The organism is Paenibacillus plantiphilus, assembly GCF_927798095.1.
GTDB classification, from domain to species: domain Bacteria; phylum Bacillota; class Bacilli; order Paenibacillales; family Paenibacillaceae; genus Paenibacillus_Z; species Paenibacillus_Z plantiphilus.
The window spans coordinates 1-115,343 of sequence record NZ_CAKMMF010000011.1; the positions used below are offsets into that span (position 1 = coordinate 1).

Annotated in this window: 87 protein-coding genes and 1 pseudogene (1 of these 88 running past the window's edge); 13 read left to right on the forward strand and 75 right to left on the reverse strand. The window is 50.0% G+C overall.

Annotated elements, in window-relative coordinates:
- Positions 1-316: 316 nt before the first annotated feature.
- A complete protein-coding gene (locus tag L6H65_RS11210) occupies positions 317-1,198 on the reverse strand; it encodes a nucleotidyltransferase-like protein (RefSeq protein ID WP_236341944.1) in 882 nt (293 codons plus the stop codon).
- Between the two features lie 136 nt (positions 1,199-1,334).
- Between L6H65_RS11210 and L6H65_RS11215 the strand changes: the two genes are divergently transcribed.
- Positions 1,335-1,691: a YgzB family protein gene (locus tag L6H65_RS11215; RefSeq protein ID WP_236341946.1), complete on the forward strand. Its 357-nt coding sequence runs from the start codon at positions 1,335-1,337 to the stop codon at positions 1,689-1,691.
- Positions 1,692-1,799: 108 nt separating this feature from the next.
- Here the strand turns inward: L6H65_RS11215 and L6H65_RS11220 are convergent, their stop codons facing one another.
- The 8 genes from L6H65_RS11220 to L6H65_RS11255 form a co-directional block, all read right to left on the reverse strand.
- Positions 1,800-3,527 carry a glycosyl hydrolase family 18 protein gene (locus L6H65_RS11220; RefSeq protein WP_236341948.1) on the reverse strand — a complete coding sequence of 576 codons (1,728 nt, stop codon included), beginning with the start codon at positions 3,525-3,527 and terminating at the stop codon, positions 1,800-1,802.
- Between the two features lie 118 nt (positions 3,528-3,645).
- Positions 3,646-4,077 carry a peroxide-responsive transcriptional repressor PerR gene (gene perR / locus L6H65_RS11225; RefSeq protein ID WP_236341968.1) on the reverse strand — a complete coding sequence of 144 codons (432 nt, stop codon included), beginning with the start codon at positions 4,075-4,077 and terminating at the stop codon, positions 3,646-3,648.
- 73 nt (positions 4,078-4,150) lie between these two features.
- Positions 4,151-6,148 (reverse strand): DUF4097 family beta strand repeat-containing protein, encoded by a 1,998-nt coding sequence (locus tag L6H65_RS11230; protein ID WP_236341970.1) that lies wholly within the window; start codon positions 6,146-6,148, stop codon positions 4,151-4,153.
- Positions 6,149-6,197: 49 nt separating this feature from the next.
- The gene (locus L6H65_RS11235; protein ID WP_236341972.1) at positions 6,198-6,908 is read right to left on the reverse strand and encodes an MgtC/SapB family protein; all 711 of its coding nucleotides are present in this window, start codon (positions 6,906-6,908) and stop codon (positions 6,198-6,200) included.
- 121 nt (positions 6,909-7,029) lie between these two features.
- The gene (gene gatB, locus L6H65_RS11240; RefSeq protein ID WP_236341974.1) at positions 7,030-8,472 is read right to left on the reverse strand and encodes an Asp-tRNA(Asn)/Glu-tRNA(Gln) amidotransferase subunit GatB; all 1,443 of its coding nucleotides are present in this window, start codon (positions 8,470-8,472) and stop codon (positions 7,030-7,032) included.
- 37 nt (positions 8,473-8,509) lie between these two features.
- Complete coding sequence (gene gatA / locus L6H65_RS11245) at positions 8,510-9,967, reverse strand: Asp-tRNA(Asn)/Glu-tRNA(Gln) amidotransferase subunit GatA (RefSeq protein WP_236341982.1); 1,458 nt, start codon at positions 9,965-9,967, stop codon at positions 8,510-8,512.
- An 81-nt stretch (positions 9,968-10,048) separates the two neighbouring features.
- A complete protein-coding gene (gene gatC, locus L6H65_RS11250; RefSeq protein WP_236342549.1) occupies positions 10,049-10,336 on the reverse strand; it encodes an Asp-tRNA(Asn)/Glu-tRNA(Gln) amidotransferase subunit GatC in 288 nt (95 codons plus the stop codon).
- A 167-nt stretch (positions 10,337-10,503) separates the two neighbouring features.
- The gene (locus L6H65_RS11255) at positions 10,504-12,099 is read right to left on the reverse strand and encodes a copper amine oxidase N-terminal domain-containing protein (RefSeq protein ID WP_236341984.1); all 1,596 of its coding nucleotides are present in this window, start codon (positions 12,097-12,099) and stop codon (positions 10,504-10,506) included.
- A 207-nt stretch (positions 12,100-12,306) separates the two neighbouring features.
- On the opposite strand from L6H65_RS11255, the gene L6H65_RS11260 reads away from it, so the two are divergent.
- A complete protein-coding gene (locus L6H65_RS11260; RefSeq protein ID WP_236341986.1) occupies positions 12,307-13,158 on the forward strand; it encodes a hypothetical protein in 852 nt (283 codons plus the stop codon).
- A gap of 142 nt (positions 13,159-13,300) precedes the next feature.
- On the opposite strand, the gene L6H65_RS11265 is transcribed toward L6H65_RS11260, so the two are convergent.
- The 25 genes and pseudogenes from L6H65_RS11265 to L6H65_RS11385 form a co-directional block, all read right to left on the reverse strand.
- Positions 13,301-13,684: an ATPase gene (locus L6H65_RS11265; protein ID WP_236341994.1), complete on the reverse strand. Its 384-nt coding sequence runs from the start codon at positions 13,682-13,684 to the stop codon at positions 13,301-13,303.
- Positions 13,685-13,815: 131 nt separating this feature from the next.
- The gene (locus L6H65_RS11270; RefSeq protein ID WP_236341996.1) at positions 13,816-14,601 is read right to left on the reverse strand and encodes an ABC transporter permease; all 786 of its coding nucleotides are present in this window, start codon (positions 14,599-14,601) and stop codon (positions 13,816-13,818) included.
- Positions 14,598-15,518, reverse strand: a complete 921-nt coding sequence (locus L6H65_RS11275) for an ABC transporter ATP-binding protein (protein WP_236341998.1) — start codon at positions 15,516-15,518, stop codon at positions 14,598-14,600. Before L6H65_RS11275 ends, L6H65_RS11270 begins: the two co-directional genes overlap by 4 nt.
- Positions 15,519-15,521: 3 nt before the next feature.
- Positions 15,522-15,725: a PLDc N-terminal domain-containing protein gene (locus L6H65_RS11280; RefSeq protein ID WP_236342000.1), complete on the reverse strand. Its 204-nt coding sequence runs from the start codon at positions 15,723-15,725 to the stop codon at positions 15,522-15,524.
- Positions 15,726-15,777: 52 nt separating this feature from the next.
- Entirely contained in the window at positions 15,778-15,984 is a 207-nt protein-coding gene (locus L6H65_RS11285) for a sigma-Y antisigma factor component (RefSeq protein ID WP_236342002.1), read from the reverse strand.
- On the reverse strand, positions 15,972-16,382 hold the full coding sequence (locus L6H65_RS11290) for a DUF5345 family protein (protein ID WP_236342004.1): 411 nt from the start codon (positions 16,380-16,382) through the stop codon (positions 15,972-15,974). The genes L6H65_RS11285 and L6H65_RS11290 overlap by 13 nt, the downstream gene beginning before the upstream one ends.
- Complete coding sequence (gene sigY, locus L6H65_RS11295) at positions 16,351-16,923, reverse strand: RNA polymerase sigma factor SigY (protein WP_236342013.1); 573 nt, start codon at positions 16,921-16,923, stop codon at positions 16,351-16,353. Before sigY ends, L6H65_RS11290 begins: the two co-directional genes overlap by 32 nt.
- 147 nt (positions 16,924-17,070) lie before the next feature.
- A complete protein-coding gene (locus L6H65_RS11300) occupies positions 17,071-18,294 on the reverse strand; it encodes a M24 family metallopeptidase (RefSeq protein WP_307728328.1) in 1,224 nt (407 codons plus the stop codon).
- A 58-nt stretch (positions 18,295-18,352) separates the two neighbouring features.
- Positions 18,353-18,838 (reverse strand): hypothetical protein, encoded by a 486-nt coding sequence (locus L6H65_RS11305; RefSeq protein ID WP_236342016.1) that lies wholly within the window; start codon positions 18,836-18,838, stop codon positions 18,353-18,355.
- Between the two features lie 23 nt (positions 18,839-18,861).
- A complete protein-coding gene (locus L6H65_RS11310) occupies positions 18,862-19,287 on the reverse strand; it encodes a hypothetical protein (protein ID WP_236342024.1) in 426 nt (141 codons plus the stop codon).
- Complete coding sequence (locus tag L6H65_RS11315) at positions 19,284-19,430, reverse strand: hypothetical protein (RefSeq protein ID WP_236342026.1); 147 nt, start codon at positions 19,428-19,430, stop codon at positions 19,284-19,286. Before L6H65_RS11315 ends, L6H65_RS11310 begins: the two co-directional genes overlap by 4 nt.
- 62 nt (positions 19,431-19,492) lie before the next feature.
- Positions 19,493-19,642, reverse strand: a complete 150-nt coding sequence (locus L6H65_RS11320) for a hypothetical protein (RefSeq protein WP_236342034.1) — start codon at positions 19,640-19,642, stop codon at positions 19,493-19,495.
- Positions 19,643-19,674: 32 nt separating this feature from the next.
- The gene (locus tag L6H65_RS11325; protein WP_236342036.1) at positions 19,675-20,574 is read right to left on the reverse strand and encodes a hypothetical protein; all 900 of its coding nucleotides are present in this window, start codon (positions 20,572-20,574) and stop codon (positions 19,675-19,677) included.
- 51 nt (positions 20,575-20,625) lie between these two features.
- Positions 20,626-21,558 (reverse strand): type II secretion system F family protein, encoded by a 933-nt coding sequence (locus tag L6H65_RS11330; protein ID WP_236342046.1) that lies wholly within the window; start codon positions 21,556-21,558, stop codon positions 20,626-20,628.
- The gene (locus L6H65_RS11335; RefSeq protein ID WP_236342048.1) at positions 21,555-23,003 is read right to left on the reverse strand and encodes an ATPase, T2SS/T4P/T4SS family; all 1,449 of its coding nucleotides are present in this window, start codon (positions 23,001-23,003) and stop codon (positions 21,555-21,557) included. The genes L6H65_RS11330 and L6H65_RS11335 overlap by 4 nt, the downstream gene beginning before the upstream one ends.
- Positions 23,000-23,842: a CpaE/TadZ family protein gene (locus tag L6H65_RS11340; RefSeq protein ID WP_236342050.1), complete on the reverse strand. Its 843-nt coding sequence runs from the start codon at positions 23,840-23,842 to the stop codon at positions 23,000-23,002. The genes L6H65_RS11335 and L6H65_RS11340 overlap by 4 nt, the downstream gene beginning before the upstream one ends.
- Positions 23,839-24,555 (reverse strand): SAF domain-containing protein, encoded by a 717-nt coding sequence (locus L6H65_RS11345; protein ID WP_236342060.1) that lies wholly within the window; start codon positions 24,553-24,555, stop codon positions 23,839-23,841. The genes L6H65_RS11340 and L6H65_RS11345 overlap by 4 nt, the downstream gene beginning before the upstream one ends.
- Positions 24,556-24,734: 179 nt before the next feature.
- Positions 24,735-25,304, reverse strand: a complete 570-nt coding sequence (locus L6H65_RS11350) for a TetR family transcriptional regulator (protein ID WP_236342061.1) — start codon at positions 25,302-25,304, stop codon at positions 24,735-24,737.
- A 23-nt stretch (positions 25,305-25,327) separates the two neighbouring features.
- Entirely contained in the window at positions 25,328-26,509 is a 1,182-nt protein-coding gene (locus L6H65_RS11355; protein ID WP_236342062.1) for a YhgE/Pip domain-containing protein, read from the reverse strand.
- Between the two features lie 227 nt (positions 26,510-26,736).
- Complete coding sequence (locus L6H65_RS11360) at positions 26,737-28,284, reverse strand: MDR family MFS transporter (protein WP_236342553.1); 1,548 nt, start codon at positions 28,282-28,284, stop codon at positions 26,737-26,739.
- 149 nt (positions 28,285-28,433) lie between these two features.
- Positions 28,434-28,784, reverse strand: coding sequence for a type II toxin-antitoxin system PemK/MazF family toxin (locus L6H65_RS11365; RefSeq protein WP_219873669.1), 351 nt, complete (start codon positions 28,782-28,784; stop codon positions 28,434-28,436).
- A 3-nt stretch (positions 28,785-28,787) separates the two neighbouring features.
- Positions 28,788-29,069 (reverse strand): CopG family ribbon-helix-helix protein, encoded by a 282-nt coding sequence (locus tag L6H65_RS11370; RefSeq protein ID WP_290370383.1) that lies wholly within the window; start codon positions 29,067-29,069, stop codon positions 28,788-28,790.
- 222 nt (positions 29,070-29,291) lie between these two features.
- On the reverse strand, positions 29,292-30,470 hold the full coding sequence (gene alr, locus L6H65_RS11375) for an alanine racemase (RefSeq protein WP_236342063.1): 1,179 nt from the start codon (positions 30,468-30,470) through the stop codon (positions 29,292-29,294).
- 118 nt (positions 30,471-30,588) lie between these two features.
- Complete coding sequence (locus tag L6H65_RS11380; RefSeq protein WP_236342065.1) at positions 30,589-31,764, reverse strand: outer membrane lipoprotein-sorting protein; 1,176 nt, start codon at positions 31,762-31,764, stop codon at positions 30,589-30,591.
- A gap of 821 nt (positions 31,765-32,585) precedes the next feature.
- A pseudogene (locus tag L6H65_RS11385) lies at positions 32,586-33,766 on the reverse strand (IS256 family transposase).
- Between the two features lie 463 nt (positions 33,767-34,229).
- On the opposite strand from L6H65_RS11385, the gene L6H65_RS11390 reads away from it, so the two are divergent.
- The 3 genes from L6H65_RS11390 to L6H65_RS11400 are packed head-to-tail and all read left to right on the forward strand — an operon-like array spanning position 34,230 to position 36,233.
- Entirely contained in the window at positions 34,230-34,541 is a 312-nt protein-coding gene (locus L6H65_RS11390) for a hypothetical protein (protein WP_236342067.1), read from the forward strand.
- Positions 34,531-35,025, forward strand: a complete 495-nt coding sequence (locus L6H65_RS11395; RefSeq protein WP_236342069.1) for a cation:proton antiporter regulatory subunit — start codon at positions 34,531-34,533, stop codon at positions 35,023-35,025. Before L6H65_RS11390 ends, L6H65_RS11395 begins: the two co-directional genes overlap by 11 nt.
- A gap of 5 nt (positions 35,026-35,030) precedes the next feature.
- Complete coding sequence (locus tag L6H65_RS11400; protein WP_236342072.1) at positions 35,031-36,233, forward strand: cation:proton antiporter; 1,203 nt, start codon at positions 35,031-35,033, stop codon at positions 36,231-36,233.
- 144 nt (positions 36,234-36,377) lie between these two features.
- On the opposite strand, the gene L6H65_RS11405 is transcribed toward L6H65_RS11400, so the two are convergent.
- From L6H65_RS11405 to L6H65_RS11415, 3 genes are all read right to left on the reverse strand, one after another.
- A complete protein-coding gene (locus L6H65_RS11405) occupies positions 36,378-37,871 on the reverse strand; it encodes an MDR family MFS transporter (protein ID WP_236342081.1) in 1,494 nt (497 codons plus the stop codon).
- A gap of 260 nt (positions 37,872-38,131) precedes the next feature.
- Positions 38,132-39,064 carry an SPFH domain-containing protein gene (locus L6H65_RS11410; protein WP_236342083.1) on the reverse strand — a complete coding sequence of 311 codons (933 nt, stop codon included), beginning with the start codon at positions 39,062-39,064 and terminating at the stop codon, positions 38,132-38,134.
- Positions 39,065-39,499 carry an NfeD family protein gene (locus L6H65_RS11415; RefSeq protein WP_236342091.1) on the reverse strand — a complete coding sequence of 145 codons (435 nt, stop codon included), beginning with the start codon at positions 39,497-39,499 and terminating at the stop codon, positions 39,065-39,067. It lies immediately after the preceding gene.
- Positions 39,500-39,692: 193 nt separating this feature from the next.
- Here L6H65_RS11415 and L6H65_RS11420 point away from each other — a divergent pair, with 193 nt between their 5' ends.
- A complete protein-coding gene (locus L6H65_RS11420) occupies positions 39,693-40,205 on the forward strand; it encodes a cation:proton antiporter regulatory subunit (protein ID WP_236342093.1) in 513 nt (170 codons plus the stop codon).
- A 31-nt stretch (positions 40,206-40,236) separates the two neighbouring features.
- Here the strand turns inward: L6H65_RS11420 and L6H65_RS11425 are convergent, their stop codons facing one another.
- From L6H65_RS11425 to L6H65_RS11445, 6 genes are all read right to left on the reverse strand, one after another.
- A complete protein-coding gene (locus L6H65_RS11425) occupies positions 40,237-41,463 on the reverse strand; it encodes an MFS transporter (protein WP_236342095.1) in 1,227 nt (408 codons plus the stop codon).
- Between the two features lie 15 nt (positions 41,464-41,478).
- Entirely contained in the window at positions 41,479-41,931 is a 453-nt protein-coding gene (locus L6H65_RS11430) for a MarR family winged helix-turn-helix transcriptional regulator (protein WP_236342097.1), read from the reverse strand.
- 647 nt (positions 41,932-42,578) lie between these two features.
- The gene (locus L6H65_RS11435; protein WP_307728329.1) at positions 42,579-43,034 is read right to left on the reverse strand and encodes a hypothetical protein; all 456 of its coding nucleotides are present in this window, start codon (positions 43,032-43,034) and stop codon (positions 42,579-42,581) included.
- The gene (locus tag L6H65_RS26695) at positions 43,013-43,252 is read right to left on the reverse strand and encodes a hypothetical protein (protein ID WP_307728330.1); all 240 of its coding nucleotides are present in this window, start codon (positions 43,250-43,252) and stop codon (positions 43,013-43,015) included. The genes L6H65_RS11435 and L6H65_RS26695 overlap by 22 nt, the downstream gene beginning before the upstream one ends.
- 165 nt (positions 43,253-43,417) lie before the next feature.
- Positions 43,418-44,164 carry a type I methionyl aminopeptidase gene (gene map, locus L6H65_RS11440; RefSeq protein WP_236342106.1) on the reverse strand — a complete coding sequence of 249 codons (747 nt, stop codon included), beginning with the start codon at positions 44,162-44,164 and terminating at the stop codon, positions 43,418-43,420.
- Positions 44,165-44,180: 16 nt separating this feature from the next.
- On the reverse strand, positions 44,181-44,360 hold the full coding sequence (locus L6H65_RS11445) for a hypothetical protein (protein ID WP_236342108.1): 180 nt from the start codon (positions 44,358-44,360) through the stop codon (positions 44,181-44,183).
- Between the two features lie 161 nt (positions 44,361-44,521).
- Between L6H65_RS11445 and L6H65_RS11450 the strand changes: the two genes are divergently transcribed.
- On the forward strand, positions 44,522-45,112 hold the full coding sequence (locus tag L6H65_RS11450) for a spore coat protein (protein ID WP_236342110.1): 591 nt from the start codon (positions 44,522-44,524) through the stop codon (positions 45,110-45,112).
- A gap of 199 nt (positions 45,113-45,311) precedes the next feature.
- Positions 45,312-45,836 (forward strand): DUF420 domain-containing protein, encoded by a 525-nt coding sequence (locus L6H65_RS11455; protein WP_236342112.1) that lies wholly within the window; start codon positions 45,312-45,314, stop codon positions 45,834-45,836.
- 81 nt (positions 45,837-45,917) lie between these two features.
- On the opposite strand, the gene L6H65_RS11460 is transcribed toward L6H65_RS11455, so the two are convergent.
- The 25 genes from L6H65_RS11460 to L6H65_RS11580 all read right to left on the reverse strand — a co-directional run bounded on the left by L6H65_RS11460 (position 45,918) and on the right by L6H65_RS11580 (position 99,700).
- Positions 45,918-46,511 carry an HD-GYP domain-containing protein gene (locus L6H65_RS11460; RefSeq protein ID WP_307728331.1) on the reverse strand — a complete coding sequence of 198 codons (594 nt, stop codon included), beginning with the start codon at positions 46,509-46,511 and terminating at the stop codon, positions 45,918-45,920.
- Between the two features lie 286 nt (positions 46,512-46,797).
- The gene (locus L6H65_RS11465; RefSeq protein WP_307728332.1) at positions 46,798-47,766 is read right to left on the reverse strand and encodes a tyrosine-type recombinase/integrase; all 969 of its coding nucleotides are present in this window, start codon (positions 47,764-47,766) and stop codon (positions 46,798-46,800) included.
- Between the two features lie 346 nt (positions 47,767-48,112).
- On the reverse strand, positions 48,113-49,195 hold the full coding sequence (locus L6H65_RS11470; RefSeq protein ID WP_236342122.1) for a Gfo/Idh/MocA family protein: 1,083 nt from the start codon (positions 49,193-49,195) through the stop codon (positions 48,113-48,115).
- A 9-nt stretch (positions 49,196-49,204) separates the two neighbouring features.
- Entirely contained in the window at positions 49,205-49,681 is a 477-nt protein-coding gene (locus L6H65_RS11475) for a hypothetical protein (protein WP_236342124.1), read from the reverse strand.
- A gap of 138 nt (positions 49,682-49,819) precedes the next feature.
- Positions 49,820-50,923, reverse strand: a complete 1,104-nt coding sequence (locus tag L6H65_RS11480) for a CobW family GTP-binding protein (RefSeq protein ID WP_236342126.1) — start codon at positions 50,921-50,923, stop codon at positions 49,820-49,822.
- A gap of 245 nt (positions 50,924-51,168) precedes the next feature.
- Complete coding sequence (locus tag L6H65_RS11485; RefSeq protein WP_236342133.1) at positions 51,169-62,046, reverse strand: non-ribosomal peptide synthetase; 10,878 nt, start codon at positions 62,044-62,046, stop codon at positions 51,169-51,171.
- A gap of 54 nt (positions 62,047-62,100) precedes the next feature.
- Positions 62,101-63,726 carry a CPBP family intramembrane glutamic endopeptidase gene (locus L6H65_RS11490; RefSeq protein ID WP_236342142.1) on the reverse strand — a complete coding sequence of 542 codons (1,626 nt, stop codon included), beginning with the start codon at positions 63,724-63,726 and terminating at the stop codon, positions 62,101-62,103.
- Between the two features lie 130 nt (positions 63,727-63,856).
- The gene (locus L6H65_RS11495; RefSeq protein WP_236342149.1) at positions 63,857-73,132 is read right to left on the reverse strand and encodes a non-ribosomal peptide synthetase; all 9,276 of its coding nucleotides are present in this window, start codon (positions 73,130-73,132) and stop codon (positions 63,857-63,859) included.
- 18 nt (positions 73,133-73,150) lie between these two features.
- Positions 73,151-73,867: a thioesterase II family protein gene (locus tag L6H65_RS11500; RefSeq protein ID WP_236342151.1), complete on the reverse strand. Its 717-nt coding sequence runs from the start codon at positions 73,865-73,867 to the stop codon at positions 73,151-73,153.
- Positions 73,864-75,774: a cyclic peptide export ABC transporter gene (locus L6H65_RS11505; protein WP_236342153.1), complete on the reverse strand. Its 1,911-nt coding sequence runs from the start codon at positions 75,772-75,774 to the stop codon at positions 73,864-73,866. Before L6H65_RS11505 ends, L6H65_RS11500 begins: the two co-directional genes overlap by 4 nt.
- A gap of 25 nt (positions 75,775-75,799) precedes the next feature.
- Positions 75,800-76,585, reverse strand: coding sequence for a 4'-phosphopantetheinyl transferase family protein (locus L6H65_RS11510; RefSeq protein ID WP_236342162.1), 786 nt, complete (start codon positions 76,583-76,585; stop codon positions 75,800-75,802).
- A gap of 69 nt (positions 76,586-76,654) precedes the next feature.
- A complete protein-coding gene (locus tag L6H65_RS11515; protein WP_236342170.1) occupies positions 76,655-80,068 on the reverse strand; it encodes a non-ribosomal peptide synthetase in 3,414 nt (1,137 codons plus the stop codon).
- Positions 80,069-80,121: 53 nt separating this feature from the next.
- A complete protein-coding gene (locus L6H65_RS11520) occupies positions 80,122-81,186 on the reverse strand; it encodes a hypothetical protein (protein ID WP_236342172.1) in 1,065 nt (354 codons plus the stop codon).
- A 22-nt stretch (positions 81,187-81,208) separates the two neighbouring features.
- Positions 81,209-85,093 carry a non-ribosomal peptide synthetase gene (locus L6H65_RS11525; protein ID WP_236342181.1) on the reverse strand — a complete coding sequence of 1,295 codons (3,885 nt, stop codon included), beginning with the start codon at positions 85,091-85,093 and terminating at the stop codon, positions 81,209-81,211.
- A 324-nt stretch (positions 85,094-85,417) separates the two neighbouring features.
- Positions 85,418-86,740: an NAD(P)/FAD-dependent oxidoreductase gene (locus L6H65_RS11530; protein WP_236342183.1), complete on the reverse strand. Its 1,323-nt coding sequence runs from the start codon at positions 86,738-86,740 to the stop codon at positions 85,418-85,420.
- Positions 86,741-86,906: 166 nt separating this feature from the next.
- A complete protein-coding gene (locus L6H65_RS11535) occupies positions 86,907-87,917 on the reverse strand; it encodes a DoxX family membrane protein (RefSeq protein ID WP_236342192.1) in 1,011 nt (336 codons plus the stop codon).
- Between the two features lie 178 nt (positions 87,918-88,095).
- Positions 88,096-89,454 carry a hypothetical protein gene (locus L6H65_RS11540; RefSeq protein ID WP_236342200.1) on the reverse strand — a complete coding sequence of 453 codons (1,359 nt, stop codon included), beginning with the start codon at positions 89,452-89,454 and terminating at the stop codon, positions 88,096-88,098.
- A 55-nt stretch (positions 89,455-89,509) separates the two neighbouring features.
- Complete coding sequence (locus L6H65_RS11545) at positions 89,510-89,719, reverse strand: hypothetical protein (RefSeq protein ID WP_236342202.1); 210 nt, start codon at positions 89,717-89,719, stop codon at positions 89,510-89,512.
- A 231-nt stretch (positions 89,720-89,950) separates the two neighbouring features.
- Positions 89,951-90,352, reverse strand: a complete 402-nt coding sequence (locus L6H65_RS11550) for a DUF6508 domain-containing protein (RefSeq protein ID WP_236342204.1) — start codon at positions 90,350-90,352, stop codon at positions 89,951-89,953.
- Between the two features lie 162 nt (positions 90,353-90,514).
- Complete coding sequence (locus L6H65_RS11555) at positions 90,515-91,078, reverse strand: hypothetical protein (protein WP_236342206.1); 564 nt, start codon at positions 91,076-91,078, stop codon at positions 90,515-90,517.
- Between the two features lie 55 nt (positions 91,079-91,133).
- Positions 91,134-91,637 (reverse strand): winged helix-turn-helix domain-containing protein, encoded by a 504-nt coding sequence (locus tag L6H65_RS11560; protein WP_236342563.1) that lies wholly within the window; start codon positions 91,635-91,637, stop codon positions 91,134-91,136.
- A 138-nt stretch (positions 91,638-91,775) separates the two neighbouring features.
- Positions 91,776-96,623: an S-layer homology domain-containing protein gene (locus L6H65_RS11565; protein WP_236342216.1), complete on the reverse strand. Its 4,848-nt coding sequence runs from the start codon at positions 96,621-96,623 to the stop codon at positions 91,776-91,778.
- A 368-nt stretch (positions 96,624-96,991) separates the two neighbouring features.
- Positions 96,992-97,576, reverse strand: coding sequence for a ribosomal protein L7/L12 (locus L6H65_RS11570; RefSeq protein ID WP_236342229.1), 585 nt, complete (start codon positions 97,574-97,576; stop codon positions 96,992-96,994).
- Positions 97,577-97,636: 60 nt separating this feature from the next.
- Positions 97,637-98,371: an ankyrin repeat domain-containing protein gene (locus L6H65_RS11575; RefSeq protein ID WP_236342237.1), complete on the reverse strand. Its 735-nt coding sequence runs from the start codon at positions 98,369-98,371 to the stop codon at positions 97,637-97,639.
- Between the two features lie 441 nt (positions 98,372-98,812).
- Positions 98,813-99,700 (reverse strand): LysR family transcriptional regulator, encoded by an 888-nt coding sequence (locus L6H65_RS11580; protein ID WP_236342239.1) that lies wholly within the window; start codon positions 99,698-99,700, stop codon positions 98,813-98,815.
- A gap of 213 nt (positions 99,701-99,913) precedes the next feature.
- Between L6H65_RS11580 and L6H65_RS11585 the strand changes: the two genes are divergently transcribed.
- From L6H65_RS11585 to L6H65_RS11595, 3 genes are read left to right on the forward strand one after another with little or no spacing between them, the layout of a single operon-like run.
- Positions 99,914-100,948 carry an extracellular solute-binding protein gene (locus L6H65_RS11585; RefSeq protein WP_236342241.1) on the forward strand — a complete coding sequence of 345 codons (1,035 nt, stop codon included), beginning with the start codon at positions 99,914-99,916 and terminating at the stop codon, positions 100,946-100,948.
- Between the two features lie 41 nt (positions 100,949-100,989).
- Entirely contained in the window at positions 100,990-102,642 is a 1,653-nt protein-coding gene (locus tag L6H65_RS11590) for an ABC transporter permease (protein ID WP_236342243.1), read from the forward strand.
- Positions 102,639-103,739 (forward strand): ABC transporter ATP-binding protein, encoded by a 1,101-nt coding sequence (locus L6H65_RS11595; protein ID WP_236342251.1) that lies wholly within the window; start codon positions 102,639-102,641, stop codon positions 103,737-103,739. The genes L6H65_RS11590 and L6H65_RS11595 overlap by 4 nt, the downstream gene beginning before the upstream one ends.
- On the opposite strand, the gene L6H65_RS11600 is transcribed toward L6H65_RS11595, so the two are convergent.
- Genes L6H65_RS11600 through L6H65_RS11615 form a run of 4 tightly spaced genes read right to left on the reverse strand, consistent with a single transcriptional unit; the run spans position 103,726 to position 108,153 of the window.
- Positions 103,726-104,889 (reverse strand): hypothetical protein, encoded by a 1,164-nt coding sequence (locus L6H65_RS11600; RefSeq protein WP_236342253.1) that lies wholly within the window; start codon positions 104,887-104,889, stop codon positions 103,726-103,728. The two genes, L6H65_RS11595 and L6H65_RS11600, sit on opposite strands and share 14 nt — an antisense overlap.
- 23 nt (positions 104,890-104,912) lie before the next feature.
- Entirely contained in the window at positions 104,913-106,016 is a 1,104-nt protein-coding gene (locus tag L6H65_RS11605) for a primosomal protein N' (protein ID WP_236342261.1), read from the reverse strand.
- A gap of 12 nt (positions 106,017-106,028) precedes the next feature.
- Positions 106,029-107,402, reverse strand: a complete 1,374-nt coding sequence (locus L6H65_RS11610; protein WP_236342263.1) for an SPFH domain-containing protein — start codon at positions 107,400-107,402, stop codon at positions 106,029-106,031.
- A 22-nt stretch (positions 107,403-107,424) separates the two neighbouring features.
- Positions 107,425-108,153 carry an ankyrin repeat domain-containing protein gene (locus tag L6H65_RS11615; protein WP_236342265.1) on the reverse strand — a complete coding sequence of 243 codons (729 nt, stop codon included), beginning with the start codon at positions 108,151-108,153 and terminating at the stop codon, positions 107,425-107,427.
- Positions 108,154-108,532: 379 nt separating this feature from the next.
- Here L6H65_RS11615 and L6H65_RS11620 point away from each other — a divergent pair, with 379 nt between their 5' ends.
- Both L6H65_RS11620 and L6H65_RS11625 read left to right on the forward strand, forming a co-directional pair.
- The gene (locus tag L6H65_RS11620) at positions 108,533-109,477 is read left to right on the forward strand and encodes a copper amine oxidase N-terminal domain-containing protein (RefSeq protein ID WP_236342273.1); all 945 of its coding nucleotides are present in this window, start codon (positions 108,533-108,535) and stop codon (positions 109,475-109,477) included.
- A gap of 162 nt (positions 109,478-109,639) precedes the next feature.
- On the forward strand, positions 109,640-110,665 hold the full coding sequence (locus L6H65_RS11625; RefSeq protein ID WP_236342276.1) for a hypothetical protein: 1,026 nt from the start codon (positions 109,640-109,642) through the stop codon (positions 110,663-110,665).
- A gap of 389 nt (positions 110,666-111,054) precedes the next feature.
- On the opposite strand, the gene L6H65_RS11630 is transcribed toward L6H65_RS11625, so the two are convergent.
- The 3 genes from L6H65_RS11630 to L6H65_RS11640 form a co-directional block, all read right to left on the reverse strand.
- Positions 111,055-113,658 (reverse strand): S-layer homology domain-containing protein, encoded by a 2,604-nt coding sequence (locus tag L6H65_RS11630; RefSeq protein WP_236342287.1) that lies wholly within the window; start codon positions 113,656-113,658, stop codon positions 111,055-111,057.
- A 219-nt stretch (positions 113,659-113,877) separates the two neighbouring features.
- A complete protein-coding gene (locus tag L6H65_RS11635) occupies positions 113,878-114,564 on the reverse strand; it encodes a response regulator transcription factor (RefSeq protein ID WP_236342294.1) in 687 nt (228 codons plus the stop codon).
- Positions 114,565-115,272: 708 nt separating this feature from the next.
- Positions 115,273-115,343: part of a leucine-rich repeat protein coding region (locus L6H65_RS11640; protein WP_236342296.1), annotated on the reverse strand (this coding region is incomplete at its 5' end). Its footprint extends 3,682 nt past the window's final position; the window shows 71 of its 3,753 annotated nt.

Sequence of the window (115,343 nt, forward strand, 5' to 3'; positions counted from 1 at the left end):
TAGCTCATCGCTGACTTACATTTAAAACCTGTTTGACAGGTCGCTCATTGTTCAGTTTTCAAAGAACAAATTCTTGTTTATCTCGTCGTCACCTCTCAGCGGCGACTTGATTAATATATCACAGTTGCCTACTCGATTGCAAGTACTTTTTTTAAAAAGTTTTTGCCGTCCATTTAATCTCTTAGATGAACTCGTGAGGCGGTAAGAAGTAATTTATCATATCAACGGATAATTAGTCAAGCATAAATTCAAAAAAAGAACACTGCATGCACACAGTGTTCTTTCCCTTCATATAAGGAACAAAATAAAAGCTATTTCACTTCGGAATATTGCACCGATACCGCAGCTCCAAAACATCTGCAGCTCCCGTATCTGGAAGTGCGGCTACTTCTTCTATATAGCCTCGTATAGCCAGCTTCTGAATTAACAATGACAATTCAATATGCAAGGCGGCAATCAGCGGATGCATCTGTATTTCCATTACACTCCACGGTTCCTCGCGACTCGACAAGATCGAGAACAGCAGTGTGCAGCTCGATTTCATCTTGCTCATGGCAGAGAATTCACAAGCAAGCAGAACAAGACGGACTCGCTGCTCCAACGTTTCCGGACTAACAGTAAGCTCTTCGTACAGCTTATATATGCCTGGATTAAACCGCCTCATCTGTTTCCATACCGTCAGCTCGGGATGGACACCCGCTTCAATTAATGCGATATGAGCCCAGTGATTAAGCGAGGTTAATATACTGCTGTAGGCATCCAATAAATTATTATCCTTCAAATCCTGCTTGGCCCTCAAATAGGTCCTTATAAAGTAGGTGAACTCAACGAGCTGTTTTTGCTCACGAAGAGCAACAGGAAAGATAAGCAGCCGTTCCCTGATCTGAAGCAAATATAGATCCCGATCTAATAGTATCTCTCCGCGTACGAGCCATTCGATAATACTGCGCTTCTCGCCGCTGGCGATCCATTGTTCCAGCTGCTTCGGATTAACTGTCATAATTTTGACACGTTCTTCACCAATCCGTATATGCTCCGTACTTCGGCTCGCTTCAAATTCTGTAGAAATGCTGAGCACCAATAGATCCAGCCCATCAATAAGCGGACTGTACGGATAGGGGTTGTCGATCACCGCAAGGCTGATCACTGTATCGTTGTGCTCGTATTTTTGTTTAAAATGTGTTTTTATATGTTCCACGGTTATCCTCCATATAGCTTCATTCGGCAGTTTGAGCTATAATGATTTCGCAGTTTAATTCTTGTTCGACAATGCCAGTCTGGTTTCCTGCATGCTTGCGGAGAAATCCACTTCGATTGTCAGAAAGGAACAAATCATGTTTTTTAAATCCAGTAAAATCAATGAATTCCGTCTATGGGGACTCATGTTCACTCTGGCTGGAATGGGACTTATGATAGCAGGAACAGCCGGAATCGTCTTTTGGGGACAAGCAGGTAAAATTTTCGCCGCCATCTTCATGGTTATTGGCATGATCGGAATGCTTCTCAGCGTAGGCGTCTATTTCTGGGCCGGGATGCTCTCTACCAGCGCAGTCATTCTAACCTGTCCAGAATGTCATAGACAAACGAAAATGCTTGGCAAAACAGACCGCTGCATGTATTGTAAAACAATCATTACGCTTGACCCGAGTAAAGCAACTCACATGCCTGCTGAAGATCCCGTGGTTGACTAGGCTTCCCAGCTATAATGGGGGAACCGCCTTCCAGATGACAAACATAACAATGCCCCTCGCACAACATATTACGTTGTACGAGGGGCATTATTATGTTGCAGCGAAAGGTTACGGTCGTTTATTTAATGATTGATGAATAATATCCCATACATCATCGGATTGAAATGCCCGCTGCCAGGTGGCTATGCCGGCCAAGTTGTATTTCTTCACTAATGCGGTTCTGGCTTTAATAGATAGTGAATCCTCCAGCCAAATTCGTTTCTTCGCGCCGTCTTCGGTATATTCTACGTAATTCTGGCCTGCTTGCTCGTCCAACACCGGCTTAAGCTTCTGCTCTGCAATGATTTTGCTGACAGCTTCCATTCCCAATGCTTTCGAGCTAACCTTCACCGTTCCGCTCTCATCCTTCTTTTCCGTCCATAACCGGGTATATAACGGCATTCCGAGCACTAATTTGTCCGCTGGAACTTCATCCTCCTCTAATATACGCAGTATGGATTGCTCTACCCAAGGCAGTGATGCTACTGATCCCGCTTTCGGACTTGATGCCCAATGCTCGTCATAGGCCATGATCATCATATAATCAACTACTTTGCCTAGTGCAGCGCGGTCGAGGAACACGGACCACATCTCGCTGTTGGATTTGGGTGTGACATCAATAGATACGACAAGATTCCCTTCATGGAGCAGCGGTGTCAGCTCACGAACAAACTGCACGAGATTCGCCTTATCCGCAGTGTGTACATTCTCGAAGTCGATATTAATTCCCTGCAGCTTGTACAATTCCGCATAGGCGATCAGCTGTTGAATCATATGAAATCGGGATTCGACTGTAGCGAGCGCTTGGGTGGTACGGTCAGGCTCGAAGCCGTTGCTGAACAATCCCCACACCTGCATCCCTTTCTTATGCGCCCAGTTTACATAGGAGCGATCCGCCTTGCTGCTAATGTCGCCCTTGCCATTGATCAGCTCGAACCATGTAGGGCTCACTACATTAACCCCGTTTAATGGTCCGATCTTGCTCGTATTCGGTGTTTTCGTATATACGGCTTCCCAGGTCATATTAATTTTACTGCCCAGCAGCTTCCATGCAATAAAGGGCGGCTCCGTCTTCAGCGGCTCAATCCTCTCCACATCCGTTAAAGCCAAATCCCCTTTGGCCATATAACCAAGGACGCCATTGCTGCTTTGAACACGATACCAGCCATCCTGCTCTCCCCATATGCGGACAGTCTCCGCCTGCAAGACACGGTGCACGATTGGAGCGCGTATCGTTGGTTCTGTGCGAATTGCCGTTTCCTCGGGCGCCTCGGCTTGCTGCACCGATTGTTCCGCTAGCAGAATAGTGACGATATCAGACTTGCTGTCATATTCCACTTGAATGCCGTACATCTCCTCAAGCGGAGCTGTTGGAATATAAACAAGCTTGTCCTTCACTTCAGCAGCAAAACGCAATTCGTACGGTTTGCTATTAATGCGGGCAGTCAAACTGTTCGTCTTCAAATGAAGCACTTTATGCGCATTTGTAAGCACGATAGAGCCCGTCTTCTCCTCATAATGAACCGCATCGGCAAGTTCTAGCGCTTGCTGCACGACGGGCAGCGGTACTTTTACAGAGCCATCCTCAATAATTGCACTTTCCTTCAATACACTGCCCTTTACTATTATGGGATGAGATTTGCCATATTCGGGCGTGACCTCTTCATTGTTCGGAACGAATCGCTGCCAGCCAAACCAAATTACTGCTGCCATGGCGATAAGTCCACATATAAGGACAAGCCATTTTAACGAACCGCCCTCACGACGGCGGCGCCCCCTGATCTGTACGGTTTCCACGTCTCTCCTTCTCCTCCTGTTGTCAACGATTCCTTACTGGAAATAAAAAACGCGCAGATGACGAGTGATGCGCTCACCCTCTGCACGTTTGATTCTTGTATCCGACTTGTTCAATCTATCAGGATGTTGGTTTCGCACATTCCGCACAAAATCCGTATATTTCCATGCGATGTCCATGCACCTTGAAGCCTGTTTCTCTGGATGCCACGGCCTCCACCTCTGTCAGAGGAGGATAATCAAAGTCTTCAATCTTGCCGCAGCTGCGGCATATCGCATGATAATGCTCGGATAAATCAGCGTCAAACCGGCTTGAGTCATCACCGTAGGTCAACTCGCGAACGAGTCCGGCTTCTACAAACAGCCTCAGATTATTATATATTGTCGCTACGCTCATGCTAGGAAAAGCAGGTGAAAGTGACTTATAGATCTCATCAGCTGTAGGGTGAGTCATAGAATTCATTAGAAAACTCAAGATAGCATGACGCTGCGGGGTCATACGGACGCCGGTACTCTTCAACTGCTCCAACGCTTCCTCAACGGTCGCACCCATGCCCTTCACGTCCTTTCTGCTTCATTAGAACCATTGTACGTGCTTGCTTTTCATTTTGTCAATGAACAGGGGCTCATTTCGGGATGTAACGATTAACCGCGATACTGCTGTTTGCGTCTATATTGATTCGATATTCCGGAATGCCGATATCGCCTGTTATCGTTTTTTTGCTTGTTATAAGCGGAAGATCCGTGGTGATTGTGCCAAAGGTAACCGAGCCGTTGACGGTATAATGCCCGGTATCCGGTACGACGATGTTAATCTCGCCGATCGAGCTGTCGATATTCCAATCCCCGCCTACAACAGCGCTTTGAATATCAATGTTGCCGTTAAGCGTATCGGCAGTAATGGATGCATCCGCTTCACGAATCTTGATTTCTCCATTCTTGGTATCAACAGCCGTATTGCCCTTGATCCGGTCCAGCTCGATGTTGCCGCTCAAAGTCGATCCCTGCATGTCGCCAACAATACGCATCGCTTTGATATTGCCATTATAGGTGTCAAGCTGTACATGGCCTGTAATGTCCTGAGCTTCAATCCGTCCATTCTTCGTTTCAGCCTTCACTGAAGCGGTTAGATGGCGCAGCGTAATTTCCCCGTTGGTCACCTTTACCTGAGCGCCGCCAGTAAATACAAGACCCGAAATGTCAACAGAACCATTGCTTACATGAAGGGTAAGCTCTGTTTCTACCTCTTCCTCGTTAGCTTCGTTAGCATCATCAGCCTCGTTATTACTCGTTGAATCCCCGCTTGAAGAGTTCTGCGCATCGCCTTCGGCTTCGGTCGATCCATTGCCTCCACCGGGATTGACTCCAGATTCCCCTCCGTTATCCGGGACTACTGATCCTTCCTTGACGTCCTCTACTGTTGTAGACGAAACAAGCGGCTCCGAAGTTTCATCGGGTCCACGCAATGAATTTGAATTTATCTTGGCTGCACTCAGATGCTGGCCAAATTGCGAATGCGCAGGAATGGTAACTCTTATATTTATACGCGGCTTACGGCTGCCATTATCACTATAAGATTGCCCTTTCGCCTCAATGGTTACCGTCTCGCCCTCGCTTACTGCAACTATGGAGCCATCTGCAACGCTGTCTGCCTCCTGCTGATCCTTGGCATCCACCCATATGACCGTTTCCACCTCGATTTCAGACACGTCGCCCTTGCGCAAGGTCACTTTACCATTCGGATTATCGATGGAAATTTTCGTTGTATCTTTTCCGACAGGGATTGTCTGTACTTCCTTCTCATATTTAAAGCCCTTTTCTTCGCCATAGTCGCTTAGTCCCGTCAAATTCACCTTCAAGTCGTCCAGCCATTGAAAGGGCATCGCCGCATATTGTGTCACGACGAAAGCTGTAACCGCTATGATTGCTGCGAAGAAGCTGCCCAATATATCGAATGAAATTCGCTTATTGTTAGAACGAAATACAAAGCTGAAAATTACAACCTCAATTCCTAGCAGCACAAATGCGGCAGGCCACCATTGCCCCAGCAGCTCAATGTCATTGCGCCCCTTTATCCGATCCCACAGCAGTAAGCCGCCTACTAAAATAATTATGCTCGCTGCGGTGAATCGCCCCATCCTGAGCATTTTCCTCCCCCTCCTTGCAACAATAGCTAACGCGATGATGATAAGTCCTATTCCGGGTCCGTATACACCAACTGCATCCAGCCAAGGCGAGAGTACATGAGGCGATCGGACAAGCCCGAGCAGCAGCAAGCCTATCGCGATAACGGCTACCCCCTGCAGGGCGCTTTTTATAAGGCCGGAGCTACTCGTCTCCAGCGGACTGCTGCCTTCTTTGAGCCTTGCCAATTGCTGCAGTGTATCAAATACGCTGTAGAACCAAAATAACGGCAGTGCAAGCCCAAGATAGACAAGAAGCAGCGCGAACCTGCCTCCTCCTTCATCTGCAAAGCGGATAATAGCAACAATGTCCGTAATAGTGCCCGTGAGCAGCACAAGCCCCCTTAGATGGAAGCCTAGTACTAAATGACCTGTCCCAGGGATAAGAAAGGCAAGCAATGACGCTAATTTTCGATTAAATCGCTTATGTTCGTGCATCATGTTTAGCCCCCTTCAAGAACCTGCTCGTGCTCGTGATGTTCATTATACGCTATTCTGCTTTTACAGCATGTACGCCATCAAGCTCTCTTATGTCTTCGATCAATGCCATTACCGCCTCCGCCTTCGGAAGAGTGACAAATACTTGCAGTGTTACTTGCTTGCCCCGGTTATGATCAGTAAATTCGTTCACGGCGATTTCACGTATGCGCACACCGCGTTCGATCAGGATGGAGTTGATGGCCCGAAGAAGCACGGATCGATCATCGGATTCGATCTTGAACAGATATTGCTTCTTGCCCTTCACATATTTCCGTTCGATTTTGTTAAGTGCCCAAAGAATAAGCAGCACAAGCACTGTCGACGTGACGGAGGCAAAATAAAACCCGGAGCCGACAGCAAGTCCTATTGCCGATACGACCCATAATGATGCCGCCGTAGTCAAGCCTGTTATTGATTTTCCTGTGAATAGAATTGTCCCTGCGCCCAGAAAGCCGATGCCTGTAATAACCGCTGCCGCCAAACGGGCAGGGTCAACCCGTACATTAGGCTCGTCAACGAAGTCAGAGAAGCCGTAAATGGAGAGCATCATAAGCAGACAAGAGCCCAGGCATACGAGAATATTCGTTCTAAGCCCTGCGGCATGATTGGACTGCTCCCGCTCAAATCCAATTAACCCGCCCAAGCAAACGGCAAGCATGAGCCGAATAAAAATATGCAGTTCATCAATGAACCACGGATTAAAGCTGCTCAAGAGCGTCATCAGGACCCCCGACCTTTCTCTGTCTAGTACTTATTGCATATTGTAACATATTCTATGCACCAGCTCGTTTAAAAAAGCCGACCATCCGCGGGTGGGATAGTCGGCGAGCTGTGCCTTGCTATTAACGGTTCAAGCGTTCCAGCAGCAATTTGTTGACTAGCGCCGGATTCGCCTTTCCTTTTGTTTCCTTCATTACTTGACCGACGAGGAAGCCGATTGCTTTCTCCTTGCCCGCTTTGAAGTCCTCTACAGACTGCGGGTTCGCCGTCACGATGCTGTCTACGATGCCAGCAATCGCACCTTCATCGCTAATTTGAACAAGACCCTGCTCCTCGACGATTTGCTGAGGACCTTTGCCGCTCTCCAGCATCTCCTTGAAGACAGTCTTGGCAATTTTGCTGCTGATTGTTCCCTTCTCCATCAGACCGATCATCTCGCCTAGTCCTTGACCGGTAATCTTGACGTCGGCCAGCTCCAGATTGCCTGCGTTGAGATAACCGAGCAAATCGCCCATAATCCAGTTCGCTACCGACTTGGCATCCTTCGTAAACCCAAGACTTTCCTCGAAAAAGTCTGCCAGCTTCTTGGATGAGGTGATCACTTCCGCATCATAGGAGGAGAGGCCAAGCTCAGCGGTATAACGCGCCTTCCGCGCATCCGGCAGCTCTGGGATCGATGCTTGGACGCGCACCTTCCATTCCTCATCGATATAGATCCGTACCAGATCCGGGTCCGGGAAGTAACGGTAATCATGCGCTTCTTCCTTGCTTCGCATCGTAAAGGTTTTGCCCTGTGCTTCATCCCAGCGCCGGGTCTCCTGAACGACGATGCCGCCGCTGTCCAGAATGTCCGCTTGACGAATCTGCTCGTACTCCAGTCCACGCTGAACGCCGCGGAAGGAGTTCATGTTCTTAAGCTCCGCTCTGATGCCGAACTTCTCTTGTCCATACGGACGCAAGCTCACGTTGGCATCGCAGCGCAGAGAGCCTTCCTCCATCTTGACATCGGAAACTTCACAATACAGCATAATCGCTTTAAGCTTCTCCAGATAAGCCTTTGCTTCCTCAGGGGTGCGAATGTCAGGCTCCGATACGATCTCAACCAGCGGTGTTCCTACACGGTTGAAGTCTACAAGCGATGCAAAGCCGCCATCGACGTGAGTGAGCTTGCCGGCGTCCTCTTCCAGATGAAGGCGCGTAATTCCGATTCGCTTCGTCGTGCCGTTCACCTCGATATCCAGCCAGCCATTCTCGCCAATTGGCTTGTCAAATTGAGAAATCTGATAGGCCTTGGGCGAATCCGGATAAAAGTAGTTTTTGCGGTCGAATTTGCTCACATCGGCAATCTCGCAATTAAGCGCCATTGCCGCTTTCATCGCGAATTCCAGCGCTTGCCGGTTCAATACCGGCAGAACGCCGGGATGTCCAAGACAAATCGGACATGTATGGGTATTCGGCGGAGCGCCGAACGATGTGGAGCAGCCGCAGAAAATTTTGCTATTCGTATGCAGCTCCACATGCACTTCGAGCCCTACTACCGTTTCATATTTGCTTGCTTCCACCATTGCTTTAGCCCTCCTGCTTCCTTAACATCCGCAAGCGTTACAGCTGCGGGCGCGCTTTGTGATGATCGGTATGCTGCTCGAACGCATGCGCAGCTCGCAGCACGGTACGCTCGTCAAACGCTTTGCCGATAATTTGCAGTCCGACGGGCAGGCCGTCCGCGAAACCACATGGGATGCTTATAGCAGGAACGCCTGCCAAGCTGACTGGTATGGTGCAAATATCGTTCAAGTACATCGTCAAAGGATCGCCCACCTGCTCGCCGATGCGGAATGCCGCGGTTGGAGCAGTCGGTCCGATAATAAGATCATAATTGTTAAATACGTTGTCAAAGTCCTGCTTGATCAGCGTACGGACCTTTTGCGCCTTCAAATAATAAGCGTCGTAATAGCCGGAGCTAAGCGCATAGGTTCCAAGCATAATCCGGCGTTTCACCTCATCTCCGAAGCCTTGGCTCCGGGATTTGCGGTACAGGTCGATCAGGTTGTCCGGATCGTCCGCCCGAACGCCATATCGAACGCCATCGAAACGAGCGAGGTTTGAGGAAGCCTCTGACGAAGCCAATAAGTAATAGGTGGCCACAGCATACTCCGTATGCGGCAGCGACACTTCCTCCCAGGTTGCGCCAAGGCTTTCGAATTGCTTTAGTGCAGCCAGCACCGCTTCCTTCACCTTGGGATCGATCCCTTGTCCCAAATATTCCTTAGGCACGCCAATGCGCAGCCCCTTCACATCGCCGCTCAATGCGCCAACATAATCAGGAATCTCTACATTCGCGGATGTGGAATCCATCTCGTCATACCCCGCAATGGCTTGAAGCACATAAGCGGAATCTTCAACATTCTTCGTAAGCGGGCCAATCTGGTCCAGCGAAGACGCAAAGGCTACCAGGCCGAAACGGGACACAAGCCCATAAGTCGGCTTCAGCCCCACGATTCCGCAATAAGCTGCAGGCTGCCGGATGGAACCGCCCGTATCAGAGCCCAGTGAGAAATATACTTGTCCCGCTGCTACGGAAGCAGCAGAGCCGCCGCTTGAGCCGCCCGGAACATAGTCGGTATTCCATGGATTGCGGGTCGGATAGAAGCTGGAGTTCTCGTTGGAGCCGCCCATTGCGAACTCATCCATATTGAGCTTGCCGATTGTAATCGACTGCGCTGCGCTCAGCTTTTTAACAGCCGTACCGCTGTAGATAGGATCATAATTGCGCAAAAGCTGGCTCGCGCATGTGGTGAGCAATCCTTCGGTTACGATATTATCCTTAATGCCAGCAGGCAATCCAAACAGGAGGCCGCGCTCACCGCCCTGCTGAAGCTGGTTGTCCAGCTCGGAAGCAGCAGCGCGAGCGCCCTCCTCGTTCAATGTAAGAAAGGCTTGTATGGAAGTGTCCGTCTCCGCTATACGGCGGTAAGAGGCATCCACAAGATCGCCTACGGACAATTCTTTACTTGTCAGCTTGTTATGTATTTCCTGAAGGCGCAAATCAAAGAGTGCCAACAGTCGTTCCTCCCTTCAACACTCGCCTCGCTTGCAAGAGCGGGCGGTTCATTCCGATTGGACAGTCGGAGATCATTGCTGCTACTCCAGCACCGCCGGCACTTTAAACTGGCCGTCTTCCTCATCCGGAGCATTCTTGAGCGCGATCTCCACTGTAACGGATTCCTTCACAACGTCATCTCTCATGACATTCGTTACCGGCAGCACATGGCTTGTCGGCTCCACCTGCTCTGTATCCAACTCGTTGAGCTTCTCAGCATATTTCAATATGGCGTTCAGCTGACCGGTGAATTGTTCCTTCTCACCCTCGGACAGCTCCAGCCGCGCCAGATTGGCGACATGCTCGACATCCTTCACTGTAATGCTCATGGGCGCGTCTTCCCCTCCATTCATTAGCTCATTCTTCCTATTATAGCGTAAGAGCGAGGATAAACTCAATGCAATTGAAGCATCGGTCCACCGCCTTTGTTTCTCGTCTATGCACAACAAAGACGCCCTAAGCAGCAGGACGTCTTTGTTAAATGAAATTGTATTCATTACGGCAGCATCTTGGTCAGTGTAATCGTCCAATCCGTCTTGTTGTAATCCACTTTCCAGCCATAAAGCTCTGCGATGAATCGTACAGGGACGAATAAGCGTTTGTCTATAACTCTGGCATAAGCGCCTAGCGTCCGATCCACTCCATTGAAGCTCATCTTCGACTGCCCGGCCCAGAATACAGCCGCATCGCTGCCAGACTGAATGACAGCTGTTTTCGTCTTGGGCGTCCATTGGACATTCGCGCCGATGCTCTCGGCCATGTATCGAACCGGGATATACGTGATTCCCGCATAGACATAAGGCGTTACATCCATTGTGAAGGCGGATACGTCATTTTTGATCGTTTTGCTGCCAACCTTCATCGTAACTGTAGATTGCTGCGGTGCAGGCGGCCGCGTTGTTTCTGATTCCGGAACCTGATAATTGAACTGGGCTGTAATTCCGCTCGCAAGCGAATCCGCTGTTACAAACATATGCGAATACGTGGCATGCATCTCATCAAAGGCCAGCTCATGGTCCTTCTGCACATATTTGTTGAAGCCGAATATCAAATGGTCAATATGCACTTTCAGCATGGCAGCTATTTCGAATTCCTTGAAATAAAGAGGGTTCGCAGCTGCGAAAAACTTCGCTTGGGCTGCGCGATATTTCTCCAAATCCTCTACCGCTTTGGCTCTGCCGTCAACATTATTGTTCGCAGTTGCTTTGGCGTAGTCAATCAAATATCCGATATGCGAGGCCCATAGTGTCTTGAACGCATCCGCGCTCGACTGGTCATAGATTGAACCGATCGCATCTGACAGCTCATTCGTGTTGCTGCTCAATGCTGCAGCTACAGCGTTGAAATCCGCCGCATTATCGACACTCTTCTGCATTGCGATTGTGCTTAGCGCGCCATGCTCGCCGAGCAATTGTCCCAATTGGGAACGAAGATTGGAGGCTTCTTCATTTTCCTTGAGCGGAGGATAGTTGCCCTTGTACTGATTGGAGATTCCAAGCGCCCATGCATCTCCTGTCTGGAACATATGACGGTACGCTCTGCGTGTTTGATCATAAGCCTCTGTATAGTCTTTTTTCACATAGGCATCGAAGGCTCCCAGAATGCGAGAGATGTGCATTTGCAGCTCGCCGGCGATGGTATCCTTATCAAAAAAACTCGGATTCGCATCTTCGAAAAATTGAGCCTGCTTCATTCGGTAGCTTTCCAGACTGCCTAATGCCTTCCTGCGGGCCTCATCGTCATTGGCCGCTGTCGCATTCGTGTAATCCACGAAGTAATCAATGTGCGAGGCCCATAGCTTTTCGAACGCATCGCCAGCATTCTCGCCATAAACCGCTGTGAAGGCCGCCGTCAAGCCGCTAGTGTTCTGCTTCAATGCTTCAACAGCTTGAGGTAATCCGGATGCTTTGTCATAGCCCTTCTGCATCGCAACGACCGACAAAAGCACATGCTCCCCAAGCAGCTGACCGAACTTAGCCCGCAAATCTTGTGTGGAGCCGGTTACACTTTGCTGCTTCGCTGCAGCGATTGTAGGTACCAGCAGCAGCAAACTAAGCAGAAGAAGACCCATCTTTGAACGCAATCCTATCATGCACATCTCTCCCTTTACCATGTATAGTTTCTGTATATTTTTCTTGACATGATGGAATTACACACGACATGCCCACTTTGAATCTCAGTTTTAAGTGAATTTTCAGTTTGAACTCATCCTGCTCTTATATTCCCTTCATCCTAAATTAAGGTAGCACGCCCATACTCATTCTTGTGCCTCAACAAAAAACGATCAGGAGATGATGGAATGAACAAGGTTATAAAAGCAGTTGGCATCTCAGCAGCGCTGGCAGTTATGATCCCTCTTAGCGCATATGCAGCGAGCAGTGTCAATGACACCAAAACTACGGCCGCAACGACTATCAATGCAACAAAAGCAAGCGAAGGTGACACCGTTAAGCCGGGAAGAGAGCATGGTATTGGGTTCGGATTCGGCGGAGCTATAAGCCAGCAATTGCTGGACCTGCTGAAGCTCGATCAGGAATCATTGAAGGAGATGCTGACAGCAGGCAGCACACTGGCTCAAGCCGCTGAGCAGCAAGGCGTGACGCGCGAGCAGCTCAAAAAAGCGTTAAACGACGAATTCAAGGAGAAGCAGGCAGAGCAGTTGAAGCAGTTCGAGACGAATCTGGACAGTATGGTGGATGGCAAGCTGGGCGAATTCGACAAGTTGGACAGCAAGGGAAAAGGCGGACTATTCGGCAAAGGGATGGCCGGCGTATTGGATACCGCAGAGCTGGCTAAGCTGCTCGGAATAACGGAGGATGCGCTCAAGGAATCTCTCGCGTCAGGCCAATCACTCGCTGAGTTGGCGAAGGAGAAGGGCGTCGATATCGGAAAGCTGACCGAAACGTTGAAAAGCGCTGCTGTGGAAGGGATCAACACGGCAGTTGCCGATGGAAAATTGACGCAGGAGCAGGCGAACAAGCAAATCGAAAATCTCGATGCGCGGATTGAGAAGCTCGTGAACAGCGAAGGCTTCAAAGGCGGATTGCGTGGAGGCCATGGTGGCGGTGATCGCGGTCGCGGAGCTGTCGAAGGACAAGCGGCTGATGGCGCGAAAGAAACTGCTGCTGCCGCAGCAAGCACAGGCCAATAGCTGTATTGCGACATGCGCAATAAGGAGCTTGGCAGCAGAGTGATCGGCTGAAACAGAAAAAAGAGAGCTCGGAACGTCGGAATGACGGTTCCAGCTCTCTTTTGCAGGCTGCAGAAGGTGTGATGACCCTCCCGCTAATCTATTATATCCACGCCTTCAAATTCACTTGGCGAATAAATTCTTCCCGGCTCTGCGCTTCTTCATTCCCTATGCTAACATCGGGTGTCTCAGCCTCGTCACCGTTCATTACGCGATGGAACAGTTCTTCATTGCCCGTTGCAAGCGCAAAATCAATTAACGCATCGCGCTGCGTACGCTCCGCTTCTTCCCTGATCAGCACTTCCTCCAATTCGATGTCCATGGAAGGCACATAGAAGTTGCGGTTTACTTTCGGTACGCGAAGAACGTAGTCGAAGACATTGTCTGCATTACGATCATAAGCAATGACATAACCATATTCCCCAATGGGGAGATTCTGTTCGAACATATCCGACACTATTACGACTTTCTGCCCTAGCTTGAGCATATTCTCCACCCCTGTCTTCACCCATCGTCTCTACTATCTCTATCCTACTAAAAAAAAGTAGCGAAGTCCAATTCACAGCGGCTTCATAGACAAATTAGGAGGGTAAGAACAGCTTGAATCGGACGTTTTTATTATACCGCTTCGATTGAAGGATGCTGGCGAAGATGCCAGACAGCAAGCGCAAGCGCCGCAATTATACTAATGATTGTGATGGAGACAACGGGCCATAATCCGCTTGCATGGCCGCTCATTAGCTGAGCAGCAGCCAGCTCTGTTAATTTGCCCGGACTCCACGCCAGCGCCTTAGGCAGGAGCGTGGTCGCAATGGACAATAGCGCTGCCGCTCCCAATGCGCTGAATGCCGCAGCGGCAGCGCTGCGCAGCAATGTGCTGAACAGTATCGTTACAGTGCCGACGAAGCCCAGCCACAATCCAAATAATAGGGAGCTGCCTGCCGCAGCCAGCAGGCTCACGCTACCAAACAATGCAGCCGTGTAATACCAGCCCGCTCCGTACCCAAGTCCAAATGAGATTGCAGTAATTGTCAGCATGGCGGCCCATTTGGCTGTTACAAAGGATGAATAGGCAACCGGCTTCACCAGAATCATTGCGGAAGTCCCGCTAAGACGCTCATTTGAGACGGTCCCCATTGAAATCAAGGCGATGATCAGCAGTCCCAGCGTACCGAATTGCTGCAAAGTCTGTACCATCACCCCGCTTGCTGTCAGTGTTGGAAGCTCGATAACTGTTCCTTCCGGCATATTGCCAGCTCCAGCGATAATTTCTGGAAGCATATAGCTCACTATAGGCTGTGATGCGCCCAGCAGAATGAAAACAACGGGAACCCATATCAGCTTGCCGCTGCGAATAAGCTCAAGCCACTCCTTGCGGTAAAGTACAAACCATTGGCTCATCATTCGGTCACCGCTTTCATAAACAAATCCTCAAGTGTTGTATGGCCGATTTCCAGCTTTGTCATTCGAACATCGGACTCCACCAGCTCAGCCAGCAAATTTCTTCTTGCGGCATTCACATCGTCAACGACAAGGCGCACCCCTCCGCTCAGGGCAGAATAAGTTTTCACATATGCCGGAGGAGTCTTCAGCCAGTTCTGAAGCCATTTGCGTGAATGCTCGTCCTGTTCAATCTCCAGAGACAGAATCGGCTGGCGATGCTCGCTGCGTATATCTTGAATTGATCCGCCAACCGCGATTCGCCCCGCTCTCATAATGAGCACGTCATCGCAAAGCTCCTCCGCATCATGAAGAACATGAGTCGAGAATAGAACGGTCGTCTCTAGCTTCAGACTGCGAAGCAGCTCCATAACCTCTCGTCTCCCGATCGGGTCGAGCGCTGAGACCGGCTCGTCCAGAATGAGCAGCTTCGGGCGGTGGATAAGCGCTTGAGCCAGCCCGAGCCGCTGCTTCATTCCGCCGGAATAACCGGCTATCCTTCTTTTCGCCGCTGACGCGATTCCGACGCGCTCCAGCAGCTCGCTGCTGCGGGTCTGCGCTTCCTTCGCACTCAGGCCGCATAATCTACCGGCATAGATAAGAAATTCACGGCCGGTCATCCAATTATAAAATGCCGGGACCTGAGGCAAGAAGCCGATTAACGACCTGCGGTCAGCCCCTGGCCCGATGCCATGAAATTCGATATCGCCCGATGTTGGGGCAATCAAACCGGTCAGCATGCGGATTGCAGTTGTTTTGCCTGCGCCGTTAGGCCCCAGAAGCGCTACACAACGGCCCTCATGTATGGTGAAGCCAATACTGTTCACCGCTTGGGTGCTTTCGAATGATTTGGTCAGCCCTTTAACTGTTAGCAGCGCCATATGCTAGGACGACCTCCTTCCAAAAACAAAGAACAGGACGGAGCCGATCAGATTGCCAAACAGAATAATCAACACCCACAGCAACTTGGGACCATTCACATCTTTAGACCGCGCACATACAACAAGCGCGATAATCATAAGCAGCAGTTGAAGCACAATTAACGGCGCTATAAGAATCAACAGCTTCTCTGAACTTATTGCGTCCATCTCTTATTTCCTCCTCGGGCAGCAAATATTGTGGCTGCGGCGTCTATCCGTTTCACTCGCGCTCGCGCTTTCGCTTCGACCAGTCAATGCGGACGACCAGCCAATATACGATAAGAGGCGTAGGGGCTTGAATCAATCCCCACAGCCCCCATAACCAAGGATAGCGGCTGTGACTGCGCGCATCGATAAATAACCAGGAGGATTGACATAACAATACAATCCCCACTAGTACTAGAATCCAAATATCTAATGTGTCCATTTGCGGCGCCCCTCCTTGCGGAATGAAGCACGCAGCAGAATCAGGCCTGCCGCGCCAAGAGTACCCAATTGCACGAACAGGAACACCTGAAGGCTGCTGTACAGGACAAACATCAGACCTGTAATAATGAAACTGCCAATTCCCCATAACAACAGCAGATCCCGCCATAACCGCGAGCGCACGACTTCTTTATGACTGCTGATCATCTGACTGATCGACTCTAATGAGGGGATATCAGGTGCAATGGAATGATCCCATTGATTCAGGGGCTCCTCAGCCAACGATTGAAACAAGGCTTCGCGCTCTTGCTCATCCGAAATTCCCTGCTGCTCATGGGAGGGTATTTGCCGATCCTCTTTACAATTGTTAAGGATAGACTTGCCGCTGCGTCTGCTCATCGCTGTTCAGTTCCTTTCTTAATTGCTTGAGTCCGTTATGCAATCGCGATTTCACTGTGCCTATGGGAATGTTCAACCACTGTGCAATCTCTTCATAAGCGTAGCCGTAATAATACTTGAGCAATATTGGAAGCCGAATGTCGTAGGAAAGCTTGCCCAGAGCATCCAAAGCATCATGCCATTCCGTGTTGCTCATGGCTGCGTCAAATCTGATTGCCTGAAGAGCCTGCTCATCATTTTGCCATTGACGCTCACGCTTCTTTTTACGCATCTCGTCTATATACAGCCTTGTGCCAATCGAGATCAGCCACGTTGAAAATTTGGATTTGCGCTGAAAGGTGTGTATTCGCTCTATCGCTCTCAGCATCGTGTCCTGTACGAGGTCCTCTGTCATCGACTTATTCATCGTTACCTTGAGCAGATAGCGATACAGCATCGCGTAATGATCACGCAGCAGACGAGCAAGCGCTTGCTCGTCTCCGCGAATAGCCTGCCCAATGATTGCATCGCTCTCTTCAGCTTGCAGCTCAACCGATGTCATCTTACGGACCTCTTTTCCCTCTATGAAGAACCATCCGTACAGCACTTTAGCAGCGGCGTTCCGAAATAAGACGTAGAAGGGTGCCATAATGTTCACTGGTTTGATAACTATTTTTTTCACCACCTGATTGTATGTGAGAGTGACGGGCTATGGAAGGATAATTAGTCCCTCTGGCGACCGAGTGAGCTGGCGAGGACCTTCATCCGTAATGAGATATGTATTCTCGATACCAACAACCCCTCGTCCTGGAAATGTGAATTTCGGCTCCACCGCCAGCACCATTCCGGGTGCCAGCAGATCGGTGAAGCCACGGGCAAGCACCGGCCATTCATCCACCTCAAGCCCGATGCCGTGTCCTAGAAACTTCACTTGATCCGCCCCAAATCCCATAAAGCTGGAGGATAAACCGGCGTCCGCCGCCAGCTCTAGTGAAGCAGCATAAATAGTCTCGCATGCAGTGCCAGGCAGCATCAGCTGCTCTACCTCATGTATGATCGCTTCTGAATGCGCATATGCTGCTGCCAGCTCATCCGGCAAGCTGCCAATAACCGCCGTACGCGTCTGATCAATGACATAACCGTCCACACAGCAGCCAACATCGATCAGAATCGGCTCATTCCGTTGAATCAGCTTGCGGCTTACACTTTGCGGAGCTCCAGGACCAAGTCCGCGACCGCCAGCCGGACCGTCAAAAGCGCTCGGTTCGGCAGCTGCCTCGCCAGAGCCAAGCATCCCCGTCATAATCTCCATGTTGTAGCTTCTCGTTCGCATAATGCCGACATGGCCTCGAATTCGCAGCTCATATTCGATACGCGCCATCAGCTCCAGCTCGCTTACCCCTTCCCTTAGCATGCCTAATGAGGCTGTCATTGCTTCTGCGACGACATTCGCCGCCGCCTCAATTCGTCCGATTTCCCATGCCGACTTGATCATTCTTATACGGCGCACGATTGCAGAACCGTCTATGAGAGTACTGTCACCGTCGCTTTGTATCATTTCGGCAAGCCTCATGAACTGATGAGCTGGCAGCACGTCCATCTCCGTGGCGATTCTAGCCGCTTGCTGCGCAAAGTGAACTGGATAATCATGTTCCAGTACTGTCCGGAAAGTGCGAAGCGATGGCATTGGCTCGACGCGGACGGCAGCTTCCTTACGCGCGCGATCAACACTTCTGCGTACATAGAAGATCGGATCGCCTTCTGCCGGCACTAGAGCATATCCCGCTTGCATCGAGCCTGTGAAGTAATATAAATTGACATTTTGAGTGACTAGAAAAGCGGATACCCCTGCCTGGCGCATAGCCAGCTGCAGGGCATGGATGCGCGTCCATACTTCCTCTGGCAGCAATGGTTGTTCTACTATTATGTTCACACTCGCACCGTCCCTTTTTGGCTTATTCCCCCATTACAACAAAAGAGCAGCCTGCCCGTCAACTTGCAACGAGCTCAGCTGCTCCTTTAATCTGCCAAACAATTGGCTTAATAACTGAAAATATACGAGGATAGATGACATTGACGATCATAACAACTCCCGGCCGTTCAAGCGTCACCTCATAATTATGAGCTGCATTCCTGTATTGGTAAGGAAAGGACCTGTCATCATTAATGACCTCGAATACAAGCACCTCAACTCTTTCGCGCAGAAAGGCATCCGGCAGCGGTTCTCCTGAAGCATCCAATTGAAGATTGGCCTGCAAATACTCACCCGCCGCGAGGGCTGCTGCCCTTTCATCAATATGCAGCCTTCCATCTGCGAGAGCTCGCACATCGACCTGCTGAGCAGCAGCATGTGCAGCCCGATTAACCGCATGCTTGCCCTGGAACAGCGCTCCCATCGCTATTTCCTCATCCACTTGCAGAGCATGAATATACATCCATACGACTATCATAAGCATGATCAGAACCAGCTTATACATCGATCAAACACCGCCCCACAGCATTACGGAACATATTCACTCATCTTCATCCCTGTCGCCCGCAGCCGCGCTGTCGATGCGGGTGAGGCCAGACCGATAAGCCGATCAATTTCGAATAATCCTTCCACAGGATAACTGATTGTCAGCGACAATCCTACGCCCCGCGGCAGCGGATTGCCGGCATTCGTACCATCCATCCCGTTGGTTGCCGCCACTGTAAATTGAAGGTCTGTCGGCTTCATCCCATAATCGGCGAGCCTTAAACGGGATTGCTGCATCATAGCCTCGTTGATATAGCCATAGTCGCCGTTCGCGCCGACCTCAAGCAAATAATCAACCTCCTTCTGTATAACAGCCTGCCGGACAATAAGGATATGCTTATAGATCGGCGAAAACATGAACCAACAGAGCATAGCAGCGAACAAAATGAATACAAGCAAGCCTTTCACGGGCTGATCCTCTGGATCGATTGACTCATTTGGCTGCCGGAACGCTCAATCTGCGCCTTCGTTCCTTCATCGCCCTCTGTCACATGACTATAAATAACGACGACAACGATAATAAATAAGACCGACATCAATATTGCCCGCATCGCAACCCTCACCCTCCCAACGATTTGTACCTTTCTGAGATATCCAAGTTTTTCAGCGCTGATTAGGGGTTAATAAGACCTATCTTCGTATTCACAGCGTTGCCTTGCGTTTCGATTTGGGCCTGTGTTCCAGTAGTATCCTTGGAAACGATCCCATTGAACAAAATGACCACAACGACAAGCATCATAACTGTAATTAAAATATTTCGCATGTCCACACCTCCATTCCGTAGTATTGGCGGCATTATGAATTCAATGAGCTAAACAGCTTCTGCCCCTCTCTTACCCAAGGGTAGATAAAAATTTGAAACGTATATAGAATAGGAATTCCCGCAATGACAAACAGCAGATAGGAGGTTGATTCTTTACGGCTTTCCTTGGCAAGCTCCAGCTTCTCCTTATAATCCTGAATGCGTTCCCGAAGCAGCTGATAATACTGCTCGCTTTCATGCAGCCGCAGCGAATCAATGGTCTCCACAAAGCTGAGCCCGTCCTCTGTGCCCAGCCTGAGCTTGAACCTGCGCAGGGCCCCTTCCGCATCGTGATACCATTCGCCAAGCAAAATTTGCAGATCCGCCCGCATCGCGCGAGTGAAGGGCAAGCTTCGCATCAGCTTCGTATGAATATGCAGAGAAGAGCCAGCCAAATATAGCAATTGATTGCTGACAATATAGATCTCCTTGGTCATTCTCTCCGATCTTGTCCGGCGAATGATTCCGAGCCAAGAACGGTCCCACAACAGCAGCAGGAAGGCTGCCGCAAGCGCCAGCGGCGCAATGATCGGGGGAACAATCCCGTTCGGCATCTGGGTCATGCCATATGCAGCCGCAATAGATAAGGGGAGCAAATAAAAGAACAGACGTCTTGCCACCACGTACATCGCAGCATCTCCTGTATATCCGCAGCCTGCCAGCAGCCTCTCCCGATCCTTAAAATAAGGGGCGAGACGATTGATTCTCATCCACTGCAGGAAACGGTCCGATACCTGCTTGTTGTTCAATCGCAGTGCAGCCAGATGAGCCCACCTTGGCCTTCGCTCCACCAGTAATCGCAGCATTGCCGCAGCAAAAACAAAACCGACCACATACTGCCCGGCAAGCGCCCCCCACATGACGATACGAGCTATTGTATCGTTGATGGCCATCCACTCCTCTCCTTGCAAGTTTGACTTCGTCTGCAAAGCAATCATTTCATCTCACATCTTCCTGCGGGACAGCCATAATCCCATCAAGAATGAAGCGAATATAAGCACGAGCCCGTTAAGCAGCATATTTCGCCCCTGGGGATCAACAACATAATACAAATAGGAATTGTCCGGATTGTATCTCATATTGATGCCGATAAATAATGCCAGAAACAACAGGGGAGAAAAGTTCGCCAAGCGAATTTCCAGCATCTTATTCCGCTCCTGCTGATTGCTACGCCGCGCTTTGCGCATATCAGTAATGAGCTCCTTCAAATTGTCAGCAATAGGATGCCCCTCCGATAGCCCCGCCCGGACAATATTGACAAAATAGTCGGCCCAAACATGGCCCAGCGAAGCGGAAAATATGCGCAGACTAGCCTCGTCGTCACTGCGAACGGAGATGTTGCGATACAACTGCTCAAAAACCGCTTGCATCGGCCCCAGCAGCCGTTTCTCTTCAACCGTTCGCTGCAGCGCGATTCGAATCTGCCGGCCTCCACTCACTAGAGAGCATTGATAGAACAACTCGACCGCCGGCAAGAAATCGATGCGAGTCCCCATCTGTCGGTGTATAAGCAGCATGCGCAGCAGCACGTATGGAGAAGCTGACAGCACACCGCCCAGCAATAGAACTCCTTTGATACTTTGGAATAAATAAGCCCCGCTTAATGTGCCGGCAACGAGCAAGAAGAGTGTTATTAAGACAACAGATCCCGGACGCAGCGATAACTGCACAGCCTCCAACAGCTCCGCCAGATGGCGATACGTTCGTTCGTAGCGCATCAAATGCCGGGCAAATCTTTCATTCAGCCGATTCTGCTGATGATAGCCCAGCCTTCCTGCTTGCTGCTGTCGAATGAACCCGTGTAGGAATAGCTGTCTGCATACAATAAACAAGGAAATGAACAATCCGGCAGTGAGTCCAGCAATCGCAAGCTTCAACAATCGACCCCCTCCGTAAAAGTGCTGCCCATGCTAGCATTCTCTCGCACGATCTCCGCACTTACATCCTTCCACATATCCGTTCGCACTACTCCTGCCCCATCCATCCTTGCTTCCGCTCTTACTGACGGAGCATTCGGGTACGTCCATTCCCCGCTCTCCTCATCAAATACAGCCCAATCGAGCACTGCGATATCGCCGTTCTGCCAGCTTATCTCTGCAAGCCGGACGATACGGCGATACCCGCCCGCCATTCGCATTTCGATTCCAATCTGCGTAACATATTCCGCCACCCGCTTCGTCAAGCGTCCAGAATCCATTCCACGGCCATCCAGCATACACATGTCCGTAATTGCCTCGGGGACATCCTCCAGCGCGTTGGCATGAACCGTTGTCATGCTGCCTGAATGCCCTCTCGTACATGCGCGAACATATATATTCGCGTCATCATCACGAATCTCCGCATGGATGATGCGCTGCGGCGACTGTCTGAGCGCCAGCTTGAAAGCCTGTGTTGACCCATGCAGAGCATCCTCCTCATCCGCTTCGTATTCCACGACATTTTTGCTTGGAAAATCTCGGCGCAGCATCATTTCATGACGCCCTTCAATCGTTATAATCCGTTCCTCATCCGGTATTTCACCGATTAATGCTTTAAGCAGATGAGTCTTGCCCGAATTGGTCGGCCCGATTACAACCACATTGAAACGTGATTGAAGCACTGCCAGCAGCATCTCTCGTATTCGCTCACTCATCGTCTTGTACTGGGAGCCGCATAACGACTGAAGCTGGAAGCGGCGCACCGTGTAGAAGCGAAGCGTAAGCGTCGGCTGTGCGGTAAAACCAAATCCGGTCATCGTTACCCGCGTTCCGTCACGCAGCATGACCTCCGCCCATCGCTTGCGCGGATTAATCCGATCATTATTGTAGAGAACCAGATTCTGCTGGATCCGTTCTATTTCCCGCTCGCTTTCGAAGGCGTACAGAGAAGGTGTGCTGCAGCCGTTCCTCACTTCAAATATGCGAGTGCCGACAACTTGAATCTCCTCAAGTCCCTCCCTGCTATGCAAGACGAGCTCCAACACATTAAGACCGATAACTTCAGCGAATATTGCTTCGGACAAGGAGGAGTACGGATGTGCATATCCCGGAAGCTCATGGATACGCTGTCGCAGCAAGCGATCAGAGATGACCGCCAGTATATGCGCTCGTTCTTCCGCGTAACCGAGCACTGCACGATTCAATTGTTCATTGTAGTGACGCCGTTCCTCTTCCGTCAGGCCGCGAGGCATAGCCAAATAGGTTCGAACATCCTCAGCCAGTCTCTGAAAATCGCGGTGCGCGCCTCCTTCACGCGCATCATCATCAGATAAATCCACCGCTTCTTCTGCTCTTACCTGAGAGGAATAGGCTGCAGCCGAGAATCTCCGATCCCCGCCGATCACGATCCCACCTCCCCACGATGAGCAAGCAGCTTCTTATACCACGGCTGTGCGGTTAGAACCGGTTTGCGCTTCAAGCCATATTGCCGCATAAGCACCTTTGCCGGCTCCTTCATCAGTCCCTTTCCCTGATCATTCTCGGTTAGCCATTCGTCGAGTGTGCCGCTGTCAAGCTGGGAAAGCATCGGTTCACTCAGACTCATTTCGCCTATAAATGGTATGCCAAGCTCTCTGCAAATATCTTTCACTTGAAATCCTCCGTTTCTCCATTGGGAATGTACAAGAACTGCTTCATATTCATCGCTTGGAATTCCGAACAAGGGTGAGAGATGCTTGATCCAGCGCTTCCCATCCTCCTGAAAATGGGATAGAGCAGATGTCGTGACTACGAGCCGCGAGCTGCTTCGCCGCAAAGCGCAAAGCGTAGCCGCATTGTCCCAATAAGCGCCGACATCAGCAATAACCAGATCAAAGCTGCTCATTGCGGCATCCAATAAATGATCAAGCTCCCCAGGTGTAAAAAACTCCGCCTGATCCCGCATGACATTGCCGAAGAGGATATGCAGATTCGGAGCTCCACGCGCATGATGCATGGATCTGAACAGCTTCTCTCCATCCAGCGCTGCCGTCTGAAGCTCTGGCCTCAATGCATCCAAAGTCGCCTCCGGTTGATCAACGCCTACATATCGGTGCACTTTGGCGCTTTTTAAATTCAGGCATAAATATCCGACCGAAGCATCCGTATGCTCAACAATTCGACAGGCTGTCGCCAAGGCGGCAATCGTTGTCCCGATATTAGGAGTTGTGCCGATGAATGTAAGAAGCGGCGCATTCGAACTCACGGCATCTCCTCCGTCTCTATATCCAGTGATAGTGGAGAGAATGCGATAACCAGCTTGCTCTGTCCAGCCTTGCATAAGGTATCAAGCTCCAGCCATTGCTCCTCTGACAAATTCAAGTTGATATAATCAATCATTCCATTCGCGTCTCGTCTGGAGGCATACATCTTCTCCTTATCTCCGCTTGCCAGCGACATGAGGTTCGGATTGTCTGTATCATCAATCTCGATGTTGGCGGAACTCTTCACAGAAGCGACCGTTACCGGCTCTGCAAACAATCGGGACGATTCCACACCCTCGCCTGACAGATATAGAATGACCTTGTCTCCTGCCCGGATACCATTGGAGACAGACAGCACATAATCACGAGGTATCTGGAAAGTAGATTGAGCGCGGCTTGGAAGCAGCCGGTGCTTATCTACCTTCCACCGCAGCAGCGGCTCGCTTGAGCCAAGCGGTACAACGGCTTCCATGCCAATCACCTCATCCATATTCTGCAGCATCTCGGAATTGTAGGAAGCCTGCGAAATCTCTCGAATCTCAAGCATTTCAGCTGTTATTCGTTCACCTGCCGGAACAAAGCTGTCCGCTGCAACTACAGCTACCTTGTCCTGAAATTGAACCTGCCGCAATTGCAGCATGTAAACCCCATACACAAGCAATCCGGACATCAAAGCTGCCAATAAGCTTATTGTCAAATTCCGTTTTCTGTTCATCGCCTCTCCTCTCCGCAGCCATTTACGGCAACAAAAAAAGAACGCAGCCGGGCTACTAGCCCAAGCATGCGTTCTTCGCATTGCCGTTCATATTTATCTGCTCTTTAATAATGTCACCATAATAACAGAGAAATTTATGACTGTCTATACAAATAATAAAAAATATGTCGACATCCCACCTATTTTGTAAGTGAATATCCAAGTCCAGCCAAAATAAATGATATCATATCATCAATATATATCTCGATGTCCACCGGCTCATCATCAAGCAGGGGAGAGAAATATTCCGTCTGCTTATGAAATAATATGCCGCCCAGTACAGTAAGGAACGTATTATTCAATGATCTGAAGTGAAACAGACCCGCTTCACGCCCCTGTCGCAGCAGCATCTTCAGCATTCCCCATACAGGAAAAGCGTACTTGCGGATGATCTCCATCCGGGGAGATTGCAGCGATATTTCTTGCTGAAGGATTCGGATTAATTCCGGCTCTTTTGTACGAAAGTATGTCACTTCACGTATAATGAGCTGGATTCCAGCTACTGGATTGTAATCCTCCTCTATAAATTGTTTAATGTCCCTATTCGGAAAAAAGGTCTCGAACAACGCCTGGAATATGTTCTCCTTACCCCCAAAATGGTACGACACAAGCGCAACATTAGCGCCCGCCTCCTCACAGATCTGCCGGACACTCGTACCGTCAAAGCCCTGCTTCGCGAATAGCGACTTGGCTGCTTGCAGCAGCCTCATCTTAACGTCAAGCTCCTCTGCTGTCATGTGCGTAAATTCGCATTCGCAGTGGTTGAGGCTGGGACAGGCTGCTGCGACGCTCGGCCTTTGCGCAAACCAGTTACAGCCAAGCTGATCGCGAATGCAACCAACATGATCATGATCAGACCTATAGAATCAGACCAGACATTCGGACCGCCGAACAATAAGTTCATATTGCCTTCAACAGCGTAAGTAGCTGGCAAATAGTTGCCGATCGTGATATAGAAGTCCGAGAGAAGCTCACGCGGCAGCATCGCGCCTGAGGATACGAGCTGCAGTGAGAGCATGATGATATTGAATACCATGCCTGCCATTCCGAACAAGATCAGGAACAGCTGCGAAACAAACATAAAGGTGAGAACAAACAGCGATTGGAAGCCCCACATCGCAAGAAAGCCTTGTTCCGCTTGCCCTCCGAGCGACAGTACAAGCGCGGAGCCGATTAGCGATACTACAACAGCCGATATGACATTAATGATGCTGCGAGCGGCAAAACGTTTCATGCGGCCAAATTGAGCGGCAACTGCCATCGAGGATTGCTCCAGGTTCATTCCCATGATCATCGCCCCGACATAGGAAGCTAGCACCATCATCATCGGCACCATCTGATTGTTCATACCATCGACTTTATTCGTATATTGCAAATGGGATACAACACGCTCGGATAATGCTTCTGCTGATCCTGCAGCCTGCTCCTCCGGCATCTTCGCCTGCGTAAGAACGGAATGAACGCCTTGTCCAACCGCTTCCTTGTTCAGCGTTGACGTGACCTGTGCGGCAATCGTGCTCATCATGCTCCGTATAAGCGCAGGATTGGATTCATTGATCGTGTATTGAATAGCCGCTGTTCGGTCAGCTGTCATAATCGATTGCCCGAACTCAGCAGGGATTGTAATAACCATCTGCAGCTCGCGATTGTCTAGCTTTTCCTGTGCTTCCTCCTCGCTTGCAAACTGCTCTGTCTGCACAGGCAACGATTGGCTAAGCTTGTCGGCAATCGCCGGGCCAATCTGCCCATCCTGTACAACGAGGCCTACTCGAAGCCCCTTCATCCGATCAACATCGGTAACACCATCATAACCCGTCATCCATATGACTGAGAAAATAAGCTGAAACAATATCGCTGTCATAATACCAACGATCGTAGTTGGCTTCTTCATAAACGCTGCTATAACTTTGCCCATTATACTTGACTCTCCTTTGGTTAAACAGATGTTTTAAACAACTGTTTTAAATGTCAGTTTAGAATATATATCAGCTCCCTCTTTCTGTCAACCGAAAAAGAGCATTCTTGACAAGAACATTCTGCTTTTGCAGCAAACTTGCCGCCTCCGGCGCAAACAGCACGGGGGACCGCCTCCAAGTAGTCGCCTACTTATGAGACCGTCCCCCGCGATATTTCAGACCGGCATCAATGCTCGCTGCTTAGTTGTACGGGATGGCTGCCGCTGTCTTTTGCACCTTTAGATGGAATTTCCAAACGCGCCTTGCCCATGAATAGAACGACAATAAGTGCCAAGCCGCCAGGAACGAGAGCCCACATAAACATAGTCGAGATGGAAGAGGAGAGATTGGCAACAATTGTGTCCAGCACACCCTCCGGCATTTCGGCTCTTTTCTCTGGGGAAAGCAATTCCCGAATATTCCCGAGCGAGCCTTGTTCCGCCCCCGCTGCCCCGGGGAGGCTATCCGTCATCTTGCTGGAGAGCAAATTTCGTTGCAAAATTCCGAATACTGTAAGTCCCACTGTCATGCCAAGAGAGCGAACAAAAGCCAATGTCGAGTTGGCTGATCCTCTTTGGCGCATATCGAAATGATGGATACCCGCCATTCCCAGCACGGAGAATGAGAAGCCTACACCAAGACCTACGACAACCATATAGAAGCTTAGCAGCCATTTGGAGGTATCGGGGTCAATCGTGCCGAGCAGAATGATTCCCATAAGGAAAATGACTGCTGATAGAATCATCACATTGCGGTACGAGGTTTTACTCGCCAATACGCCGCCAAGCTGTGCGGAAACGACAGAGCTCAGCGTCATTGGCAGCAGAATTAACCCCGAATTCGTTGCGGAACCGCCCGTAACACCCTGCACATAGATTGGAATGTACATCGCAAATGTAATAAAGGCTGCACCGTAGAACAATGCTGCTAATGTGCTTGATGCGAACAGACGGAACTTGAACATAGAATAAGAGATAATAGGCTCTGCCGCCTTAGTCTCGACGAACAGGAAGATGCCCATTAATACAGCAGCAATCGCGAATAGCCCCAGAATGATCGATGAATCCCATGCAAATTCCTGACCGCCCAATTCCAATGCGAACATTAAGCAGATAATAGACCCGACTAATGTGGTCGCACCCCACCAATCTATCTTTTGTCTGGAATGCTCCATCGATTCCTTGTAGAAGAAATATATGAAGGATAGCGATATCAGTCCGATAGGCAGATTAATATAGAAAATCCAGCGCCAATCTACATAGTCGGTAATATAAGCACCCAGCAGAGGGCCAAACAGACTCGATGTGCCGAACACAGCGCCGAACAATCCGCCCATGCCGCCTCTTTTCTCCGGTGGTATGACATCATACATGACTGTAAAAGCAATCGGTATTAGTGCTCCGCCGCCAATTCCCTGAATTGCGCGGTATATGCTCAATTCAACAATACTCCCCGCTGTTCCGCATAATATCGATCCTATTAGAAACAGGAATATGCCGAGCATGAAAAAACGCTTCCGTCCATACATATCCGACAGCTTGCCAAAAATCGGCATCGCCGCCATTTCCGTTACCAAATACGCGGAGGTTACCCATACAAACATCTCCATGCCGCCGAGGTCCGATACAATCGTCCCCATTGCCGTCGCTACGATCGTATTATCAATCGCGGCCACGAATATGCCGAGCAGCAGCCCTGCAATTACAAAACCAAGCCTGCTCTTCTGCTGTGCCATCATTTTCGTTCCTCCTCATTATCCATACCATGTTCCTCGCTTATAGACCCATTGTAGCGGACTTACCCTGACAACCGCTGTCAGGGTAAACAAAGTCAAAAAAGAGCACAAAAAAACAGGGACTTCCCCCTGTTAATCGCTGTTCGTATTTAGAAATCAATTAATCCGACGCTGATTTGCAGCGCCTCATCCACTTTGCGCATCGTTTCATCGTCTAGATGAGTGATTTTGTCCGTCAGACGCTGCTTATCAATGGTTCGTATCTGCTCAAGCAGCAGGACGGAATCACGATCGAAGCCATGCAGATCCGCATCGATCTCAACATGTGTCGGAAGCTTCGCTTTCTGAATCTGTGCAGTGATAGCAGCTACAATGACCGTCGGACTAAACCGGTTGCCGATATCATTCTGAATGACAAGTACTGGACGAACGCCACCCTGCTCTGAACCGACTACAGGAGACAAGTCCGCAAAAAACACATCGCCGCGTTTTACGATCAAGCTTTACACCCCGCTTACGAGTCGGCCGAGCGTGCCGTCAGCTTCTTCCTCCGCTTGAAAAGCTTCCGATGCGATAACCAGGTTGATCTTCGCCATTTCCAAATAACCACGCTGCATCGACTCGCGAATTTGGCGTTTCTTGCGCTCGATCAAATACAACCTCATCGCCTGACGAATGAATTCGCTCCGGTTCGAGTTTTCCTTGGCAACTATTCCATCGACTTCCTCCAGCAAATGATCCGGCAAGCTGATCATAATCCTTTTGGTGTTTTGCACATTGGTCACCGAACTCGCACCCCCAAAACATTTCCAGAAAAAAGCGCACTAACAGTATGTCTTTGTTTTGCCCGAATTATACACCCTCATATCTATGCTGCCCGTATAGCAAATATGCAATACTCGCATGTAGCTCCAGTGTATACGATATAACTGACTTCTACAGTATTCGTGATGAACCGCCGAAATCCTCTTCCCATTCCAATAAAAAATCAGTGGTAATGGATTCCATTAGCAAAGCGGGTTCGTTACCGCAACAACTTCTCCACCCCGTACATAGACCCGGGGTACACGCGCCGCCAGCATGCAGGTGATTTCATAATTGATCGTGCCCAGCTTATCAGCTACATCATCGGCCGTAATTCTTTCATCGCCTTGGACGCCAATCAGTACGACCTCTTCACCCGCTTCGACGGGATGACCGTCCCGATCCGCAGCAGCATCCAGTGCGATCATGCATTGATCCATGCAGATTGTTCCCAGCACCGGCACCTTTACTCCGCGAACAAGCGCCTCCGCCTTGCCTGTCAGCATTCTGCTGAACCCATCGGCATACCCGATTGGTATCGTCCCGATTCGCTCTTCCCCGCTGGTAAAATATTTCGTGCCGTAGCTGATTCCCCAGCCTTGGGGGGCCTGCTTTACCATCACGACCCGCGACTTGAGTGTCAGCACCGGCTCCAAGGGGACGCGCTGCCGGTTCACCTCAGCAGATGGCATTAATCCATACATGCTGATGCCGAGCCGCAGCATTCCGCCCGCCCATTCCGGCGTATCAATTCCTGCCGCGCTGTTCGCCATATGAATGATCGGAATATCCATTCCTCTCTCCTTCACATGACGTACAGTTGAAGCAAAACGCTCATACTGCTGCTTCGTGTACGACTTATCTGTCTCATCGGCGCGAGCATAGTGCGTGAACAGACCTTCGACGTAAAGGTTAGGCTCCTGCATTGCCCGTTCGATAAAGGCTAATGCCGCCTCTCCTGGAAACAGGCCGAGACGGCCCATTCCGGTATCGATTTTGACATGAACGTGCAGCCGCTTGCCGCTTGGCGGCAGTGCGGCTGCAGCTTCCAATATATCTTCTCTGAAGAGAGCAATTGCGATATTCAATTCCCTTGCAATGGAAAGCCCTTCAGGCGGTACATAACCCAGTACCAGTATCGGTATCGTCGCACCAGCCTTGCGCAGCTGGATCGCTTCATCGAGGAAAGCGACACCCAGGAAATCAACGCCGCAGGCTTCTGCCTCCATGGCCGTCTCAACAGCTCCATGTCCATAAGCATTAGCTTTCACCGAAGCCATTAGGCGCGTTCCCTGCGGCATTGCGGAGCGAAACGCCTGTAGATTGCGTCTAAGCGCATCCAATGAAATTTCTGCTACTGTTGGGCGATAGTATACGTCCACATTCAACACCTTCTCCTCTAAACCCATAGCCCTTATGTTAACCGTTACGGCTTCTAGCTGTCAATGAATCTGAGGAAGACAATGCCCTTTCTGGCACTGGAAAATGTTGCGGTGATGGCTACTTGCTCATCTCGCCCTGAACCGATTGCGCGACCTTCAGCATCTCCGATTCTGGAAGCGTTCCGCTCGTCAAGCGGTACTCCATTCCTTCATTCGTCCACGTTAACGTCTTCTGCTCCTCGCCGCTGATCTGGCCTAGCGTAAAACCCAGATCAACCATCGTTCCCGGGAGCATGGAAGCCGCTATATCACCCGGCTGCGTCTGAATCAGCGTATAATCGTAGGCGCCGGTATAGCGGATCATAACCCCGGCATTCTCGCCGAATTTGATATCCTGCATATCCTTGAACACAACGCCATCCGGCAAATAGGAAGGCTCCATAGCGATGAACGGCTGGCCCGCTTGCGCGGCTCCCTGTTCTTCTGCAGGTGTCATCGATTCTTGCGCATCTACGCTATCATCGGGCTGTGAACCGATCTCGTCATCCCCTTCCTCCGCATTGGAATCGTCCGCGCCCGGAATCGTCGCAGACTCATTATTTGCCCCGCTGTCCTCCTCATTGGCTGGATCCGCGAGAGTCGGCTGAGCGCCAGAGCTGTTGTCCCCCATATTACGCTGTGTATCAAATACACTCTTGTCGAGCTTGGAGTCAAATTCAAAGCTGTCGAATTTCACCTCCACCATAACTGTAGCATTCGTGTCGCTCACCTCCACCTGACGCGGCGCATAATCGGATTTGTTCAGCCAGATTTTCTGCCGGGCAAGCGAGCCGTTCTGATAATTGGCCATCACATCAAACACATACGAATCCTTATCGGTCACGAATTGGCGCGAGCTATCCAGCAGGATGCTCTGGATAAGCGTCTGGTACAGATATACTTGACCTTGATTGGCCGGCCAGTCGCTCTGGAACCGGAACACCTTGTTGAGGCGCGGTGTCAGCACGAAGACGCCTTCGTCGTTGCGCAATACGATCTGTGTAATATCCTTCTTCGCATTCGTTAATGCAATACGGTAGTATTGCGGCTTCTGATACGATACCTCGACCTGGTACTCAATCGGCTGTTGTCCTGTATGGAGTATCATGGTTCCCTTGCCATGATAGCTCTCCATATTCGTAACTACTTTGTCCAGCTCCTTGACGACCGACTCCGCATCCTTGGTCCCGCATCCGGCCAGCAAGGCCATGACGCACAGGATGATCACCGAAGCCATACTGATTCGACGAAACATGAGATCCACCCCTCATCACAATGTTATAAACGTAGCGGCCCACTGCGTCAGGGCGGCCTGACCGTTTAGGCTTGACTCTGCTAACATGTCTATGAGGGGACTTGGACATTTATGCGGACTGGCAATGGCTTGGTTCATTTTTTATATAAAGCTGGAGAGCTACATGCAGCGTCCTTCATGGGAATTTATACGTTTAATGGTCTGGCTAGAGGTAAATGAAAAGGACCCGCGTGATCCATTGTATATGAATAATCACATACATTTGGCTTCCAAGAAGCTAAATTCGCGATTGTATATGATAAATCATATACAATTCGCAATATAGGAAGCTCGAAACCCATTATGTTCGATAAATCATATACAATTCGCAATATAGCAAGCTCGAAATCCATTATGTTCGAAAAATCATACACAATTCGCAATATGGCAAGCTCGAAACCCATTGTGTACGATAATTCATATACAATTCGTAATATAGCAAGCTCGAAACCCATTATGTTCGATAAATCATATACAATTCGCAATATAGCAGCTCGAAACCCATTATGTTCGATAAATCATATACAATTCGCAATATAGCAAGCTCGAAACCCATTGTGTACGATAATTCATATACAATTCGCAATATAGCAAGCTCGAAACCCATTGTGTACGATAATTCATATACAATTCGCAATATAGCAAGCTCGAAAGGTAGCGTCAAGAAGTTTGTGTAAGGCGGTAGGGATATCCATCGGGACGATGGAATAAGAAGATGTTCGAATGTTCTGACGATGTTGCCGATGGGGGATAAAGCCCCCACTATTTCCGGTAATTACTGGTTACTCAACGGGCTGCGGGTAGCGTTCGTCGAACATTTCGGCAAGCTTTTTCTTGACTTCCGTTACTCCGAAACCTGGTGTGACGCGTTCTGCATACACATCGTTATACTCGATACACTGCAAGTAGACGACTTTCTCGGCCGCATCCATGTTCGTTAAACTGTTCATAGGCTTGAGCCGCTTACGAAACTCCTTGTTCATACGCTCGATGGCATTCGAAGTATAGATGGCCTTCTTAATCGCTGCTGGGTATTTGTAGAATGTCAGCAAAGTCGACAACTGGCTCTCCCAAGACTTCATCTCCTTCGGGTAGAGCTTGCCCCATTTGGACTTCACCGTGTCGAAGGCGGCAAGCGCCATGTCGTGGTCGACCGCGTTGTAGATCGTCTTCAGATCGTTGATGACGTCGGTCTTGTGCTCGACCCGAATCTTTGGGAAGGTCGCACGGACCTTGTGCACGATGCAATGCTGGACATCTGCCTTTGGGTAGGTCTCTCGGAAAGCCTCGTCCAAGCCCGGCAAGCCGTCAAATACGCCCAGCAGCACTTCCTGAACCCCGCGGCTATAGAGGTCTTTCAACACCTCGCGCCAGCCGTTCGAGCTTTCCTGGCCGCCGATGTAGAAGCCGAGGATCTGACGATGTCCATCCTCGTCGATACCCATGGCGAAGTAGATGACCTCGCCGCTTACCGTGCTGCGCTTGAGCTTGACGTACAGTCCGTCTAAGTAGATCACGGAAAATCGCTTGGAGAGTGGGCGCTCCTGCCACACTTTGATGTCTTCGAGTACAGTAGCGGTAATGTTGCTGACCGTGGTCGGGGAATAGTGGCTGCCGAACATGCTCTCGATGAAGCGTGCGACGTCACGAGTGCCCATACCGCTTTTGTACATTTGGATAACAGCCTCCTCTAGCAGCCGTCACGGCGCTGGTACGGTTCGAAGACATGCGTCTGAAAATGGCCCTGTCGATCCCGTGGGACCGACAGTTCCTCAATGTTACCGTATTTCGTGTGCAGTGTACGCTTGTAGTAGCCGTTGCGGTTGTTATGCCGGTCGCACTCGTCTGACTCCATGAAGGCAGCGATTTCGGCACGCATGATGCTTTCGAGGTTGTCCTGCACGAACTGCGTAACAAGATTTTCAAATAGATTAGTGAGTGCATTTTCGGGTATATTAGTCATCGGTAGGGTCCTTTCTCTGGTGGCTTCGACACCCCTGAGGATACCCTACTTTTTTGTTGCCCGACTAGGCTACAAATCTTGGTACACAGACAATTTTACGCCATCGCTCGAAACCCATTGTATGCGATAAATCATATACAATTCGCAATATAGCAAGCTCGAAACCCATTATGTTCGAAAAATCATACAGAATGAACATGTGCAAGCCTGTTCATAATCGCTCATGATTGGAGGTCCGGCGGGCGTTGCCTGTACATCACGCTTGTGTGTATACACTTAATTTGATGTGGTCAAGATACTAGGACAAAAGCTAAATAATAGCTGGACATATTTATTTTGTTTGGTAAGCTTGATGTAAGGCCTCTATTATGCAGAGGCCTTATATTATTTTAGGAGGAGAAAAGCATGAGAAAAGACTGTAGTTGCAGAATCAGCAATGTGCGCATGGGGGGAGAGGTTTACTATGAACCATAGTAACGATTTGACCCGTGCAAGGGAACAACTAGTCGAACAGCTTGTCCTGCCAGGTGATGAGAAGAATCGTTTTCTCGACGCCTATTTTGCTGTGCCTGGAAAAGAACGTACGGAAAAAGCGAGTGAATTCCTTGCGTTGTACACGCAAACGCTGCAGAAGCTTTTGTCCGCTACGTTTGCACATCTTGGTGAGCTGATCTCCGTCGATATGCCATTGGGTGCGTTGCGTGTTCTCATCGCTGCAATCACGTTTACAACTGATAATCCCTCCCGGAAAGGCGGAGTTGCAAATGGAGCTTAGAGAAACTGAACTGCCAGGTATTGGCCGTAAATATAGTCTATGCACCCGCAGCGGAGAGAAGCTGGTTATCGTCGTTCATAACGATGAACGACGGGATATTTTTCATATGGACCCTGATGAGCCGGACGAGCTGCTGTCGATAGTTACGCTTGACGATGAAGAAGCAAGAGTCGTAGCCGCCATCATTGCAGGCATCACTTATAAGCCTAAGTTTCTGGAAAATCAGGAAATCGCCTTGGATAGCTTGATTATTGAGTGGATTCGGCTGGAACCGATGTCGAGTTGTATAGGCAAGCAGATCGGGGAGCTGGATATTCGGAGAACGACTGGTACGACCATCCTTGCTGTAGTCAAGAAGGACAAGACCAATCAGATTAATCCCGGAGCTGACTACGTGTTCACGGCAGGGACTACATTAGTTGTAGCTGGTGAACGAAAACAACTGAACCAACTGAAAAACCTATTGCTGAACGGAATGTTGTAGCTTATATGGAGATGCTTATATTTGAAGTCGGGATGGCACTGGCGCTCATTACGCTGACAGGCTTGCTTTCAGCCAAGCTTCGTTTCTCGGTTATTCCTTTTTACATTCTTATTGGAATGGCTGTTGGACCGCATGCGCCGCATTTTTGGATTATCGATTTGCGGTTTATTGAGAGCTCTTCCTTTATCGAATTTATGGGACGTTTAGGCATTTTGTTTTTGCTGTTTTATTTAGGTTTGGAGTTTTCTGTTGCGCGGCTGTTGAAATCGGGCAAAGCTATAATAGTCGGAGGCTCCTTCTATGTGGCATTAAACTTTCTGTCCGGCCTGCTGCTTGGGTGGATGGCCGAATTGCCCATCAAAGAAACGTTAGTCGTTTGCGGCATAATGACCAGTTCCTCAACTGCAATAGTGGCAAAAGTGCTGGTCGATTTGAAGAGAACCGCGAACCCTGAAACAGAAATTATTATGGGCATGATCATGTTTGATGATTTGTTCATTGCGGTACACATTTCGATTTTGACGGGGCTGATTCTGAGCGGAGCGACTTCCTTCTGGGGTGTTGTGCTGATCTCGTTGACTGCTCTTGCGTTTATCGTGGTGTTTCTATTTGTCGGCAGGAAAATTATTAAGTATATCGATCTTGCACTTAACATTAAATCATCAGAGCTATTTCTATTAATGATTATGACGTTGCTTTTCCTTGTCGCAGGTTTCTCGGAAACGCTGCATGTTGCAGAGGCGATCGGAGCGCTAATGATCGGACTTGTGCTTGGCGAGTCCAGACATGTAAAGCGGATTGAGCAGCATGTCTTGCCCTTTCGGGATTTTTTCGGCGCGTTGTTTTTCTTCAGCTTCGGTCTGACGATCGAGCCGGCATCCCTGGGCGGTGCGATCGGAATGACGCTGATTGCGGTTGTATTGACGATTATCGGCAATATTGGCGCTGGAATGATTGCGGGACGCATTTCGGGCATTACGCCAAAAGCCTCTCTTAATGTAGGCTTCACGCTCGTTTCAAGGGGCGAGTTCTCCATCATTATGGCAAACATCGGTAAAGCGGGCGGCTTAATGGCATCGATTCAATCATTTGCTGTGCTGTACGTCCTCATTCTTGCTGTGCTTGGACCGTTGCTGACGAAGGAGTCCAAATGGATCTATTACAGCTTCGAGCGACTGAGGAAAAGACTTAGTAGATCTAAGGAGTAGACGTCCGCTAGCGGTATGAGGGCGGTATCGGTAAAAGAACTGCAAGGAGGCCGCCCCCAATCGTCAACAACGATTTCGGGACGGCCTCCTCTGGTCAGCGTCATATATTCAATTGCATATATTCCTTAACAATCCCTCTTCCCGTTAATGAATAGACGCCCGCGCGCCTTCCATTCCTGGTTCCGTTGCCGGCGGAACCGCTCGTTTAAGCAGGAACGAAGCGATCCATGCGGCCGCAACCAATCCAAACGCGAATAGAAACGCGCTTTTCATTCCGGCGATCATAGCGAGAATCTTCAGGACAGCTCCTTCGCCCTGGCTGGACTCACTCTCCAGAAACCTATCCGATCCATTTGTCATAATCGCAACAAGCAGCGCCGTCCCGACAGCGCCAGACACCTGCTGAAGCGTGCTGATAATGGCCGTGCCATGCGCATACAGCGGAGGCGGAAGCTCGTTAAGCGCATTGGTCATAACCGGCATCATGAGCATCGATATGCCCAGCATCAGCAGTGTATTCAGAATCATGATCATGCTGTATGAGGTTGCCATCGTAATATGCGCAAATTGCCATAGCGTGTTGGCCATAAGCGCCAAACCGATCACAGCCAGCCATTTGGCTCCAAACTTATCAAATAATCGTCCAGTAATAGGAGACATAATACCCATCACAATCCCGCCAGGCAGCATGACCAGACCTGCTTCAAGCGGTGTGTAGGCAAGCGCATTTTGCAGAAAAATCGGCAGCAGCATCATGGCCGAGAACATGGACATCATGACAACCATCATAATAAGCGTCGATAATCTGAATACGCGGAATTTGAACGTTCTCAGATCGAGCAGCGGCTCGGGTATCGATAATTGCCTCCACGTGAACAGCGCCAAGGATACGACGCCTATTGCCATCGGAATCAGAACTGCGCCGCTGGACCAGCCCCCATGCCCCTCCCCCGCACTGCTGAAGCCGTACACGATTCCACCGAACCCGCAGGTCGAGAGGAGAAGGGAGAGCAGATCGATTCTCGGATTCGTCGTTTCCGTCACATTCTTGAGCTTCACTGCTGCAAAAGCGATAACGAGCAGAGCGATCGGCAGCACGCTGAGAAAGAGAACCCGCCAGCTGAAATGCTCGACTATGATGCCGGACAGCGTAGGTCCGATAGCGGGTGCGAATGTGATGACGATGCCAATCGTCCCCATAGCCGAACCCCTCTTCTCTATCGGGACCATAGCAAACACGACATTCATTAATAGAGGAAACATCAGCCCCGTTCCTCCCGCTTGCAGCACTCTTCCGATAAGAAGCGCGGTGAAGCCTGGAGCAATAGCCGCTATAAAGGTTCCTATCGTAAACAGCCCCATAGCCGTCAAGAACAGGCCTCTCGTCGTAAACTTCTGAATTAAGTAGGCGGTGATCGGTATCAGTACGCCAATGACCAGCAAATATCCGGTTGTGAGCCATTGAGCCGTGCCAGGAGAAACACCAACATCCTCCATAATTTTGGAAAGGGCGACGTTAAGGAGCGTTTCATTCAGAATAGCGACGAACACACCTAGAATCATCACCATGATGACTAAAAAGTTACTTCTGCTGCCAAAGGTCCCGCCATTAGGCTGGGTTTGTTGAACCGGTTTCACATTCTTGCTCCTCTCTTGTTCGCTGCCAAAAGACATCATGACATCCCATAGCACAACTTTCAATGCTGTTTATTGTAACATAATTCATATAAAAATCATTTCTTATCGATTGCTATCTTTTCACCATACCAAATAAATATCGTCGTATGCACAGCCTGCATTGAACGAATGCCGCTGAAACAAAAAAACCAAGCGCTGCTCCGCTTGGTTTCCGCATTACACTCTTTATCAGGATCAGGATCAGGATCAGGATCAGGATGTCAATCCGATTTGCTGCTTTTCAGCATTTCGCCAATGGCTCCAATGCTTCCGAGTGTTTCCACTGCTCTTGTGGGAATAAATACTTTATTCGCTGCGCCGTTGGCGATATCTGTCAATGCTTCGAGCGAGCGGTACGTAAGCACATGCTCATCCAGACCTGCTGAGCGGATGAGCGCGATGCGATTCTTCTCAGCTTCGGCAATCGACTCAATCGCTTTGGCTTCGCCCAATGCTTCCAGCTCCTGCGCTTGACGCTGACCCTCCGCTTGGCGAATTCGCGCTTCCTTGTCACCCTCGGCTTTCAAAATTTTGCTCTGCTTATCCCCTTCTGCGCGAAGAATCATATCCTGCTTGGCCGCTTCCGCATCCAACACCATGGCGCGCTTGCTTCGCTCCGCTTTCATCTGCTTATCCATCGCTTCTTGAATATCTAATGGAGGCTTGATGTCGATAACCTCAACGCGTTCAATCCGAACGCCCCATTTCTCCGTCGCTTCATCCAGCGCAATACGGATATCCGTCGATATTTTCTCCCGTCCGGACAATGTTTCGTCCAGCTCCATTTTGCCAATAATTTGGCGCATCGTTGCTGTACTGATGTTGCGTACGCCGTATACATAATCGGAAATTCCATACGTCGCCTGCTCCGGTCCCGTAACTTGATAGAATATGATCGTATCGATCTGCACCTGAACATTATCCTTCGTAATGACCGTCTGAGGCGGTACATTCGCCTGCTGGATTCGGAGATCATGATTCGTGCGTACATTGTCTATGATCGGTATGAGAATATTAACGCCTGGCTTCAGCAGTCGATGGAATTTACCCAGCCGCTCCACCACGCCCACCCGCTGCTGCGGTACGATTTTAATCGTTAATGCAGCAAAAAAGACGACAACCGCCAATATAATAAAAACGATGATCAATTCCATTTAAGAATTCCCTCCCCATTTCTCAACTTGCAGAACAGAGCTTCCTCTGCTAATGACGACGATAGTCTCGCCTTTCTTCACAGGATCATTCGATACAGCGCTCCAGGTTTCATTGCCCACCTTCACAATACCGGGAGCTTCCGCTGTCGCATCCTCCAGCATGACGCCATGCTTTCCGACTAAAGCATCGACAGCGTCCTGAAACCCGCGGGATTTCTGAAAGGATCGTGTAATACGCTTCGTAAAAATTGTCAGAACGATCACCACTGCGCTTCCAATCAGCACCTGAGCAATCAGCGAGCCAGGCAGCAGCACATCAATTACAGCAGCTACAATTGCACCGATACATAACCATAACAAATAGAAGGTCAATGTCATCATCTCAAGAAAAAGCAATATTCCTGCAACAATAAGCCATATTGCCCACAACGCCATCTTGTCACCACCTTTCTATAATTAATATATTCTATGAATAGCAATATATCCCTCTCTCAACTATCGAAATAAGTCGATTTATGTTTCAATATGTCGCGATCCGTCCTTATCTTCAGCTAGACATATCCTCCAGGTTTGGTAAGATGGACATGTCATTGTGCTTGCGACATCATACAGGTGAGGAGCATTAGCTATGAATATTAGAGAATCGGAGCTGCCTGGCATCGGCAAAAAGTATGATCTGCGCACTCGCAGCGGCGACAACCTCGTTATAGTGGTTCACAATGATGAGCGCCGCGAGCTGTTTCATCTCAATCCGAACAATCCCGATGAGATGCTGTCCATGATAACGCTTGACGATGATGAGGCCAGATCCGCCGCTTCTATTATTGCAGGTATGACATACAAGCCCAAATATTCGGATATTCAAGAGATTCAACTTGATAATTTGCTGATCGAATGGGTTCGCGTCGAACCGCAATCCCAGTGCATCGGCAAACAAATCGGAGAACTAGATATTCGCGGCGTTACTGGGGCAACGATACTTGCGGCTGTGGGCGGAAGAGACAAGGACAAACACATTAATCCCGGTCCTGAATTTGTGCTCGCTACGGGTTTAACGCTGGTTGTGGCAGGAGAACGCAATCAGTTGAAAAAATTGAGGCAGCTGCTTGGGAACGCAAACTCCCGCACTCTTTCTGAATGAAAGAATGCGGGAGTCATTTCTCCCTTGCGCCTTATACCGCCATGTCTGTATTTCTTCTTTGTTTCATAGAGGAAACAATGCGGTACAGAACATAAATCACTAAGAAACCAACCATGAATTGCGCCGCATAACGGTACATCGTTGCATAACCTGCTGCTGATGAAATCACGCCTAGAATCAATGCCCCTCCCGCTACGCCGAAATCCGTAGAGTTGTAGAACAGGCTGTTGACCGTGCCATGCTTCTCTTGCGGAACAACACGAAGCATCCATGCTTGCAAGGTTGGCTGGATCGCCCCGAAGCCAAGACCATACAGCAGCGCGGATACGATAAGCAAAGGAAGCGAGGTCGCATAAGAAAGTACGATCAGGCTCACAATGACACTGATCGCTGCCGGGATAAGAACAGCGCCATGCCCTTTGGCATCGAACACTTTGCCGGAGATCGGGCGAATTATAATAATCGTGACCGCATTAAACAGGAAGAATAGTCCAATCTGCTCCAGCTTCACTGACTCGCCGTAAAGAGCAATAAAGCCCAGCAGTCCGCTATAGGTAACGGATAGCATCACATTCAACAGGGCAGGCAGCAACAGCTTCGTATTCAAAGCTTGCTTGACAGGAGCTGCCGCTGCTTTGACTGGCCGCAGCTGATCAATGCTTGCTCGCTTATTCGGATCAGGGGGAATAGAGCGCGACAAAAATATAATTGGAAAAACAAGGAACACAGCACAAACACTGATTAATGCAAGCGTATTGAAGCCCCATTGCTTCATCACATTGAGGCTGATCATCGGTCCAACCGACATCGCAAGACTGGAAGAAAGCCCAAAATATCCGATGCCTTCCCCCATGCGAGCGCGAGGGATAATTTGGGATACAAGTGTCGGTATGATCGTACTTGCCATCCCGAAGCCCATGCCATAGCATATCCGCATAACAAGCAGAGACTCTACGGAATGAGCCAGCGTGTGAAGACCTGTTATAACGATCATTCCCGCTAGTCCAATATAAAGAAGCATGTTCCGATTCATCCTGCGCATCCATGCCGCAGTCAAGAATCGCGTGATCATTGCAGAAATTGCAAACACACTGATGACGAGACTGACACTCATATCCCCGCCGGACAAATCATTTTTCACATAGGAGGGAAATGCGGACAGTAGCATTTGTAAATTCAGAAACATCAAAAACGAGCATAAGGTCAAAGAAACAAAGGATGTCGTCCATAATCTGGTTGATTGGTCTTGTTGCTGCATGGCTGCTGCTCTCTCCTATTCTTTTTCTGTTCGTTCACTTACATAGCTGCTAATCCGTAATAGAAGCTCCAGAAGCGTATCATATTCCTCTTCCGTCATACACTGCTTCATCTCATCTATAATTCCATGCTCGACAGGTGTTGTTTCTTGGATCAACGACCGCCCTTTCTCCGTTATAAAAACAAGAAATGATCGGCGGTCTTTTTCGCCTGCCCTCTTGTAAACCAACCCCTTCCCTTCCAATTGGTCGAGAATTCGTGTTGTCGTCGGCTTATCCTTGCTGGTACGCTCCGCAAGCTCCTTCTGAATCAGCCCCTCGGCTCTGTCGATCTGATATAGAATCGACCATTGCTCGGGTGTAATCTCATATTCCTTCAACCGATGCTGGAGCAGGTTCGATAATTTGCGATAAGTGACTCCCATTACGAAGCCAACCGATCGTTCCAATCCATTACTATTTGCTAGCATGCTCATCTTCCTTTTTAACAAAAGTTTTAATAGTGATGCTTATTCGTATGTTGGAGATAACACAAATTAATTGTTACAACAACTATATGCTAAGCAATTATATAAGTCAACGAAATAACATTCCCAAAGTACAGCCCTTCTCAACCGCCCGTTACTGCAAAAATACACCAAAATTAAAGAATAAGGCGAATTTCAAGCCCCACTACCGCAAAAATACACCAAACGATCCAAAAAAACGCCGTTTACTTTGCTGCCGCCGATATTAGATGTACTTTTGCAGCTCCTTCGGCGAAATCTGATCATTTCTGATATAAGAAATGTATTTTTGCGTGTTGTTATCTTTATACAACGAACAAGAACCGTTACGATGGCAGTAAGATCTTCCGATCACTTTTGTTCCCGGATTTCCTGATGCTCAGGGATAGGTTTAATCCGGGGACAAAAGCGAACGCCGACGTTTCCACTGTTTCCTTCTTCCTGTTCCACTTCCCTTGTCCGTTTCTTAAAACCTTTTAATAAATAAATAAATAAATAAATAAGTAAGTTGTTGGTGGTCGCTGCCGATAGTCGGTAGTGGTTAGCTGTAGTTATGACTTATGGAGCTACATTTGACCCACTTATTTCATGAAGGCAACGCACGTGCTGCTCTACCAGCCAAAATCGTCCAAATTCCGCTGTTCGAGTCTGTATTGCATCGTTTTAATTCCTTTTGCACTTGCAATCGGCTGAAACCAGCCTTTAGAGCAAAGCGACTTTAAGTACCGAACAGCAGTCCTGCTATTCAGATCCAGATTCACCTCTACATCCTTCGGACGTATGGGACGCGCTAATTGACAAGCTAGAAGGATGATTTCTTTGTCCGCGCGATCCAATGGACTTGATGCTTGTACCGTCCCATAACGACTCAGCAGAATTCGCAACAATGTTATGCACAGCTCGGGACGACTAGCCACATCATCATACGCAAAGGAGACAACCCTGAACCCCAGGCCCTGAAGAAATGTCTCCCGATTCAGCTCTTCGCAATAGCGATTGCGGTCCATGTCCCGTACGTGTGCACTGTAGCCTTTGATCTCTACTATCATTTTCCAATGACCAGGCAACCAGGCGAAGTCTGCAAAATAGGATCTTCCCCTCCCCAATCTGTTACCTCATACTCCGGGTGCAAATGCTCCAGTTGACCAAACAGCGGCCACCAAACATTGCGCAAAAATAACAGCTCACCATGCTGATGCCCGCGCTCCAATCGCCCTCTTCGTTCTCCCGACCGCCGCCTGCAATGAAAATCCAGCCACATCTTGTGATTTTCATGAAAATCCATTCCATACATCCTCCCTATTTAAAATAAAAAACAAAAAACGCCCCTCGTTCATCAGCAAGATGAATAGGGACGTTCTTCGTCACATTACAGCTATTCTAGCCCATTATGATCAATCTGACTATAACAATCGATTACAAACACAATCAAAGCGCCATCAAAACTCGATCACAGCTTGGTCAAAATCTTAGGCCCATTCTCGGTTATCGCAACTGTATGCTCGTATTGCACACAAATGGAGCGGTCCTTGGTTCGGGCGGTCCACCCATCGCTCTCCAGATGGGAGCGCCAATCACCAAGCGTCAGCATTGGCTCAATCGCCAGCACCAGACCCTTTTCTATCGTGATCCCGCTTCCTCTAGGCCCGTAGTGGGGGACAGGCGGCTCCTCCCAGAGATCCTTGCCAATTCCATGTCCGGTAAATTCTCTGACGACGCCATAATTGTAGCCCTCGGCGTACGCTTGTATAGAAGAACCGATATCGCCAATTCGATTGCCAATCTTCGCATTCTCAATTCCCAGCATCAAGCTGTGATGGCATACTTCCATCAGTCCGGTAATTTCATCCGACACCTTGCCTACGGCATAGGTCCACGCAGAATCGCCGTGATATCCTTGATAGTAGGCTCCCGTGTCCAGTGTAACAACATCGCCTTCCTGCAACGGCGCCTCATCAGGGAAACCATGGCAGATAACCTCGTTCCTCGCTACGCAGATCGAACCTGGGAAGCCATGATGGCCTTTAAAGCTCGGCACAGCTCCACGGGAACGAATATGCGCCTCCACCATTTTATCAAGAGCGAGCGTCGTCACTCCAGGTCTGATCCTCTCGGCGAGTAAAGCATGACATTCTGCCACAATGCGCCCGGCTTCTCTCATCAGGGCGATCTCACTATCTGATTTTAGAATAACCATATATTCTCCTTAGCGGCTAATGGATTCGTGCTTCTTCTGAAGATAATTCGAACGATTCCTGCATTTGACGCTGCAAAATTTCGTCACTTGCGCTCGTTGATAGATTAAGCACCGTCAGCTTGAGACGCAGCGTTTGATAATGCTGGAAAGCGACATTCATCCACTCCACCATATCGGCATTGAGATGGCTTTGCAATTGAACAGACTCCGCTAACCCGAACAATTTATATCATGCGTGAAGCTGGAAGTCAATTCCTCCACCATCGCCCATTGCGCTTTCCGTGCATACAACCTCCCCATTAGGGGGAAAGTATCCATGGCAAACTACTAAACTAAACCAAGGGAGCTGTCTATACAATGCCGTTTGGAGCACATGAAACGATGGAAGTCCACGAGTCGCTTAACGAAAAAATCAATACAATCAACCATTTCTCGCTATACGCTCAGCAGGCGCAGCACCCTGCAGTTCGCGCGCTTGTAGAGCGCCATTTGCAAACGGCAATTCAAAGCTACAATCAGCTCGTTGCTTATACGCATAATTATCAAGCCGCCTCCCAAGGCGGGGGAACGAACCATCCAACAGGCAACATCTCCAACACCTCTTATCAAAATATTCAATACGGCCTGCGTCATCCCGCTCCCATTGCTCCTCAAGCAGCCGGCATTTTTAATGATCAGCAAATTCTTAGCTCGCTGCTCATCTGCCATAAGAATGGTGCGAAGAACAGCATGTCAGCCTCATTGGAATGCGCAGATCCTAATATACGGCAGATGCTCATCCATTGTGCATTGGATGCCAATAATGGCGCGTATGAGGTGTTTTTCCTCATGAATGAGCAGGGACAATATCAGGTTCCAACCTTGAACGACCATACCGCCAAAACATTCCTGCACACCTTTCAGCCAGCACCCAATGCTCCAAACCAGCAGGCAGCCTATCATCAATAAACAGCCGGTCAAAAGCAGCTTTAACAAGCCTCCTTGCCTTTAAATGCAGGGGGCTTTTCCAATTGACTGGCTGGCATCAGAGCATTGTACATAGAAGCTTTCATTGAAATGTAACAAACCATTTCATTTTCCCCGTTGTTTTTATGTCCAAGAATGTCTATTCTAAGTAAGAACAAGCATTTATCGAACGGAGGCAGTCATGGACCAGAAGCGCAATTTCACACCTGTAATCATTGTTTTCTCTATTATTCTTATCGGGATTATCGCTACGCTGTTTTTCCTTCCTCAGTATGAAGGAACAGTTGGATTTGACGTTACGATTCTTCCGCTGCTGAACGCGATCTTCAATTGCTTTACCTTCGTCTTTTTACTGCTCTCTCTTTATGCGATTAAGAAGAAAAACATTCCGTGGCATCGTAATTTCATTCTGATGGCATTCGGAACCACCGCATTATTTCTTGTTTGTTATGTCATCTATCACTTTATAACCGAGCCGACCAAATTTGGCGGGAGCGAAGGTCTGAAGTACGTTTATTTCTTCGTCCTGATTACGCATGTATTGCTCGCCATCGTTAATGTTCCGCTAGCCTTGATTACAGTTACAAGAGGCTTTAACATGCAAATTGCCCGACATCGCGCAATTGCTCGCTGGACGATGCCGATCTGGCTGTATGTCAGCAGCACAGGCGTACTCGTCTATCTGCTTATCTCCCCTTACTATTAAGAAATAAAACCGGCAGCCAAGCGGAGCGTTTACGCTCGCACATGGCTGCCGGTTTTTCTATAAGCAGAGCATAGAAAATCATTATAGCACTGGATTACCGCGAGCCTCTGCCGCCTCATACAAATCGAAGAAGCGATCCTCCAATTCTAGAAACCGATAAACAATTTTCTCATCGAATTGCGTCCCGCTATGCTTTAGCAGCTCCTCCTTGGCCTGTTGGATCGTCGTTCGTTTGCGGTATGGCCGGTCTGACATCATGCAATCGAAAGCATCAATAATGGCGCATGCCCGCGAAAAGAACGGGATTTCATCTCCGGAGAGACCCTTAGGATAACCTTTGCCATCTATTCTTTCATGATGATATTGGACGATGTCGGATATTTTTTTATTGCAATAGCCATTCCGTTCTAATATATTCAATCCTATCTCAGGGTGAAGCCTCATGATTCCCCACTGCTGCTTTGTCAATTGCTCATCCTTGTGTAAAATCGCTTCCGGGATCATAATTTTTCCAACATCATGCAAAAAACAGCCTCTAGTTAAAATTTGTGTATCCGAATTGCTTAAGTTCAGCGCCTTCGCCAAACTCATTGAAAGCAGCGCCACCCGGACGCTATGTGAATACATGACAGAGCTTTTGTGCTGCAGCAGCTTCATCCAGCTTGCCGCATTCATCTGTTGCGAGAGATCGATTGATTTCTGAATGATGATTCCCTCGTTTCTTAGAAACTATTGCTTGCTAACAAATCCGTTCTCTATCTCAAAAAGCAATATTTGCACGTACATTCCAATTGTTTTATGGGCTTTCTACGCCGGAAAAGATCATGACGCACAATTGTAGTTATTCGACAAATTTTGATGTTTGGATAATTAGTATTATATTCCATATGAATCGTTTCATGCAATAGTCAAGTGAGAATAGTCTCACTTATTATTCGCTTATGAGAATGATTTTGTAAGTTTAAATGTACTCTTTTAAACAATCCTCGACATAATCAGGCGCGGTTTTTTGCAGTTGTTCGACAGTATGCAAATAACGCTGAGTCGTATTGATATGCGTATGTCCTAGCGTTTCCTGCACTTGCTGAAGTGATGCCCCGTTAAGCAAAGCTAATGTCGCATTTGTATGTCTCAGCCAATGCGGGGTAAGCTTTTTCCCTATATGGCACTTGGCCCCGGCTTCGCTAATAATTCGTTCGATTTGCCGTATCGATAAAGAAAAAACCCGCTGCTCATTTTTCATATCAGCCTGCTTAAATTGGTTGTTTGCATAATCCATATAGAGCTTCCATAGCTGCTGAGGAATTTTGACATCACGTATTTTCCCCCCTTTGCCCTTGTTAATTGTTATCCAAATGGTTGATTCTAATGGATCTGTGAAGAAATCCCCCCATTGTATCGTATTGAGCTCTGAAACACGCAGTCCTAATAATACAAGCGATAGACCGATCAAATAGTTCCTTGTACCCTGATTTTGAAGCTCATGCAGCAAGCTCCCTACCTCTCTCTTAGTAAGAAAATGTTTTCGGCTGTTCAGTGGAATTGCAGGCAGGCGCACACTGCTGGTGGGATTTTGCTTGAATAGGCCGATATTGGGATCACTCCCCCACTTGTACATTGATTTTAACGGCGCGATCAGCGCTGAGATGCTTGCAGGAGAAAGCGGCTTTTGGGATGGAACCCATTCGCCACGGTTTAAGCACAGCTTGTATGCTTCGATTTCCTGCCATGTTGCGGAGGCAAGCGGCCGATAGGAGAGGAATGCCCGAAATCGTTCAATAGCGCGTAAATAGTTGATCCGCGTGTGTGTGGACCATTCCCGAGTCTTTAAAAACAGCTGGATGATTTGTTCATCCGTGTAGCTGCCTTTTTTATATTTTGTCATCGCTAAGTTAGAGCTTTCTCCTATCCGATTATATGCTTTGCTCAATTTTATGCCCCCTAAGATGTCGAATAACTACAATTGTGCGACATGGTATAATTTGACGGAAAAAATTGACAGAAATCGCATTCAATTTGTCATACGATCGTTCATAGTATAGGAATAACTCCACACTAAATATAGAAATGATTTCCATGTTGTACGGAATCTTAAGTTTATATGTTATGCAGCACGATGTACAGAGCGATAATGATATTTGTCAATGCGTCCTAAAGATTAATTTCCAACAAAACTACCCTCCATAAATAAGCGATCAGAACTTCCAGCGAAACGACAAGAAGAGCGGAAGCAGAACAAACGATTCTGCTTCCGCTCTTCTATAGAGCAAGCTAAATTAGTCCATTGACACAGACAGCAGTGAGGCAACAGATACAACTGAGCCGCTTTGACTCGCTCGGACTACCGCTTCCAGCACCGCTTGATTGCGAAAGCCTTCCTCCAAAGTGGCAAATTCAGGTGCTGGCTCACCTTTCAATAGTCCAGCAAATGACCGCCATGGATTCAATCTGCCCGTTTCCTGAACCGTAACTGTTTCGGTTACTGTTCCTGGCTCTCCCTCCTTCGGATGAATCCAGATCAGTTCCCCATCATTCAATGTGCTTGCATGCAGTGTGCCTAGATCGCCATAGATCGAAATGTCGTGCTGATTGCCCGAGCCTACCGCATTGCGCGAGGTTTGGAAAACGCCGATGGCTCCGCTTGCAAAGCGGGCATTGAAGCAAGCAAAATCATCTACATGAACACTCCTCGGCTCGCCTGTCCCGGGATCGGGACGCTGGGGAATAATGGTCGCGAGCATCGCCTGCAGCTCGGTAATGTCATCACCCGTTACATATTGCGCCAGATCAATCATATGTGAACCGAGATCGCCTAATGTGCCTGTCCCCGTAATCCGCTCGTCGAACCGCCATACAAAAGGAGTATTGGAAGGCGGTGCGCCCCATTCCTGCAAATATTGTACGAAGAGATGATTAATGCGGCCAAGCTTGCCGCTTTGGACAATCTGCTTCGCATATTGGAAGGCGGGACCATTGCGATATGAGAAATTTATCATGCACGGAATAGGACGCTGCTGATAAAGCACAAGCACCTCGGCAGCCTCCCCATAGGTGCGTGTCAACGGTTTTTCGGCGAACAGAGGCTTGCCTGCCAGTATGCATGCTTTTAGAATCTCGGCATGTGTATTGTTCGGGGTTACCGAAACAACACCATCTACCTCGGCATCATCAATCAAGGCTTGGAAAGACAGATGTCTGTGAGCATCCGCTATCCCCAGCTTGTCGCTCTCCGTTTGAAGCGCCGCAGGATTGACATCGCATAACGCCGTTATTCGTACACCAGCCACTTCACCAAATTTCTGAATATGCCAGCTCGCCATACCTCCTAGACCGATCAATCCGATTTTCACTTCGTTCATGGCTTACCCTCATTTCATTCCGCTGCCCTCAATCTCCGCGTGGATTTCCCGCCGCAGCTCTCTGGTTGTTTTTCCCTCGTGTGCAATTCCAAGCTTCGCTGCAATCTTTTGCAGGTGAGCCAGCCGCTTTGCCCGAAACTCCGCTTTGTAGCGATCCCATTTAGCCTTGTCATTATTGCGCGCTGCCCTTAATTCCTCATGAAGCTGCTTGGCTGATTTGCCCTCAGTCGAAATGCCGAAATACTTCGCAGCATCCTGCAGCCGATGCAGCCGGAAAGCCCGATGCTGTTCTCGTACGGCCTGCCAATCCTTGTCCGCATGTCCGGCATCCCGCTGCCCCTTGCTTCCATGCCAGTGCTCCTGTTCCGTTTGCTCTGTCTGCTCCGGCTTGGCCGCTTCAAGGCGAGCATTCGCTGGCGATGCTGACATGAGAAGCAAAGCAGCAGCTAAGATCGATATCGTCCATTTCTGTGTCCTGTTCTTCATAAACTGTGTGTGCTCCTTCGCTGATGAGTTTGGGGTCATTCATGCTGGATAGTTTGTCCAATTGTTCGATTCCATAACCAATCAGGAATGGAACATTCCCGCATTTTCTCATCGCTTCTAAAGCCACTCTGACAGCACTTATTGCTCTAATTGAAGCAGCTTCTGCTCCAGTTCATCCTTGGCAAAATGCTCGCCGATAAACACAACGACATCGTTAACGTCCCCTTGCGGTGTAATTCGGGTAAATTCCGTCTCACGATATGCATATTGGAACAGAAATCTGCTGTTAGTATCGGCAAACGTTACAATTCCTTTTGCACGATATATCTCCTGCGGAAGCGCAGCAATAACAGCCTCGAAAGCATGACTGTCAACAGGTCCTCCCAAATAATGAGTCAGCGTCATTACATGCTCATGGGAATGATGATGGGCAGCATTACTATGATCCGCAGCATCATGTGGATGATCATGTTGGTCGTGACCGCAATCATGGCCGTGTCGATGATCATGCTCAGAATTATGGAGATGGTTCTGCTCCTCATGCGAGCAGTTAGTCCCGCAGCTATGATGTCCCTGCTCATGTACGGTTTGAGCCTGTTTCAATTCCGCCTGCTGCGAGAGGTCGAAGAGAGCCATATCTGTCACGCATCGAATCGTAACCGTAAGAGGCGCATAAGCATTAAGCTCGCGCACAAGCTGCTGAATCTCAACAAGCTCCTCCGGATTTATTAGGTCGGCCTTGTTGATGATCAGGTCTGTCGCGCATCTGATCTGATCCTGCATCAGCTTGTAAGTTCGCCCGCCGCGCCTGCTCCTGGCAAGCAACTCAGGCCCGTCAACGACAGTTACAACCTTGTGCAGATCAATACGCGCATAAATCGCGGTTTCCGTCACAGCATCAATAATCTCAAGCGGATTCGCAGCCCCTGTCGATTCAATAAGGACGACATCCGGCTGATGCTCCTCAATGAGCTGCTTCACCTCCAGGCTGAGATCTCCGCGTATCGTACAGCAAATACATCCGCTAAGCATTTCGGCCATTGGAACATCTTCATCGACCAGTTGGCCGTCAAGATTGACCTCGCCGAGCTCATTCATAATAACTGCTGCCTTCACACCAGCGGCCTTGTAATAATCAATGACCTGACTCAGCAGCGTTGTTTTGCCGCTTCCGAGAAAGCCAGCAAACAAATAAACAGGAATTGTGCGCTTGCTGTGTACAGAAGTATCTTCTATTGCCATGCTGCAATCGTCCTCTCCAGTGGGCTGCCGCACATTGCAAGGTGCAGAAATGCAAGCCCGTTATGAAATCCGTTTACTCCTGCCAGTATACATTGCGAATCGCCTGTAAACCACCCCGGCAGAACGAGAGCCTGATTCCTTCCCCATTAAAATAGGACAAAAAAACGGCCAGACCTTCCGATAAGGAATAGTCCGACCGCCTTTCTGCAAACCACTTTTCTTTACAAATCAAATACTTCTTCGAATTAAAAATCAAATTCTTCTTCGAACAATGACCGCTTCTCAAAAACCTTTGGTTCCGGCGGGGCGGCTTCACTTGTTTGTCCGGCCCCCGTTAACCTTTCCAAAGACGCTTGCGGGTCAGCGGCACCCCGCTCAAGCATCCGCATGTAATCCTCAGCCATTCGCATGACCGTATTCGCATGGAATAAGCTGGAACGGTATTCGAATATTAGCTCAATTGCACCGTTTCGCTCTTCCGCCTGCACAACCAAATCCAGCTTGGCGGAAGCGAAATTCACCTCCACAGGCTGCCATTGCAATTGTCCAGTATGCGTCGGCCCTGTATCCATATTTTGCAGCACGAACATCGTATTGAATAACGGATGCCGCGTCGTATCCCAACGAATGCTTCCTGCTTCATCCAGCAGCTCCACCAATTCCTCCATCGGCAGCCACGGAAGCTCGAAGGCGTGCAGAACATTGTGTTTCACTTCCTGAACCCACTGCTCGAATGACATCGTCCGAGTCGGCCGGCTGCGAAGCGCCAGCGTATTGAGCAGCAATCCTGCGGTATCGCTCAGGTCTGGATGCGAGCGGTTGGCCACAGGCACGCCTGTTACGACATCATCAATTCCAGACCAGCGTCCGAGCATAGCCTGATACCCTGCGAACAGCACCATGAATAATGTGCCGCCTGACCGTCCGGCCAAATCGTACAGCGCCGATGCCTGCTCCGCATGTATGGTCACACGGCAGCGGGCCCCCTCATCTCTGCTGGCTAAATCGTTCAATACCGATCGGGGGGCATCTGTCGGCAAATTCAGCTGAGGCACGCCGCCTGCGAATTGCTCCGTCCAGAATGTCCGATGCTTGTCCATATCGATACCGGAATCGCTGCGCTGCAGCCATTCCGTGTAATCCTTCAGCTGAGCGCCTATGACTGGCAGCTCGCTTCCCGAATACAATGCGATCAAATCCCGAATCAGGATGCCTCCCGATACGCCATCTGACACAAGATGATGGATATCGAACAGAAGCAGATGAGTGTCTGGATCAAGCTGGACCAGTTCAGCCCTGAACAGAGGCGCTTGGCTTGTAACGAAAGGCTGAAGCCACCCGCTCAACGCTTCCTCTACATGCTCATCCTCTCCACGGAAGAAGTCCTCTTTGGTTGATAATTGCAGAGGAAGCTCCACCTGCTCATGAACCTGCTGCATCATTTGGCCTTTGACCTGCATAAAAGATGTTCGCAGCGATTCATGCCGCGCGATAAGCTCATTCAGAGCGAGCTTGAACTGCTCCGCATCGAGCTTGCCCGTCAGCTTCAATACTGTCGGCATATTATAGGACAAGCTGCCAGGATTGAACTGCCCATGAATGAGCATTTGTTTCTGGGCGGAGGAGACAGGATAATACAGCTTCTTGCTCGCCTTCGGAATATTGAAGAAGGTCGTCGCTGAATTGCCCTCTTCCTCAATAACGGCCGCCAGCTGACGGATCGTCGGATGAAGGAACAGCTCTTTGAGTGCAAGCCGGATTGAGAAAGACTGCTCAATCTTGGCGGTCAGAGCAGCCGCCTTCAACGAATGGCCGCCAAGCTCAAAGAAGTTGTCATTCACGCCAATCTGCTCGCGCTGCAGCAGCTCCCGCCATAACGCAGCCAGCCTCTCTTCCGTCTCGCTTGCCGGCGCTTCATAGGCAGTGCCCGTTGCCATCGCCATATCCGGCGATGGCAGCGCCCGCCGATCCGCCTTGCCGCTCGCTGTCAGCGGCATGGCCTCCAACTGTACGAACGCTGCCGGAATCATGTAATCCGGCAGCAGCTCCCCGCAGTGGCGGCGAAGCTCGCCTGACGTGCAGGCACGGTCAGCGACCACATAGCCGCATAGCTGCTTGTCGCCGCTTCCGTCTTCGCGCACCGTGACGACCGCTTCCGATACCGACTCGAATGCCAGTAGGATTCGCTCGATCTCGCCCAGCTCGATCCGATAGCCCCGCACCTTCACCTGATCATCGATCCGGCCCAGGTACTGAATCTCGCCGTTCTCCATCCAGCGCGCCAGATCGCCCGTTCGGTACATCACCGTTCCCGGCGCGAACGGATTCGGCACGAATTTCTCCGCCGTCAGATCAGGACGGTTCGCATAGCCCGATGCCAGTTGCACGCCTGCTATGCACAGCTCTCCAGGCACGCCGATTGGCTGCGCCTGACCGCTGCCGCTTACAATATACAGCGCGGTATTATCGATCGGTCGGCCGATCGGCACGAAACCAAGCCCGCTGTCCGGCACGCATTCATACACCGAGACGTCTACCGTCGCCTCTGTCGGGCCGTACAGGTTGATCAGCCGCGTATCCGCAAGACCACAGCTCCGCGTCAGCGCATAGAACCGTTCCACATGCTCCGTATGCAGCGCTTCACCGCTTGCGAACACATGCTTCAGCGTTGCCAGCTTCCCGGCAAGCGCCGCCACTGGCTCGCCCTGCACCGTCTCCAGAAACGCAGCGAGCATCGACGGAACGAAGTGCATCGTCGTTACCTTCCGCTGCCCGATCGCCTCCACAAGCTGCGCCGGGTCCTTCTCCGCTCCCGGCGGCAGGAACGCCACGCTCGCTCCCGCGAGCATCCACCAGAACAGCTCCCATACCGAGACATCGAAGCTGTACGGCGTCTTCTGCAGAATGACATCCCCCTCTCCTAGCGGGTAGGCGCTCTGCATCCAATGAATCCGGTTGATAACTGATTCATGGCGAATCATGACGCCTTTCGGCCTTCCGGTGGAGCCCGAGGTGTACAGAATGTACGCCAGGTCATCCGGCGTGTTCACCGAGACAACTGGCTCCACCGCACCTTCGCGCCATGCCGCCGCGTCAAGATCGACCAGCAGAATGGCAGCAGGACGATCAAGGTCAACCTTGCGACTGCCCTCTCCAAGCGCCGAAGGATCGCTGCTGCCGTCCGCAGCTGCGCCAACCCCAGCGATGACGCTTTCCGCTGTCGCCATCCAGTCCCGCTGCACGCAGATGGCGCGAAGGCCGCTGCCTTCGGCCATATACCGCAGCCGATCCTCCGGGAACTCCGGCGGCAGCGGCACATACGCGCCGCCCGCCTTGATGATCGCCAGAACACCGATCATCAGCTCCGCCGACCGCTGCGCCATCAGGCCGACCGGCTCGCCGCGCTTCACCCCTTGTCCGCGCAGATGGCTCGCGAGACGGTGGGACCGCTCGTGAAGCTCGCGGTACGTCAGCGTCTCGCTCTCGCAGGACAGCGCGATCCGCTCCGGCGTCCGTTCCGCTTGCTGGCGGAACATCTCATGCAGCGTCAGCTCGCGCGGGAATTCCGCTGCTGTGTCATTGAACAGCTCCACGACCTGCCGCTGCTCATCCGCATTCAGCATACTCACCTCGCCAAGCGGCAGATGAGGCATGCGAGGCAGCTCGCGCAGCAGCGTTTGAAACGCGCGAATCCAGGAAGCCATCGTTTCCGCCTTGAACAGCGCAGTCGCATATTGAATGGTGATCGTGAGCCCGTTTGATCCTTCCAGCGCATACAAGCCGACATCGAATTGAGAGATGCCAAAATCACATTGCAGCTGCTCAACGGACAATTCCCGCTCCGACAGGTCTGCATGCTCCATGTTCAGCATTGAGAACATCGTGTCGAACAACGGATTGCGGCTCAAATCCCGCTCCACCTGCATCCGCTCCACCAGCTGCTCGAACGGCACCTCCTGTCCTTCCAGCGAAGCCAGCACTTGTGCCTTTGCTTCTTGCAGCAAAGATGCGAACGACTTGCCTGACTCAGGGAACAGCCGAATCGCCAATGGATTGACGAATACGCCAACCAGCTGCTCCGTTCCAGGCGTGCTTCTACCTGCCACAGGAGTGCCCACCACTACCTCATTGCCTCCCGAAATACGCATAAGCCATGCTGCATATGCCGATAGAAGGACCATGAACAGCGTCGCGCCGCTCTCCTGTGCAATCGCCTTAAGCGCCTCCAGCTCTTCCTTCCCGATCTCAAAAGAAAGCTGCTGCCCTTCTGTTCGCTTAACAGCAGGCCGGACATCGTCCAGCGGCAATTCCAGCTTCGGAACCGCGCCATAGGACAACCGCTCAAGCCAAGCCTGCTCTTGCTCACTTAAGCTGGAATGCTCCTGCTCGCCATCGCCAGATTGCTCTTGCGCTCTATCGCCAGCTTGCCCTCGCGCTCCATCACCAGCTTGCTCTTGCGCTCCCGAAGCAGAATGCTCTTGCATCCCAACGTCAACCTGCTCCTGCACGCCAGCCCCGGAATGCTCTTGCTGTCCAGCCTGCCAGACGGCATAGTCCTTATACTGGATGTCCAGCTCGGCAATCGGAGCACCCTCATACAAGCTTAGGAAGTCCGCTATCAAAATATTAACCGACACACCGTCCGCCACAATGTGGTGAATGTCCACCAACAGGCCATAACGGTCCTCCCGAAGCTTAAACAAGCCGACTCGGAAAAGAGGCCCATGCTGCAATACAAATGGCCGCACCATTGCGCGGGCTGCGTCATGCAGCAGCCCTTCATCGGCCAGCTCCATTTCTACGACATCCACAGCAGCATCGGCAGGCTCATGCACCTGCTGCCAAGGCTCCCCATCCCGCATGACAAACGTTGTCCGCAGAGCTTCATGCCTTGCTGTCAATGCATGAAGCGCAGCATGGAACCGATCCCGGTCGAAATTCCCTTTGAGCATGAGAAGGGAAGGGATGTTATAAGCTATAGTGGAGGGATCAAACTCCTGCAGAAAATACATCCGTCTCTGTGCATAAGTAACAGGATAATATTCCGCCTCTGCCGCTTTCGGTATGATTACATACTCGGCTCGGGCTGAATTTACGCTGCCGTTCATTAAAGCAGCCATTTCCTTCAGCCTTGCATGACTGAACAGATCGGTCAATGTCGCTCGAACGCCGAATCTTCTAACTAACAGAGATACCAACGAGGCTGCCTGCATAGAATCGCCGCCGACATCGAAGAAGCTGTCATTTCGACCGTACGGTCCAAAGCCAAGCAGCTGCTCCCATATTTCGGCTACAGCCGCCTCGTATTCACCGACCGGAGCCTCGTAATTTACTGTCCTCGTTACTTTTGTCTGCTGATCAGCAGCCGCTAATTGCCATACACTTGATGCATTCGGATAGCGAAGCGGAAGCAAATATGCCCGGTGAAGAAGCTGCTGCTCCCGTTCCACAGGAAGATTCCAATCCAATGATGCCGAAGCGATTGAAGCCGTTCCCTTCAGTACTCTCGTTCCTGAAGACGCAGTCTCTGCTGGTCCTGGTCCTGCTGCTGAAGCCATCGTCTCTGTCGAAACGATTGCCGAAGCAACGAACTCCGCTGGTTCGGCAGCTGCCGCCGCTTCCTCAACAACTTCCGCCCCTTCATAAGCGACACCCTCATAGAAGGCTATGTGGGAAGGTGCATCTGCAATATCCGCAAGCGGAAGCAAATACGGCACGACCGCGCCTTCTTCGTCTGAAGATGGCTCTTGCTTGCTCCAGCCTGTCTGCTGAAGAAATTGCAGAAACGGCATATTTTTGGCCGTCTGACGGAAATCCGCGCCAAGAGCGGTACAGCCCTGCGCCTCCGCCTCATGCTTCAAGCCAGACAAAATCGCACGTTCCACGCCTCTTCCCAGCACCCTGCAGCTTAGCAGGAACGTATCTGCCGCCAGAACGGAATCGCGAACAGCTGCCGCTACCAGACCGACCAGACCATAATCTCCATACCGATCAGCCGCTTCCACGATCCAAAACCTGCTGCCCGGCTCTTTCATCAGCTGCCGAATGTCACCCTCTGTACGCCGTATGCCGCTAAGATTGAATTGATTCGTACGAACCGTCAATTGTGCGGCACGGGCTACTTCGTCCTGGGCAAGATATCGAAGACTGACTTTCATCCCCAAATCCTCGTAGTATTCCTCCAGCGTTGCAACCCGCTGCTCCGCTGCCTTCCTGCGGCGTTCCGCATCATACATGTCTGCCCGCTTGCGGTCTTCGCCTGTCACACGAGAACGATCCCATGCCCATACATGATCAAGGAATGCCGTCATCTCCTCTTCCTGAGGCAGCCTCAGCGTGAGCACCTCTGGGCACTGCGCCATCACTCCGAGACATTCTGCCGCATTATCATCCACGAAGATCAGACTGTCCAGTCCGAGGTTCAGCTCCTTGGCGAGCTCGCGGATATTATCCGGCTTGGGCTCCCAGTTGACGCGCCATGCGGCAAAATGCTCCTTGCCCAGCACCATTCCCGTATTGCCCGCGAAGACATCCCATACATCCTGCTCATTGTTTTTACTGCACAGCGCCAGCAGCATTCCTTCGCTTCGTTTGCGCAGCAGAAGCTGCTGGAAGGCCGCATAAGCCGGGCCAACCTTCACACCCTCCGGCCCAGCCTCTCCGCAAACGCCATTCCACAGCGTGTTGTCGGCATCAACAACGATCACCTTGAAGGGCGTGCCCTTCCATGCAATGAGTGCGCGGGCAATTTCCGTTCCCAGCGCGGCAAAATAATCATTTGTAAACGGAATATGGCCCTCTTCATTCGTAACCGCATCCTCTATAGTAGTGACGCCGTATCGAGCCGCTGTCTCTGCCACATCAAGCAGGAACGCGCCCTCGACAGCAGTCAGCCGATTGCGCCACCGCTCTGCGAAAGCTTTCGCCCGGGCTTCCGGCAGCCTGCCGAAGGGTCCATCCGGAGAGAATGGAAACAAGCCGACGAAATGCGGACCCCTGTCCGCACGGTCACTTAACAGCAGCAGCAGACGATCCAGGTCACTCTCCAGACGCTCCAGCTTCTCCTCTTCTGTTGCCGCATATGGAGACACCCAATCCTCTGGGCGAATCAGCAGCACCCCTGCAGAAGAGCCGCGTGCATCCCGGCCTGCCAGCAAGCTCGAATCCTCCTGCAGCAGCTCTTGAATAATCTGATTATACGGAGCAAACGTTACGACGGGATTCATGCCAAAAGCGCTCAGCCAGCTTCTCAGATGACGCTCAACCGGCTCTGAGGTGAAGGAGGACGCGATGCGGACCTCGAAATCGACAAGCGGCACAGCTGATGTCATTTCCGCATGGTCATTCAGCCTTCTCCTTGCTTCATAATTCTCCGCTTCCGCCACCGTTAATGGTGCCAAGCTGCCTACAGAGAAGCTGCTGTCGCTTGCAGCCAAAGCTGCTGTGCTTGCGAATTTCTCAGCCAGCCCTGCAATCGTCTCTTCCTTAAACAGTGCGGAATCGTATTCCAGCACGCCTCTCAGCTCGCCGGATGAGCCGACGAACAGATCAAGCTTAATATCAAGCGCAGACGTATGCCGCTGCAGCGGATATTCCGTGAATGTCATGTTGCCCGCCTGAAAATGCTCACTGCCTGCAGCATGATTATGGAAGACCAGCATCGTATCATAAACCGGATTGCGCGAGCGGTCTGTCCCCGCCTTCAGCTGCACGACCGTTTCATCGAACGGGAATAGACCATTGGCATAGGCGCTAATCGTCCGACTGTTGACCTCCTGCAGCAGCTCAGCGAAAGCAGCGTCCCGCGACACCTGAACCCGAATGGGCAGGAAATTAATGAAGACACCAACAAGACCTCTGTATTCCGCTTGATCCCGACCGCTAACCAAAGAGCCGATGATCAGATCATCCTCCTTGGAATAGTGATTCATAACAACCGCATAGAGCGACATTAATGTCGTATGCAGGGAAACATGATGGCGTTTGGACATCTCCTGCAGCGTTGCCGTTAATTCAGCCGGAAGAGTGAACCGCAGCGTGCTGCTCTGCTGCGACTTCACTTGCGGCCTTGGATAATCGAGTGGCAGGCGCAGCTTGGGCAGCGTCCCCGCCAATACATCCTCGATCCAGTAGCGTCGCTGGGCTTCTATCGCCTCACCCGCCATAACATCCCGCTGCCATAGCGCAAAATCGCGATATTGCGCCTGAACAGGAGCAAGCTTCAGTCCGCCGTATAATGCCGTCATCTCTTGAAGCAGTATAGACAGCGAGGCTCCATCCGAAATGATATGATGCGTATCCAGCACTAGCATGTGACGCTCCGATGAGGCAGAAGCAACACCAATTCTGAATAGCGGGAGCCGGGAGAGATCGAAAGGCTGGACAACTGTGTCTACAAAGGAGCTCCACTCCTCCTCAGACCCGACATGAATCTGATTCACCTCGACAGGAGCAGAACCGTGAATCCGTTGCATAGGCTCACCATCGTCAGACCATTCAAAGGTCGTTCGCAGACTCTCATGCCGTTCCGTCAGACTGCGGAAAGCCATCTGCAGACGCTCCGCATCAATCGGACCCTCGATCGTATAAGCAAGCGGCATATTATGCTGCAGCTCTGCTCCAGGCAAGTGGCTGTTATAATATATACGGCGCTGTGCGCGGGATAACGGGTACAGCGCTGTTTCCGCGATTGGATTGATTTCCTTCTCGGATGCTGCAAGAGTTGGATTCAACTGATCCGCATGTCGGGAGAGCGCCGCAATCGTCGGGTATTGCAAAATATCCGCTACACCAATCTCGACACCTAGACGGGCGCTCAATGCCCCGGTAATTTGCAGCGCCAGAATCGAATCTCCGCCAAGGTCATAATAATGATCGTCCACTCCCAGTGATTGAAAACCGAGCACCTGTCCCCAAGCGCCTGCGACGATATTCTCTGTAGCGGAATAAATATCTCCCGCCCGTCCAGTCAATAGAACCTCTCTATTGCTCTCCGCTTGAGAAGCGTTAACCGCTAGAGCAGCACCTGACTCCGCAGGTATGCGATAAAATGTATCCACAGCGGCGGGAGTCTCAAGCCAGCAGCGTGTCCGGTCGAATGGATAAGCAGGAAGGTTGATCCGCTGATGGACGGAATCCGTGTACAGCTCCTCCCACTTGATATCACCGCCATTCACATAGAGGGAGCCCTGCTCCTCCACCGTCAAACTTCTGACATTGACTTCGGAAGGCATCTCGTTCTGGCTTCCTTGAACTCGGCCCAACCAAATGCCTTTCGCTACCTCTCCTCTGTTTGCAGCATCGTCCGCCCGAACCTCTGCACCAGCGCGACCTGACGAATCTGCCAGATTCGCTGTACCTGCTATACCTGCTATACCTGCTATACCTGCTATACCTGCTGTACTCGCTGAACCTGCTGTACCTGCTATACTCGCTGTACCTGCTGTACCTGGACCCGCTGGACCCGCCGGACCCGCCGGACCCGCCGATTCCCAGCTCCACTCTGCGGCATCAAGCAGCTGTACGATCCTGTTCAGCTGCTCCCGCAATTCATCCTTCGTACTTGCGGCAACAGCAGCTCGATAGCTGTGATGTCCCCGTCCTGTATTGGCGGTATAACAGAAGTCACGCAGAGCAACCTCTACGGAATCAGGTTCATTCAGAAACTCGGCATAGAATGCCGCAAGCGCGCGCAAAGCCGTCTCGCTTTTCGCTGATAGCGCTGCAATTTGGCTGCCTTCATCCATATTGAATCCTTCAGGCGCTTCCGGCGCTTCTTCAAGCACGACATGGCAGTTGGTGCCGCTCATGCCAAAAGCACTGACGCCCGCTCTGCGCGGCTCTTCTCCGCTCGTCCAAGGACGCAGCAAATCACTGACATAGACAGGCGAGTCCACAAAAGGAATTTCGCCATTAGGCCGCTCGAAATGCAGCATCGGCGGGAGCTGCCTATGCTTCAGCGCAAGCGCTGCTTTCATAAGCGAGACGATGCCCGCAGTAGTATCGAGATGACCGATATTCGTCTTGACCGAGCCGATCGCACAGAACTGCTTGCGGTCGGTATACCGGCGGAACGCTCTTGTAATCCCGTCTATTTCAATCGGATCGCCTAGACGCGTCCCTGTACCGTGCGCCTCAATATATTGAATCGTCTCTGGCGCAACCTCGGCATCCTGCCACGCCCGGACGATAACCTCCTCTTGTGCGCTGACACTGGGCGCCGTAATTCCGATAGATGCGCCGTCCTGATTGACCGCACTGCCTTTAATAACGGCATAGATAGCGTCTCCATCCCGGATAGCCTTCCCAAGCGGCTTGAGCAGAACAGCTGCCGAGCCTTCGCCTCCGCCCGTCCCGCCCGATGAATTATCGAACGTGCGGGCGCGCGAGTCGGAGGATTCGATCCCGATTTTTATACCGAGATCGACTGGAAGCAGATACGTTTTGACGCCGCCCACGAGCGCTTGCTCGCACTCCCCGCCTCGCAGCGCCTGCACTGCCAGATGCAGCGCAACGAGCGATGAGGAGCAAGCCGTATCCACCGTTAAGCTGGGACCTTTGAAGTCCAGCAGATACGATATCCTGCTGGCAACAATAGACGATAAATTCCCGGGAATCGCGAGCGATAGCGAAGATGGGTCCCGTTGTGCGATCAATCGCTTATAATCATGGAACGCATCCCCGTTATAACCCAGATATACGCCAGTTCTGCTGCCATAAAGCTTGTCTCCGCCATAACCCGCATCCTCAAGCGCGCTCCATGCTGTCTCCAGCCAAAGCCGCTGATTGGGGCTCAGCAAAGCCGCTTCCTTTGGGGACAGCCGGAAGAAACGGTAATCAAACTTGTCGATCCCCTCCAGATAGGCCCCGTCATAATAGGAAACCACTCCGCCTGGAAGCTTCGTATCCTCCAGCAGCGACTCCACGTCCGCGCGACGGGAAGAAGGGAAAGGACCAATAGCGTCCTCCCCCTCCGTTACATTCTTCCAAAACCGTCTGACGTTTTCCGCTTTCGGCAGCATGGCCGCCATTCCGATAATGGCGATGTCGCGATGGGATGTTTCCTCGACTACAATCTCTTCCTCTTCCTCGGCTCCCTCGTTCCACCATGCGTTATCCAGCATTGCGATTCCTCCCTCTATTCACTTGAAGCGCGATACCAATGCATTTTGTAGGGATCAAGCGCTGATTTTCTGTTTATTTTCCATACGGCGAGTGCGAAGACCTGGTTCTCTGGACTTCCACAAACCGTACATAAGCGCAAGAATGGCAATCGAGCTAACGATCTGTGCAGTGTACAGCACCGCCGTATCCTCTGGAACACCTATATAGTTGCGGATAATGAAATACGCCGAGAACAGCACCAGTTCATTGACATATGTGACCCAGATCGAACGGTACCACATATACAGCAGTCCGAATATAACCGCGCCAGCCGTTCCATACAGCTTGGTTGGTAAATCAGCAAAGGAGAACATAATACCGTACAGAATGCCTGTAATAATCATTGCCGCCCATGCTGGCAGCGACTGCCGGATTTCATTGAACAGCAGCGCGCGGAACAATACCTCTTTATAGAGTGAATTGATCAGGAAGAAGCTGAAGAAAACGAGGGCGCTTTGGCCCAGGAAGAAACCAACAATGCCATGGAAGGCTGGAGCGGCTTCTTTCACCTCTGGAATGTTGAACAGGCTCATTACCCATATGGCCATGCTGACCGCCAGCAGTGTATTCATCACATGAACCTTCAGTTTGACATTGCTGAACCCGGTGATGGCGATCAAATCTTTATTGTAGAACCATTTGTAGATAAAGTAGAACAACGGCAGCGAGAGCAGCGCATTCGTGTACAGGCCGATAATGCCATACGGCGCAAGAGTTGGAAATTGTTTGATTACGTACCCTTCCCAAATGATGACGAGCAGCTGCAGGAAGAGGAAGTAGACCGCGACGATCAGTACGACTTTTCCAAGTGTGGCGGCATGCTTTTTCAAAGCGGGCGCGCCCTTCCACAGATAGACCAGCGACAGCCCGATAACACTCAGACATAACAGGCCAATCATCAGAAGCTCATCATTGGTGCGCCTCAGCATGGCATCATGCACGCCCCATCTTTGCGTAATCATCATCAAGCAGTTGACGACGACTCCAATTGCGATGGAAGCCCAAATGGACTGCGTGCGAATATAGACAAGACAGTACAGAATGCTTAGGAAAAAGGCGACGAAGCCGACCCACGGAGATGGCTGGAAGTAGCCATAAACAATGGACCCGACGATAACTGTAGCCCAGGCGGGCATAATTTTGCGCAGAGAAGTGTATACAATGCCGCGGAACAGCAGCTCCTCGAAGACGACTGCAAAGAAGCCAACGCCGAGAATGACATAGATGAAATAATCTGCTTTGCCGAAATCTTTGACATAGTTCGCCAGCTCGTCCGTGTTCTCCCGAACCCAGCTAAGCTGCATGACCGAAATATACAGGAAGGTACAGGCAACACCGATGAGACCCATGAGCGCCCATTGGCCGGCCTTTAAATTGCGGAACTTGGCGGCCTTAATTATACCTTCAATCCTGCCTTTGCTGACCTTTCGCTGAATGTAGGAGATGAGCAGGTAGAGCAGGAACACAACAGCAAATACGACACACAGGTAAACCGGTATATTGCGAATCATATAATCAAAATAGGCTGGATACTTCTGTATAAACAATACTCCGTGCAGCATGTAAACCAGCATAAACACGCCTACATATAAGGCAGCATGCAGAATCGGACCCATTATCGTCCTGAACGTTGATTTCACTTCGCGACGCCTCCCAATTTATAAATCCCTCGAATTTCGTTGCACGCCGTTTCGCGGCTTATGATGCAGCGTACACGGATTCCGCGCGCGCTGCATCTATGCCTGCGATCAGGAGTAGAATTACTGAATATTAATCCCTTGCGGCGGCCGCTTGCTCTTTGCCTGTCTGTTGGCTTGCAAGTCTGCGGCACCATGTCGGGAATTGCTGCATAAGCTCTTTGACCTTTTCCTTGCGAATTCTTGATCCGTTGTATTCGTTATTGAGCTGGATCGATTGCTCGCCTATGCCAACATTCAGCAGCAGATCCACCCGTTCCATCCAAGACGCAGGCAGCGCCGCGGACGGAAGCTTGCGGTATAAAGGAACGATAGAGGCATCCGATATATCCGCAGCAGACTGGCTTCTGATTGGCATTTCATCAACAGCCGGAAGACTGCTGAGCTGAGCATTCAGCCAGGCTATCAGCTCTGAGAGCCCGCCCGTCGCTGTCAGATCGACTGGAAGCACCACAATGCCGTTGCCAGGGCCAAAGCCGTATACCGGCAATTCGAATTTAGGCTGCTTCAGATTCTGAGCCAGCAGCACGACATAAACCGCAAGCGCCGCTACATCGGAATCAACTCCTTCCGGCTCGGACAGAGCGTTTAGTTGCTCTACAGCAGCCTGTCCCAGCGTCACTCGCAGGAAATCCCCCGCATGGGCTTCGCGTGATGAAGGCTGCCAATCCGCTGGAATCGGGATCGGCACAATCTCCGCGATTGAAGATCCACTGCCACGCTGCGTCAAATATTCCGCCAGCTTGGCTATCGTCGGATATGCGAATAGATCCGTTACACTCAGCGACACCGACAGCTCCTGCTCCAGCACACGATGCATGCGGATAAGCAGCAGCGAATTGCCGCCAAGCTCGAAGAAGTTGTCATTCACGCCAATCGTCTCGCGCTGCAGCAGCTCCCGCCATAATGCGGCCAGCCTCTCTTCCGTCTCGCTGGCCGGCGCTTCATAAGCGGTGCCTGTCTCCATCGCCATATCCGGCGATGGCAGCGCCCGCCGATCCGCCTTGCCGCTCGCTGTCAGCGGCATGACCTCCAACTGTACGAACGCTGCCGGAATCATGTAGTCCGGCAGCAGCTCCCCGCAGTGGCGGCGAAGCTCGCCTGACGTGCAGGCACGGTCAGCGACCACATAGCCGCATAGCTGCTTGTCGCCGCTTCCATCCTCACGCACCGTGACGACCGCTTCCGATACCGGCTCGAACGCCAATAGAATTCGCTCGATCTCGCCCAGCTCGATCCGATAGCCCCGAACCTTCACCTGATCATCGATCCGGCCCAGGTACTGAATCTCGCCGTTCTCCATCCAGCGCGCCAGATCGCCTGTACGGTACATCACCGTTCCCGGCACAAACGGATTCGGCACGAATTTCTCCGCCGTCAGATCAGGGCGGTTCGCATAGCCCGATGCCAGTTGCACGCCTGCTATGCACAGCTCTCCAGGCACGCCGATTGGCTGCGCCTGACCGCTGCCGCTTACAATATACAGCGCGGTGTTATCGATCGGCCGGCCGATCGGCACGAAGCCAAGCCCGCTGTCCGGCACACATTCATACACCGAGACGTCTACCGTCGCCTCTGTCGGGCCGTACAGGTTGATCAGCCGCGCATCCGCAAGACCGCAGCTCCGCGTCAGCGCATAGAATCGTTCCACATGCTCCGTATGCAGCGCTTCACCGCTTGCGAACACATGCTTCAGCGTGCCCAGCTTCCCGGCAAGCGCCGCTGCTGGCTCGCCCTGCACCGTCTCCAGAAACGCGGCGAGCATGGACGGAACGAAGTGCATCGTCGTTACCTTCCGCTGCCCAATCGCCTCCACCAGCTGCGCCGGGTCCTTCTCCGCTCCCGGCGGCAGGAACGCCACGCTCGCTCCCGCGAGCATCCACCAGAACAGCTCCCATACCGAGACATCGAAGCTGTACGGCGTCTTCTGCAGAATGACATCCCCCTCTCCTAGCGGGTAGGCGCTCTGCATCCAATGAATCCGGTTGATAACTGATTCATGGCGGATCATGACGCCTTTCGGCCGTCCGGTGGAGCCCGAGGTGTACAGAATGTACGCCAGGTCATCCGGTGCGTTCACCGAGACAACCGGCTCCACCGCACCTTCGCGCCATGCCGCTGCGTCAAGATCGACCAGCAGAATGGCAGCAGGACGATCAAGGTCAACCTTGCGACTGCCCTCTCCAAGCGCCGAAGGATCGCTGCTGCCGTCCGCAGCTGCGCCAACCCCAGCGATGACGCTTTCCGCTGTTGCCATCCAGTCCCGCTGCACGCAGATGGCGCGAAGGCCGCTGCCTTCGGCCATATACCGCAGCCGATCCTCCGGGAACTCCGGCGGCAGCGGCACATACGCGCCGCCCGCCTTGATGATCGCCAGAACACCGATCATCAGCTCCGCCGACCGCTGCGCCATCAGGCCGACCGGCTCGCCGCGCTTCACCCCTTGTCCGCGCAGATGGCTCGCGAGACGGTGGGACCGCTCGTGAAGCTCGCGGTACGTCAGCGTCTCGCTCTCGCAGGACAGCGCGATCCGCTCCGGCGTCCGTTCCGCTTGCTGGCGGAACATCTCATGCAGCGTCAGCTCGCGCGGGAATTCCGCTGCCGTATCATTGAACAGCTCCACGACCTGTCGACGCTCGCCGGCATCCATCAGCTCAATCTCCGCCAGCTTCAACGCTGGATCACTCGTGATGGCTTCCAGCAGACGAAGCCAGTGACTTGCCAACCGCTCCACCGTTTCCCTGCGGAACAGGGAGGTGCGATATTCGAATTGGCAGCGCAGACCTTGCTCGCCTTCCGCCACTTCCAGCGTAAGGTCAAACTTCGCGGTTGATCTTCGCGGCTCATGCGGCTCAAAAACAACGTCGCCGCATGCTACCTTCGGCATGCCGGTATTTTGCAGAACGAACATGACATCGAACAATGGATTGCGGCTCACATCCCGTCGAACAGCCAGCTTGTCTACCAGCTCCTCGAACGGGTAGCGGTCATTTTCCAATGCGCCAAGCACGCGCTCTTTGACAACCTCAAGCAGTTCCAGATAGGATTGATCGGCTCGCGCCTCGCCCCGCAGTACGACCGTATTCACGAACATGCCGATCAGATCGGACAATTCAACATGCGGCCTGCCTGCAACAGGCGATCCGATCCAAATGTCCTCCTGTCCGGTGTATCGATGCAGCAATGCGGTAAAAGCAGCCAGCAGCGTCATATAAAGCGTCGTGCCCGTGCTGGCCCCGAGTGCCGACAGCCGCTGCGCCAGCTCACTGTCAAGCGCAATGGATACGCTGTCTCCCGCATAATCCTGCCTTGGCGGCCTCGGATAATCGAACGGCAGATTCATAACTGGAATCTCGCCGCTAAGCGCATCCAGCCAGTACTGCTGCTGCTTCCCGGCTTCTTCCGACTGCAGCCAATTCTGCTGCCAGTGGGCATAATCCTTGTACTGAATCGGCAGCTCGGGCAGCTGTCCGCTTTCGTACGCTTCAACGAACTGCTTCGCAAGCACGACCGAGGATACGCCATCCGAGATCAGATGATGCATATCCAGCAGCAGCACATGCCCTTCCTGATTGAATCGAATGAGCTTCACCCGCAGAAGAGGGGCCTCATCCAGAGCGAACGGACGGATGAAGGCGGACAACAGCGAATCAAGATCGCTGTGCTCAGACTCCGATTCCTCCCAAACAATTGGAGCTGCCTTCGCCACAGACTGCATAGGACGTCCGTCCACCCATACGAAGGAAGTCCGCAAAGTTTCATGACGCTCCACAAGCGCGTGCACCGCCGACCTTAACCGATCCTTGTTCAGCTGACCGTGAATGTACAGGACAGAGGGCAGATGATAGCTCGTATTGTCCGCATCCATCGACTGCAGAACGAACAAGCGATTCTGTGGCGATGATAGCGGATAATACGGCTGCGGCTCCAGCTTCGGAATTCCGCCCCATTCATACTGCTCGCCGCCAGCCAGCTTCTCATCGATCAGTTGTGCCAGCTCGCGAACCGTTGTCCTGTTGAACAGCTCCCGCAACGGCAGGCTGCACTGAAATTCCCTGTGAATTTCAGCCGTTAGCGTCGCTGCCTTCAATGAGTGACCGCCAAGCTCGAAAAAGTTGTCGTTCACGCCAATCGTCTCGCGCTGCAGCAGCTCCCGCCACAACGCAACCAACTTCTCCTCCGTCTCGCTCGCCGGCGCTTCATAAGCGGTGCCCGTTGCCATCGCCATATCCGGCGATGGCAGCGCCCGCCGATCCGCCTTCCCGCTCGCTGTCAGCGGCATGGCCTCCAACTGGACGAACGCTGCCGGAATCATGTAATCCGGCAGCAGCTCCCCGCAGTGGCGGCGAAGCTCGCCTGACGTGCAGGCACGGTCAGCGACTACATAGCCGCATAGCTGCTTGTCGCCGCTTCCGTCCTCGCGCACCGTGACGACCGCTTCCGATACCGGCTCGAATGCCAGTAGGATTCGCTCGATCTCGCCCAGCTCGATCCGATAGCCCCGAACCTTCACCTGATCATCGATCCGGCCCAGGTACTGAATCTCGCCGTTCTCCATCCAGCGCGCCAGATCGCCCGTTCGGTACATCACCGTTCCCGGCGCAAACGGATTCGGCACGAATTTCTCCGCCGTCAGATCAGGCCGGTTCGCATAGCCCGATGCCAGCTGCACCCCTGCTATGCACAGCTCTCCAGGCACGCCGATTGGCTGCGCCTGACCGCTGCCGCTTACAATATACAGCGCGGTGTTATCGATCGGCCGACCGATCGGCACGAAGCCAAGCCCGCTGTCCGGCACGCATTCATACACCGAGACGTCTACCGTCGCCTCTGTCGGGCCGTACAGGTTGATCAGCCGCGCATCCGCAAGACCGCAGCTCCGCGTCAGCGCATAGAACCGTTCCACATGCTCCGTATGCAGCGCTTCGCCGCTTGCGAACACATGCTTCAGCGTGGCCAGCTTCCCGGCAAGCGCCGCTGCTGGCTCGCCCTGCACCGTCTCCAGAAACGCGGCGAGCATCGACGGAACGAAGTGCATCGTCGTTACCTTCCGCTGCCCGATCGCCTCCACCAGCTGCGCCGGGTCCTTCTCCGCTCCCGGCGGCAGGAACGCCACGCTCGCTCCCGCGAGCATCCACCAGAACAGCTCCCATACCGAGACATCGAAGCTGTACGGCGTCTTCTGCAGAATGACATCCCCCTCTCCTAGCGGGTAGGCACTCTGCATCCAATGAATCCGGTTGATGACCGATTCATGGCGAATCATGACGCCTTTTGGCCTTCCTGTGGAGCCCGAGGTGTACAGAATGTACGCCAGATCATCCGGCGCATTCACCGAATCGACCGGCTCCACCGCACCTTCGCGCCATGTCGCCGCGTCAAGATCGACCAGCAGAATGGCAGGACGATCACTATCGGCCTTGCGAATGCCTGCGCCAAGCGCCGAAGGATCGCTGCTGCCGTCCACAGCAGAGTTGCCTTCAAGCGAAGCTGCCCCATCCTGCAGATGCGCGGAACCGCCATCTTGCGCTTCGCCAGCTTCAGCTGCGCCAACCCCGGCAACGACATGCTCCGCTGTCGCCATCCAGTCCCGCTGCACGCAGATGGCGCGAAGGCCGCTGCCTTCGGCCATATACCGCAGCCGGTCCTCCGGGAACTCCGGCGGCAGCGGCACATACGCGCCGCCCGCCTTGATGATCGCCAGAACACCGATCATCAGCTCCGCCGACCGCTGCGCCATCAGGCCGACCGGCTCGCCGCGTTTCACCCCTTGTCCGCGCAGATGGCTCGCGAGACGATCAGACCGCTCGTGAAGCTCGCGGTACGTCAGCGTCTCGCTCTCGTAGGACAGCGCGATCCGCTCCGGCGTCCGTTCCGCCTGCTGACGGAACATCTCATGCAGCGTCAGCTCGCGAGGGAACTCCGCTGCTGTGTCATTGAACAGCTCCACGACCTGCCGCCGCTCGTCGGCATCCATCAACTCAATCTCCGCCAGCTTCTGCTCCTGCGACTTAACAATCGCTTCTGCCAAGCGCGCGAGATGACGAGACATTCGCTCGACCATCTCCAGACTTAACAGCGCTTCGTTATATTCCAGAATACAGGTCAAGCTGCCAGACTGCTCCGGGAATACATCCAGCTTCAAGTCCAGCTTGGCCGATCCCGTAGCAACGGTCTGCTGCTTGAATCGGCAGCCCTCCGCATCGAACCCGACATTAGCGGCCTCTGCCTGATTGTGAAGGACAAGCATCGTATCGAATAGCGGATTGCGCGACCGGTCCGGCTTGCTTCCAGACAGCTCCACTAATTTCTCATAGGGAATGTCAATATGATCAAAAGCATCCAGCACCGCGTCCCTGGTCCGGCTCCATACCTCGTGAAACGTTTCATCACCGCCGGCATGGATCCTTATCGGCACATAATTGTTGAACATTCCGACCATGCCCGCCGTATCGGGATGTGTCCTGCCCGCCAGCAGCATTCCGATCGACAACGCCGATTGCGAGCTGTAGCGGTACAATAGCGTGGAAAACAAAGTCAGCAGCAGCGAGGACAGTGTTGCCTTCTCCTGCTGAACCAGCTTCTGGAGCGCTTCGACAGTCGCTGCCGGCAGCTCCATCGTCACCGTTCCCCCGCGATAGCTGCGCCGCTCCGGTCTTGCAGCAAGCCCCGGCCAGTTCAACCCATCCAAAGGCTCTGACAATGTCTTCCGCCAATAGGCTTCACTGGCTTCCGAATGTCCAGCATCTGCCCCTTCGCTCTCCCATACCGCGAAATCCTTATACTGATTCTCAAGCGGCGACAGCGCTTCACCCTTCAGCAGGCTTGCAAATTCCTGCATCAGCACATTCATCCCGATGCCGTCTGAAGCGATATGATGCACATTGAGCAGCAATAGATGCTGGCTCTCTCCATCGGTATAGATCGCGCTTCTCAGCATCGGCGCCTTGCTCAAATCGAAGGGAGCGAGCAGCTCTGCAAGCCCTTCAGCCCCGATCAGCCCCTCAAGCTCTCCCTTCGCGGTCTCGAAATCGCCAGCTGTCCGATCAATCACCGCCATAGGCAGCGTAATATCGGCCGCCGGATGAACCCGCTGAACGACATCGCCCTCTATCCAGTGATAGGAGGTGCGAAGCGTTTCATGACGATCAACCAGCGCTTCAAGCGCCCCCGCGATCCTCTCCGGCTTCAAGGCGCCAGCAATGGACAATGCCAGCGGAATTTGATAGGCCGGGCCGATTCCGTCCGCCTGCTCCATCAAGTACATTCTTTTCTGCGCAACCGATACCGGATACTGGTCATTCCCGCCCCGCTCCGCCTTCGGCAATGCTCTCCATGCTTGAGATGCCCCGGCTCCTTCCTCCCGAATACGGTCCCACAGCAATACAGGAGTCGGATGGTCGAACAGGTCTCTGAGGGTAAGCTCAATGCCCCATTTTCTCTGAATAGAGCCAAGCACGTAAGCTCCCTTTAACGAATTCCCTCCCAATTCCATAAAATGATCGTCATTCCGTATCCCCTTGCTTCCTAATGCCTCTTGCCAAATGGCTTTAACTGCGATCAGATCCGGGTGGTCATTCCCAGACTCGGCGGCATTGGCCTCTACCGGCTCTGCGGCTCCGCTTGCCAGCCTTAGCTGCTCCATCTCCTCCAGCACGGAATCCCATTCCCGCTCCGCTAATCGCTCCACAAGCTTGAACCGCTGGGTCTTACCGCTCGTCGTACGAGGAATGGTGCGAATTGGAATAACATAACGGATGTCATAGCCGGTTTCCCGATTCAGCTGCCGGATCAGCCGATCCGCCAACGGGACGAAACGGTCCAATTTCCCCTTATGCTGCACGAACAGGACAATCTCCTCTTCCGCCGAGCCCTTCACTCTTGCGCCGCATACCGCTGTTTTGCCGTAGCCGACGCCCTCCATCGCCTCTGCCCGTTTCTCCAAATCATGCGGATAAATATTTTGCCCTCGAACAAAAATAATCTCTTTATGCCGGCCCGTTATAACAAGCCTGCCTTCCCGGAAGAAGCCGATATCCCCGGTGCGCAGCCAGCCGTCGCTTGTCAGCGCCGCTTCCGTCGCCGACGGATTGTTGTAATAGCCCTGCGTTACATTGGCTCCGCGAATCTGGATGTTTCCAACAGCCCCTTGGGGAGCTGGCGTATCGTCCATTCCGCATATCCGCACTTCGCAATCCATGACGGGATAACCGACATCAACGAATGTGATTGCTCTCTCATCATCCGCTTCCGCAAAGTCAACGCTTTGGCCGATACATAACGTTTCCCGCTCGATGTGTACCGCCAGAAGACGCTCCTCCACCGGAGGGAAAGTTACTGCCAGCGAAGCTTCCGCCATGCCATAAACCGGGAACATTGCAGCCGGGTTCAACCCATGCTCCGACAATTCGTCAACGAACTTGTCCGCCCATTCCGCAGAAATCGGCTCCGCCCCGTTGAAAATCAGCTTCACGCACGATAAATCCCAGCTCGCCGCTTGCTCCTTCTTGTACCAGCCAAGAAAATGCTTGTACCCGAAATTCGGGGAGGCAATTGACGATATCCGGTGTTCATTTACCTTTTCCAGCCAGAACATCGGATTCAGCATGAACTGTGCGGGCTGCATCAAATATTGGTTCATATTCGCATAAATCGGGGACAGGTGAAATCCGATTAGTCCCATATCATGTGTCAGCGGCATCCAGCTGAGAGACGAATCTCCATCCGCCGATTGGGAGCAGGAGACAATCGCATTCATGTTGGCAATGAGATTGCCATGTGTTAGAATAACGCCCTTCGGCTCTCCTGTAGAGCCGGAAGAGAATTGCAGAAAAGCGATATCATCCGGCATCGGACGATAGGGCAGCCCATCAGCAGGGAATTTCGTCTGATCGCCTTCCAGCTCAGCAAATTGTATCCTTGTCCCCCGCGCAGGCGAAGGTCCTGATGCAGAGTCATCCGCATTGCCAGCACCCTTTGCTTCCTCTGCCTCATCATCCGCCCCAGCCATATCCGTCAGCAGTGTCGGAGCATTCAGCATCCTCCACACATTGCGCAGCTTCTCCCTGTTCTCTTCACTGCCGCCGGCTGTCACAGGAACAGGTATGAATCCGCCGAGAATGCAGGACCAGAAAGCGATGACGAAAGCTCTTAAATCCTCGATCTGCAATACGATCTCGTCACGGGGACGTATTCCTCTTGCCCGCAAACCCGCCGCCATCGCCAAGCTTTGCTCATACAGCTCGCGGTAAGACAGCGCGGTCTCCGATTTCTTATGAATAAATGTAATACCCTTCCCACTCTCGGCTCTCTTCTCCAGCAGATCCGTCAAATGGACAAATGGTTTCATCGCCATCCTGCCTCCTCATTAAGCGAACAAAGACTCAATCGACTTGCTTATCGTCAACCTGCTCTGGAGAAAATCCATCAGCAGCTCAGCGTTCTCTTGCAGGTAGAAATGTCCACCCTCCATACGCACAATCAGGCACTCTGCCGTTGTATGTCTGGTCCATGCCTCTAAATCCGCTTCCGTCCACTTCTCATCCACACCCGCAACAATCGTCAGCGGCCAAGGGAGCGGACCCCTGTCCTCGTAGACATAAGTCTCAACCAAACGGAAATCAGCCCGCAGTATCGGCATAAAAATATCCATCAGCTGCTTGTGCGCGAACAATTCCGCCGAGGTTGCGCCCATATCCAGTATTTCCTGTGCAAACTCATCGTCAGGCAGCTCGTGAATCGGCGCTTCCTTTCTTAATACTTCCGGTGCAGGGCGCCCCGAGAAGAACAGCGCTTCCGGCGGCTGCAAGCCTTGCTCGCGAATGAGATGGCATACCTCATACATAATCATGCCGCCCATCGAATGTCCGAACAGCCCGTAAGGCGTGCCGTCCATCTGCGCCTTCAGCCTCTCCAGCACATCCTTGGCAGCATCAGCCATTCCTTCATAGAATGGATCATTTGTCCGAACGCCTCTGCCTGCAAGCTCAAGCGGAATGACTGCTGCATGCGCAGCCAGCCGTTTCTTCCACTTCTCGTATATGACTGCCGAGGAACCGGCAAACGGCAAACAGAATAGCTTCATGCAATCCGCCCCATTTCCATTTTGATCACCTTATCCGCCATATCGAAATACCGGTCATCATGGGTAATGACGATGACGCACTTGCCTCTTGTCTTCAGGTCAGGCAACAGGTTCGTATAGAAAAACTCGCGATATTCCGGGTCCTGATCCGCCGCCCATTCGTCAAACAGGCAGATCGGCTTGTCATCCAGGTAACTGACGAGCAGCGCCAGCCGTTTGCGTTGACCAGAGGATAGCTGTGTCGTACTGAAACGGCCATCCTGAATTCGCACCTTGCTCTGCAAGCCAAGCAGCTTCAAATAGCCGTTGGCCTCCTCTTCCTTGGAGGCGAAGTCAATGCCGTACAAACGATCAAACAAGTAGGCATCGCTGAAAATAGTCGATACATGGCTCCCGATATCTCCGGCGCCCATCGCCTTGCCATTCAAGGTCACAACGCCGTCCTTGGGCTCATACAGTCCAGTTATGAGCTTCGCCAGCGTCGATTTGCCGCTGCCATTGCCCCCTACAATGAAGATCAGCTCGCCGGAACGAAACTCGTAATCGATCGGCCCGACAGCAAATGCCTGCTCTTCATTCTTGCGGTATTCATACCGCGCTTCCTCCAGCTTGAGTGTTAACTCTGATGCAGGTGAATCCAGCCGCACTTCCTCCCAAGGCCGTTCCTGGAATCCCGACAGGTCTTTGGAGAACTGCTTCATCCGGTTCCAGCTGATACGCGCCTGGAACAGCTCCGGCAAGGAGTTCAGAATCGAAGTAAGCGGACCGGCCATATACAGAAAGACGAATACGAAGCTGCGCAGCGATCCTTCCTGAATGCTGGCGAACAGATAGGGAAAGGCGAATACGACACATCCGATAACAGCGGCAAACAGCATATCGCCAATAACGACGACATTCGCAACTTTGCCCTCTGCCATAATTCGCTTGTCCCGGTAAGTCTCGCAGCTTGCTCCCATATTGTCCCGGAAATCGCGCGCCTTGTTCCGATGCAGGTAAAGCTCCTTAAAGCCATAAATCAGATCATGAATAAATTTGAAGAAAACGTTCTGGATATCTCTTGTTTCCTCCCACAGCCGATTCGCTGACTTGATCAGAGTGAAGAAGAGCATTGAAGCAAGCAGGACGACGCCAAGCGACAGCAGAAACCCTTCCATGCTTATAAATGCCAGGTATACGAAGCCGGCGGCAATGGTAACCGACCATGTGCCCATGCTGACCAGTTTGTTGGCGAAGCTGCTCACCGTTTCCGTATCGTTGTTCAAGCAGGTCTCGATCTTGCCTCGCTCCATCGTCTCCACATTCTCATAAGGCGCGTTCAGAATGTTGGAGATGACCTCCATCCGTTTGTCGTATACGATTCCATTGGTCATGCGAATCAGTCTCAGACGCAGCAAGCGCTGTCCGAATACGAAGAACAGCATGCCAAGGACGAAATAAGGCAGCATATGCAGTCTCACCGTTCCGCTGCCCGCAATGGCCGCGTTGACTACGAAGATCATGGAAGCATTGCCAATACCGCTCACAAAGCTGAGCAGCATCATGCTTCCATAAGGTCTCTCCTTCTCCTTCGGATAAAGCATGACCAGCGTCAGATGAACGCCAATGAGAAGGAGGGCAGCAAACAGAACAACAACCGCAAGCACGCCCGATGCCGGAGCATCCTGCCAGAAGGCTGATGCGGATTGCTCCGGTTCGAATAATCTTCTGCACTCATAGAGACAGAAGCCAAGCCAGCCGTAGAAGGCCGCAGCCAGCCCTATGTTATAGAGATTGCGCCAGCCGCTGCCCCCTCCATATCGCCGGGCTCCCTTTTTGATGCCAACAAGCGCAGCTCCAATGCTCCACAGCGCTGCAAGCATCGCCAATATAAATACACCGTTCCAAATCCATGATACGCTGGGCATATTGTCTCCTCGCCGGGATGCCGCCTTAAGCTAACAGGTTGCCTATCCCTTCCGCCGTATAAATCTGAATAGTTGCTGGAAAATGAAGGCCTTCAGCGCAAACCGCAACCGGATGTAGCGCATCCAGGTTATACCGCTTCATGTGATAGGGTGCCAGTTGCGTCAGCCCTTCGCCTACGACAGAGAAGGTGTTCAGTCCTAATGACAATCCAGTCCCAACCGCTTTCACATAGCTCTCCTTCATCGTCCATATTTCATAAAACCGTCTGATCCGCTCGCCCTCAGTCCCGCTCCGCAGCTCAGCCTTCTCTTCAGCAGACAAATATTGCTCCACCCAATCAAGCTCCTGCTGATGGATTTGTTCAACATCGATGCCCACAGGGACAGTAGAAACCGCGCACACGCACCAGAGTCCAGAGTGCGACAGGTTGTAATGCAGACCTTCCATCCCTTCCAGGTACGGCTTTCCGTATCCATTCTCTGCGAATTGCAGCTCGCTTCCTTGGCCACACTGGGACCAATCGGCGCGAATTGCCGCTCGCAGGAGCATTTCTGCCATGAGAGAACGCCTTGCATCCTCTTGATGATAGAATCGCGGAAGCCGCTCTCTTCGCCTGGACGAGCAGAGCGCCGTCAACCGCTGTTGCAGAGTGCTATCCAGCGGATGGGATACATTCACCGCGTAGATACGCATATGCTGCTCTACCGAAGAGGCAGGCTCCTCGCGTTGAAGCTCCTCTACCTTCAAACCAGATACTGCCGCCAGAGGTATTCGCCCCCCTATCCTACTGCTTGTAATAAATTCGAACATGATGAATCTGCCTCATTGGCATCATAGCTATTGCGAATCTATCATTGCTCTTGCGAATCCGTATCATAGCTATTGCGAATCCGTATCCTTGTCCAAACGGGTCGTATAGCCGCCAAGCTCGCGGATCGTGTAGCACTGCTGGAAGTCCTCGGGAGAAACGATCAATCCGCGCGACTCCATCTCGATCTCCAGCTTCACAGCCAGCAGCGAATGTCCGCCCAGTTCAAAGAAGTTGTCATTCACGCCGACCGTCTCAAGCGTCAGCAGCTCCTTCCACATCTCCACCAATTCCGCTTCAATGTCGTTGGCCGGCGGCTCATAGGCCGCTTCAGAGCGCACCTGCGTCTGCGGCTGCGGCAGCGCTCCGCGATCTACCTTCCCGTTGGAGGTGACCGGTATTTGCGGAAGCCGTGTAAAATAAGAAGGTATCATATACGCGGGCAGCTCCCCGCTCAAGTAATCGCGCAGCGCGCGTACAGGAAGCTCCTCTTCCGCAGCATAATAAGCGCTAAGCACCTTCTGCCCCGAGCTGTCTGTGCAATCAATGACGACGCATTGCTTAATGGACGGATGTCCAAGCAGCTTCGCCTGGATTTCTCCAAGCTCAATGCGGTAGCCGCGGATTTTGACCTGATGATCCACTCTCCCGAGAAATTCAATATTGCCGTCAGGCATCCATTTCGCCAGATCCCCCGTTCGGTACATGCGCGCACCCTTGTCGGATACATACGGATCAGGCAGAAACCTTTCCTTGGTCAGCGACTCCAGATGATAGCCGCTTGCCAGACATTCGCCCCCGATGAACAGCTCGCCCCGCGCCCCGATTGGGCATGGCTGCAGGTTTCTGTCGAGAATATAGTAGCGGGCATTACGGATCGGCTTGCCATAGGGAATGCTAACCCACTCTGGCGCTATTCCCTGTACTTCATAACAATTCGACCATATGCAAGCCTCGGTAGCCCCGCCCAGCGCAGCAACGCGAGCGCCTTGGAACATCCGCTGCATATCATCCGGCAGCGTCAGTGGAATCCAGTCTCCGCTTAGCAGGAACAGGCGGAGAGGCGCAGCCTCCCCTTCATATTTCTCGAAGAAAGGCACGCTTTGGGCAAGCGCTGCCGGCGCCGAATCCCAGATCGTAATTCCGCTCTTGAATAATCGCTCCGGCCATGTCTCCGGACGGCGGACCTCCTCCTCCGAGACGATGTCAATGCTGCCTCCGGCGGCGAACATGCCGAACATATCGTAAACCGACAAATCGAAGCAGATAGAGGTAATAAAGAAAAGGCGATCCTGCTCATTAACGCCGAAGGTTCCGTTAACCCAGTCAATAACATTCACGACCGGTCGATGGGATACGACGACGCCCTTAGGCGTACCCGTCGAGCCTGAGGTGAACAGCACATAAGCCGTTTGCGCGGGATCGGCCGCTATCGCCAGCGGTGTCCGCTCCTTCTGCTCCAAATGCCAGCCAGTCGAGAATGGCTGCGACGGCGCTGCCGCTGCAGTCTCCGCCTGTGCGGATTTCACCATGACGACATCATAGCGGTATCTCAGCTCGTTCTTGAAGCCCTTCGTACGCCGCCGGATCTCCACCGACATGCCTGGGAACTGCTTGGCAAAGCCATGAAAGAAGTCCTCGTGGCAGTACAGAATTCCATCCAGATTCGTTCGCGTCTTATAGAAGGTTCCATGATTGCGCTTGAACTCCTCAAGCGAGGCGCGAAATGTCTCCTTGGACGCTTCATCCGGCACATCAGCTACGATGAGAGCTCCGCCTGGACGAAGCAGTCTGACCGCTTCCCTTAATACCTTCTCCAGATACAGATAGCCGTTAAAAAATTGGATCGTGCTCGGCAGCAGCACCGAATCATAGCTTTCGCTCGCCATGCTGGCCGTCTCTTCTGCGAAGCCAGTAACAAGCTCAATGTTCGTCTTGCCCTCCTGCTCCACAGTTCCCTTATTGCGCTCCTGTGTCACTGACGAGGGGTCTAGGCCCGTATACTGCCGATAATCATTCGCCAGATCAAACATAACAAGCCCTGAGCCGCAGCCGATTTCAAGGGCGGCCTTGTCCGCTCCCGTGAATGGACGAGCCAGCTCCAGCACCCGCTGCTTATACTCCTCAACATCCGCCTCCGTCAAATAGATGCCGGTATACGAGCTGACGAAGCCGCCTGCAGAGATATGATCCGTTGCTCCTGCTGACAGATCATCGAACATTTTGACAACGAGCTCGCGGTCCGAATTGCCGCCTTCCGGCTCCGGTCCAGCTTCGTCAAGCAGAACAACCTCCGTCAGCCGCGAGGATCTCCACAGCAGATCAGCGACAGGCGTGAACAGCTCGCGCATCGTTACCAGATGCGATGCGCCCACTTCCTCCAGCACCGTCTCTACTCGCCGCTTCGGCCATGATGCATCCATCGGAACATATGCCCCTCCAGCCTTGAGAATGCCGAGCAGGCCAATGACCATCTCGAAGGAGCGTTTGGCCAGAATAGCCACTCGAACCTCTGGTCCAACACCAATGCGCTGCAGTCTGCGAGCCAGCTGATTCGAGCGTTCGTCAAGCTCTCTATAGGTCATCGCCTTGTCCTGGCATACAGCCGCAGTTGCCTCCGGTGTACGAGCCGCCTGATTCATGAACAATTGATGCAGCGTCGTATCGCTGGGATAGGCTCCCCTCGTATCGTTGAATGCGTTCACGACCTGCTCCCACTCCGGGGAAGCAAGCATATCCGCCTCCCCGATTGGGGCGTCAGGCTCGGACAGCAGCCGTTCCATTACGCGCTGCCAATGCGCCGCGACGCCCTGTGCCAGCGAATCAGAATAACGGCTTCTGTTATACCTGATTTCCAGCTCGAATCCCGACTCCGTCTCTTCGAAACGGAATTCAAAATCCGTCATAGCCTCGTCCAGGAAACGCGGGGTTTGGAGACGATCAAAGCCTACTGCGATTGGAATACGGCAGTCTGCATCATTGACATTGCCCCAGCCTGCGTCCTGCACCAGCTGGGAGAACGGATAATTCTGGTGATCCAGAATGTCGACCAGCGTGCTTTTGAGCCCGTTCAAATATTCACGGAATGTTGCTGCTCCCTTGGGCTCTGCAGGAAATACCAGCAATCGGTTCGTCTGGCCCGGTGTCTCGGCCAGCTCGAAGACCGGCGTTACGACCAGCACCTCTGCACTATGCGCATACTTCTGCGCGACCAATTGAACGCCGCTTAGCAGAATGAGGTAGGCCGCGTAATCCGAGGTTCCCGACATCGCTTTGATGCCGCTGGCTAGCTCTTCACTGAAAGACATGCGCCAGATTGCGAGCGATCCGTCCCCCTCTGCCGATTCAGCATCTGTTCCTCTGCGATCCTCCGGGAAACGAGTCAGCTCGCGATCTCCCTGAAGCATTTGCAGCCAGAATTCCTTCTCATTGTCCAACTTTCCGCTAGATAATATTTTTTGGATTTCCAATGCATCGATTGACATTATGATCCTCCCCTTGTTTCTAGTTGTCTGTCACTAAGCAACCCCCTGCCTAGCTATGCGATTGGACCTTTACCCTCATTTCTTTGTTTTAGCGACTGCTCATACTGCTCCAGCATCTCGCAGACCAGAGGGACCTCTTTCTCTCTAAGCTGTCCCATCCGCTCGATCATCTGCTCCAAATACATGTTGTTGAAGCTGAGCAAATATTTGAGCATCATATTTCTTGTGACTAATGTGAACTGCTCCAATTCCTTGTACCCGTTCACGATAGAGGGACTGAATTCGAAATGGCCATGCTCGGCCATATAGGACAAACGTTTGCACATCATTTTTTTATGCTCCCAAATAATATGGAACGGACGATGATCGACGATGGTTTGTCCATCAATATGTCTCCGCAGCAGATTTTGCAGCTGATCGTACACATCTACCCCCCAGTAATAAGGGCTCGTTCTGCGAAAGGCGGATTCCGGCATCCGTGTATGGTCGGATTCCTCGCAGTCAACAAAATCTCTGAGCTGCTCCATGATCCATGGAAGATTGAAATCGTAGCATGCCTTCGTATCCTCATTCAGCCGAAGCAATCTTGTGAAATTCGTGTAGAAGAAATCCGAGGTTTCAAACCCCTTGAACGCCTCGTCGATAAGATCGTAATCGAACCATGCAGTGGAATAGCTTTGATTGGAGAAATAGCCGCTCATCAGAAACAATCTTTTCTCGTCGTCATAGCCGCTGAACATAACGGAATGCGGATTGCTCAGATTCTGATAGGCGACCGCTCCGGGAATATAGAACTCATCCACATAGGTCCATACATAGAAGTTGCGGTCAATGGAATCCCGGACGAAATCGATAAAAGAAGGCGAATAGTGGAGAATCGTATCCCGCGTGAAGCGCTGAGAGCCCTGGAAGCAAGGGATGAGATGCTCTTCTGCCGTCTGGGTGTAGTAATCCATATCACTGGTAGGACCCCAGTCCCGCAGACAAATTTGAATGTAGTTGCTGTACACCCATCGCATCGCATCCTCATCGGTATACATCACAGACAGGGCGAAAGTGAAGTGCGTGTAAGCAGTAATATCTGGCGTTGCTATAGGCAAAATCCGGCTGGCACACATTCTATAGTTCCTCCCTCATTCACTAGAATTGAAAATCCATCGCGCTCTTGAAAGCAGTAATCGGCCGGTATTCTTGAACAAGATCCAATTCGCTGATCCGTACATCAGCATCTGCGACCAGCTTCTCCAGAAGGAGCTTATAGTCACCAGCCAGCTTCCCGATTGTGGATCCCTTGAATAAGGAGCTCGCATAGGTAACCCATAACAGCAATCCTTGCTCGTTCTCCCATGCCTGGAACACGAGATCGAAGCGGGTCAATTGCTCTGTCAGCGTATAAGGCCGGAATGAAATGCGATCTGTTTCTGTGATCGACACATCAAGATTTTGCAAGACGAACATCGTATCGAACAATGGATTGCGGGACGTATCATGCAGCTTCATCCGGCGCACAAGCCGTTCGAATGGATAATCCGCATGCTCATAATCCTCCAGCATCCGTCGCTTGACCTCCTCCGTGAAGGCTCTGAAGGTCAGTTCGCCGCGAGGCTGATTGCGGTGTGCCAACGTATGCACAAACATGCCGACCATGTCCATTGCCTCGGGATGATCGCGCCCTGCATGCAGGGAACCAATGACCCAGTCATCGTTTCCTGTCACCTTCGACAGCAGTACATAATAGGCAGCCAGCATCGTCACATGCAGCGTTGCGTCACAGCGCTTCGCCAAATCTTGAATGGCCCCGGCAAGCTGCTCATCCCACTGATAGGATAGCGTCTCGCCTTCGAATCGGCGTATTCGCGGACGTGGATGATCTACGGGCAGATCAATCGCAGCATCGAAATTCGCGAACCTCTGCTCCCAGAATGTCTCCTGGTCCTCTGGCAATTCACGGTCATTCATCCATTCGCAATAATCCTTATATTGAATCGCGAGCGGCGGCAACTCCTCATTGCCCAGCAGCGCGGTCAAGTCATTCATAAGAACGCCAAGCGACAGCCCATCCGCAATAATGTGATGAAGCTGCAGGAACAGCATCTTCCTTCCATCTGCAACATGGACAAGAGAAGCTCTTAATAACGGCGGCTCCTTGAGGTCGAACGGAGCAGCAAGGCGTTGCGATAGATCCGCAATGCCTTCAGGCTCCTCATAGCGCTGATCAAGCCCAAACCGTACTGCATCATGGACAATCTGCACAGGCTCGCCGTTATCCCAACCAAACGAAGTACGAAGCGGCTCATGACGCTGAATTAATGCGTTGAATGCCCTCTCCAGCTCCGCAGCCTCGATCTGACCTTCCAGCCAAAAGGCAAAGGGCAAAATATAAAGCGTACTGTCGCTGCGCCCGCTCTCTATCGTGAACACCCTCCGCTGCGCAGGCGACATTCGGAAACCGGTTTCCTTAAAGGGTGCGCAAGGTATTGACTCGACAGCAGCCGAGCTGCTCGCTTCACCATCAATCCAGGCGGCCATTGCCGCAAGTGTAGGATGGTGAAACATCTGTTCAAGCGGCATGTTGACGCCGAAGGTCCGATGCAGCATGGCAGCAAGCTTCGCAGCTTTCATGGAATGTCCGCCGATCTGGAAGAAATGATCCTCTCGTCCAATACGGCTCGCGCCAAGCAATGAAGCCCAATGCTCCGCCAGCGCAAGCTCCGTTCTGCTCTGCGGCGTCTGAAAGTCCGGCCTGTCCATGCGTGCAAGGGCATCCCCTGCCGATGGCAGCGCCTTGAGATCCGGCTTCCCGTTCGGAGTCAGCGGAATTTCCTCAAGCTGCGCCCAATACGTCGGCACCATATGGCCTGGCAGCGCAGCCGTCAATGCAGCTCTCAATTCCGATGGAGGAAGCTCACCACCACTCTCGACCACATAATAGGCGAACAGCGCCGGCTCTCCGCCTTCGTCCGCCTTCACTGCGACAACGGCATCCTTCACATGGGGCTGATTGATCAGAATGTGACGAACCTCTTCCGTCTCGATCCGATATCCACGGATTTTAACCTGCTGATCAAGACGCCCCAGAAACGCGATGCTGCCGTCACCCGTCCAGCGTGCAAGATCACCTGTCCGGTAGACTCTTGTACCACCTATGGGCAATACTACGAACCGTTCATCAGTCATCTCCGGCTTATTCCAATAGCCACGCGCCAGACCGGTTCCAGCTACGCACAGCTCCCCTGCAACACCTGCTGGCAACGGCTGCAAGGCGTCATTGACGATCCAAACCTGCATATTAGGCAGCGGCTTGCCGATCGGGATGATCGAAGAAGTCGGCTGCTTCTCCAATCGGCTGTTCCATACCGTTGCGCATACCGTCGTTTCAGTTGGACCATATGCGTTTATATACGTTGTGTGAGTCTGCCATTGCTGAAGCAAGGCAAGATTGGATTCCGAGCCTGCCGTGATGAGCATCCGCAGAGCGTTGGCGCTCTTCGGCTCCAGATAGACAGCATAGGTTGGAGGCAAAGTGGCTACCGTTACTTCACTCTCCTGCATCCATTGCTGGAAACGGCTCATGTCTCCGATAATATCCGGTGTCGCAATATGAAGCGCTGCTCCAAGGAGCAAAGCCATCGTTATCTCCCAGATCGATGCATCGAAGGAGGAACTGGCGAATTGAACAATTCGATCCTGCGGTGTAATTCCCAATTCACTGCGGAAGTAAGCCTGCAGATTGGCGAGGCCGCGATGCTCGACCATCACTCCTTTGGGCAAGCCTGTCGAGCCCGATGTATACAGCAGATAGGCCAAGTCGTCAGCAGCAACGGACGGCAGCATGTCCGCACGATAGGAACGGGCAAGCTCCTCTTCCCACTTGTCAACGTCAACCGCCATGCCTGGGAAGCTGTCGATAGAGGTCCTCTGACCGCTATAGATCAATGCTGCCGCCTGGCTGTCCCCAAGCATGAAATCAATGCGTGAGCGCGGGTAGTCAGGATCGACGGGGATATAGGTACAGCCTGCCTTAAGTACACCTAAGAATGCTGCAATCCACTCCGTTGAACGATCCAGCATAACCGCAATTCGGTCGCCTTGCCTAGCATCTCTGCCAAGCAGCAACCGCGCAATGCTGTCAGAGCGCGCATCGAGCTCGCCATAGGTTAATCGGCCTGTTGCCGTTACTACGGCCAGCCCTTCCGGCTGTTGGGCCGCAATATGCCCAAAGCCGCTATGAAACGTTCCGTTCGCTTCATAGGGCATCGAGGTATCATTCCAAATCCATTGTCTTGCAATTTCTTCTGGGGAGCGCAATTCTACTTCCGAGAGAAGGAGTTCCGTATCGAAGGAAGCTTGTTCAAGCACGATTAAAAAACTATCTGAAAGCGCTTGCATTATGAGATGGCTGTATGTCGAGGTGTTAAATTCGATTGTACATCTCCATGCGCCTTGCTCTGTGTCTTGAATGCTTATAATAAAATCCGATTCGTCTCTCTCTTCAGACGATAGTATGAATTCCCTCCCATGTAGTGGTTCATAAATAAAAACAAATGAATTGCAGCCCTTTGGAAAAATAGATTCGCTCGCTTCCCTCCCCTTGTACCATTGATACTTATAGGCTTCCTGAACCGTTCCATGCACAGCCTTCATCATTTGTTTAAATGTGGCCGTATGCTCAGGCCTCTCGGTGCAAATCGGAATTGTCCGCCGTTCCTGTGTCCCTTCGTCGCGTTCAGGCAGAACAGGCACAGCCAATGCTATATGCTGCAGCGAAGGCGTCATCGCATACAGTACCGCCTTCATCACTGTTAATAAACATACAAAGCGCAGCTCTGCGCGTTCCTTGCAAAATCGATCCATTCGAGCAGCTGTCTGCTCCTGAATGGTAAATTCTATTCTGTCCTTGCCAATTGCTCGACCTAACTCATCTGGCTGGATAGGGGGTACATTCGCCCAGTCGCTCATTTTTCTCGACCAGTAACTTTCCGCTTCCCAAATATCGGTTCGCTCATCCAGGGTACGAGAATTCATCCCAGTATCATCTCCCTATCATATGGAGTTATACACATTCGCAATACATCAGCCAGATTTAGTAACCTCCCACGATTCGCTAAGTTTCGATATACAGAACCAGCTTTAACAGATTTTATTCACCCCTATATTACCGAACAAATCAAGATTCGGTCAATAACGTTTTTCCGGCTCGCTGCGATCCGTTTTTTATTTGTAAAATCAAGGTTTATAAGCCGAAAAACTTACATGACACATTAATTGACAATGATAACAAAAAAGCCCTGCCCACCTCCTGAACGGTAGTGAACAGCGCTTTCATTCGCGTTTATATGCGTTTATTTGCTATAGTTGTCCCTGCATCAGACGGGAAATTACTGCCCCTAGATCCTCAGGTTCATTTGCATAATTATACATACCAAGAAAGGTCTGCGTCGCTTCCTCGCTGCTGCCGATCAGCCTGTTAACAGCAGCCTGTTCTTCTGTTGCAGGAACATTTTTCGTGAACTGGCAGGCCATATGGAATCTCGACATCATCTTCGATCCCATCTCCTGCTCATAGGACCTCGCCATCTCTTCCCAAGCGGATTCCCAGTCATTAGCGGAAGTGAGAATACGTGTCAATACCCGGCTGCCGTAGAGTGCGTCATGCTGCCCTTGCCCGACTGCGGGATCTTTGAATGAAAGCGCGTCGCCAAGCAGCGCCCAACCCTTGCCCATCCCCTGATGCCAATCATTATCATAACCCAGCAGCCCTCTGATTGGCAACGCGACACGCGACTCCGCTAGCCGTTGCGGGAAGGAGCTGCTGGTGCTCCCAAATTTAGCGTCGACGAAGCTGCGCATCGCCTGCTCGGGATCGATTGTGAAACGGTTTCTCCAATGATGATCATCCAACGGGAACATGACGCCTACTACAAACAGATCATCGCTAGTGGGAAAAACAATAGCGAGATTCTCCCCGATTTTGTAGAATTCCACACAACGCTCTCCTTCTTGGCGGTAGTCCGCCACGTAGGCCACATAGGATGCGTAATCAGTCGGCACACACATTTGCCGCTGGCTTCCAACAAGGCCTCGCACGACGGAATTACGTCCATCAGCTCCTACGACAAGACGGGCGGTAAACCGCTCTGTTCTGCCATCTCTGTAGCAGCCGACAACACCGGCAACCCGATCCTCTTCCTTGATGACATCCGTCACGCGAAACCCTTCAATCCCGACTACTCCCCTCTGCTCGCAAGCATGCTGGAATAAAATATGATCCAGATGTGTCCGCCTGATGCATAAGCATTCGCTCTCGCCATTCGTCTCCGGATATTCTCCATCTATAATGGTATCATCGAATTGAATATGAGCCCGTCTGTAGGTTGGTGTTCCCGTCTCCAACAGTCGATCCATAACCCCCATCTCTCTAAGCATAGCTAACGAATTGCTGAAGAAGTTATGCGTGGATAATATGTCGCTCGGGAAGCTCCCCTTGTCGAGCAAAAACACGCTGAGTCCGGCTTTGGAGCATTCATACGCCAATGATGATCCTGCAATTCTCGCTCCTACAATAATGACATCAAAGCTGGTCGTCCGTTCCACAAAATCCCTCCTGTCATAATTGGAACCTGCTCCCATATTACCCTTCTTCTTCGTCATATGACCAGTTACTGCGGTCACTAAGCCCGTCATCTTTTCACTTGCAATGACGCGCAGCTGCAAGGGCGAAACGGCGATTTGGGCCGCCTGCAGGGAGGGCTGGATATAAGAAAAAACCGCTCCACATGGAAGCGATTTTTTTCAATAATCCTTTAATTGGGTTTCATTCATGCTCTGAGAAACATTGTCAGGCAAAGCGATAATAAATCAATACAAAGATTGACAAGGCAAATAGAAAATTAAGAGAGACGAAGATCATCTGATCAATCTTTCTTTTGTGCATATCAACCGGCGGCTTATAGAAGCTGACACCCTCGATAATAAAAATGATAAGAACGATATGAATCATGAAATGACCGACCAGCTCGGTCATACCGAACAGCATCGTCGTCGATATGAAAATCCCTGTCAGGACAATCGAAAGCAGCCGATTCAGAATGCCGACGACGAGCAAATAACCGACGACAAATTCGATGAATGCAGCCATCACTACGAATGCATCCGGGGCAAATCCGAATGTCGGGACACCATGATTTTCAATGATATCAAGCGCCATCGCCGGGAACACCCATTTCTCCACTGCCACCCAGCACAGAGACAAGCCTGTTCCCAGATAGAGGATCGGCATTCCCCAATTGTGGGCCTTTGTTTTTTCCAGCAGCAGCGCCCCGATAATTGCCAAATAAAAGCCGTAGTCCAGCATGTGGAATAGCCCTACAGCCAGCATCAGCTTGACCAGCAGCCATAGTGTGACGAGCGCCCCGGCCTTCGTTGCCCAATGATGCGGGATCAGGAGCAGTACGATGGCTGACCATAAAAGGATGCTCTCAAGCTGCGAGGAGATCTCGAATTCCGGTACAAAAAGCGATCCGGACAATACCTGAATCAGCAATGCTGCGGCTAAGCCCAGCTTCAATATTAGCATGGAATGGAGGCGCAATTGATCCAGCCTGCTATCGACCTGCACCATAAGCTTCCATTTGGACAAGGCGGGCAATACCTGTGTCAACACAGCGAGCAGCACTGCTACGAACAGCGCAATACCCATGAATAGAGGGGATAGGATGTGAATAATCGTTTCCTTCTCCGGCACCAGATCCGTAAACCACTTTACATGCGCCTCTGCCACTGCAGCCCCGGAGCAGAAAAAAATAATAATAGCGAGTAGAATTCCAATTCCCTTATTAACAAGTATCATCCTCTCTTTAATTATTCCATTTATTATAACATGCAAAGTATAATTATTCTGTTATTTCCTCTATAAAGGCCCTCGTCCACGTGCTATACATGCAATACATGCAATACATGCAATACATGCAATACATGCAGGCTCTGCTGTCACGGCAAGATTTGCAATTGCGAGCCGCACTCCCCTACTATTTAATGGTATCTATTAATTGTTGTACTGCTTTTGAAATAAATGCTGCCAATCTGTCCCCATCTCTGCTGGTCGAGCTCATTTTCTCAAATTTATTGAAGACATCCAGTGGAATATATGCCGTTGTCTCATATCCAAACGAAACCTGAGCGTAGCTTCTATTCGAATCCTCAAAGTGATTCGCAAAGCTGGCATCAAAGCTGCTAACATCTATTAAACCAGAATAGGTCGTTTTGAATAACTGCTTCAGCTCATCCCAATTGTGCCGTTTCCATTGTTTCGTGATATTCCTGAACAGATCCCTACATTGATCCTTGCTGCTCCCATAATGTTGTTCATAATAATCCATAAGGAAATATTCATGAAAAATTGATGATTGAAAGTGTGCCAGCCTCAAATACGGTTCTGTAACTAGATCAAGAGCATGTCCTTCGACAGTCAATGAATCGGCGTATATCCATGAGAAATCGTTGATCGTCTTATTAAGCAAACAATCCCCTTGCCACTTCGTATCACCGCTCCATATCGTAATCATTAACCTCTTCGAATCATAATCCATAGCTATCTGGGCTTCGCTGGCAAAATCACAGTCCAACGGGACAATAATCCTGCCCGCATATTTCATTGTATCATCGTCATTCTCACAACAATTCTGAGTCAGCTTTAATATACGTTTATCAATGGCAGCTTCATTTGCTTTAGTGATTTCCAAGTCAGAAAGCCTAGCAACTGGGAACCATGCTTGATAATTATTTTCTAGATGGCTAATATAGTGTGCCAGAATCGTATTGTGATTAGAGCCTGTTAAACTATGCACATCCTGCAGTACTGCAATAACCTCTTCCCATGACCCATCCAACAGTTCGCGGTCAGGGACGTTTCCGCCTTTCCTTTCTACAACCGAAATAATACTGTCGACCTGCTGCTTGAGCTGCATGCGAGCGTCGGATGCATTTCGTTTAACTTCAATAACTACAAGGGTGTCTTTACAGCTGATGACAATATCAGTGATCAACTGATGATTATTGTCTTTCTTATTCTCGATAATGTCTACGGGCGCAGCAGTAGTAAGTGTAATCCCGATAACCGTTTGTGGATCAGGATAGCTGTCAACGATTTTACTTATTTGTTGTTGAATGCCGATTTCTTTATCCTCTTGTTTTTGAGGTTTGGGAACTATGCAGCCTGACTTTTTCTCCTGACACTTTGCATTAACATAATCAATAAACCGATCGAGGAACAAATGATTCTCATTAAGCAATATAGCCAGCCCACTAGAAATATTATTCTCAATAGGCAGCGCGCCTTTTTGCGTGTAATGCTCAAATATATTTAAATGCCTGTTATTGTTAAACATCTATTCACTCCTGCCACTGACATAAAAAATAAACCCGCCATCCGGCGGATTATGATCAAAGCTTAAAAAACAATTTTTTAAACAGGCCGATGACTTCCTTTTTTTCTCCGTCCTGATTAAACGAGAATTTGGAAAAGAAGATGTAATCGTTTCTTTCCAGTCCCACAAGCGAGAGAGACAGCTTGACCATTAATTTATTTTCATTCGTCTTCTCAGCAAGATAATTGGCAACATCCTCTTCATTCGGATTCGTCACTGCTAACAATATAGCTAAGGTTCCTAGTATTACATATTTTTTGAATGATGATTTCTCTCTAGGTTGTGAGATGTTCAACACTGCCTTCCTCGAATTCTGCTGCTTGTTATATTAAATTATCATATCGTGTGGAGATATGTATACAATAATATAAGACTGGCACCCATAGACAGAGATTGTTGGAGAATGCAATCGTAACGGCTTAATTAATCAAGCACTAATTTTGAAGTTAAGCCTTTTTTAATTATCTTTATTTTCAAGCTCTAAAAGTCGATTGAGCAGATGCAGGAATACTTTATTTTTAATCGCTATCGCCCATAAGCCATCGCAAAATCGTTCTTGCCTCACATAATAAGTTAATATTGCAGCGACCAGCCGTTGATCGGCACATCTGATGGTGTCCTCTTGTCCTTCTTCCATAGAAACACCATATAATTTGATCGTCTCCAAGTAATGATAGTCGAGAAGATCAGTGCTACTACAGATCTTAATAAAATCAAGCACTTGCTGATCATAGATCGGGTATGAGAAAGTTAGAGTACCAGCCGCATCCTTTTTACTGCCACTCCAACGAATAACCTCTTCTTCCGAGACGGTCTCAAAATATGGAATGAATTCATAGAGTCGTTCATATTTCTTCATATCATTATCCTTTCAATAGAATATTTCGATCCAAATTGTAGGTCATTATTCCACGGTACCTTCATGCAACAAGGACTATGAAGAAAGAAGCATCTCAAACGATTGGTCAATTAATTCTGAACATCCGATCGTGATCCGTCACGAGTGACGAGATCGCTTTTTTCAAATTTCAACAATATAAAACTTTCTCCCCTGATTTAAATTAACCCATTCAAAATCATGTTTTCCTGATAGAACCACAAAGTCATAATGATTGTTTTGACCTGTCGGTTTATACACTTCACCGTATACGGACTTCTCATCTCTGAAGAATCTATAAATACCAGAATTGTGTTTTCCTTCATAAAATGGTTTGTCACTCACCAAAGCTACGGCAGCGGTTTTATTGAAACCAAGTTCCTTCAATTGCTCCATGAACCTAATATCCTTTACAAAAGAATACATCTGCTCTGGATACTGTCCGTTCAGTGGATACTTAAGCTCAACTGCATATTTTTCTTTCTTGTCTTCTGAAAAGATCGAAATATCAATCTCCTTCTTGATTGTTTCCCGTTTATCCATAGCGAAGAAAGTTACATTGCGTTCAAACTGCACTTTATACGTTGGAAGTACCGCCCTTAAGTATATCCCAAGTTCATGCTGTAAACTAAACTCATTATAGATATCTATTTGATTAACGTTAACGCTTTGAAAAAAATCAGATATTAGCTTCTTAAGATCAAGCATTTTATCACCTCACTCTTCTTGTTCTGCAAAAACATATTCATTCCTTCAAAACAAATTAGAGAAGTGCTTGATAGGAGCGAATCAAGGATTCATCTTCAAACAGCAGATGATCGATTTCTTCGGCTTCCACTTGTTTCTTGAGCTGAGCGAATGTTTGCTTGCGGAAAAGGGCTTGGGCATCCGCATCGGCTCTGACCAGCGAATAGGTCGCTTTGGTAAAGCTGAAGTTCATGCGTCCTAGCATCGCGCTGATGCCACGTACGCTCATGGTGACACCAAACGTCATCTTGATCCACTCGGCTACCAGCGGAAGCGTCCAGGTGTGACGCGCTTCAAAGCCAACATCGACTGGGGTTTTCTGCTCCAGCATGGCGCCCAGTTGGCTGCGTTGTTCATCCGTGAGCTTTGTCGGTTGTCCGGGAGAATGATCCATTTCCAGCCCGGCAAGACCACGTTCTTGATATGCTTGCCAATAGAGGCTGATCGTTTGGCGCGTGCGATTGAGTAAATGACCAATCTCCTCAAACGAGTGACCTTCAAAACGAAGGCGGACCGCCAGGTATCTCTCGTAAAGCCGTTTATCTGATGTTTCAACTCCTCAATTCCGACATACGCTCCTCTATTAAAATCAAATAGACTTCCCTCAACGTTCGATTTGAACGCGCGAGAAGTCTACAGAGTTATTCATTCCACTTTTTCAGTCCATTAACTTAGCTTTCACAAGCAATCTTTCTATAATAACCGCAGTTTCCGCTCTAGTGAGGGTAGCCTTCGGTGCAAGAGTAGTCGCCGATCGACCTGTCATTAGACCCAAGCTTACGTTCAATTGAACGGCGCTTTGCGCATAACCTGACACGGAGGAAATATCCGAATAACCGGATAAATCAATTCCTGAACCCGCTGTGTCAGCCAACTGCGTTAGCACAGCCACTCTTGCAAAAATCACCATGGCTTGCTCCCTTGAAATCTTATCATTCGGTCGGAAGCTGCCATCCGGAAACCCGGTAATCAGTCCATGTGTGGTTGCCGTTTGGATAGCTTGATAATGCCAAGCATCAGTTGCGATATCCGAATGTTTAGATAGTCGATCAGCATTCTCCAGACCTAATGCACGCACGATCATACTTGCGAATTCGGCTCTCGTCACTTGCCCATCGGGATTGAAATTCGCACTGCTTTGCCCGCTTACAAGCAATCGATTAGCCAGATTAGCGATCGAACTTTCAGCCCAGTGTCCCGAAATATCTGTGAACTGATTCTGAATAGAAGGACTTGGTGCCGGACGCAATATCGGACTTGGTGTCGGACTTGGTGTCGGATTTGGTGTCGGATTTGGTGTCGGATTTGGTGTCGGATTTGGTGTCGGATTTGGTGTCGTACTTGGTGTCGGACTTGGTGTCGTACCCGTGCCCGAACCTGCATCTCCACCTGCGCCAGTACCCGAGCCAGTACCAGTACCAGTACCTGTATCAGGGTTTGTTACTGGCGCCGAGGCGACGACAACAGTCAACGTTACCACTTGATCAGTCATTTGATCTGCGCGGAATGTAACCGTCACAGGATAAGAGCCAGCGGCAAGTCCAGCGATTGGAGTGACCTCTACGACTGTAAGATCTCCAACTACTAATTGAGTCGGGATCGTCCCTGCTGTGAAGTTCACCGAGTCAGATACATCGATTGAAACATTTTGTAAGTCTTGATTTCCATCATTCAAAGCTGTCAGTACAAATTTCCCTGCACTTGCATCTGCATATTGATGTGCCAGATTCGCATTGAGTCGATCCGCTGTGACGTTCAATTGATACAGCGGAGCAGGCTGTATAACAACGCTGATCGTCTCTGTTAGTGATCCCGCAGCAGACTCAACCGTTAATGTAACCGGATAAGTACCCGCCGCCACATTCTCAATTACACTTAAGTCGAAGCTACCACTCGAATTTGCCGGTATTGAAGTCGGAATAGTACCTACTTCAAGCACAGAAGGATGAGATACGCTAACCGTAGGAGTCTCATCACGGTTTCCGTCATTTTGCAGCGTGACAATAATTATTCCATCATTCGTTGTATAGCCATGTGGTAAATTCAAGCTGCGCTTATCCAGTGAAAGATTCAAATTGTACACAGGAAGATCGGATACTGTAAGCTTCAACGACTGACTCTTATTGATACTGTTCGCTGCAGACGTAACTGAAAGCGTTACGTTATATTCAGCAATAGACATACCAATAGTAGTCGGTGTCGCAATAACAGACACACTCTGTCCAACAGTTAAATTTGAGGAGATTGTATTTAATGTAAACGAGCTTGCATCTGCTCCTTGAAGAGCAACAGCTAGATCATTCAGGTCGCGATTACCCGTATTCTCGATGGAAACAACCAATTCTCCACTCGAAACATTCGTATAATCATCTGAAATCGTGACATTATTCTTCACCGCAGTAAGTGTCACATCGTAACGAGGTGTTTCGTCAACAGTAATCGTAACTGTTCTCGTTATTGTACCTGCTTCAGACTCAATCGTTAGCTGATAGTTATATGTGTTGCCAGGCTGCAATGTTCCTGTCGGTGTAATCTCAATTGTCGCTGTATCCACCATCTCAATTCGTGCAGGAACGGAGGAAAGTGCAAAATTCTGAGTATCCGACAATGCTACGGATAACGTTTCGATATCGCGATTCCCTGTATTCTCCAAGGCCAATATGACCTTCGCGTCATTCGCGCTGGCATAGTTATGTGCAAGCTGAATTTGATTTCGGTCTACTTGACCATCTAATTCATAGCGTGGAACATCGGTTACTTGATAGGATATTGTCTGCGTTTTCGTAATATTGCCAGCCCCAGATGTTATTATGACATCTGCTGTATACGAGCCTATAGGCTGATTCGCGGCAATCAATACTTGTCCGGTCATCGTTTCGCCCACTGCTAAATTATATGAAGGTAGACTTCCAACAACAGTAGGGTGACTACTTAATTGCAGATCTGTTATGTCTGTGTCCCCTGTATTCGTTATCGTCACCGTAATCGGAGTCACATCCGATGCATCATAGCCTTCAACTACATTAAAGCTTGTCGCAGAATATACGACGTCAACCTCATAGCGAGGAATGTTTATCTGATAAGCATATGGCCCAAAGGTCCTCTTAGACTGCGGCTGATCGACCTTGGTCGCATCGCTATAGGTCACTTCTACATAAATTCTATTAACACCAGCGCTTAGATCGGACAAGTCTAAAGTATTAGCCGTCTGTCCACTTATTTCTTGCGGCACACCATTCGTATCTTCCTTAAACCATTTATAAGACGGCGTAGAGCCTGCAGCATTCGGATCATTGGCGGTGTCAACCGTAATGACATTCACACCCACTTGAGTGCCATCATACGGCCCCGGTTGCTGTGGGACTGTTACAGCAGGATTCGGATATTTCACATAAGTCCCGCTCGAGTATCCATTATAAGATAGTGAGACCTCATGGATGGTATTGTTCTTATTCAAGAGCAACAACGAGTTGTTATATTTTACAATATCGACAATATTCGCTGAGGACAAGTCAGCTTGATACGTCCAGATAATGCCGTCAATTGATGTATATACATTTCCGTCCTTACCTAGTGCAGCATAGAGGCCATTGACGAATACTAGCTTGTTCAGCTCAAAGTTGGCTGAAGGAATGCCTTGACCTGCGTGAATGAGCGTATCAGAATACATCCCGCTTACCGCGATCGCATCATTAAATACTCTCACATAACCTGAAGCATCCATCATTAACTGACGATCATTCCCTTGTGCCCAAGCCATATATGTTTTATTTATTGCACCGTTAAGGCTCCCACTACCGTTTGCGGCAGGGATGGTGTACAGTGATGAACCATAGGGAATCGAAACGACATGGGTTTTTGCTCCGCTAAACGCAAATTTATTATTTTGATTCGTTCCATAATCGAGCGTCAGCTGGATGTCTCCTGCTTCGGTGGATGATGATGCTTGAAAACCGCCATTAGTGTTTTGACTGACCATCTTGACATTTCCACTGAGAGGTGCAGTAGTCCCATAATAGACAATTCCGTTTGCATTCGTTGTAACCCCTCGAATCGTAAAAGCAGTGAGGGGAACCGTATACTCCGCTAGAGGCAATATCATTTGATGGGAGGTCGCTGTACCGGTTGCTGAATTATTCGTCGCGATGTACAAGCGCTGAGTTGTCCCTAGACTAACATATTTCATACTTGCAACTTCGCCTGATAAAGACACTCGATACGCATATGTCCAAGTTACACCGCGGTCATTGGAGTAGAAAACCCGATTATCTTCTGTGACGACAACCTGCTGACCAGGAGTGGAGCCATTCGGATCATCATTGGCTAACACATGCTTAATTTGGGCTGCAGTATCGATCTCTTGCGCTACTGGCGCAAATTGATAGGCATTCGTACTTATCAAGATCGAACCGCCGCTGCCCACTGCAATGTATACCGTTCCACCGCTTATCGATCCTGCGTCTATTCCATAAAGCTTGCCTTTACCTACCCAAGAATTTGTTTGAGAATAGGAGGGGCTATCATATTTGTATAACTTATGGTCCGGGTTGTACCGATTGAAATTCGTGTCCATACTTGATCGAATAATCATTTGATCACCTGTCGGATCACTTCTCCAGCCAACCAGTATATTTATGCCACCATCTGCTATATTACCTGTTAGGTAAGCAGCTTCAAGCATATAATCTGCATCAGACTTCGTATTAGAAGAACCATCCGTACGATCGTGGTATTGCGCCGAACTCGCACCATTATTTAACAAGACGAGCCATTCGGCGCTCGTTCTATAGATATTCTTAACATCCGTGAATCGATAACTAGGATTGGCCAACGTTCCTTTCAGCCAGCTGCCACGACCGACCTGACTTTCAAAAGAATACTGATAGGATTTAAAATTCGAGTTATTATACGCCTTGAACTTACCGCTCGCCGAATCAACTGCAATTGCACTCGCGCCCGTGCTGTCAGCGTTAATTGCATCCACCAGATCATAGTTCCAAGTAGCTCCACTATCAGTAGAATGATAGTATTTCTGTGTATTTGTCATTACAGCGATATTGCTGCCTGAGATGGCGACCGCCTGCACGGTGCCGCCGCCTGTCAGCTCCTGCTTGGTAAAAGCATCGTTATTGTTTTTCAGGAAGATATAATTTTCCCCTGTCCCCTGCTCCGTACCTACAACCGCAATCTGATTGCTTGCACAATACATATCCACAAAATCAACATTCGTGCTTGCTGTGATAACGGTGTCCGTTACTTCACTCCATGTATCACCGTCGCTTGATACTAACATCGTTCCGTTATTTCCGACTGTATAGAATGAGCTATTATTCGGGTAATAGCAGACATCTAATAAATCCTGATCGTAGATATTCTTCTTCACGATCAGTTTACTGCTCTTGGCCGTAAAATCATTCGCCAACGAGGCAGCTATGGCAAAATTTGGAACGACCATTGCAAGCAGAAGGCTGACAACGATTAACATTGATAGAGTTTTCTTAAACAAGCATATCTCTCCCTTGGAATTTAATTTCAACTAATTACATAGATTATATCGATTGAATTATATATAAAATATATATTTAATGCAATAAAATCACGTATAATATGAATACATACACCTATATCTATCTACAGGCCATTAAAAAACACCGAGAATTTTCGGTGCTGTAACGTTTTTATTTGGTCCAGCCTTGCAAATATGAAGACAGAATAGCTGTCATGTACTTGCATTAAACTCAGTAACCAGGAAATTCATTTCTTGGTTACCGCTTGCCGAGCAGGATCATGCTTCAATACTGGTACCTGTACCGTTCCCTTTGATCGGTATGTACTGAGGCATTGATCCTCATGGAGTTGGTTTATTTATTTGACCTATTTTAATTGTACAGTTGCCCCTGCAGCCTCAAGCTCAGTTTTCAGTTTCTCTGCTTCTTCCTTGCTTAATCTTGAAGCAACGGTTGCTGGGGCCCCATCTACAATTTCCTTGGAGCTGGCCAGATCGAGCTTCGCGCTGTCGCGGATTGCTTTGACGACTTCCAGCTTTTTCGTTCCAGCATCAATTAAAACAATCTCGAACTCTGTCTGCACACCATCTGAAATCGCAGCATTCGACTGTTCCATCTCATTAACTTCCACTGTTGCTCCTACCGCCTCAAGCTCAGTTTTCAGCTTTCCCGCCTCTACCTTGCTTAAGCTTGAAGCAACGGTTGCCGGAGCTCCGTCTACAATTTCCTTAGAGCTGGCTAGATCAAGCTTCATGCTGTCACGAATTGCTTTGACGACTTCCAGCTTTTTCATTCCTGCATCTACCAATACGACCTCATAATCAGCTTCCTCTGTTGCTGGTGTAGCTATAGACGAAGCTGTCGGCTCCACCTCTGACTGTTTATCCGCAGAGCAAGCAGCAACAACAAACATAAACATAAGTGCAAGACATAGCGATATTGACTTTTTCATCAACCGAAATCCTCCATTCATTTAGGGAATCTTACAGCTTGCTACATAACCAATAACTGCTTATTCTGCACTCTCAATTAACTTAACAATTTCCGTAAAGCCATGATCTTCAGCTATCCAGCTTGCATCAACAACTTCACCCATATATTCATAGGCCATATTTGGATGTGCACCATGAGCTAATAGTAGCTTTACAATATCTGTATGACCTAAGAACGCAGCGGAAATAATTGGATAGTAATCTTGATTCTCTCCTCCACCAATGTTAGGATCTGCTCCGTTCTCAAGTAAAAATTTCACCATATTTGTTAACCCCGAATCTGTAGCTGATATCAAAGCAGTATTATAGGCTTTATTCTGATAGTTAATATTAGCTCCATTATCTAATAAGAGCTTAACTATCTCTAATTCTTCATAAATAATTGCAGTAGAAAGCGCATTGGCACCAAAATCATTCACTGCATCAATATCTACATCAGCCTTAATGTATTGTAAAACCGCTTCTTTCATCCCAAATCCAGCTGCCCCAATAAAGCTATCAATATCTTGTGGATCAATTACATCTGAATCAAAGCCCTCCACGCCGACTAAATCTCCATCAATCACTTCGAGCTCGGCATCATTTTCACTGGTAGCTTTATTCGGAGCTGGTGCTGGGCTACTAGAAGGTGTTGTTGTAGTTGCTTGTTGCTGATTAGGCGAGTTAATTGAGCTCGTCGAGCTAGACTCATTAGAACTACACGCTGAAAGTAAGAGTACAACCAAAGAACAAACGAGTAATACTTTCTTTTTCATATCCATTCCCCTTCATCAATTAGACTATACATAAAATATATATATAATTTTATATTATCTATTTATTTGTTATATGTCAATAATTAACGACGGCTAGACCGGAACAAAACTGCTCCGGCCTATCATTAGGTAATCACTCCAAATATTCTGTTACTTCAGTTGCGTTTCGGATCACTTCATCAGGAATAAGGACTGTTTCAGCCCTAAATCAATCGCATAAAACGAGTGATATTCATCTAAAGCGGCTGCTTTTCATATACAATAAAATAATCCATATAATAAATTGAAATATCCAATATGCCTATGTATAAAATAGAGAATAACTAATAAGTGGATATGCTTCACGGACCGAAAAGTATCAAAAAAAGCTAAAGAGGGCTGCAACAGGTCGCTTACTCAGCACCTATCGCAGCCCCAAAATCTGAATCTGATACAACTTCACTATTTCATGTTTTCAATCGTAAACCAAATAAATAATTTGACCTCAGGAGGCAGTTGCTCTTCGTTATGATACACAAGACAAATGCAACGCCTGTGTTCATACTCCGGCAAAGGGATGGATAGCAGCTGTCCACTTTCGATTTCACTGACTATGCTTTTTTCAGGAAGAATGCCAATACCCATATTGCGTTTGACACCTTCCTTGATCGTCTCAATAGAAGCAAGTTCCATTCTTTGCGGCATGAGTAATCCCGTTTGTTTGGCCCAGTCATTCGCCACGATTCTAGAGGTCGCTCCTTCCTCGTGCAGCAAAAAAACTTCATTATCCAGGTCTTTAATGGTAATTTCGGACAAAGATGCGAGACGGTTGATCGGCGCGTAAACAAGCAACAACTTGTCCTCTTTCAAAGGATGAATATTCAATCCTGCTATGGAGAAGCTTTCCAGGGAAACAATAGCCAAATCAATCTGACGTTCCCTTAACATCTGAATGGATTTTTTGGCCTGATTGACAGAGAGGTTGAGCTCGATATCCGGATGCAGCTGTTGAAACAACTGGATATACGAGGGAAGATAATACGTTGCAGGCGTATGGCCTGCGCTTATTCGCAGCCTTGAATTCTCCTTGTTTTGAACCAAGTGCATCTTCTGTTTGGCTTCATCCATTAACTCCAAAATCTTCTTTGCGTATGGGACAAGTTCATGACATGCCTTCGTCAACACCAGGTTTCTCTTCTCCTTCATAAATAGAGATATTCCCAGTTCTTCCTCCAGCTTACGCATATGAAAGCTGACAGTAGGCTGCGTAATTTCCAGCGCCTCTCCGATTTCTATTAGTGACTTTCTCTTGGAGAGCTCCACGATGACTCTCAATTGCTGAATATTCATACTCACCCTCCCTTCGATGATCCCATTCCGCTAATCCATGATTCAACCCTTACATTCATAGCACTGATATAACGAAAGATATATTGATTAAATTATAATTTATATTTAAGCATAATTTTGATTGAAAACAACCCCATTTGCCGTTATAATTTTAGCTTATAGCGTTATAAGCCTATCATACATCATATAGTTAATACTGAAGGGACCTCACTTATGCGAACTTATCTAAGCATCTGTCTTACTATTGTTCTTATTGTACTTCAATCAGGCTGCATTTCCAAATCTAAATTAGCAGAAGATAATGTTCGTTCGGAAGATAAGGAAGTATTGACGGTATATTTGAATGACTTTGATGATATCATTGGTCCAATGTTCGAGGAAGCCACTGGATATCGAATCGAACTTGTACAAGGAAGCGGAGCAGAGCTCATGTCTCGCATTGAAGCGGAACGTGGAAACCCACATTGGGACGTCGTTTGGGCAGATTTGATTTCCTCCATCCACGGCCTTGGCTTGAACGGCATGTTTTATGAAGGCTTTGTCCCTGAGCATGCTGCCAAGCTAAAGGAGACATACAAATTGCTCGTTCCAGAGGGTAACTGGTATTATCCGACTGGGGCTCATGCAGCAGCTGTCATCACCTACAACAACGATGTACTGACGACAGAGGAAGCACCTGCTTCATGGACGGACTTTTCCAATCCAGCTTTCAAAAGCTCAGTAGGCATTGCCGATCCAGCTATTGCTGCTCCAGCATACGCTTTTGTGAGCTCGTTTTTCCAGCAATACGACATCGAGGGTGGAAAAGCGATAATAAGCGACTGGTTTGATAACGGTCTACTAATCTATCCGAAAAACCCCAATCTTGCGATGGCCCTGCTCTCCGGTCAAATCAAAGTAGCCGCACTTCAGGAATCCAATGCCTACAATCTAGTGAATCAGAATAAACCTGTATCGATCATATGGCCCGCTGAAGGAGCACCGGCTGCTGTTAGGGTTGCGGCCATCTCCAAAGAAACGAAACAATTAGAAGCTGCAAAGGCTTTTGTTAATTTTCTGTTGGATCCTGCTATTCAACAAGCCATTATTGACGCAAGTGAAGAATCCTATCACGAGCCATCCGTGGTGGGCGTTCAACCGAAATCCGATCGGGAGCTGAATGCGAAGCTCTTGTTCCCCGACATCATGCAGTCCTACCAGCACGAAGCAGAAATCAAACAATGGTTCGCCGACTTTTCCATCAAATAAAAAGCCGATTTCCTAAGAGCGATAATCAGGCAGGATGGCTAGTGACTCTACTCTTATGGATACTGGTGCTTGGTCCACTTGTTGCTGTATTAACCCAAATTCTAATACCTGGATTTTTTTTCGGCAACAGACAGTTTGGACAAGTAACTCTGCTATTTGACGTCTTCAGAAGACCGCTATGGCAGCATGCGCTTCAGAATTCACTCGTCTTGTCGATAAGTACGGCAGTTATGGGAACCCTGATAGGGGCGAGTCTTGCTATCTTCCGATCTCGTTGGCACTTCCCTACGGCAAGATGGCTCGACGTTTCAGTTTGGCTACTATTTGTCACACCTTCATTCATCATAGCTCAAGGCTGGGTGCTGTTTGCAGCGAAAAACGGGGTTGCAGCACAGCTGTTGGGAGCCGACTTTGTAACCTCGTTCATTTTTCATCCGATCGGACTCACATTTATAATGGTGTTAAGCAAATTTCCACTTGCTTATCTGGCCGTACATGCGGCGCTCGAATGGCAGGTCGAAAGCTTATCCCATGCTGCTAGGCTGACCGGGGCTTCACCGGTAAGAACCTGGTTTACAGTGCATATTCCGTTGCTAAAGCCCGCAATCGGCTCAGGAATGGCGCTCGTATTTATGGATGCAATCGGTGATTTCGGTATAACGGCAACGGTATCTGCGGTCTATCGCTTTCCGACGCTGCCTTACACCATCTATTCTGCGATCTATACGTCACCGATCAGGTTTGATATGGCCGGGGTATTGTCCTTTTATTTGATTATCATCATTATGTTAGCCATTGTGTTTCAGTTCTATATGATGAAAGGCTCGCGATACGACAGTCTTACGGCCGGCGCGGTACGCACTAGACAAAAAAAAATAGCTTCGAAAGGCTGGATAGCTACAACTTGCAATGTGTTGTTCCTATTCCTCGCCATTGGAATACCAATAGGCTGCACGGTATTTACCTCCTTCGTCCATGAGCCTTCTAAGGGGCTGGCAATGGACAATTGGACCGTCGCCCATTATGTGGACCTATTCACCAGCAATTCCTTGTTTGTCGTCAGCTTGCTGCGCTCGATTAAGATTGCGCTCATAGCCGCCTTAGCGGGACTTCTCCTGGGCGCTATGATTGCCTATGTTCTTATATTTACCCAATTCCGATTCAAGCACTTACTAGAATCAATGTCACTGATCTCCCTTGCCGTCCCAGGTGTCGTGCTCGGTATCGGTTATATATTCGTCTGGAACCAAAAATGGCTGGAGTCGTACGGCCTCCTGCTCTATGGGAAACCTTCCATTTTAATACTTGCAGCAATCGCGGGTACAATTCCGATTATTACGCGCATTATTTCGGGGACGATGGCTACAGTTCCGCGCACAATGCTGGATGTAGCGCAATTGCAGGGCGTAGCGCTTTCAGGTCGAATATTCTCGATCCTTCTGCCATTGTGCAAATCCGCCTTAGTGACGGCGGCACTATCCGCTTTTGGCGCAAGCATGTTTGACCTAGCCGTTAACTCAATCTTGTTCCCGCCTAGTCAACCAACATTGCCGGTCATGATTAACAAGGCATTCGAGAACTTGAAATTCGGCTATGCTGCTGCTGCCACAATGCTTGGCGGCTCGATCGTGACGACACTTATCATCACAGCCAGATGGCTGTTGAATCTGAACATGAGGAGAAAATACAGATGAATACCAACATGATCTTGAGTATCTCGCATTTGAGCAAAAGATACCCTCCTCATCTCGTCATTAACGATCTTAGTTGCGAAATTCATGATGGTGAATTCATAAGCATACTTGGCCCTTCGGGCGGAGGTAAATCGACGCTGCTGCAACTAATAGCTGGTCTTGTGACTCCTGATGAAGGTGAGATTCGAATACGAGAGAAGCTAGTTTCATCATCAGAGACAATGATTGCGCCTGAAAATCGTGGAGTCAATATGGTATTCCAAAATTACGCGCTATGGCCGCATATGAATGTATATGACCATATTGCCTTCGGCTTGAAGCGTCAAAAGCTGCCGCGAGCCGAGCGTGATCAGCGTGTCCAACACTTGCTGCAGATGTTAGAGCTGCAAGGTCTTGAGAACCGAGTTCCAGCCGAACTATCCGGTGGACAGCAACAGCGCGTCGCCATCGCAAGAGCGCTGGCAACTGCACCGAAAATTCTGCTGCTCGACGAGCCAATGTCCAATCTAGACGGATACCTTCGCTTGCAAATGCGCAGCAAGCTCAAAGCACTGTTTGGGCAATTAGGCACAACGGTGCTTTATGTTACGCATGATCCAGAGGAAGCACTTGCCATGGCAGATCGTCTCATCATCATGAGAGACGGACGGATCGAGCAGATGGATACACCGCAGCAATGCTACTTGCAGCCCGCCAGTCCATGGGTCGCGGGTATGCTCGGAGCGATCAATAGTAACAACTCCCTCGAAGCCGCTCAAGATATCGAGTTAATTAACATGGGAGATCAGTCTATGCGCGGGATGATTCCGATTCCGGAGATACATATCGTCACGGGTCAACGTCTGGAATTGAGATCCCGCCCGGAAGATATTACAATATTCGAGGAGGAACCCACATCTATTCCTCCTCACTACAGTATGGTGCGCCCCCTCGTGCTGGATAGCGGTTTCGAAGGCAAACATTGGCGTATTACACTGCTGGTCGAGCCGGACATATTTTTCTATGGCTTCCACCACACTAGCCTGGTTTCTGGTACGAGAGTATGGGCTATAAGTGATTCGAGCAAGCTATTCATTTATCCGTTTACAAACCCTTAAAAGTTTGGACGATCTGTTCGATATCTTCATTCATGCGCCCTACGCGTTGATAATCCGAGTCGCGAAACGTACGTTCCTCGTCGCCTTCCTTAAGATCATCCGTGTAAGTCAGAAGGCACGTACTGCAATCCGTAGCTGTAAAGAAATAATAGGTTGTACCGTTCAACTCGCCTATCTCTTTGACATTGTCGAGCAGATCACCATACTCTTCCAAGTCCTTATAGGTACCGATACTGAACATATACAGGCCCGGTTCCTCATCGAACAAAGAAGCGCGACTGATCTCACTTTCTCCCATAAAAAAGATATTCATGGTCCGCTCTTCTTCTTCCGCTACACGATAATAGCCCGACCAGGATTCTGGAAATGTGATTGAGAAACCGAGAGATTCGCTTTTGTAGGTTAGCGGATCAGCTATAATGAAATCAAAGCTCTCCGGCGTCAAATCCTCGAACTTTATATATTTTCCGGGGTCAATCTGCCTTTTTTTCCGGTCCTCTTTGCCATCCTCGTTAAGCTTGTAGCTTTCAACTTCCCCAGTATTAGCTTCATATTTGATCTCCTCATAGCTTGGCGAGTTCAAATATTCGCTACTGCTCGAATAACCAATGGCGTACCAGCCACCATCGCGCCAGCCGATCCGATAGCCGTTCGACCAGCGCCAGTTGCTGCCACCATAGTGTTCAAGGTGGACGGTGGCGTCTTCTATACGGAGACTGGCAAACGGGTCGCCGGAAACGCCGCCTTCATCGGCACGATAGACAATCGCTTCATTTATAGCCGATTTCAGATAACGACCGTCTCCCGCCCCCAATGCCAGTAGGAGCGCGCGCCGGGGCGCTTCCTCAGGCTCATGCTTGATCTCTTCTAGCGCAATGGCGATATCTTCGATGCCATCGCCGTTCAGATCGCCCGTTGCCTTGAACAACTCTTGATCAGGAATTGTTCGCCACTGGTCCGGTATAAGCTGTTCGAGCAGCTTACCTGCATCCGAATCGGAGACCGGAATGTTAGTAGTCTGTTGAGTGGAGGAGCTTTGCACCTCGACAGTCGGCTTCACAGATGGCGCAGCTGCAGGTTCGTTTACATTGCTGCATGCCGTCAATACGAGCGAAAGAGCCAGCAATACTTTAACCTTATATTTATTCACTTCATTCATCTCCACATTGCTAATTAAATTTTGTATGACAACCAAACGAGAGCAGAAATGATAATAATGGCAGCAGCCGTAGCAATCGCTACTCGAAGTGCCGACAACGGCGCGGTTCCACCAACCTTTCCCGTCTGCCCGTTAACGGCAAATTGATACAGCTTACCCTTGTATTTAAAGGAAGAGAGCCAAATCGGCAACATCAAATATTTGTACATAATATCGGAATGTGAGACCGCAAGCTTGACGTCCTTCACATGGTTGCTCGAATGCTTACGTTCGATATCACTCGTCACCCGCGAGACCAGATGGTCGTGAATTTCCTTCTGTGCTTGCTTCCATCCATCCTCGATGCCTACACTATAACGCTCCGCCACATAGCCTGCCAAATACTGCTTATCGTAGACTTTCGATTTTGTCTGGTCGAACGGACGAATTTTACTAAGCATTCGCTCATCATGCCTAGTTGTCGCCAACACCAGGTGGTCATCAATGAATTCCTGATAAAAACCTTGCGTAACATACCAGTCCGTGACCGTCTTATCTTTGCCGTCGGCTCCTTTGACGACTCGATCCTTACCGTATTTGGCGGTATAGCGCGAAGCTGTTTTGCTGTCGAACGTCCAATGCGGCAAATAAACGCCTCGGAAACTATCGGGTCTTGTATTTTCTTTTGCCGCCCGAGGCGTAAACCAACGCCGCTTCAGCCATGCGCCAAACTTGTCCGCTGCCTGATTGGTCGTTATTCCGAACGGAATTACACCGTTCGGAGATAATGCGTTGTCGATAGTTGCCTCCATTAGCTGATTGGAGTCGCAATACGGACAAACATCAGCAATTTGTAATGAATCATAGATAGATTCGCCAGCGCATGAGCCACAAATGACGGATTTTTTATCGGTACCCCAATCATATCCGTTAAGATTGGCTGCCTCACTAAAATCCATCTCCTGTACGATCTGCTCCTCCCCATCCGCAGGATCGGCAATATCGCTCTCGAATTCGCAATAAGGACATTTCAAATTGCGAGTGGCAGGATTAAACTGAAAGGACCCTCCACATGACGGACACTCTGCCTCTTCACTTCTTGCTTGCGTAATTTCTAATTCAGCCGCTTCAGATGACATAGTTCCGCTCCCCTAAATCTTATCATTATCGTCAAAGGGATCTCCGCATTCCGGACAGAACTTAGGAGGATTTCGCTTATCTGCCGGCTCCCAGCCGCATTTGTCGCAAGCATAGGTCGGAATTCCCTCAGGCTTAGCCTTGCCGCATTCCTGGCAGAAGCGCCCCTTGTTGACACTGCCGCAGCCGCATGCCCAGCCGTCTGCCGGTTTGGCCGTACCGCATTCGGAGCAGAAGGAACCCGTATTGGAAGCGCCGCAGCTGCAGTTCCAGCCAGAGTGGGCGGGCTGACTCGCCGGCGCCGCTTGAGACGGCTGTTGCGCGGCTTGTGGCTGCTGGGGGGCTTGCTGTCCGAATTGCTGTGTTGGCTGCGATTGGGCGCCAGCCATGTTAAACAGTTGAGCGGCTTGCATGCCTCCGGCCTGCTGAGCCATATTGAGGCCTGCGAAGGCTGCGAACGCGCCGGCGTTCGCATTGTTTGCCGCGCCGACCATCGCATCGCCTTGCGCGCTGACAAGATGGGCGCCGGCCATTCCGGGGTTCCTCATAATAGCCGTCCGCTGCAGTTGCTTGATCATCGCTTCGTCTTCTTCATTGGCTTTGACGCTGCTGACGCCGAAAGAGATGATCTTGATCCCGCGAATATCCATCCACTTCATCCCGAGCACTTGATTAAGCGCATCGGCAAGCTCCATCGTATGTCCCGGCAAGGCACTGTAACGAATACCCATCGCAGAAATTTTGGCTAGCGCAGGTTGCAGCGCCGTCATTAACTCCGATTTGAGCTGGCTGTCGATTTGGTTTCTTCTAAATTCATCCTCTACATTCCCGGTCACATTCGTGTAGAACTTGAGCGGATCGGCAATCGCATAGGAATATTCACCGTGACAACGAATGGAGATGTCGATATCAAGACCGATGTTTTGATCGATGACACGAAATGGAACCGGTGCAGGAGTTCCGTATTTATTTCCCACAATCTCTTTTTTATTGAAGTAATAAACCCGCTGATCTTTGCCCGCCTCGCCGCCGAACGTGAACCGCTTGCCGATCTGCTTGAACGTATCGACAATATTGGACATCAGATCGCCGTAGAACAGGCTGGGCTCCGTCGACATGTCGTAGACGTATTCGCCCGGCTCGGCGCAGAAGTCAACGATTTTGCCTTGCTCCAGTATGATCATACACTGTCCTTCATTGATGGCGATGATAGAACCGTTGCTAATAATGTTGGAGTCTCCCTTGTTATTGGAGCCGCGTCTCGATTCTCGCTTGACTCCCTTGGTCACGAGTACATCCGAAGACATCGATTCGCAATAAAAAAACTCTCTCCATTGATCAGCCATTACGCCGCCCGCAGCGCCTACAATCGCTTTAATTAATCCCACGATCCGTTCACCCTTTCGTTTGTTACTCCAATGATTTCTTAATCAATTCCACAATCTCCGTAAAACCGTAATTTTCAGCGATCTGCATCGCATTCACCGTCTCTCCATTATCCAAATACTCCAAATTCGGGAAAGCGCCATGGTCGAGAAGCAATTTGACGATATCCGAATAATTGAACCTCGTGGCTGCGATGAGCGGATAGTAGTCGTCGTTATCGCCGCCTCCGATGTTAGGATCGGCGCCGTTCTCGAGCAGGAATCGAACCATGTCGACTGAATTGTATTCCGTAAAAGTCAGAAGCGGTGTGTAACTACCGGCATTTACGATATTGATATCCGCGCCGTGGTCAAGCAGAAGCTTAGCCATGTCCGTACTGTTTTTTTGCATCGCTTTATGAAGAGCGCCGAAGCCGTTGTCATCCAATGCGTCGACGTTCACGCCGGCTTCGAGATAATCCTCTACAACTTCTATCTCATTGAAGGTTACCTCGTTCAGAAACCCGTCGGTGTCCTCCGGGTCGACATCTACGCTTCCGCCGCTCACTTCAAGACTGAGCTCTAGCTTGGCGTTGTCGTCTGCTTCGCCGGCGGGAGACTGATTATTCAAAGCGCCTTCCTTAGCAGCAGTGTCTTCGGATGCCTGCGGGCTTGGCGAGGCTACCGGCGTACTGCTTGCCGGCGTCTCCTTTCCTCCGCAAGCCGTCAGCAGCATAAACGTACATACAGCGATAAATAGTGCTCTTTTTCTCATAATGGTTTTCTCCTCAATTGAAACAAAATAATGTTGCTTTTTTAATCGTACAAGCCATCCAATTCATATTTATCATAAAGACGATTCATATTTTATCATCATTATATATATAAATCAATATATTATATCAATATATAAGAGGCATAACGATAGGCTTTTCGAGGCTCATTTAAGTTTTAATCTTGAAATATATTGACTTTCTAATAAGGTCTTGTATAATTCACTCATGGTTTGTATAGATAAAATTTTTCGTTTTATCTATTTTGTATTCTATTTCGGAGGGGTGAATCGGAGGGTATTCATTATCTTGGGGAGTTTCTGAGTAGAAGTACTGCAATTTCTGTTTCTATTGAATAGAAATGATTACGGAGGAGAACTTATGAAGAAATTTGCGGCATTGTTGTTAGCGCTCTTGCTATTAATTCCGGCCTCTATGGGAAGTGCGGCCAGTATTTATCCCGATCCTGGCATTAAGGTGTTTCTCAACGGCAAACGATTGTCTTTTGATATAGATCCCGTTCAAACCAAAGGGACGACTCTAGTGCAATTTACGACCATTTTTAAAGCATTGGGATTAAGTTATGCTTGGGATCAGGCCACAAAAACGATTAACGGTTATAATGATAAACTAGCGCTTAGCCTCACGATTAATGAAAAAATCACAAACGTAAACGGCTATAACATGGAGTTGAGTGTCGCTCCGATGGCCTATAACGGAAAAACGTTAGTTCCGCTGCGGTTCATAAGCGAAACGACAGGGATGAAAGTATCGTGGCAAGCATCCACTAAAACCATTACGATTGAAAGCGATCCGAATGGGAAAATCATTCAAAAGACGGATGCATCTCCCTACTTGAAAGGAATGAGTTGGGGGAATACCTCTAAAACGGTTGAGAGCAAGATGGGAGGAAAAGCAGTTCATCCCTACGGCGACATATCAACTTATAACAATGTGAAGTTTATGGGATATGATTCCGAACTGAATTTCTCGTATATCTATGACGAACTGTCGGGCATTTCCTATTACCAAGGGAAAAGCGGATTGAAAGACAATTATTTTACGGTATATGGGGATATCTATGAAGGACTGCAGGAAGTTTTCGGCGTTCCGAACGAGCACGTTATTTTGGCTGAGGGCATCGAAGTGGACTGGGATATTCCACAGCAATTGCTCATGCAGGGGGTCGAGGACGGTGATTATAACATTATTGCGAGTTGGAATCTACCTCATCTAACCATTACTTTGATACTCTACAAGGCGGATAATGGCAAAATTTTGATCGAGACTTCATTTTATGAACCTTATAAGGATTCCGAACTCTAACTACGAATACTTGTAAGCCATTTGGAAAAGCAACAGAACCAAGTGGCTTTTCTTTTTTTATCTACATAAACGTCATAACACGCGCATCTCTTCTTCGGTATTAATAGGCATCAAGTTAATTTGCAATATTGTTCACGGAAACTGGGAATGAGAGGGAAAAGTATGAAAAAAATGAAGGTGTCGGTTGTCGTACTCTGTTGCTTCATGATTGTATCTGCGTGTACAAACGACAATGCTGCTTTACAAGCTCCATCGACCAGCCCCAACATCGATCAAACAGCTCCAAGCGCAACCCCTTCGACCGGGCAGTCGATCTCCAGTCCTAAGGGAAATAATAAGAATGAAACAGAAGTGGGGGATATTGCCGAGAATAAAGCTGAAGCGGAGGAGATGACCGGGCAGCCGGCATTTCAATTGCTTGAAGAAGCCCTCATAAACACGATATCAACGGAAAGTGTAATGTTCCATACTTCGGTTACTAATGAGATTACAACATCTCAATCTGCTAATGAGGACGAAGCGACTGAATTAAATCAGCAGTATAAGTATGAGTTTGAAGGAACGATGATGCGGGAGCCCGATCACACCTATATTCGAACGACAATCAATAATTTAACCTATGAGTCGAAATCCGATGATCCATTTTATACGAACATCTTGGATGAGTATGAAAGAACGGATGACAATTATGTGCTAGGCGATGAGTTGCTATCGCATTCTAATGAGGGAGAAGACGTGTGGCTTAAGACTACTCTTGGTGAAGCGATTCAAACCATCGAATATATGGAACAACTCATCGCGTTTTTTATGCGTTATCCCGACCAATTATCTCTGTCCGAACATGAAGGTAAGACTTCGATTGACTTAACGCTTTCCAAGGAACAATTTGCAAATGATGTCGCAATATTAAGCTCTACCATTTATAATGGTACATTCGAACAGGAGAAGTATAGAAATATGCTGGAGATTTCTCCCCAGGAGCTCCAATATCAATATGTGTCGATCCTATTGGATGACACGAACCATGTTTCGGGTTATTTTGTGTCTTATGGCATGGATGATACAGAAGGTATGAGGGTATCCAATTTAATGATGGTTGATTTTACGGCACATAATGCGGCTGCTCCAATAACGATACCCGAAGGACTTGTCGAGAATGCCCGAGTAACTGAAGCTTACATGGACTGAACAGTGGGCATTGGGAATATTGAAAAACATGGGATGCTCCCCCAAACAATATCGTCAGTACAGCAATTTATCGGTCTGATTTACTTTTATAGAGAAAGCATTCTCTTAAGGTTTCTCTGAGGAACCAGCGGGAATGCTTTTTTTGCCTGCCGTAGAGCGATGAACCTTGTTATCTCCGCGCACATCACGAATTCCTGTAAATGTGAACACACGGATGTACACTTTCGCTTGTTTAAGCATGTACAAAATCACTCGTCATCTCCTGAGATATTTTTTGAACAAAAAGCCACAGTCCTCCTCGGTACCCAAGCACCGTCAAGGAAAGTGGCTGATGTAATATGTTAGATTAACTTAGACTGCTGAAGAAGTCTCTGGATGATCACCGCTACTTACGCAAGCGAATCCAACAACGTCTTCAACTGTGGGTTAAGCTCCAGCACATTCAAGATGATCTGCAACGCTTCTGCACGTGTGGCATTGCTCTTGGGATCGAATCTTCCATCCCCTTTACCGCTAACGATACCTGCCTGCGCTACTGCTTTGATCTCGCTAGCTGCATAAGAACCATTCAGATCTTTGAAATTGCCTTTTGCCCGGTCCTTCACCAAGTCGTTAAGGTTTACAATGCGGGACAGCATGACAACCATTTCTTCACGTGTTATCGTTTGATCCGGCTTGAACATACCGTCCGCGTAGCCATTGATTACCCCTGCAGCTACAAGGTTCTCAATCGCTTCTTTCGCCCAGCTGTCACCAATGTCCTTCAATACAATACTCGTATTGCTGCCACCTTGGATATTGAACGCGCGATTCAGAATCGCTGCAAACTCAGCGCGTGTGATAGGACTGTTCGGCCTAGCCGTACCATCTTCGTAGCCATTAATCAGTTGCAATTTGATGAAAACATCGATCGTCTTTTCAGCCCAGTGCCCTTGCGTGTCAGCAAAATCAATTGTAGCGTTTGCTTCCTTCGCTTCCGCTACTTTGGATTCAATCGTCTTTACTAAATTGGCTTCATTAACAATGCTGCTGTTAAATACATCAACCGTGGGCTGTGGAGTAGCAGGCGTCGGTGCCGGATCAGGTGTCGTTTTAGGTGTCGTATCCGTTGAAGATGGCGTCGATGTATCACTGCTGCTGGACGGCTTTCTCGGCGTTACGGAATTAGAGACGTCGGAAGCCACGCTGCTGCCCGCGCTATTGACAGCTTCCACCGTAAACGTATACGTTACTCCGTTGGATAGTCCTGTTACCGTGATCGGGCTCTCCGTCCCTGTTACGGTTATAGTTCCCGGCATAGCCGTAACCTTGTAGTAAGTAATGTCGCTTCCGCCATTCGCCGGGGCAGTGAAGCTGACCGTTGCTTGTCCATTGCCAGCTACCGCGGTTACGCCCGTTGGAGCCGATGGAACCGTTCGCGGCGTTGCGCTCACTTCATTGGACGCAGTACTGTCTCCTCCCGGGTTCGTCGCTTTGATGACAAAATAGTACGTTGTGCCGTTCGTTAATCCTGTTACATCATAGCCGTATACCGAATCGGTTACCGAAACTTCCTCTGATCCATAAGCGCCAGAGGTCGTGCTTTTGAATATTTTGTACCCCGTGGAACCGATCACCGGATCCCACGTTAGGCTTATTCGGACATCTCCCGGTGTAGCAGGCCCCAGTACCGGTACTCCAGGCGCTGCAACCTGCGGCGTTGCGCTCTTCTCGTTCGACTCGTTGTCTCCGACGTCGTTCTCGGCTTTCACCTTGAAGTAATACGTCGCGCCGTTCGTCAATCCCGACCACTCGTACTCGTATACGTTTGCCGCTACTGTGCGTTCTTCCGCCCCGTTATAGTTGCCTGCCGTCTCGCTTTTGTATACTTTGTAAACATTCGCGCCGCTTGACGGCGTCCAGGTCAACGTAACTTTGCTGTCGGATTCCGAAGCTCCAAGAAGCTCGGGCGTACCCGGCACGTTCTTCACAGTGAGCTGCGCAGCGTTCGACGTGTCGGTTTGCCCGTCGCCGGTAGCGACCACGACGCGATACTGGCGTCCCGACATATCGCCGGTTACCGCCGACAGATTCAACGTCGCTCCGTTCTGACCCGCCATGTTCGTGAAGCCTTCCCCCGTATCCTCCTGCCATTGATAGGTAAGGCTCCCGCCTGTCGCCGTCACGCCGAAGCTTGCGCCGTCGCCTTCTTTGGCGAGTTTGTTCTGCGGATGACTGGTAATCGACAGATGCTGGTACACGGCCTGCGTCACCGTAAATGTTGCTCCCGCCGCCATCCTGTCGGCTGATACGGTGACCGTCGCCGTATACGTGCCCGGCGTAAGGCCATCCTTTGCTTTGACGGTGAAGGAAGCGGCTGCCCCTACGGTATTCAACATATCCGGCTGCGGCTGCGTCAAAACGAAATCGTTCGCGTCCGTGCCGCTGAGCTGCGCTTGCAAATTGGCAAGATTGCCGCTGCCAGTGCGTATCGTATCAATCGGTATCGTTTCCTGAGAACCGGAATCATACCCTTCGATCAGCGGGCTCAACATCTGGTTGGCAATGGGCGCTACCGTATATCCGAGAACCGTGATCGTTTTGTCGAACGTATCATAGCTCGTCGCATCGATGCCATTCAACTGATACACCGTGTTTTCCCGGTTTATGGTGATGGGGTATACGCCCTGCACGGCATCTTCCTCTATTTTTAAGTTCAAATCGCGGAAATAGCGTTCCTGATTGCCGTCTTGAACCCAATTTTCTCCCCAGCTTACGAAGGAAAAAGTGGTGCCAAACCCGTCAAGGTCTACAGAAGGATTGGCTTCCCACGCTTCACTCACCGTGTTCATGTCTACATAAAGTTTGACCGTGATCGTATCTCCGGGGCTTCCCGTTATGTCGCTGACGAAGCCTATCTTTCCCCTGCCAGCCGCTTCACTGACAGGTACTCCGGCCGTGAAAGCCAGGCAAACAACTAAAATGGATAATAGGATGCTTCTGATCTGTCTCAACTGCTTCTCCTCCATTACGATTGGGCGTTCACAACTAAAGCAAGACTGCACAAGTTGCGACTACTTTCGACACCATTCCACACCGCTGTTTCAAAATAGGGATCCCTAAAAGTGAATGCTGTTGCATTCGTAGCACCTGACGAAAAAGTGATACTAAATACCACAGAAATTCTATTTTACCATGGTGGATTAGCCTACTTGTGAAACTTAAAGAAAACTTTAAGTTCGCTCTTGCAACGCACTTCTGGCAACCAGCATATATCCGGCCCCCCGAATCGTAATGATTCTCTCAGAATTGACTGGGTCAGCCTCGATTTTTTTGCGTAAATTACTGATGTGTACAGCGACTGTTCTTGTATCCTCCAGACTCTCCATTCCCCAGATGAGCTGAAACAACGCATCACTACTAACGACACGATTAACGTTTTGTGCCATATAGGACAGTAGACTGAACTCTTTTTTCGATAAAAAGATGGGTTCACTACCCATATTGACGGACTGTGCGTAGAAATCCAGCGTCAAACCCGGTAACTCCAGCAGTTGTTCCCTTCTGCCCGTCGACACTCTGCGAAGATGAGCCTTAATCTTGGCCATGAGTACACTCGGACTGAACGGCTTGGTCACATAATCGTCGCCGCCATAGGATAACGCGCTGATTTTCACCTCGTCTTCCTCACGGCTGCTCAGAAACACGATCGGCGCATTCGTGTAGCTGCGTGCGTTCCTGCACCAATCAATGCCGTTTTCATTAGCCAGCAATACATCCAGTACAATCAAATCCGGCTCGAACGATGCAAGCAGCTTCATGGCTTCTGTCCCGCTATGACTGTAGGTGGAGATGAAGCCCTCCCGCTCACAATACGCCTGAACGATTTCACATATATGGGGATCGTCATCCACGATCATAATTTTGTGTGTAACTATCTATCATCACCTTCCTTCTTCTCAAATCGACAGGCTATTGTAATTTGATTCCTATTTTAGCATGGAAGATCGGACTAGTTATGAAATGTAAAGGAACCTTTAAGATTTTGCTTCATGCGCGAACTTAAAGTTTTTATTACATTTCGTTTTGGAATACTTTCCCGTGTCAGGGGACTTTATGAAAATAAGCATGTTACGTTTGTTATTAGCGTGTGGCGATATTAGAGTCGCGATAGATGATCAGAGTGAGATCGATCATATTGTGACGTACAGCAACACGACACTTACATCGACAATAGCAGATAATACACACCAATCAAAGGAAAATACACCCAACATAGATGACGGTCTGCGCAAAAATAATAAATAGGCTTCTCACAAAGTTCGAATTGAACTCGTGAGAAGCCTATTTTTATTTCGATATGATCAATCCGAGTTTCTCCGAAGAGAAACCCATGCCCCATATGACTTCACAGCCTAGATTACCGTCTGGAGCGTTTTGTGCTCCATCGGCGATGAATTCTACCGCTGAATCGCGGTCGCTCCTCCTCGATCTACATCGAAGAAGAATTCATGGAATACATCACATCATGCCGCCCATGGGCAGATGGTGAGCATGAAATTATTCAAGTGTAGGTTCTGTATGCCGGAGCATAAGGTATTGGGGTTCCATCTGCCACAACGCCATTGTCAATCCAAGAATTCGATCATAACCATTAATCGGTGCAGCATGACAGCTGCTTGTGCACGTGTTGCCGATT

What these genes read in the sequence shown, in the direction of transcription:
- L6H65_RS11215 (WP_236341946.1), top strand. Translation starts at nt 1,335, where the DNA reads ATGTTTTTTAAATCCAGTAAAATCAATGAATTCCGTCTATGGGGACTC.
- perR (WP_236341968.1), bottom strand. Translation starts at nt 4,077, where the DNA reads ATGGGTGCGACCGTTGAGGAAGCGTTGGAGCAGTTGAAGAGTACCGGC.
- L6H65_RS11230 (WP_236341970.1), bottom strand. Translation starts at nt 6,148, where the DNA reads ATGATGCACGAACATAAGCGATTTAATCGAAAATTAGCGTCATTGCTT.
- L6H65_RS11235 (WP_236341972.1), bottom strand. Translation starts at nt 6,908, where the DNA reads ATGACGCTCTTGAGCAGCTTTAATCCGTGGTTCATTGATGAACTGCAT.
- gatB (WP_236341974.1), bottom strand. Translation starts at nt 8,472, where the DNA reads ATGGTGGAAGCAAGCAAATATGAAACGGTAGTAGGGCTCGAAGTGCAT.
- gatC (WP_236342549.1), bottom strand. Translation starts at nt 10,336, where the DNA reads ATGAGCATTACAGTGAAGGATGTCGAGCATGTCGCCAATCTGGCGCGG.
- L6H65_RS11255 (WP_236341984.1), bottom strand. Translation starts at nt 12,099, where the DNA reads ATGATAGGATTGCGTTCAAAGATGGGTCTTCTTCTGCTTAGTTTGCTG.
- L6H65_RS11260 (WP_236341986.1), top strand. Translation starts at nt 12,307, where the DNA reads ATGAACAAGGTTATAAAAGCAGTTGGCATCTCAGCAGCGCTGGCAGTT.
- L6H65_RS11265 (WP_236341994.1), bottom strand. Translation starts at nt 13,684, where the DNA reads ATGCTCAAGCTAGGGCAGAAAGTCGTAATAGTGTCGGATATGTTCGAA.
- L6H65_RS11270 (WP_236341996.1), bottom strand. Translation starts at nt 14,601, where the DNA reads ATGATGAGCCAATGGTTTGTACTTTACCGCAAGGAGTGGCTTGAGCTT.
- L6H65_RS11275 (WP_236341998.1), bottom strand. Translation starts at nt 15,518, where the DNA reads ATGGCGCTGCTAACAGTTAAAGGGCTGACCAAATCATTCGAAAGCACC.
- L6H65_RS11280 (WP_236342000.1), bottom strand. Translation starts at nt 15,725, where the DNA reads ATGGACGCAATAAGTTCAGAGAAGCTGTTGATTCTTATAGCGCCGTTA.
- L6H65_RS11285 (WP_236342002.1), bottom strand. Translation starts at nt 15,984, where the DNA reads ATGGACACATTAGATATTTGGATTCTAGTACTAGTGGGGATTGTATTG.
- L6H65_RS11290 (WP_236342004.1), bottom strand. Translation starts at nt 16,382, where the DNA reads ATGAGCAGACGCAGCGGCAAGTCTATCCTTAACAATTGTAAAGAGGAT.
- sigY (WP_236342013.1), bottom strand. Translation starts at nt 16,923, where the DNA reads ATGACATCGGTTGAGCTGCAAGCTGAAGAGAGCGATGCAATCATTGGG.
- L6H65_RS11305 (WP_236342016.1), bottom strand. Translation starts at nt 18,838, where the DNA reads ATGTATAAGCTGGTTCTGATCATGCTTATGATAGTCGTATGGATGTAT.
- L6H65_RS11315 (WP_236342026.1), bottom strand. Translation starts at nt 19,430, where the DNA reads ATGCGGGCAATATTGATGTCGGTCTTATTTATTATCGTTGTCGTCGTT.
- L6H65_RS11320 (WP_236342034.1), bottom strand. Translation starts at nt 19,642, where the DNA reads ATGCGAAATATTTTAATTACAGTTATGATGCTTGTCGTTGTGGTCATT.
- L6H65_RS11325 (WP_236342036.1), bottom strand. Translation starts at nt 20,574, where the DNA reads ATGGCCATCAACGATACAATAGCTCGTATCGTCATGTGGGGGGCGCTT.
- L6H65_RS11345 (WP_236342060.1), bottom strand. Translation starts at nt 24,555, where the DNA reads ATGAACAGAAAACGGAATTTGACAATAAGCTTATTGGCAGCTTTGATG.
- L6H65_RS11350 (WP_236342061.1), bottom strand. Translation starts at nt 25,304, where the DNA reads ATGAGGCTGCTGCAAGCAGCCAAGTCGCTATTCGCGAAGCAGGGCTTT.
- L6H65_RS11355 (WP_236342062.1), bottom strand. Translation starts at nt 26,509, where the DNA reads ATGGGCAAAGTTATAGCAGCGTTTATGAAGAAGCCAACTACGATCGTT.
- L6H65_RS11360 (WP_236342553.1), bottom strand. Translation starts at nt 28,284, where the DNA reads ATGGCACAGCAGAAGAGCAGGCTTGGTTTTGTAATTGCAGGGCTGCTG.
- L6H65_RS11380 (WP_236342065.1), bottom strand. Translation starts at nt 31,764, where the DNA reads ATGTTTCGTCGAATCAGTATGGCTTCGGTGATCATCCTGTGCGTCATG.
- L6H65_RS11390 (WP_236342067.1), top strand. Translation starts at nt 34,230, where the DNA reads ATGAACCATAGTAACGATTTGACCCGTGCAAGGGAACAACTAGTCGAA.
- L6H65_RS11395 (WP_236342069.1), top strand. Translation starts at nt 34,531, where the DNA reads ATGGAGCTTAGAGAAACTGAACTGCCAGGTATTGGCCGTAAATATAGT.
- L6H65_RS11400 (WP_236342072.1), top strand. Translation starts at nt 35,031, where the DNA reads ATGGAGATGCTTATATTTGAAGTCGGGATGGCACTGGCGCTCATTACG.
- L6H65_RS11410 (WP_236342083.1), bottom strand. Translation starts at nt 39,064, where the DNA reads ATGGAATTGATCATCGTTTTTATTATATTGGCGGTTGTCGTCTTTTTT.
- L6H65_RS11415 (WP_236342091.1), bottom strand. Translation starts at nt 39,499, where the DNA reads ATGGCGTTGTGGGCAATATGGCTTATTGTTGCAGGAATATTGCTTTTT.
- L6H65_RS11420 (WP_236342093.1), top strand. Translation starts at nt 39,693, where the DNA reads ATGAATATTAGAGAATCGGAGCTGCCTGGCATCGGCAAAAAGTATGAT.
- L6H65_RS11425 (WP_236342095.1), bottom strand. Translation starts at nt 41,463, where the DNA reads ATGCAGCAACAAGACCAATCAACCAGATTATGGACGACATCCTTTGTT.
- L6H65_RS11430 (WP_236342097.1), bottom strand. Translation starts at nt 41,931, where the DNA reads ATGCTAGCAAATAGTAATGGATTGGAACGATCGGTTGGCTTCGTAATG.
- L6H65_RS26695 (WP_307728330.1), bottom strand. Translation starts at nt 43,252, where the DNA reads ATGGATTTTCATGAAAATCACAAGATGTGGCTGGATTTTCATTGCAGG.
- map (WP_236342106.1), bottom strand. Translation starts at nt 44,164, where the DNA reads ATGGTTATTCTAAAATCAGATAGTGAGATCGCCCTGATGAGAGAAGCC.
- L6H65_RS11450 (WP_236342110.1), top strand. Translation starts at nt 44,522, where the DNA reads ATGCCGTTTGGAGCACATGAAACGATGGAAGTCCACGAGTCGCTTAAC.
- L6H65_RS11455 (WP_236342112.1), top strand. Translation starts at nt 45,312, where the DNA reads ATGGACCAGAAGCGCAATTTCACACCTGTAATCATTGTTTTCTCTATT.
- L6H65_RS11460 (WP_307728331.1), bottom strand. Translation starts at nt 46,511, where the DNA reads ATGAATGCGGCAAGCTGGATGAAGCTGCTGCAGCACAAAAGCTCTGTC.
- L6H65_RS11470 (WP_236342122.1), bottom strand. Translation starts at nt 49,195, where the DNA reads ATGAACGAAGTGAAAATCGGATTGATCGGTCTAGGAGGTATGGCGAGC.
- L6H65_RS11475 (WP_236342124.1), bottom strand. Translation starts at nt 49,681, where the DNA reads ATGAAGAACAGGACACAGAAATGGACGATATCGATCTTAGCTGCTGCT.
- L6H65_RS11480 (WP_236342126.1), bottom strand. Translation starts at nt 50,923, where the DNA reads ATGGCAATAGAAGATACTTCTGTACACAGCAAGCGCACAATTCCTGTT.
- L6H65_RS11485 (WP_236342133.1), bottom strand. Translation starts at nt 62,046, where the DNA reads ATGCTGGATAACGCATGGTGGAACGAGGGAGCCGAGGAAGAGGAAGAG.
- L6H65_RS11495 (WP_236342149.1), bottom strand. Translation starts at nt 73,132, where the DNA reads ATGAAACCATTTGTCCATTTGACGGATCTGCTGGAGAAGAGAGCCGAG.
- L6H65_RS11500 (WP_236342151.1), bottom strand. Translation starts at nt 73,867, where the DNA reads ATGAAGCTATTCTGTTTGCCGTTTGCCGGTTCCTCGGCAGTCATATAC.
- L6H65_RS11505 (WP_236342153.1), bottom strand. Translation starts at nt 75,774, where the DNA reads ATGCCCAGCGTATCATGGATTTGGAACGGTGTATTTATATTGGCGATG.
- L6H65_RS11510 (WP_236342162.1), bottom strand. Translation starts at nt 76,585, where the DNA reads ATGTTCGAATTTATTACAAGCAGTAGGATAGGGGGGCGAATACCTCTG.
- L6H65_RS11515 (WP_236342170.1), bottom strand. Translation starts at nt 80,068, where the DNA reads ATGTCAATCGATGCATTGGAAATCCAAAAAATATTATCTAGCGGAAAG.
- L6H65_RS11520 (WP_236342172.1), bottom strand. Translation starts at nt 81,186, where the DNA reads ATGTGTGCCAGCCGGATTTTGCCTATAGCAACGCCAGATATTACTGCT.
- L6H65_RS11525 (WP_236342181.1), bottom strand. Translation starts at nt 85,093, where the DNA reads ATGAATTCTCGTACCCTGGATGAGCGAACCGATATTTGGGAAGCGGAA.
- L6H65_RS11535 (WP_236342192.1), bottom strand. Translation starts at nt 87,917, where the DNA reads ATGATACTTGTTAATAAGGGAATTGGAATTCTACTCGCTATTATTATT.
- L6H65_RS11540 (WP_236342200.1), bottom strand. Translation starts at nt 89,454, where the DNA reads ATGTTTAACAATAACAGGCATTTAAATATATTTGAGCATTACACGCAA.
- L6H65_RS11550 (WP_236342204.1), bottom strand. Translation starts at nt 90,352, where the DNA reads ATGAAGAAATATGAACGACTCTATGAATTCATTCCATATTTTGAGACC.
- L6H65_RS11555 (WP_236342206.1), bottom strand. Translation starts at nt 91,078, where the DNA reads ATGCTTGATCTTAAGAAGCTAATATCTGATTTTTTTCAAAGCGTTAAC.
- L6H65_RS11570 (WP_236342229.1), bottom strand. Translation starts at nt 97,576, where the DNA reads ATGAAAAAGTCAATATCGCTATGTCTTGCACTTATGTTTATGTTTGTT.
- L6H65_RS11575 (WP_236342237.1), bottom strand. Translation starts at nt 98,371, where the DNA reads ATGAAAAAGAAAGTATTACTCGTTTGTTCTTTGGTTGTACTCTTACTT.
- L6H65_RS11580 (WP_236342239.1), bottom strand. Translation starts at nt 99,700, where the DNA reads ATGAATATTCAGCAATTGAGAGTCATCGTGGAGCTCTCCAAGAGAAAG.
- L6H65_RS11585 (WP_236342241.1), top strand. Translation starts at nt 99,914, where the DNA reads ATGCGAACTTATCTAAGCATCTGTCTTACTATTGTTCTTATTGTACTT.
- L6H65_RS11595 (WP_236342251.1), top strand. Translation starts at nt 102,639, where the DNA reads ATGAATACCAACATGATCTTGAGTATCTCGCATTTGAGCAAAAGATAC.
- L6H65_RS11605 (WP_236342261.1), bottom strand. Translation starts at nt 106,016, where the DNA reads ATGTCATCTGAAGCGGCTGAATTAGAAATTACGCAAGCAAGAAGTGAA.
- L6H65_RS11615 (WP_236342265.1), bottom strand. Translation starts at nt 108,153, where the DNA reads ATGAGAAAAAGAGCACTATTTATCGCTGTATGTACGTTTATGCTGCTG.
- L6H65_RS11620 (WP_236342273.1), top strand. Translation starts at nt 108,533, where the DNA reads ATGAAGAAATTTGCGGCATTGTTGTTAGCGCTCTTGCTATTAATTCCG.
- L6H65_RS11625 (WP_236342276.1), top strand. Translation starts at nt 109,640, where the DNA reads ATGAAAAAAATGAAGGTGTCGGTTGTCGTACTCTGTTGCTTCATGATT.
- L6H65_RS11635 (WP_236342294.1), bottom strand. Translation starts at nt 114,564, where the DNA reads ATGATCGTGGATGACGATCCCCATATATGTGAAATCGTTCAGGCGTAT.